This is a genomic window from Acanthopleuribacter pedis, assembly GCF_017377855.1.
Taxonomy (GTDB): Bacteria; Acidobacteriota; Holophagae; order Acanthopleuribacterales; family Acanthopleuribacteraceae; genus Acanthopleuribacter; species Acanthopleuribacter pedis.
Genome location: NZ_JAFREP010000017.1, coordinates 173,014 through 262,112 on the forward strand (window position 1 = coordinate 173,014; position 89,099 = coordinate 262,112).

Annotated in this window: 70 protein-coding genes (1 of these 70 running past the window's edge); 27 read left to right on the forward strand and 43 right to left on the reverse strand. The window is 55.7% G+C overall.

Annotated elements, in window-relative coordinates:
* The 7 genes from bglX to J3U88_RS18560 form a co-directional block, all read right to left on the reverse strand.
* Positions 1-1,253: the 5' portion of a beta-glucosidase BglX gene (gene bglX, locus J3U88_RS18530; RefSeq protein WP_207860430.1), read on the reverse strand. The gene continues 958 nt to the left of window position 1, outside the view; the window shows 1,253 of its 2,211 coding nt (coding positions 1-1,253); the start codon lies at positions 1,251-1,253; its stop codon lies off the left edge, out of view.
* A 201-nt stretch (positions 1,254-1,454) separates the two neighbouring features.
* Positions 1,455-4,187, reverse strand: coding sequence for a TonB-dependent receptor (locus tag J3U88_RS18535; protein ID WP_207860431.1), 2,733 nt, complete (start codon positions 4,185-4,187; stop codon positions 1,455-1,457).
* A 155-nt stretch (positions 4,188-4,342) separates the two neighbouring features.
* Positions 4,343-5,470, reverse strand: coding sequence for an ABC transporter ATP-binding protein (locus tag J3U88_RS18540; RefSeq protein WP_207860432.1), 1,128 nt, complete (start codon positions 5,468-5,470; stop codon positions 4,343-4,345).
* A gap of 31 nt (positions 5,471-5,501) precedes the next feature.
* Positions 5,502-6,311 (reverse strand): carbohydrate ABC transporter permease, encoded by an 810-nt coding sequence (locus J3U88_RS18545; protein WP_423842065.1) that lies wholly within the window; start codon positions 6,309-6,311, stop codon positions 5,502-5,504.
* A gap of 31 nt (positions 6,312-6,342) precedes the next feature.
* Positions 6,343-7,335, reverse strand: a complete 993-nt coding sequence (locus tag J3U88_RS18550; RefSeq protein ID WP_207860434.1) for a carbohydrate ABC transporter permease — start codon at positions 7,333-7,335, stop codon at positions 6,343-6,345.
* Positions 7,336-7,507: 172 nt separating this feature from the next.
* Positions 7,508-8,749: an ABC transporter substrate-binding protein gene (locus J3U88_RS18555; protein ID WP_207860435.1), complete on the reverse strand. Its 1,242-nt coding sequence runs from the start codon at positions 8,747-8,749 to the stop codon at positions 7,508-7,510.
* 316 nt (positions 8,750-9,065) lie between these two features.
* Positions 9,066-9,725, reverse strand: a complete 660-nt coding sequence (locus tag J3U88_RS18560; protein ID WP_207860436.1) for an ECF-type sigma factor — start codon at positions 9,723-9,725, stop codon at positions 9,066-9,068.
* A gap of 170 nt (positions 9,726-9,895) precedes the next feature.
* On the opposite strand from J3U88_RS18560, the gene J3U88_RS18565 reads away from it, so the two are divergent.
* Positions 9,896-12,583: a serine/threonine-protein kinase gene (locus J3U88_RS18565; protein WP_207860437.1), complete on the forward strand. Its 2,688-nt coding sequence runs from the start codon at positions 9,896-9,898 to the stop codon at positions 12,581-12,583.
* 89 nt (positions 12,584-12,672) lie between these two features.
* Here the strand turns inward: J3U88_RS18565 and J3U88_RS18570 are convergent, their stop codons facing one another.
* The 7 genes from J3U88_RS18570 to J3U88_RS18600 form a co-directional block, all read right to left on the reverse strand.
* Entirely contained in the window at positions 12,673-15,495 is a 2,823-nt protein-coding gene (locus J3U88_RS18570) for a VWA domain-containing protein (RefSeq protein WP_207860438.1), read from the reverse strand.
* Positions 15,492-17,258: a BatA domain-containing protein gene (locus J3U88_RS18575; protein WP_207860439.1), complete on the reverse strand. Its 1,767-nt coding sequence runs from the start codon at positions 17,256-17,258 to the stop codon at positions 15,492-15,494. Before J3U88_RS18575 ends, J3U88_RS18570 begins: the two co-directional genes overlap by 4 nt.
* Positions 17,259-17,328: 70 nt before the next feature.
* Positions 17,329-18,204 (reverse strand): DUF58 domain-containing protein, encoded by an 876-nt coding sequence (locus tag J3U88_RS18580; RefSeq protein WP_207860440.1) that lies wholly within the window; start codon positions 18,202-18,204, stop codon positions 17,329-17,331.
* Between the two features lie 3 nt (positions 18,205-18,207).
* Positions 18,208-19,674: a hypothetical protein gene (locus tag J3U88_RS18585; RefSeq protein WP_207860441.1), complete on the reverse strand. Its 1,467-nt coding sequence runs from the start codon at positions 19,672-19,674 to the stop codon at positions 18,208-18,210.
* 19 nt (positions 19,675-19,693) lie between these two features.
* A complete protein-coding gene (locus tag J3U88_RS18590) occupies positions 19,694-20,623 on the reverse strand; it encodes an ABC transporter ATP-binding protein (protein WP_207860442.1) in 930 nt (309 codons plus the stop codon).
* The gene (locus J3U88_RS18595) at positions 20,620-22,452 is read right to left on the reverse strand and encodes a hypothetical protein (RefSeq protein WP_207860443.1); all 1,833 of its coding nucleotides are present in this window, start codon (positions 22,450-22,452) and stop codon (positions 20,620-20,622) included. The genes J3U88_RS18590 and J3U88_RS18595 overlap by 4 nt, the downstream gene beginning before the upstream one ends.
* A complete protein-coding gene (locus J3U88_RS18600) occupies positions 22,449-23,498 on the reverse strand; it encodes an AAA family ATPase (protein WP_207860444.1) in 1,050 nt (349 codons plus the stop codon). The genes J3U88_RS18595 and J3U88_RS18600 overlap by 4 nt, the downstream gene beginning before the upstream one ends.
* A 523-nt stretch (positions 23,499-24,021) precedes the next feature.
* Here J3U88_RS18600 and J3U88_RS18605 point away from each other — a divergent pair.
* Complete coding sequence (locus J3U88_RS18605) at positions 24,022-25,515, forward strand: serine aminopeptidase domain-containing protein (protein ID WP_207860445.1); 1,494 nt, start codon at positions 24,022-24,024, stop codon at positions 25,513-25,515.
* 9 nt (positions 25,516-25,524) lie between these two features.
* Here J3U88_RS18605 and J3U88_RS18610 read toward each other — a convergent pair whose 3' ends face one another.
* From J3U88_RS18610 to lysS, 14 genes are all read right to left on the reverse strand, one after another.
* The gene (locus J3U88_RS18610) at positions 25,525-26,031 is read right to left on the reverse strand and encodes a hypothetical protein (protein ID WP_207860446.1); all 507 of its coding nucleotides are present in this window, start codon (positions 26,029-26,031) and stop codon (positions 25,525-25,527) included.
* A 435-nt stretch (positions 26,032-26,466) separates the two neighbouring features.
* Complete coding sequence (locus J3U88_RS18615; RefSeq protein ID WP_207860447.1) at positions 26,467-27,906, reverse strand: RtcB family protein; 1,440 nt, start codon at positions 27,904-27,906, stop codon at positions 26,467-26,469.
* Positions 27,907-28,065: 159 nt separating this feature from the next.
* Positions 28,066-28,356, reverse strand: coding sequence for a DUF4276 family protein (locus tag J3U88_RS18620; RefSeq protein ID WP_207860448.1), 291 nt, complete (start codon positions 28,354-28,356; stop codon positions 28,066-28,068).
* A 342-nt stretch (positions 28,357-28,698) separates the two neighbouring features.
* Positions 28,699-29,838: an AAA family ATPase gene (locus tag J3U88_RS18625; RefSeq protein WP_207860449.1), complete on the reverse strand. Its 1,140-nt coding sequence runs from the start codon at positions 29,836-29,838 to the stop codon at positions 28,699-28,701.
* Between the two features lie 471 nt (positions 29,839-30,309).
* Complete coding sequence (locus tag J3U88_RS18630) at positions 30,310-32,634, reverse strand: Tex family protein (protein WP_207860450.1); 2,325 nt, start codon at positions 32,632-32,634, stop codon at positions 30,310-30,312.
* Between the two features lie 107 nt (positions 32,635-32,741).
* The gene (lpxA, locus tag J3U88_RS18635) at positions 32,742-33,527 is read right to left on the reverse strand and encodes an acyl-ACP--UDP-N-acetylglucosamine O-acyltransferase (RefSeq protein ID WP_207860451.1); all 786 of its coding nucleotides are present in this window, start codon (positions 33,525-33,527) and stop codon (positions 32,742-32,744) included.
* Positions 33,528-33,529: 2 nt separating this feature from the next.
* Positions 33,530-33,967 (reverse strand): 3-hydroxyacyl-ACP dehydratase FabZ, encoded by a 438-nt coding sequence (gene fabZ / locus J3U88_RS18640; protein ID WP_207860452.1) that lies wholly within the window; start codon positions 33,965-33,967, stop codon positions 33,530-33,532.
* Positions 33,964-34,989, reverse strand: a complete 1,026-nt coding sequence (lpxD, locus tag J3U88_RS18645) for a UDP-3-O-(3-hydroxymyristoyl)glucosamine N-acyltransferase (protein ID WP_207860453.1) — start codon at positions 34,987-34,989, stop codon at positions 33,964-33,966. Before lpxD ends, fabZ begins: the two co-directional genes overlap by 4 nt.
* A 452-nt stretch (positions 34,990-35,441) precedes the next feature.
* Positions 35,442-35,957 (reverse strand): OmpH/Skp family outer membrane protein, encoded by a 516-nt coding sequence (locus tag J3U88_RS18650; RefSeq protein ID WP_207860454.1) that lies wholly within the window; start codon positions 35,955-35,957, stop codon positions 35,442-35,444.
* A gap of 332 nt (positions 35,958-36,289) precedes the next feature.
* Positions 36,290-38,665 carry an outer membrane protein assembly factor BamA gene (gene bamA, locus J3U88_RS18655; RefSeq protein ID WP_207860455.1) on the reverse strand — a complete coding sequence of 792 codons (2,376 nt, stop codon included), beginning with the start codon at positions 38,663-38,665 and terminating at the stop codon, positions 36,290-36,292.
* Entirely contained in the window at positions 38,653-41,115 is a 2,463-nt protein-coding gene (locus J3U88_RS18660) for an ATP-dependent Clp protease ATP-binding subunit (protein WP_207860456.1), read from the reverse strand. The genes bamA and J3U88_RS18660 overlap by 13 nt, the downstream gene beginning before the upstream one ends.
* Positions 41,108-41,845, reverse strand: a complete 738-nt coding sequence (locus J3U88_RS18665; RefSeq protein ID WP_207860457.1) for an ABC transporter ATP-binding protein — start codon at positions 41,843-41,845, stop codon at positions 41,108-41,110. Before J3U88_RS18665 ends, J3U88_RS18660 begins: the two co-directional genes overlap by 8 nt.
* The gene (locus J3U88_RS18670; RefSeq protein WP_207860458.1) at positions 41,838-43,103 is read right to left on the reverse strand and encodes an ABC transporter permease; all 1,266 of its coding nucleotides are present in this window, start codon (positions 43,101-43,103) and stop codon (positions 41,838-41,840) included. The genes J3U88_RS18665 and J3U88_RS18670 overlap by 8 nt, the downstream gene beginning before the upstream one ends.
* A 6-nt stretch (positions 43,104-43,109) precedes the next feature.
* On the reverse strand, positions 43,110-44,603 hold the full coding sequence (gene lysS / locus J3U88_RS18675; protein ID WP_207860459.1) for a lysine--tRNA ligase: 1,494 nt from the start codon (positions 44,601-44,603) through the stop codon (positions 43,110-43,112).
* 338 nt (positions 44,604-44,941) lie between these two features.
* Here lysS and J3U88_RS18680 point away from each other — a divergent pair, with 338 nt between their 5' ends.
* From J3U88_RS18680 to gshB, 5 genes are all read left to right on the forward strand, one after another.
* Positions 44,942-46,156 (forward strand): O-antigen ligase family protein, encoded by a 1,215-nt coding sequence (locus J3U88_RS18680; protein ID WP_207860460.1) that lies wholly within the window; start codon positions 44,942-44,944, stop codon positions 46,154-46,156.
* A 202-nt stretch (positions 46,157-46,358) separates the two neighbouring features.
* On the forward strand, positions 46,359-47,231 hold the full coding sequence (gene pyrF / locus J3U88_RS18685; RefSeq protein WP_207860461.1) for an orotidine-5'-phosphate decarboxylase: 873 nt from the start codon (positions 46,359-46,361) through the stop codon (positions 47,229-47,231).
* Positions 47,232-47,386: 155 nt separating this feature from the next.
* The gene (gene ligA / locus J3U88_RS18690) at positions 47,387-49,393 is read left to right on the forward strand and encodes an NAD-dependent DNA ligase LigA (protein WP_207860462.1); all 2,007 of its coding nucleotides are present in this window, start codon (positions 47,387-47,389) and stop codon (positions 49,391-49,393) included.
* Complete coding sequence (locus J3U88_RS18695; RefSeq protein ID WP_207860463.1) at positions 49,378-50,787, forward strand: sigma-54-dependent transcriptional regulator; 1,410 nt, start codon at positions 49,378-49,380, stop codon at positions 50,785-50,787. The genes ligA and J3U88_RS18695 overlap by 16 nt, the downstream gene beginning before the upstream one ends.
* 21 nt (positions 50,788-50,808) lie before the next feature.
* Positions 50,809-51,747 (forward strand): glutathione synthase, encoded by a 939-nt coding sequence (gene gshB / locus J3U88_RS18700; protein ID WP_207860464.1) that lies wholly within the window; start codon positions 50,809-50,811, stop codon positions 51,745-51,747.
* On the opposite strand, the gene J3U88_RS18705 is transcribed toward gshB, so the two are convergent.
* Together J3U88_RS18705 and J3U88_RS35060 are read right to left on the reverse strand one after the other, a co-directional pair.
* On the reverse strand, positions 51,725-52,870 hold the full coding sequence (locus tag J3U88_RS18705) for a CoA transferase (protein ID WP_207860465.1): 1,146 nt from the start codon (positions 52,868-52,870) through the stop codon (positions 51,725-51,727). The two genes, gshB and J3U88_RS18705, sit on opposite strands and share 23 nt — an antisense overlap.
* On the reverse strand, positions 52,867-55,731 hold the full coding sequence (locus J3U88_RS35060; RefSeq protein WP_207860466.1) for an SNF2-related protein: 2,865 nt from the start codon (positions 55,729-55,731) through the stop codon (positions 52,867-52,869). Before J3U88_RS35060 ends, J3U88_RS18705 begins: the two co-directional genes overlap by 4 nt.
* Positions 55,732-55,966: 235 nt before the next feature.
* Between J3U88_RS35060 and pyrC the strand changes: the two genes are divergently transcribed.
* Entirely contained in the window at positions 55,967-56,971 is a 1,005-nt protein-coding gene (pyrC, locus tag J3U88_RS18715) for a dihydroorotase (RefSeq protein ID WP_207860467.1), read from the forward strand.
* A gap of 54 nt (positions 56,972-57,025) precedes the next feature.
* Here pyrC and J3U88_RS18720 read toward each other — a convergent pair whose 3' ends face one another.
* On the reverse strand, positions 57,026-57,817 hold the full coding sequence (locus tag J3U88_RS18720; protein WP_207860468.1) for an undecaprenyl-diphosphate phosphatase: 792 nt from the start codon (positions 57,815-57,817) through the stop codon (positions 57,026-57,028).
* A gap of 470 nt (positions 57,818-58,287) precedes the next feature.
* On the opposite strand from J3U88_RS18720, the gene J3U88_RS18725 reads away from it, so the two are divergent.
* The 7 genes from J3U88_RS18725 (at position 58,288) to J3U88_RS18755 (ending at position 65,287) form a co-directional block, all read left to right on the forward strand.
* Positions 58,288-59,220, forward strand: coding sequence for a GGDEF domain-containing protein (locus J3U88_RS18725; protein ID WP_207860469.1), 933 nt, complete (start codon positions 58,288-58,290; stop codon positions 59,218-59,220).
* 165 nt (positions 59,221-59,385) lie between these two features.
* Positions 59,386-61,731 (forward strand): endopeptidase La, encoded by a 2,346-nt coding sequence (gene lon, locus J3U88_RS18730; protein ID WP_207860470.1) that lies wholly within the window; start codon positions 59,386-59,388, stop codon positions 61,729-61,731.
* 363 nt (positions 61,732-62,094) lie between these two features.
* On the forward strand, positions 62,095-62,556 hold the full coding sequence (smpB, locus tag J3U88_RS18735) for an SsrA-binding protein SmpB (protein ID WP_207860471.1): 462 nt from the start codon (positions 62,095-62,097) through the stop codon (positions 62,554-62,556).
* A 7-nt stretch (positions 62,557-62,563) separates the two neighbouring features.
* On the forward strand, positions 62,564-63,985 hold the full coding sequence (locus J3U88_RS18740; protein ID WP_207860472.1) for an amidohydrolase family protein: 1,422 nt from the start codon (positions 62,564-62,566) through the stop codon (positions 63,983-63,985).
* Positions 63,986-64,033: 48 nt separating this feature from the next.
* The gene (nth, locus tag J3U88_RS18745; protein WP_207860473.1) at positions 64,034-64,651 is read left to right on the forward strand and encodes an endonuclease III; all 618 of its coding nucleotides are present in this window, start codon (positions 64,034-64,036) and stop codon (positions 64,649-64,651) included.
* A gap of 96 nt (positions 64,652-64,747) precedes the next feature.
* Positions 64,748-64,957, forward strand: coding sequence for a twin-arginine translocase TatA/TatE family subunit (locus J3U88_RS18750; RefSeq protein WP_243436019.1), 210 nt, complete (start codon positions 64,748-64,750; stop codon positions 64,955-64,957).
* Positions 64,958-65,080: 123 nt separating this feature from the next.
* Entirely contained in the window at positions 65,081-65,287 is a 207-nt protein-coding gene (locus J3U88_RS18755) for a hypothetical protein (protein WP_207860474.1), read from the forward strand.
* Positions 65,288-65,577: 290 nt separating this feature from the next.
* Here the strand turns inward: J3U88_RS18755 and J3U88_RS18760 are convergent, their stop codons facing one another.
* Positions 65,578-66,333, reverse strand: coding sequence for a molybdopterin-binding protein (locus J3U88_RS18760; RefSeq protein WP_207860475.1), 756 nt, complete (start codon positions 66,331-66,333; stop codon positions 65,578-65,580).
* A gap of 729 nt (positions 66,334-67,062) precedes the next feature.
* Here J3U88_RS18760 and J3U88_RS18765 point away from each other — a divergent pair.
* The 6 genes from J3U88_RS18765 to J3U88_RS18790 all read left to right on the forward strand — a co-directional run bounded on the left by J3U88_RS18765 (position 67,063) and on the right by J3U88_RS18790 (position 73,833).
* Positions 67,063-67,782: a hypothetical protein gene (locus J3U88_RS18765; protein ID WP_207860476.1), complete on the forward strand. Its 720-nt coding sequence runs from the start codon at positions 67,063-67,065 to the stop codon at positions 67,780-67,782.
* Positions 67,783-67,793: 11 nt separating this feature from the next.
* Complete coding sequence (locus J3U88_RS18770; protein WP_207860477.1) at positions 67,794-68,510, forward strand: cytochrome c; 717 nt, start codon at positions 67,794-67,796, stop codon at positions 68,508-68,510.
* 264 nt (positions 68,511-68,774) lie between these two features.
* Positions 68,775-69,617 (forward strand): serine/threonine protein kinase, encoded by an 843-nt coding sequence (locus J3U88_RS18775; protein ID WP_207860478.1) that lies wholly within the window; start codon positions 68,775-68,777, stop codon positions 69,615-69,617.
* Positions 69,614-70,915, forward strand: a complete 1,302-nt coding sequence (locus J3U88_RS18780) for a CPBP family intramembrane glutamic endopeptidase (protein ID WP_207860479.1) — start codon at positions 69,614-69,616, stop codon at positions 70,913-70,915. Before J3U88_RS18775 ends, J3U88_RS18780 begins: the two co-directional genes overlap by 4 nt.
* A 250-nt stretch (positions 70,916-71,165) precedes the next feature.
* The gene (locus J3U88_RS18785) at positions 71,166-72,998 is read left to right on the forward strand and encodes a M23 family metallopeptidase (protein WP_207860480.1); all 1,833 of its coding nucleotides are present in this window, start codon (positions 71,166-71,168) and stop codon (positions 72,996-72,998) included.
* A gap of 349 nt (positions 72,999-73,347) precedes the next feature.
* Complete coding sequence (locus tag J3U88_RS18790) at positions 73,348-73,833, forward strand: hypothetical protein (protein ID WP_207860481.1); 486 nt, start codon at positions 73,348-73,350, stop codon at positions 73,831-73,833.
* Positions 73,834-73,975: 142 nt separating this feature from the next.
* Here J3U88_RS18790 and J3U88_RS18795 read toward each other — a convergent pair whose 3' ends face one another.
* Both J3U88_RS18795 and J3U88_RS18800 read right to left on the reverse strand, forming a co-directional pair.
* Positions 73,976-74,410, reverse strand: a complete 435-nt coding sequence (locus J3U88_RS18795) for a VOC family protein (RefSeq protein ID WP_207860482.1) — start codon at positions 74,408-74,410, stop codon at positions 73,976-73,978.
* A gap of 84 nt (positions 74,411-74,494) precedes the next feature.
* Positions 74,495-75,322, reverse strand: coding sequence for a helix-turn-helix domain-containing protein (locus J3U88_RS18800; protein WP_207860483.1), 828 nt, complete (start codon positions 75,320-75,322; stop codon positions 74,495-74,497).
* 269 nt (positions 75,323-75,591) lie between these two features.
* On the opposite strand from J3U88_RS18800, the gene J3U88_RS18805 reads away from it, so the two are divergent.
* Positions 75,592-76,128 (forward strand): hypothetical protein, encoded by a 537-nt coding sequence (locus J3U88_RS18805; protein WP_207860484.1) that lies wholly within the window; start codon positions 75,592-75,594, stop codon positions 76,126-76,128.
* A gap of 356 nt (positions 76,129-76,484) precedes the next feature.
* Here the strand turns inward: J3U88_RS18805 and J3U88_RS18810 are convergent, their stop codons facing one another.
* Positions 76,485-77,309: a class I SAM-dependent methyltransferase gene (locus tag J3U88_RS18810; protein ID WP_207860485.1), complete on the reverse strand. Its 825-nt coding sequence runs from the start codon at positions 77,307-77,309 to the stop codon at positions 76,485-76,487.
* A 266-nt stretch (positions 77,310-77,575) separates the two neighbouring features.
* Between J3U88_RS18810 and J3U88_RS18815 the strand changes: the two genes are divergently transcribed.
* Complete coding sequence (locus J3U88_RS18815; protein ID WP_207860486.1) at positions 77,576-79,249, forward strand: sensor histidine kinase; 1,674 nt, start codon at positions 77,576-77,578, stop codon at positions 79,247-79,249.
* Positions 79,212-79,916 (forward strand): response regulator, encoded by a 705-nt coding sequence (locus tag J3U88_RS18820; RefSeq protein ID WP_207860487.1) that lies wholly within the window; start codon positions 79,212-79,214, stop codon positions 79,914-79,916. Before J3U88_RS18815 ends, J3U88_RS18820 begins: the two co-directional genes overlap by 38 nt.
* Positions 79,917-80,281: 365 nt before the next feature.
* Here J3U88_RS18820 and J3U88_RS18825 read toward each other — a convergent pair whose 3' ends face one another.
* Positions 80,282-80,929 (reverse strand): hypothetical protein, encoded by a 648-nt coding sequence (locus tag J3U88_RS18825; RefSeq protein WP_207860488.1) that lies wholly within the window; start codon positions 80,927-80,929, stop codon positions 80,282-80,284.
* Positions 80,930-81,197: 268 nt separating this feature from the next.
* Here J3U88_RS18825 and J3U88_RS18830 point away from each other — a divergent pair, with 268 nt between their 5' ends.
* Complete coding sequence (locus J3U88_RS18830; protein ID WP_207860489.1) at positions 81,198-81,512, forward strand: hypothetical protein; 315 nt, start codon at positions 81,198-81,200, stop codon at positions 81,510-81,512.
* Positions 81,513-81,864: 352 nt separating this feature from the next.
* Here the strand turns inward: J3U88_RS18830 and J3U88_RS18835 are convergent, their stop codons facing one another.
* The 5 genes from J3U88_RS18835 to J3U88_RS18855 form a co-directional block, all read right to left on the reverse strand.
* A complete protein-coding gene (locus J3U88_RS18835; protein WP_207860490.1) occupies positions 81,865-82,752 on the reverse strand; it encodes a hypothetical protein in 888 nt (295 codons plus the stop codon).
* Positions 82,753-82,840: 88 nt separating this feature from the next.
* Positions 82,841-83,035 (reverse strand): hypothetical protein, encoded by a 195-nt coding sequence (locus J3U88_RS18840; RefSeq protein WP_207860491.1) that lies wholly within the window; start codon positions 83,033-83,035, stop codon positions 82,841-82,843.
* Between the two features lie 361 nt (positions 83,036-83,396).
* On the reverse strand, positions 83,397-84,314 hold the full coding sequence (locus J3U88_RS18845) for a 6-bladed beta-propeller (protein ID WP_207860492.1): 918 nt from the start codon (positions 84,312-84,314) through the stop codon (positions 83,397-83,399).
* A 51-nt stretch (positions 84,315-84,365) separates the two neighbouring features.
* Positions 84,366-84,524 carry a hypothetical protein gene (locus J3U88_RS18850; RefSeq protein WP_207860493.1) on the reverse strand — a complete coding sequence of 53 codons (159 nt, stop codon included), beginning with the start codon at positions 84,522-84,524 and terminating at the stop codon, positions 84,366-84,368.
* Positions 84,525-84,770: 246 nt separating this feature from the next.
* Positions 84,771-85,601 (reverse strand): PP2C family protein-serine/threonine phosphatase, encoded by an 831-nt coding sequence (locus J3U88_RS18855; protein WP_207860494.1) that lies wholly within the window; start codon positions 85,599-85,601, stop codon positions 84,771-84,773.
* A gap of 443 nt (positions 85,602-86,044) precedes the next feature.
* Here J3U88_RS18855 and J3U88_RS18860 point away from each other — a divergent pair, with 443 nt between their 5' ends.
* Both J3U88_RS18860 and J3U88_RS18865 read left to right on the forward strand, forming a co-directional pair.
* Positions 86,045-86,932: a tetratricopeptide repeat protein gene (locus J3U88_RS18860; protein WP_207860495.1), complete on the forward strand. Its 888-nt coding sequence runs from the start codon at positions 86,045-86,047 to the stop codon at positions 86,930-86,932.
* An 11-nt stretch (positions 86,933-86,943) separates the two neighbouring features.
* Positions 86,944-87,180: a hypothetical protein gene (locus tag J3U88_RS18865; protein ID WP_207860496.1), complete on the forward strand. Its 237-nt coding sequence runs from the start codon at positions 86,944-86,946 to the stop codon at positions 87,178-87,180.
* 17 nt (positions 87,181-87,197) lie between these two features.
* Here J3U88_RS18865 and J3U88_RS18870 read toward each other — a convergent pair whose 3' ends face one another.
* Both J3U88_RS18870 and J3U88_RS18875 read right to left on the reverse strand, forming a co-directional pair.
* Positions 87,198-88,280 carry a hypothetical protein gene (locus J3U88_RS18870; protein WP_207860497.1) on the reverse strand — a complete coding sequence of 361 codons (1,083 nt, stop codon included), beginning with the start codon at positions 88,278-88,280 and terminating at the stop codon, positions 87,198-87,200.
* Between the two features lie 442 nt (positions 88,281-88,722).
* Entirely contained in the window at positions 88,723-88,899 is a 177-nt protein-coding gene (locus J3U88_RS18875) for a hypothetical protein (RefSeq protein ID WP_207860498.1), read from the reverse strand.
* Between the last annotated feature and the right edge of the window lie 200 nt (positions 88,900-89,099).

The window sequence follows — 89,099 nt, forward strand, 5'->3', positions numbered from 1 at the left end:
ATGCCGGCCAGCAGGGACACCGCTGAGTTCGCCACGGCTTTACCGCGCCAACTGCCGAGTGGTGAATCCGTGTCGTCCGCCAGGGGACCGATTACCGCAAGCACGCCCTTGTCTTTGCGCAGGGGCAGCAGGTTGTTGTCGTTTTTGAGCAGGACCACGGATTTGGCGGCCACATCACGGGCGGCGGCAAGGTGTTTCTCGTTGTAAATCAAGGCTTTTTCACGCTCGGGATCGCTGTAACGGTAGGGATCCTCGAACAGGCCGAGCTTGGCCTTGAGCAGCAGCACGCGGCGAACGGCCTCGTCGATCACGTCCTCGCCGACCAGGCCGGATTTGACCATCGCCGGCAAGTGGGCCAAATACGCGCTTGATTCCATATCCATGTCGCTGCCCGCCGTGATCGCCAGGAACGCCGCTTGATTGAGGTCGGCCGCGGCGCCGTGGGGCACCAACTCACCGATGGAACCCCAATCGGAAACCACCATTCCCTTAAAACCCCATTCGCCTTTGAGGATCTGGCGCTGTAGGCGGGTGTCGGCGGTGGCGGGAATGCCGTTGATTTCGTTGAATGCGTTCATCACCGTGGCGACGCCCGCGTCGACCGCGGCTTTGAACGGTGGCAACACCACGTTGTGCAGGGTGTCCTCGGTGACTTCGGCGGTGTTGTAATCGCGGCCCGCCTCGGCGAAGCCATAACCCGCGAAGTGTTTGGCACAGGCGGCGATGGTATCGGTTGCGCTGAGGTCCTTGCCTTGGAAACCGCGCACGCGGGCGACCGCGACCACGCTGTTGAAGTAGGGATCTTCACCGGCGCCTTCCATCACGCGGCCCCAGCGGGCGTCGCGGGAGACGTCCACCATGGGTGCAAAAGTCCAGTGTAAACCGGCGGCCGAGGCCTCGACCGCGGCGATGCGGGCCGACAACTCAATCGCTTCCAAATCCCAGCTTGCCGCCTCGGCGATGGGAATAGGGAACATGGTTTGGTACCCGTGGATGACGTCAAAGGCAAACAACATGGGAATGCCGAGCCGTGCGTTTTTTACCGCCAACTCTTGCGCCCGCCGGGTGGCGGCCACGCCGACCACGTTTAACATAGAGCCGACCATGCCGTTGCGAATATGGTCCAGGCGTTGTTTGCCGGCCTCATCGCCCGGCGGTGGGCCGGTGATGTCGAAGGTGCTGCTGTATTGGTTGAGCTGCCCGATTTTTTCTTCCAGGGTCATTTTCTGAAGCAGTTCATTAACGTGTTTCATGTGGTTGGGTTCCCCCGCGAGCGAGCCGACCGGGGCGGCTAACAAGCATAATAAGATCGTGAAATGGGTGATTAGGGTACGCATCATTGCTCCAATACCGGTGGCGCCAAGCCTGCCGAGGGTGACCGCCGCCGCCCACGGAGGAGCCCGGCAACGGAAAAAATTAAGGCCGGCCGTATGTCGCCACGCCCGGCCCTCGGGTTAAAAGTCGTAGGAGATTCGCAGGCCGTAGGTGCGCGGCATGCTGAAGCTGCCCTTGGCCACGCCTTCCGCTGCACCGCCCCAGTACTGAACGATCTCATTGGTCAGGTTGTAACCGTAAACCTCAACAACCCAATCCTTTTGGAAGAAACGGATGCCGCCGTTAAGGGTGGTGTAGGCCTCGCGTTTGTCGTCGGTGAAACGAATGTCTTCATCCGCGATTACGAAATCCAGGTCATCGACGTGTTTGTCGACGTTCCAAATGGTGAGGTAGGAATCGTCTTCCCAGTGGACGGTGGTCCAAGGTTGAATCGTGCCCAAATCACCGAGGATGAAGGCGTGTTCCGCGGTCAAGTGCAGCTTGTATTCGGGTGAAACGGCCAGTTCGTTGCCCTTGAGGTTCACTTCCAACAAGCCGTTGTTGGGGTCGATGGATTCCTCGTAGGATATGCCGAAGTAGGCAACGGGATCGTAGTCCCATTTGGTGATCCAGTCCTCCGTAATCTCCGTGTCCAACCAGGTTGCGTAACCATAGATCCGGCCGCCCGTCCAAGGGACCAGATCGTATTCGAACTCAAAACCTTGGATTTCGGCGCCGGGGACGTTTTGGGTGTAGTACGCGGTGAGGGGGGCGGTCACCCAGCCGAAGGTGGGCTCGCCGTTTTCGTCGAGGATGATTTGGTTGAGGCTGTCGCGCAGTGCCTCCCAGCGTTCGGTGAAGGCCACCGCGCCGACCGAAGCGTACTGCATTTGTTCGTAATCGGAGAAGAAGTAGGCGCCGCGCAGGTTCATGCGGCCGTCGAGCAGACGGGTTTTGAAGCCGAGTTCCAGGGTGGTGACTTCCTCGGGATCAAACGCGGTGGCGACATGAATCTCTTCGCCGGTGCGGGGGTTGGTATCGCGGAACACATCGCCGATCCCGCCCGCTTTAAAACCCGTGGCCAGGTAGCTGTAGAGCAGGGTGTCCTCGTTCATGTCGTAATCAACCCCGAGTCGCCAGTCGTTGTGGCTCCAAGAACCCTTGTTGTCGTTGGCGTTGAATTCGGGATAGATGGCGCGGTCGTGCCAAATGTCGGTGGGCAAATCGTTGAGCGCGAAACGTTCCCACCACCCGGGAGCGACACCGTTGTCATTGTTGCCAATAAAGGTACGGCCGCCGACGTCTTCCTTGGTTTCGTCGCTGTGACGCAAGCCGACGGTCAGGTGCAGACGATCATTGACGGCATAAGTCCCTTGACCGAAGACGGCCCAGGCGTCGCTTGCACGGTTGGGTTGATCCCACAACGACTTGTCGTTAATAGGGTTGTCGTAATAACCAAAAGTCGAGGTTTGCTCGTGGAATACGTTGGCGCCGACGATAAAGTTGAACTTCTTGTCGCTGTAAGACTGGAGCTGAACCTCGTGCATATAAGATTCTGAACCGGTCCCCGGCAGGAAGAACATGGCGCCGTCCCAGGCGTTCAGGCTTTGTTCCATGTCCTGCGCCGATTCGCGATCTTGGTGCTCGTAACCGGCTTGGTAGATGAAGGTTAGGTCGTTGTTGATGTCCCAGGTCAGGTTGGAACGCAGGTATTGGATGTCCAGGTAAAAGCGACCGGGTACGTTGACCACCGCTTGGTAGGTGTCGTCCTCGGGGAACAGTGTTGAGGCGTCCGAAAGCCCAATGACCGCGCCCGTTTCATCGCGCACGGGACGGCCGCGCAGTTTTTCGGCGTTCACCAGGTCGACACCACCGGCGCTGTTGTTGCGGAACTTTTGGTAGCTCAGATCGAAGGTCACATTGTCGGTGGCTTTGTAGCGGCCGCTCACGCGGAAGGCGTATTCGTTGGCGTTGAAGTAAAAGTCGCTCGGGTCGGCGGGCACCAATTCGCGGATGTTGGGGTCGCCGTTGGCGAAGCCGATCCACCAGTTGGAGTGTTGGGTACGGGTGTAACCGCTCGTGGGGTTGATCACGTCGGCGTCCGCGACCAAACCGTTGATGTAGCGTTGATCGTATTGGTTGGGATCCCAATAGCCGTCAATGTAGGAGTCGCGTTTGTAGTAGCGGCTGGCGACGCGGAACGCGAAGGTGTCGGTAACCGGCATGTTGAACATACCCTGCATTTCCTTGGCGTTGTAATTGCCGGGTGCGACGGTGACTTTGCCGTCGATGCGGTCAAACTTGGGTTTGGCGGAAATAATATTGATGTTGCCGACGGTGGAGTTGCGGCCGAACAAGGTACCTTGCGGACCGCGCAAAACCTCGACCCGTTCGTTGTCGAACATCATCGCCAGCACACCTTGCATGCGCGGCGAGTAAATCCCGTCGAGGTGGACGCCGACGGCCGGATCACCCAATTCTGTTTCGTTGGTGGAGCGCACGCCGCGCATGGAAATGATCGGGGTGGATTGGCCGTTGATGGTGGCGATATCCATGTTTGGAACCATGTTGGCCAGGTCGCGCACCGTTTGCACGCCTTGTTGGTCGAGGGTGTCCTGGTCGAAGGCACTGACCGCAATCGGGGTTTTCATGAGGTCGGTTTCAACGCGCGTGGCGGTAACCGTAACCGATTCAATGATGCGGCGTCCGTCTTTCGCTTTCTTTTTGTCTTCGTCCTCATCCTCGTCCTTCTCCGCCTGTTGGGCGGTTTGTTCCAGTGAAGGTTTGTCGGCGGATGGGTCGGCGGCAAAAGCCGGTGGAATGGGGAAAATCATCAATAAACATAGGATGGTAAGCAATAATTTGCGTTTCATGATGCCCCCCCGGAAATCATATCAAGACCGATCAGCGGTCCAAAAGCATTCGCACTCCTCATTTTTTTCCTCCAGGAAATTCGTGGTCCGTCAGCGGGATGTGGTGATGCCTCACCGAAACGTGACGGGGGCGGTTGTGGGAAGCCCCGCCGTTGTTACGCGGCTTTCAGTAGTTGAAAGCGAAGCCGTTCGCCGGTAGTGGGATCGAAGAAAACGGCTTTGTTCATGTCGAACATCAAATCCATTGATTGGCCCGGTGTCCCCGCCGTGTCGGGGCGCACCCGTGCCAGCACCTTCGTCTGATTGATCGAGGTGGTGACCAGGGTGTCGGGTCCGGTTGGCTCACACAGATGAACCGGGCACGCGTGGCCGCTGACGCCGCGCTCATCCAAGCGCGATGTCACCACGTGGGTGATTTGTTCCGGGCGAATGCCGAGAACCACGTGCTTGCCGAGCCAGGGCTTCAAGTCGCCGCTCGCCTCGAGCACAAAATCACCGCCTTCATGGGTCATCTTCACACCAAAGCCCTGTGAGGACGAGCCGACTACCTCACAAGGAATGAAATTCATCGGGGGTGAACCGATGAAATCAGCAACAAAGCGGTTGGCCGGATCGTTGTAAATTGCGTCCGGTGTGCCGAATTGTTGCACCTCGCCGTTGTTGAGCACGGCGATGTAATCGCCCAGCGTCATGGCCTCGATTTGATCGTGGGTCACATAAACGATGGTGGTTTTCAAACGTTGATGGAGTTGTTTGATCTCGGCGCGCATGCTGACCCGCAGCTTGGCGTCCAAGTTACTCAGGGGTTCGTCGAATAAGAAGAGTTTGGGATCGCGCGCCAGAGCGCGGCCCATCGCCACCCGTTGCCGCTGACCGCCTGAGAGCTGGGCGGGTTTGCGGTCGAGCAGGTTTTCGATTTGCAGCATGCGCGCGATACGGTCGACGATTGCCGCCTGCTCGGCCTTGGGAACCTTGCGAATTTCCAGGCCGAACAGAATGTTTTTGCGCACATTCATGTTGGGATACAGCGCGTAGGATTGGAACACCATGGCGATGTCGCGATCCTTGGGGCTGAGTTGGTTGACGTTGCGATCACCGATCAAGATTTCGCCCGAGCTGGGCGATTCGAGGCCGGCGATGATGTTGAGCAGGGTGGACTTGCCACAGCCGGAAGGGCCGACCAGGGTCAAGAACCGACCCGCTTCGATGGATAGATTAATTCCCTTCAAAATGTGTGTATTGCCGAACGATTTTTTGACGTTTCGGATTGTAAGAGCGCTCATGATTCCATCCTTTGGCGTCGGCACACGGCCGCTAACCTTTGACCGCGCCGGCCGTCAGGCCCGCGACGAAATGTTTGCCGGCCAGTATGTAAACCACCAGCGTGGGTAGGGCCGCGAGCAGCGCCGCCGCCATGTCGACGTTGTATTCCTTGACGCCCGTGCTGGTGTTCACCAGGTTGTTGAGCGCCACCGTAATCGGTTGGGTTTCGCCGGACGAATACACCACGCCGAACAGGAAATCGTTCCAGATCTGGGTGAATTGCCAGATCACACTGACCACAATGATCGGTCCCGAAAGCGGCAGAATAATGCGCCAAAAAATAGTGAAGAAGCCGGCGCCGTCGATGCGTGCCGCTTTAACCAGTTCATCCGGGACGGCCACGTAGAAGTTGCGGAAAAACAGCGTGGTAAAAGCGAGTCCGTAAATGACGTGCACCAAGATCAAGCCGCCGGTCGTGCCCGCCAAACCAAGCAGGCCGAGCGTGCGTGCCATCGGCAGCAGGATGACTTGAAAAGGGATGAAACAACCCACCAGCAGCATGCCGAACAGCAACTCGCTGCCGCGGAAACGCCACTTGGTGAGGACAAACCCGTTGAAGGCACCGACCGCGGTGGAAATCGCCACGGCGGGGACCACGATCATGAACGAGTTGGTGAAGGTGCCGCCCATCTTGTCCCAGGCTTTGGCCCAGGGTTCAAACGTCAGTGTCGCCGGGAGCGAGAGCAAGTTGCCGGCCCGAATTTCGTCCATGGTTTTGACCGAAGTAAGCAACATAACGATCAGCGGCAATAAGAAGTAAATCGCGGTAAGGATCAGCGGCACGTAGACAACGGCGCGCATCAGGGGGCGTTGTTTCACCCCTGGCATCGACTCAACCATGGTTTTTCCCCCGAAGTTCCGAGTAAAGGTAGGGCAAGACAATGCCCAATACGCCGCCCAACATGACCATGGCGCTGGCTGAGCCCAGTCCGATTTGGCCGCGGGTGAAGGCGTAGGTGTACATAAAGGTGGCGGGCAGGTCGGTGCTGTAACCGGGACCGCCGCCGGTCAGCGCCATGACCAGGTCGAAGCTTTTGACCGCGATGTGGCCGAGGATCATGAAGGTAGAGAAAAAGACCGGGCGCAGGCTGGGGATGATGATGCGGGTGTAGATGCGCCAGGTCCCGGCGCCGTCGACCCGTGCCGCTTTGATAATCGCGTCGTCAATGCCGCGCAGTCCGGCCAGGAACAGCGCCACCACAAAGCCGGTGGATTGCCAAACCCCCGCGATCACAATGGTGTAGATCGCCATGTCGGGATTGACCAGCCAGTCGAAGGTAAAACCCGTCCAGCCCCATTCGTGCATCAGTTTTTCCAAACCCAAACCGGGCGTGAGCATCCATTTCCAGGCCGTGCCGGTCACGATGAAAGAAAGCGCCATTGGGTAGAGGTAGATCGTGCGCAGGGTGCCTTCGATGCGAATGCGTTGGTCGAGCAGGACCGCGATCAGCACGCCGAGTGCCAGGCAGATCAGGATGAAGAGGCCGCCGAAGAGCAGGAGGTTTTGACAGGCGACCCACCAACGTTCGGAGGCCCACAGTTTTTGGTATTGGATGAAGCCGGCCCAATCGTATTTGGGGAGGAGCCGGGATTTGGTGAACGAGAGGTAGCCGGTCCAGAGAATGAACCCGTAGACAAAAACCAGCGAGAGAAGAAAGCTGGGCGCGACCACCAATTTGGGTAACCACAGTTCGAGGGTTCCGCGCCGGCCGCGTTTGGCGACCTCGGTGCGCGCTTGCGTCGCGGGGTGGTTCGCCGTGTCTTTTGGGTTGTTATCGGGAAGGTCGATGACCGCGTCGATTTTAAGCGGTTCCGATTTTGACATGATGATCTCCAAACATGCGGTGCCGCGGGAAAGGTCCCGTGAGGCGCAGGGATCCCAGGGCACAGCGGGGGCATCCGCGCCGTGGCGGGGTGGATGCCCCCGTTGGTACCGGTGGGCGGCGCGGCGGCGGAAGGGGGGTGCTGCCGCCGCGCCGGGGGTTGTATGGTTTAGGCTACTGAGCCGCCATCACTTCCATAGCCAGGCGTTTAGATGCCTCGCCGGCCTGCATATCGCTGTTGTAGAAGTTGGTGACGACGTCGCAGACCGCGCCGCGAACCGAGGCCGAGGCGGACATGCCGTGGGCCAAACTGGGGACCAAGGTATTTTCTTTGGAGCCCGCCAGGAAATCATTCATCGAGGCGACACCGTAGCGGTCAAAGGCCGCCATATCCATGTTCAACCGCGCCGGAATCGAGCCTTTGTTGAGACTGAACACTTCTTGGAAGCGGGGTTCCATGATGATTTTGGCCAAATCGTTTTGGGCGGCTTGAACTTCTTTGCGGGTTTGTTGGAACATCACAAAGCTGTCGACATTGTAGATAAAGGCACCGCTGGTTTCCGGGACGGGAACGCAAACGTAATCTTCGCCGGGTACCTTGCCCGCGTTGGCGAATTCGGCCTTGGCCCAGTCGCCCATGAACTGCATCGCGGCTTTGCCGTTGATGACCATGGAGGTGGCCAAGTTCCAATCGCGGCCGGGTGCGTCTTTATCCGTGTATTGTTTAATGGTTTTTAAGATGGCGAAGGCGCGGTTCATGGTATCGCTCGTCAACGCCTTGCGGTCGAGGTCCACAAAGGCTTTGCGGTAAAAGTCGGCGCCGCCGATACCGAGGACGATGGATTCAAAAATCGTTGCTTCCTGCCAGGGTTTTCCACCGTGCGCAACCGGGATATAACCCGCCTTTTTTATTTGTTCGGCGGCGACCGTGAATTCGTCCCAGGTTGTTGGGATTTTGGCGCCGGCCTTTTCAAATACCTTGGGATTGACCCACATCCAATTGACGCGGTGAACGTTGACGGGTACGCCGACATAGTGGCCTTCGTGTTTCATGGCTTGTTTGATCACGGTGGGCAGCAGTGTGTCCCATTGGCCGCGGGCCGCAACCGTGTCGAGGTTGGTGAGCACGCCTTCTTCCGCCCATTCTTGGATGGAGGGCCCTTTGATTTGGGCGGCTACCGGTGGGTTCCCGGAAAAAACCCGTGATTTTAAAACGGTCATGGCACTTTCGCCGCCGCCGCCGGCAACGGAAAAGTCTTTCCAGGTATGACCTTGTTCTTCCATAAGTTGTTTCAGCACTTCGACGGATTTTGATTCTCCGCCGGAGGTCCACCAGTGCAGGACCTCGACTTCCCCGGCCGTGACCGGGCTACTGAGCCACAAAAGGCAGCTCAAGAAACCGATTCGGAATCCCATGAGTTGTTCCCCTTCCTATCGAGCAACCCGCGTGTTCCGGCCAAAAGAGACACCAACGGGGCAGGAGGTCGCGGTCCTGTTCGGGGTCGCGTAACGACGCGACGCTTCGAAAGCATTGGTGGCTGATCGCGGGTGAAAAGTCCAGTCGGCCGGCTTTTAATAGGGGTAACGCAAAAAGGTTGGTGAATCGTGCAACCCTATGTCAAAAAAAGGTGATTATTGTGAAACAAATCGCCAAACGTTTTGTTTACATAGCGTTGGCTGGGGGCAAAAAATGAGGTTGTTCTGGAGCGTCGGCCCGCGGTTCTGGTGAGCCTTAGCTTTCCAAAAAGTTGAGCAGCCAGGTGTGGGCGATTTTGAGATGGGTGGCGACCGTGCGTTCGGAGAGGTCCATACCACGGGCAATCTCGGCATTGGTCAAGCCGCCAAAGTAACGCAGCTCAATCATACGGCAGTGTTTGACGTTCATTTTCTCTAGGACCTCGAGTGCGTCGGCAATACGCGAGGGTTCGTAGGTTTGGCCGCCCGCCTCGGATTCGTCGAGCGGTACCGCTTCCCAATCGCCACGTCGTTTTTGCGAGGTTTTTTTGCGGGCGTGGTCGATAATCAGTTGCCGCATGCCGCGACAAATGAGGGCATAGAAGTGGATGCGGTCCTGGTAATGGATATCTTTGTCGGCCAGTTTGAGGTAAGCCTCGTTGACCAACGCCGTGGGGCTGAGCGTGTCGGAAGGACGTGCGCCCAAACGGCCCGCCAAGCGCTGCAGCTCGCCGTAGACTTGCGCGATAAGTTGTTCGCGCGCACCTTGGTCGCCCTGGTTAATGCGCTGCAGTAGTTGCGTCACATGTCCTTGCCCGGCCGTCACGCTGGTTTCCCCCGTTGCCTGATACCGGGCGACCGCGGGTCGCTCGGCGATGATCTGGTGATTGTCCCGATAGGGCGCCGCCGGCACCGTCGCGGCTCGGAACAGGGGCATAGGTCGGGGTTCCGAGTCGGCGAAGCGCCCGATGACGTTTACAGGTGAATCCCTTAAAGGCTACCATGAAATGAAGAACAAATTGATTTGTGAACAACCGCCGCGCGCGGGCCGGGTCCGTGCTTGTTCCCGCCCGGTAACGACTGTGCCCGGTTTTGTGGAAGAAACCCTTGGATCTCGAACGCGAAAAAGCCATTTACCGCATCATTGATCAGGTTTACGCGCCGCTTCCCGAGCTGCGTGAGGCTTACCTGCGCGCGGAATGTGGTGATGACGAGGCCCTCTTCGCGCGACTCCAAGCGTTGGTTGCCGCGGATGCCGAGGATGAAGCCGAGGTAGAACGCCGCGCCGGCCGTTCCCTTAATGCCTTGATTGAGGATGTGGCCGACGGGGACGGCTTGCAGCAAGATCTGCAATCCTATGATTGGTATCGCCGCATCTACGGGCCTTTGGAAGAAGGGGCGACGGTCGGTCCCTATCGGATTCAGAAAAAGATCAGTGAAGGCGGCATGGGTCTGGTTTTTCTTGCCGGTCGCGACGACGATTTTCACATGAAGGTCGCCCTGAAGCTGATCAAGCCGGCCATGGTCACCGAGGAAACCCTGGGCCGTTTTCATCGCGAGCGCCAAATTCTGGCCAATTTAAGGCACCGCAACATTGCCCAGCTTTTCGACGGGGGGACCAGCGACGCCGGCTTGCCTTACCTGGCCATGGAGTACGTGGACGGTGAGCCCATCGATCAGTATTGCCGCCGACGGCGTTTGTCGTTGCGGCGCCGTTTGGTTTTGTTTGGCAAGGTGTGTGATGCGGTCAGCTACGCGCACCAGAACTTGGTGATTCACCGCGATCTAAAGCCGGCCAATATTTTGGTGACCGAGGAGGGCGAGCCCAAATTATTGGATTTTGGCATTGCCGGTTTGGTCGACCCCGATTCGCCCAAGGCCCGTCTGCGCACGACACGGCCGTTTATGACCCCCGAATTTGCCGCGCCCGAACAATTCCGGGGTGGCCATTTAACGGTTGCCTCGGATATCTACGCGCTGGGGGTCATTCTTTATTACTTGTTGACCGATTCCCTGCCCTACGCTTTTGACCACCAGCGGCCCGGCGATTATTTGCAGATTATCGAAGGGATGGCGCCGGTAAAACCCAGCCTGCGCACCACCAAAAATGTCGGGGAACATACCGAGATCCATCCCGGTGAGTTGCGCTTTCGACGGCGGAAATTGTTGGCGGGAGATCTCGATTCGATTGTGTTGCACGCGTTGCAGAAAGAGCCGCGAGAGCGGTATCCCTCGGTGGAACAATTCGTGGACGACATTCGCTTGCATTTGGAAGGGATGCCGGTTCGGGTGCGTTCGGCGACCTGGTCCTATCGGCTCGGGAAGTTTGTGGCCCGCAACCATTTGGTCTTAACAACCGCCGCGACTTTTGTGCTGTTGCTGGCGGGTTTTGCGTTTTCTTCAGTGTATCAGTACCGACAAACTTTGGTTGAAAAGGAGCAAGCGCAGCGGGTTACCGAGATTTTGATGTCGTTGTTTGAGATTACGGACCCCTCGTGGTCGCGCGGGGAAACGCTCACGGCCAAAACGTTTTTAGATGAAAGCACGGTGAAGATTAAAGAGGAATTACAGCAGCAGCCTCGTGCTTACACGCGCTTAACCGGTTCCATGGGGCGCGTTTACGCCAAGATCGGGTTTCACGACGAGGCGCGCGCCTTGCTGGAAGAATCCTTGGCCGGCTACGCGCGTCTTGCGCCTGCACCCGATGATCAGATTGAGACCTTGCACGATTTGGCACAATTGTTGGTGACGGCCGGTGAACAGTTGCGGGCCGAGGCATTGGCACGTGAGGCGTCGGTGATGATGAAGGCGCATGGTCGGGACAAGGACCCCCTTTTACGGGCGAAGGTGCAGGCGGAACTGGGGTGGATGTTGGTGTGTAACGGGGCGTTCGATGAGGCCGAGCCGCTGATTCGGGAAGCCTTGCGGTACCAGCGTGAGTTCGCCCCCGAAACGCCGGAGCTGGCAACCATGCTTGGTTATTTAGGGCGATTGTATTTGGGCAAAGGCTTGCCGGAAAAGGCGGATCAGCCGCTTTATGAGGCGTTGGCATTGCGCAGTCGTTTGTTGGGTGGCACCCATCCGCAAATGGCAGAAATTCTCCATGATTTATCGTTGTTGATGGCGGCTCGCGGCGATCGGCGTGCCGCCAAACGAATGAGCCGGGAAGCGCTGGTGATGCGGCGCCGGTTGTTTGGGGATCAGCACTATTTGGTGGCGGCCAACCTCGCGGATTTGGCGCGGATCTTTGCGGAGGGCGGTGAAACGGCCGAGGCCGGGGTTGTTTACCGGGATGCATTGGCTTTGCAGTTGCGCTTGTTTGAGGATCATCATCCCGCGGTGTTGCGCTCGCGTTTTGAACTGGGGCGACTGGCGGTCGCGGAAGGAAAAGGGGATGCCGGTGTTTATTTTGAGGAATTGACACGGGCGCTTCGCGAACATCCGGTGCAAGCCCCTTTCCAAACGGCGGGCATTATGAAGGGGTATGCGGATTTGCTCGCCGGTGAAGCGGCGGCGGATAGGGGAGCAATCGCGGTGCAATGGTATCGACGGGCGCTGCAGGAATACCAGCGGGTCGTTCCGTCGCGGCACCCGCGGGTGGTTGAAACCAACCTGGCCCTGGCGGAGACCTTGCGAAGGGAGGGGCTGTATGAAGAGGCGGCCGAGGTATTAAGGAGATTGAATGAAACAGCGCAAAAATTTCCAGAAATTTTTCGCGAAAGAAAAGTATTATTGGACGGCTTAACCAAGCGGCTCGATGCCGATTGGCGGAGGGTGAAAGAGGTGGCGCGCTAAACCCCGCGGAAGGCAATCCCTCGTAATCGCATGGGTTGCCCCGTAGCGTAATTCCTTGTGAGAAATGCGGGTTGGATGAGCAACCCCAATCATCGTGAGGATGGATCGCCGCCGGTTCGTTTGCCCGCCGTTTGTTTGGCTCGTTTCAGTGCATCCGCCAAGCCCGCCGACTCGGGTTTGGTCGGTATCGGTGTTGGGGGGTTCGTTTTGGGACCTGGGGGCGGGTTTTGGTGGTTTCGCCCGTTGCCCCGGGTCCCGGCGGTTCTTGCCGGGGATTCATTTCCTGTTGACCTTGGCACCATCTCCTCACCCTCAACGGTTCGGGTTCCCTTTTCTGAGACCAAGTAACGCCGTACCATGTCGAACCAACCCAAACGACGTTCCGCGACTTCCAACACAAACAACAGCATCAGAAGGAGACAGACATAAGGACGCAGGTCCAAATAGCCTTGGCCCAAGGGAACCCCGTCCCAGATGCCGCTGGGGCTTAACCATTCCCGGCCGCCGGCCACGCGGGCCAGATCTTGAAGACCACGAAGCCCCTTGTCGTCATCCGCGGGCGCGAATTCAGGTGAGTAGGGTAAGCGGACCGGGGCCAGTTGGCGACTTTCCCGGCTACCAAAAGCAATCGTCGGTAAAACCGTCTCGGAACCGTTCATCGTCGTCTCCGCGATCAACTCGTGCGGGGTATCCCAATGAAAACGCAAGGTTTCGCTTTTTGGCCGGCCGCCGGGCTCGCCCCGTAACACGACCAAACCGGGTTGCCGGTCGAACGGGTCGCGGGTTCGGTTGGGATCGAGGTGGATCCGCGCGGAAAACATGCCGTCCTGCCAACGGGTTGTGACCACGCTGTTCCCCGGCAGGCTTTGGCCCGTACCGCCGACCCAGCGGGCCAGCGAGGCAAAAAAGTCACCGTACAGCGGCCAGCGCGCCAAATCACCGGTAAAGGTCCCGGCTGCTTCACCCGTGAATGCCATCACCCGACCATTTCCGGCATACCACCACGCCAGAAGCGGGGCACGGTTATCATCCTGGCTCATTAAGGCGATTTGTGCTTCGTCACGCACATAGGTCAAGTTGTAACCACCGAGTTGCGGCGCCTCCTGCCAGTCGCGCGTGCTTAAGCTCTGCATCAAGGGCGTAAACTTCGTGGCCGTGGGCTCTTCTACAAAGGATGAACGTGCCACCAGAAAGGTGTCTTGCGCGAAGATCCGCGGGAGCGAACCCGCGTCATGGGTGAAATAAACACGGCCGCCACCCAAGGTCGCGATTTCTTTTAACAAATCCGCATCCGCGTCCTGTTCGGTGCCTAACGCCACCACACTGACCGTGACATTGGCGGCGCGTAATTTGGCCAGCAGGTTCTTTACATCGCCGGGTTGCTCGGCATCGGCAGCATCGGCAAACAAAATAATGTGGCGAATGTTGCGATCCGCGGAAAGGATCATGCGAGAAGCATTGACCAAAGCCTCGTAAACGTAGATTCCGCCGCCGCCGGATTCTACCGACATAATGCGCCGTTTTATTTTGCGCTTATTTTTGACGGCTTGTAGGCTGAGCACCATGTGGGCTTCGCTGTCGACGGCCCAGTGGCCGTACATATCCACCCCGGAGAGCAGACCGACCACCTCTGCCGAGGCCAGGTTGGCCAGATCCATTTTGGTGCGTCCCCCGCCGACAGTCGCCCCCATGCTGCCGGAACGGTCCAAGGTAATCACCATCGCCATTTGGTGTTTGCGCTGTTCCTTGCGCAGTTCCATCGAAACCGGGAGCACCGGATCAAGCGGCGAACGGTAATAACCGCCGACCCCGTAGGCGTTTTTGCCGCCCAGCATCAAAAGCCCGCCGCCCGAGTCGCGTACCCAGGCCGCCAGCAGGGCGGACAGGGGGTCACCTAACTCGTCGGCGGACACATTTTCTAGAATGACCGCCGCATAGCCGGAGAGACGGGCCAGGGAAGGGTTGAGTCGGGTGGGTGAAAGCGCGTCAAGGGGCAGCCCACTTTCACGAAGTGATCGCGCGAGGACACCGTCCGGTTCATGGGTGACAAGGAGCAGGGGTTTGGGGGCTTCGACAGCCAGCAAGAAGGTCGCGGTGTTGTTTTCTGGCCTGGCGTCGGGACCCTCGGGTGTGAGCATCAATTGGTAACGATGATGGCCGTCGTCGGGTGCCAAATCGCGTAGCAACAAGCGATTGGTTCCGCGAGACAGACCCTGTTCACCGCTTGCGATCACTTGGCCGTCACGGGTAAGGCGGTATCTAACCATCTGGGCTTGCGAGGCTTTTATCCAGGCGTGGATCATGAAACCCTCGCCGGGACCGAGGCTGTTGGGCGCGTCCAAGCGCTGTATCGCGACCGGATCGTTCTGTTGCAAACCCTGGTGCGCGACATCCACGGCAATGCCGCGGGCCGCCAGTCGGCGTGCGGCGTTTTCAGGGCTTTTACCGGTCCATAACCCATCAGAAAGGACCAGGACCCGTCCACTGCTGTCTGGGCTGATGAGGTTGCCGGCAAGGTTAAGCGCCGCGTCGAGGTTGGAACCGTCGCCGCCCAAAACCGTGGTAAAGGCCGGCGTCTGATCCTCGGCAAAACCCTCGGTGAAGGCTTGTGCATCAAAACCAACCAGGGCCAACTTGGTTCGTTGAGCGGGCCGTTGTTCGTGGATGAGGCGCAGCCATTCGTGTTGTTGTTCGTCGCTGTCGGGCGGCATTGAAGCACTGCGATCACAAATCACAACGAGCGTACCTTCTTGATTCGGCAAGAGGTAACGGGGATTGGCGAAGACGAGAAGTGTTGCAAAAACCGCCGCCGCTCGCAGGCAGAACAGCGCGGTACGGCGTCGGTAGGCCCACCAACACAAAGCAGCCAAGGGAAAAAAGAAAAGCAGCCAGACCGGCTGAACCAGCATCATGCCGCCACCGCCAGAGCACGACGACTGAGGAGTAAGTGACCCAGCATGAGGATCATGGCCGCCGCTAAGAACCAAGGGGTTACGTCGGTTGCGTGGCGATCCTGGGATGCCGGCGTGGGTGGATCACCCCAGCTACCAGTCTCCGCGCCGCGCAGGTCGGATTCCTCTTGTTGCATCAGGTTTAGGGCGAGGTCGGTCCGCGTTTCGCTTCCATCTTCCGCGCGGACGATCACTTGGTGAACACCGGGAGTTGTCAAAGGTAACCAAAGCCTGTCCCCGGAAAGGGGAACGACCGTGGCGGGGCCCGTTTCTGGGACGAGGGTCACCGCGGATGTACCCGGGGCCGGCCGCCAGCGGACAGGCTGACCGGCCCGGTAGTTGACCGCGTCGGTACCCGGTAGCGACGCCACGCAAGCGCGAATGAGGTTGTCAAAAAGGATCGGCCAATTGGGGGACAGGGCCAGGTTGCCGGATCCCGGATCGCACTGGAGGGTGAAATGCTGTGCTTGCCGACCGGGTTCGTGGGCGAGCAAAGCCACATCACCAACGGTCACAAGCGGGCGGCCGGGAACCGAGCGTGTGCCCGCGGCCCAAAGCGCGCCACGCAAAACCAAACCCTCGGTTAAGGGGTGACGGCGGTTTAGGATGAACGGACCTTGGTAGACCCGGGTGTGCTTGGGTTGCCGAATCGCCAAGGTCCACCGGCTCGGATCGGGGGGAAGCTTGACCGGCTGGTCGCTATCGTGAATCAGTAAATGGGGTTGGTCGGCGCTCAAGCGAACCATGCCGGTCGCGGTCAAGGCCCGTCGAATGGGTTTCTCAAGATCCTCTTGTTTTAAATCCAGGGCGACGCGGATGGTTGGTTTGGGTTGACGCAGCAGGATGACGCGGTTATCAGCGACCAGGGCGTCGTCGGCGAGCGTCAGGGTCACGCGTGTCGCATTCGGTTGGACCTTTACCCGATGCGCAACAACCTCACCTGGCGCCGCATCAAAGGAATACTGTTGGGTTCGCCCGTCATCACAGGTCACCACGAAGGGTTGGCTACTTTTTCCTTGCATGACCTCAAATAAGATTTCCGATCCACCGCTTTCATCGGCGCGCACCGCGTTCACAAAGGCGCGGTTGTCGGCGGGTAACCCGAAGGCCAAACGTTGTACGCCGGGTGGCGGGGCGTCTGTTGCGCCGTGATCGGTCACGACCCAAATGTGGGCCTGTTCGCCGCCAATCTGGCGCGCCAGGGATTGTGCTTCCTGGAGGTCCGCGCCGGAAGCCTTGCACGACCATTCAGCGGCCAGGCGATCAAAGGCATCTGATTGGTCGGGGGACCAAACGCCCAAGTCCAACAAACGCGGGGACGGCCCGGCCGTGACGAAGTAGACATCTCGAAAGGTCTCCTGTTGGAGCTGTCGGCGCAAACCCGCTAAGGCGCGCGTGCGCACATCGGCGCCGTCGTGAAGGGCCTGCATCGAAAAAGAATCGTCGAGGACTACGCCCAACAGGGGCGCGGCTTCACGGGTTAGCCATTGGGGTCGGGCGGCGGCGAGTACCAGCAAAATCAGGATCAGGATCTCCAAGGGAAGCAGCACGTTGCGGTCGAACTGCTTGGGTTTGGCGCCGGCGCGGGGGACGAGTTCGGCCTGTTGCCACAAAAAAAGATTGGAGACCTGCTGGGATTTCACGCGCCCGACGAAAAAATAGCAGGCGACCAGCGGGATCAAACCGACCAACGACCCTAAAAACCATGGAAATACAAAACTCACGCCATGCCTCCCGAGCGCGCGCGCGGGTCGGCGGCAAACCCATTCGCGACGGGCCCTTCCCCCGGCCGCCTCATGGGGTCTGCACCTGAAGCAGGGAATGAACCATTTCGCGCGGGACCTGCCAGTTTCCCCACATCTGATCCGCATCCACCGCGACAAACAGAACGCCGAAGCGGTGGGCAAGATCGCGCCATAGATGTTGGTGGCGTTGCAAGGCTTCTTGATAGCGGGCCACCTGATCCCGGTCCAGGGCGACCTCGTGGGCCAGACCCGTTTCAGCATCGACCAAACGCCATTTGCCGCCGTGATCCGGTACCATATCGCGGTGGGCCAAAACCTGGACAATCACCGCGGTGACGGCTTCTCTGGCCAGGGTGCGTACAATCGGCGTCGGGTCGCCTTGCCACATTAAGTCTGAAACCAGGAACCGCAAACCCCCGCGGGCAAAAGCCGGCTGTTGCTGAAACGCCAGGTCCGGGGAGCGGGTGTCGGTGAACCATTCAGCCTGCCAATGGGAAGGAAGCGCGTGATGCACCAACCGGGTGAGCCGCGTGCCCGCCAGCCAGGGAGAACAGCGAAAGCCACTGTTTTCGGCGCAACCCGCCAAGAAACTGCAAAACGCCAAGGCGACCCGCGCCTTGTCCGTGTCTGCCAAATTCATCGAGGCCGAATTATCAAGCACCACGTCCACGCGTGGGGTGACCTCCTCGTGAAAACGCTTAATAATGAGCCGATCACTGCGCGCATAGGCCGACCAATCAATACGGCGCAAATCATCTCCTGGCTGATAGTCGCGAAAGTCTTTATATTCTAGGGAACTACCTTGTTTGTGACCTTGTATGGTACCGGCGCGTCCCCGCACACGTTGTCGCGGTGTTGCGAATGAGAAACCGGCCGATGCCTTGAGTCCGCGGGTGAGCGCTTCCTGCCAGGAGGTGTGGTGCATGGTCTAACGCCCCCGCCTGGGTGGTGGGAAAGACGCTTTGGCCTGCTCCGGCGGCGGTGCTTTGAATTGCGCTATTGCACGAAGCACGGCCGGCACCTGAAGCGCCGTCACACCGGCCCCAAGTAGACCCACCACGCCGAGTAAAAGTTCACGATGGCTGCCGCGGCCCAGGGCAAAGGGATTCAGGACAAAAACGATACTGTGCTCCCACAGTTCTTCGCCGGACAAAAACAAAACACCCAAGGTCCAGGGAATAAACATACCGAAGCCGCAAAGGATTAACCCAAGCAGCCAATTCCAATGACGGGAAATGAAACGCGGCCACAAGCGGCGACGCAGGTAAAAGGCACTTAAGCCGTAAAAGACGGTAAACAGGACCAAACCCAAGGCAATTTCAAAGAAGCTAGTATCCAGCTTAAAGTTGGTTCGCACCAGAAACGTCGCAAGCGCCCCGGTGACCATGAGGAAGGACCACACCAGTGCCGGCATCGCCCCGCTGTAAAAAGGAAACAGCAGCATGCGCGGCCACCAAGCGTCGGGAAGGCCGGCCAACATTTGCCGATGGGGTGTTTCCTCCTCACAAATCCCCACGGTGAAACCCACCAATCCGATGAAAATCACCAAAAAGACCAAACCCTCCAGGGCGGAGGTGGAGAGCCATACAGCCCCGGCGACCAAGCTGAGTGCGCTCAGGATGAAGAAATACAGGCGCGGGGCAAAAGCCGGATTGTGGTAGGGGTTTTTGTAGAGACTGGTGGTAAGGAGAAACAAACCGCCGGTAAAGGCAATGAACACCAACGCGGATAGCCAGAGCCGGTTGCTCAGAGAACGCTCGTAGAAGGAACCCCAGCCGCTTCTCAAGAGATCCTCGGTGACGGCATAGGTAATGCCGAACATGGCGAAACAGAAAAAAACATAACCGAGGCCCAGCAGGATTTTCATGTAGACGGGGGTGGGTGCCGAACCCACAAAAACCGCGGTTTGCAGCATAAACACCACCACCACAAACAACACCAGCATGGTCATTAGGATGGTCAGTACATCAATACCGCGCAAAAAGTAGGTGAGTGTCAGAAATGGGGCGGCCGCGCTAAAAAACAAAAAGGACACCATGGATGCGGCCACCAACTTGCCGGCCACGATGCGTTGCGGGGAAAGCGAAGAAATGAACAGCAATTCCATATGCTCGCGTTCCCGTTCCAGCGCGGAGCGAACACCAAAAAAAATGGGTACCAACATCATGCAAACGACCATCAGTATCGAAAACATGATTTCAGCCAGCTCGGTGCCGGAAATATCATCGCTGGAAAGGACCACGGCCGAGGTAAGCAACATCAGCAGGAGGAACAAGAACAGGGCGATCATGGTGAAGCGCCCCCGCACCGATTGCCGTAATTCGCGCACGACAATGGGGTTCAGGTTGTCGTCAAAACGCCGCCATCCATCTTGAAGCTGCTTTATGCCAATCATGACTGCATCCTCCCCATTCCTACTGAAGCTGCCCGCGGGTCATCTCTAAAAACATATCTTCCAGCCCGGCCCGCCGGCGTCGGCACTCGTTGACCACCACACCTTGCGCCAGCAGGTGCTGGAGCAATGCGGCCGCGGCACCGGCTTCTTTGTGCAGGTGGACTTCCACTTCATCCTTGACCACCTGGGAAAAAGTCACCCCGGGAAAACCCATACAGTGTTCGTAAAGAACGGCGGTATCGCCCTCGTTTCCAAGCCAATAACGAACCTCATCGTGGTGTTTCGCCAGCAAATGATCCATGGTACCAGCTTGCAACAACCGACCCTGCTCGATCATGACCGTGCCGTCGCAGATTTCGGTCAACTCACCCAAAATATGGGAGCTGATAAACAGCGTTTTGCCCTGCGCTGCAAGGGCTAAGATCAGTTCACGCAATTCAATGCGCGCTTTGGGGTCCAGACCCGCCGCGGGTTCGTCAAGGATCAAAAATTGGGGATCCTGAACCAAAGCGCGGGCCAAACTGACGCGCTGTTTCATGCCTTTGGACAGGTTGGCGGGTAACTTATGGCGAATCGGTCCGACGCCGGTAAAAGCCTCAACCGCCTTCAGCGTTTGGGCGCGCTCCGGCTGACGTAAACCGTGAAGCCGCGCAAAGAAGTCGAGGTACTCGGCCACGGTGATGTCGCGGTGGGCGGGCAAGGAATCGGGCATAAAACCGATCAAGGGACGAACTTTTTCCGGTTCGCGAACCACCGAATAACCGTCGATAAAAATATCCCCCGAATTGGGTAGATCCAGGGTGGCCATGATGCGCATGGTGGTGGTTTTGCCGGCGCCGTTGGGGCCGACGAAGCCGTAAATCTTTCCCGATTCAATGGTAAAGGTAAGGTCGTCGACGGCGCGCGTGGCCCCGAAGGCGCGGACCAGATGGTGAACTTCAACCCTCATGGTGCCTCCAAGCGGCCGAAAAGCACGGTGCGTTCGTCGCGTTTTAGATTGCCCTCCAGGGGTTCTTCTTGATACGCGGCCCCTTCTAATACGGCAAGGTATTGGCGGCTGCCCAGTTGAATTTGGCGGTGTTCGTCCTGAAATAAACCGAGCATGTGGGTTTCGGTGAGTTTCCACTCAAAGCTTTCGGCGGCGGCAAGAGGTTGGCGTTGGGGTGGTGTCGCGGGTGCCTCGCGGCTCAGGCTGAGGGTTTGGGTTTCGCCCGCGGCAATGCGATCAATCCTGTAAAGGGCGCCGGCCGTGTTGGTTACATGGACGGGTGCCACATCCGCCGCGAAACCGTTGGTGACGGTGGGCACGCCTGCTGCGTCGAATTGGACGGCGAGGCGTTCGCGCAAGGGATAACGACCACGCTCCTGATAATGGAATGGGATCCGGGTGCGCAGGAACCCGTGCTGGAGCCACAAACCATTGGCGAGATTAATGCCTTTGTTGATGAACCAGTCGTCGTTGGGGAAATAGATTTCATTCCGTCCTGAGAAAAATAAACCGTTGCGGTTCGCAATCGGCAGGTAAACCGCGCCGGTCGCCCAGGTTGCCGCTTGTTGCCGTTCGTGGTCGATGGCAACCAGTGCCCGGCCGCGTTTACCGGGGGTAATGCCTTCCGAGGCAAAAGCGGCGACGACCAAAACCAAGGTGGCGCAAAGGGAGAGGAGGGGGACGGTGGCGTACAACCAAACACGACGATCATGGCGCATGACGAACCAAAAATTCAGCGGTCCCATACAAATCACAAACAAAAGGAGCAAACCGATAAAAGCACGACGGGGAATGTCCAGTTCTCCAATGACGGGAAAATGTTCGTTGCGTTTGAAGGGTTCGAACTGGGCGCAACGCCAGAAGGCGGCCCGGTTAACCGCGAAACGGATGATGGGTTGCCAGGTAGAGCGTGCCTCGGGGATTTGATGGAAACCTGCCGGTACCGCCGCGGCCAGTCCGAAATCGTGGTGGCCTCGGTGGATTTCGTCGGGCGCCTCGTCTAGCGCGGTGGGAAAATCCGCCGGCCAGGATGTGGTCGCCTGTTCCTGTAGCACGATCAAAATGCCCCCCACCCGCATGTAATGGTCGAGGGCGCGTTTTTGTCCCGGGCCCAGCTGTTGCCATTGAGCAACGGTAAGCAGCACCATGTCCCAGGCCGTATAATCCAACCAGGACTCACTGAACAAGCTCGCATCTAGGGTTGCCCGGTGCAGGTAGGTCGTTTCTTTGGTGTAACCGATGAGGTTTTGAAGCTCTTCGCCGATTTGCTCCCAGGAGCCGAGTTGTTGGACGGTTTCATCGAGGAGTGATTCGGCTGACGGGTCCTTTGTTGTTAAGGTGAGCACCGAGATCCATTGGGGCAGGTAACTCTCCCTCCTGCTGAAACTGCGGGACTTGGAGATGCTGATGGATTCGTCGCGCAGTTCGCCATTAACGAGGAAACGCACCTGATGCGGCATTTCGAGCCAAGCCGGTAAGCGGTGTTTCAGTTTTCGTGATTCGCGGGGGGCGAGGACTAAATCATGGCGTGCCAGCAACGGGCTGTCCCGCCAATGATCGGCGTAACCACCCATGTACAAGACGGTTAGCCGGATTTCCTGATTGGTTTCATTTTGGAGATGGACCGCCACGGGATGGTAGCCGTGGGGGCTTTCGGCATCTTCAGGAAAGTCGAGGGAGACGGAGACGTCCTCGAGATAGGTGAATTTAGACGCGGCCTGCAACCCGGCCAAGGAGATGAGAAACGCTGATACCGCGATGAGGCCTTTCTTGAAAACGCGTTCCATCATGAGCGTGCAACCGAAACGCCGTCGGGCAAGGTCAGTTTTTTGGGATCCATCTCGGCGAGGTAGCGCGCGACCAAGGGTTCGCCGGCGATGCCTTCAACCCGGCCTTGGTAGTTGGGAATGATGCGGTGGTTCAGCGCGGATAGGGCGACGGGGACCACATCCTCGAAACCGACCGTGGGTCGGCCCGAAAGCAAGGCGTGGCAGCGCGCGGCTTCCGCGATGGCGATGGCGGCGCGTGGTGAAGCGCCGTAGGCGACGTAGTCGCGGATGAGGGACGGTGCTTGCGCGTGATCGGGGTGACTTGCGGCGACCAGGGTGCTGATGTAGCGGCTGACCGGGCGGGGTAGAAAGATGTGGTCGATGAGGGCGCCGAGCTGGTCCATTTGGTGCTGGGAAAGTTGGAACTTTGGTTGCGGCGGTGTGCCGCGACGGCGGGTGGCGATGATGTCGGTGAGCACATCAACATCGGGCATGCGGACATTTAATTTAAAGAGGAAACGATCCAACTGGGCTTCTGGAAGCGGATAGGTCCCCTCGAGATCCACCGGATTCTGCGAGGCCAACACAAAGAATGGGGTCGGAAGGGTTCGGGTGGTGCCCAACAAGGTGACGTGCCCTTCCTGCATTGCCTCCAACAGGGCCGATTGGGTTTTGGGCGAGGCACGGTTGATTTCGTCGGCGAGCAGAATATGGGTGAATACAGGGCCGGGATGGAAGGTCATCGCCCGTTTGCCGGCGGCGTCTTCTTCCAAAATATGGGCGCCGAGAATGTCGCTCGGCATCAAATCGGGCGTAAACTGGACCCGCTGGAAATCGAGCGCCAACACCTGACCCAGGGCTTTGACCAACTGGGTTTTGCCAAGGCCCGGCATGCCTTCCAGCAAAAGATGGCCACGCGCCAGAATCGCCGTGAGCACCAAACGGTGTAGGTCGTGTTGGCCGAGCAGGATGCGGTCCAATTCACCCAGGACTTGGTTGGTGAGACTTTGTGCCTGGGCAAGAACCTCGGGCGGCAGCAGTTTGTTGGTGGGAAGGGCTTCGGTCATCACAGCTTCCTTTGGCGCGGGGTCGGTTTGGCTTACGATGCTGTAACCAGTTGGCTTAATCGCGAGGTGTTCCTCCATACTAACCGCTTTGCAGGTGGAACCCAAGTCGCGTTGTTTGGAATTGGAAGGGGTTTTTCGGTGTGGGGAGCCCGATCACAAAAAGCAAGGCGCGATTGAGCGGAAAAGAGTCGCAAGAAAAGCGGCTGGTGCCCGCCGCGACAACGAAATGTTCTCCAAACGTCCTGCGACCAAGTCGAAAAAACCGCGGTTGCTTCGCTCACATGATCGAGCACGCCTGCAAGCGGGCAGGTGCCGCACGCGTGCCGGTGTCGACCTGCTCACCAAGTCCTATTCTTGGAGATCGGTTTTGGTGAACTGGTGATAAACTCGCCGTTGAGGTTGTCGCATCCGCGATTCCTTGCCGGGCGCTCCTTCCAAAAAGCAAGCTTTCATATGTTTGTTGCTGCCCTATGGTGGCGAACCGGCCGTTTTTTTGGAAACACAACGCTTTGGAGGGCGCGGAATGGGTCGCTTGATCCTACTCCTTGTTTTACTTTTACCGGTTTGGGCCGGGGTGACCGCTGAAATCGATCCGGCCGGATACACCACCGATACCATCATTGCCGAAGAGTTTTATTGCATGTCGGAAGAAGACGAGGATTGTCTCATGCCCGGCGTGTTGACCTTTCCCAAGGGCCGTTTTGCGGCGCGCCCCTTGGTGCTCATCGCCCACGGGAACGGCTTTGAATTCGACGAATACCGTTACTTGGCCGAACATTTGGCACACAACGGTTTTGTCGTCGCCGGCGTCGCATCCCGCCTCGACAGTGAAATCTCCGAACGGGTCGAAGATATTTTTTCGCACCTTCGCTTTCTCTACGACACCCACGGCAACCAACTCAGCGACGATCTGGTGTTAATCGGTCACAGCCGCGGCGGCGAAGCCGTCATTCGAACCGCCAACCGTTTGAACCATCAGTTGCAAGGCGTACAACTGCGGGCGCTGGTTGCCATGGCGCCTTCGTTAAACGATGGTGTTGAAGCACTTTCGGCCCATGCGGCTCAGTCCTTTTTATTACTTTACGGCAGCCACGACGACGATATTGTGGGTGAAGTCGAGGCCGGCATGCCGTGTGACTCCCCTTTCCGCCTCTATGACCGCGCTTTTGAAGACGCGGGACGCGCACCGCAACATGCCTTGGGTTCCAAGGCGATGGCGTTTATGTTGGGCGCCTCCCACGGCGGTTTTTCTGACCGCGAATCCATTGAGCCCGATCCCGCGGTCGGCATCAACAGTTACCTTGAACCTGGCCTTCAACGGCACACCACCAAACGCCTGGTGCTTTCGTTACTGCGGTGGCAGGTTTTCGGCGAAGCCGTTTTTGCCCCCTATTTGATGGAGGCCCAACGAAGCGAAGGCGTGGTGCTTCAGTACGAGGATGGCGCGCGCTTGATGCTGGAAGATTTTGAATTCGCGACCCAAGAAGATCCCGTGCTGAAGCCCGCATGGCGACGCCAAGGTGCGGTCACGCTCCATTGGGATCGGCTCTACAATTTGGAAGCCCATTCGCCTCATGATTCCGGTGGTCTGATGGTGAAATGGAACGAAAGTGTTTGGAGCGACGCCCGGCTCACTTTTGAGCTACCCAAAGAATTCCGGGATTGGGAAGGTTTCCCTTATTTGTCGTTTCGGGCCGCCCAGGTCTACGGGGACATCAACAATCGAACGGGCTGCGATCTCGATTGGGAGATTGTCCTTGAGAGCAACCCATTGTCGCGGGCGGTGCGTGTTTCCGACTTCGCAAGCCTTCACTACCCCGAAACCACCGTGAGTGCTGCCATCGCCGGCATGCGCATCAGCAAAACCGCGATGCAAACGGTACGCATTCCCTTGAGCGCCTTCGGTCAGGTCGATTGGCGTGGGGTGAAGGCGTTGAGTTTCCGCTTTACTCAGCCTCGCGCCAACGGTTTCCGACGCGGCAGTTTGGTTTTAGACAACCTCGCCTTAACCCATTAAAAGCGAACCTTAACTTGCGTCTAGCCTGAGTTGGGGGAGGGATTCGTAGCTGAGTTCCTCCAGCAAGGAGGTGAGTGGGTAGGGGACGCTGACGCGAAAAGGTACCAGCGTGTAACGCGCGTATACCCAAAAGATTAGCCGGCCGTTGCGCAGTTGGGGGTCGCCGATTTCACTGACGTCAAAAGGTCCAAACACCCTGCCGGCCAACTGGAGGCGCAGGTCGTCAGGGCCGTAGGTCGCCTGGTATTCATGCTTAAATGCATCGGGATTTTCAATGAAACGGTACTCGCCGGCAAAGGTGAAATGGTTGATAATTTGGGCCGCGATACGGAGCTTCTCGGGCAGTGGATGGCTGCTGTGGTGAAGGGCGGCAACCGCATCGACGCCGTCGGTGAAGATACGGCCGCGCCAGGTAACCGCCGGGACCGAACTGGCTCCGTTTTCGTGGAAATGGAGCGAAACCGTTCGGTTCTGGTGAGACGCCGCCGGCGGGTGGATGTTGTTTGGTGACTGCATGGGATCCTCCTGATCGGGAAGGCGTCGCATCAAACGCCGTTGCCGATCAAAAAAGCAATAACACGTGGATAACTCTCGAGAGGGCATGATTATTCCGTGCTATTTCGGGCACGTGACCGGCGCCAATGGAGAACAAAAACCATTGCCGGCTCCCGGCCCGGGTTGTGTTGAGAAGCCTTAAGAAAAGCCGACACTGTGTGATGCGTGGTGTGAATTACCTGACCAATATGTCAAGTCGGCTAGGGTGAAAATTAGGTTGCGATTGTGTAGGAAGTATGGAGTCCAAGGTTGTTTTTTTCCCTGAGCCCAAAAGCCACCCAAGGCGCCGTCACCAAGCGGCGGAACCCGGCACCCGGAAACCACGGGTTCACGTCGTTCAGGAAAAAAAAGAAGGGGGCGGCGATGCCCCCTTCCCATGGGTCAGATCCAAGCGGCTTAGGCTTTGAAGGTGAGGATCGGTCGTAGCTTGGCAACGGGTCGCACCATGCCCGCCGCCTGCTGGGTCTTGATGATCGGTTGGATGGGTTTGTAGGCGTTGGGCGCTTCCTCGATGCGACGTTCTTCCCGCAGAGTGATGCAGGTAACGCCCGTCAGACCGAGCGCCGCCTCGGATTTGTCCGCGCCGCCGCGGGACATGGCGAAGCGAGAGCGCGCGCGGCCGGCCCCGTGTGAGGCCGAGGCGTGGAAACGTTCCGAGCCCAAACCTTCGAGCAGGTAGGAGGCTGTTCCCATCGAACCGGGAATGATCACCCATTGGCCGGATTCCGCCGGGCACGCGCCTTTGCGCGTGATCCAGCCGTCGCCTCGTGGCAGGGTAATGTTGTGGGGGAGATCGTAAACCAACGGCGCCGCGACTTCGCCAAACACCTGCCGCATGCGTTGCCGCATGATTTCGGCGAGCAACATACGGTTGAGGAAGGCGTAGTTGGCGGCGGTTGCCTCGGCTTCCAAGTAGGCCGCCACCAAATCGGGGTTGTCAGCTTGCGAAAGAGGGAACAGCCGCGAGGTGGGATAGGGCAAACCTTTTGGCCAGGCCGCCTCGGCCCGCATGCGCCAGTGTTTTCCGATGAACTTGCCCACATGCCGTGAACCGCTGTGAATCATAAAAGCCACCTGACCTTGTTTGATTCCGGCGCGATACGCGGCCCGCGTATCGAGCAGTTCCTCGACAACCTGGAACTCGACGAAATGGTTCCCACCGCCGATGGTGCCAAGCCCGTCGTCGCGAACCAAACCGGCATCGGGCAGCAGCGCGGGCGGCGCCCAGCGCGGATCGCCCGCCATGGATCCGTTCGCGAACACCCGATCCAGCTCGCATTCGAGTTGGTGGAAATCGCAACGGGTCGCCATCCCGCTAGGGTTATCACGCATGGCGCTCGTCCAACCAATCAAGCCCTCGCTGAAAAGGGCCTGCATGGATGCGGCGGTTTGGGTGACGTCGCGGCTACCGAGCAGGTAGTCGCCACGCAGCAGCGCCACGAGCCGATCTTTGCCGGCGAGGAAGCGATCCAAGTTGAGTTCGGTGGTGTGCAGGCGCATCCCACAGTTAATGTCTGAACCGACGGCCGCGGGGATCACCATATCTTTGGTTTGCACCACTGAACCAATCGCCACGCCGGCGTCGCCGGGATGGAAATCGGGGGTGGCGCACAAAGCGGTGACCTTGCCGCCGTTGGGATGATGGACCTCGGCCAACTGAGCCAGTTGCTTCAGCGCCTTGACTTCAACGGGGAAATCAGGCGGAAGCAGCACCTCGGCGACCGGGCCGTCGGCGCGATTGGCAAGTGCCACACGGTACGCGCCGTTCTGGTAAGTTGTGTCTAAGCCTTTTTTTTGCAGGGCTTTAAATAATCGAAGAAGTTTCTTCGGCTGCATGTGAACCTCGAGTGTGTCCGGTCAGTGCCGGAAAAGCTTGGAGACTGGGTTCAGCAGCTACGGTAATTCGGGCGGACCTCCAAGTGGCCGCACCGAGCTCAGTTAGCGTAAAGGTTCACACACACCGGGTCAACATAAAGTTGGGCAGGCCGTTTTAAATCAGCCGCAAAATTCCTCGGCTTTTTCTCGGAGCGTCTCGAGAAAATAACGGGCCCAGGGCGATTTTTTTGCGACTTCCTCCGGCCTGACAATCATGAGGATTTTAAAGGAATGCTTACCCTTGCTATAGGTACCTTTTCCGGTTCTAGAAGTTGACTTCTCTAAAATAGCCATCACTTCGTTCTTGGGAATCCCTTCAAGTCTCACTTTGGAAAAGTTTTTTGGTAGTTTAAATCCCTTGCCGTAAAAGTCACCCAAGGTCTCTAGGTCCGCGAGTAGCCATGATTCCATAATCATGCACCATGAGGTGTGCTTGACTGTTGTCGGCATCTTGGGGCTGTTTCCACCCATCTTGTTTGTCTAGATGGCGCCACCCTTGTTTGTGGTGATCTTTGGAAACTGAACCTTCACTGTCCACAAGTAGCATGGGATAAGGATTTTTTTTCGGTGAGGCGATGTGCTCTGCCTGAGCAATCTGAAATATTTTTTAGGTATTTTCCCGACTTCCGCCCGCGATAAATCGGGGCATACGGCCTTTGAGCCCCGCGTTCTTTGCAAATTTCGTAAAAGCTTGCCTTAGCTCTGTTTTTAGATGGTTTCTATCGCCGCCGCCCTCGACGTAGACATGAATGCCTACCATCTATTTCCTCCGATTTCGCCGCTTGTCCAAAGGTGACCAAGTGAATAATTTTCCAACCAAGCCTTCAGAGAATCAGGATCTAAACTGTCAAAGGTTGTAGTGGTGTCATTTTTCTCGCACACAATGACTTTTTCAGGATCCTCGGAGAAGGTGTCGACCAACTCGACCGAATGGGTTGTGACGATAATTTGGGTGCGTTGGGCGGCATCCACCAACAGTTCCGCAATGAGAGGAATCGAGTCTGGATGTTGGCATATCTCCGGTTCTTCTATGCAGATCAGGGGGGGCGGTTCTGGGTTAAGGAGAATGGCGAGAAGGGTGATAAACCGCAAAGTCCCGTCCGACAGCCGGCTCGCCGGAATTTGGGCTAGGGACTCTTCTTCAATAAGAATTTCACAATATCCTCCTTGGACAAGCGTCAAAAGTCTTCGGTATGAACCGAAATACTCGCTCAAGTAGTGGTTTAATTTATCTTCAATTTCGGAGTAAAGACGAAGCCGCATGAGGACCATTGCGAGGTTGTCAACCTGCTGGGTGAGAATTCCGTTTGGCAAATCGGCACGCTGCAGACCTCGAGGTGGTTTGTTTTGCATGTAATAAAATGACATTGATTGATAAGCAACCGAGAGCTCGGTAATTTCAGGGTAAAGCTCTGGATCTCGTCTCTGGGACAGTACGGATCGATTTCGATCATTAGATTGCCATGCCAATTCTCGCATGCGTCCTTCAGAAGAGTAAATAAGTGCAGTGTCTTCATTATGGGCAAAAAGCAAGCTAGAAGAATCGCCTTCTAGCTTGGAAATCTTTTCATTCGAAATTTTCAAAAATTGATTTTCAGCGGTAAAGCTCAAAACGTGCTCCAGCCGAAACGCCCCCTCTCGGTATGACCTATAAGTCGTTTTAATAAAGGCGACTGGTGGTCTTGAAAAGGGTTTGTGGAGCCAGTCTAAAATTGGTCCGTCAAATGCCTTAGTGAGATCGTCTGAGGACTTACAGAGAAGATTGAGACATGCGACAAGGTTTGATTTTCCGCAACCGTTTGGGCCGATTAGAATATTTAGGTTGGATAACGCTAATTTCTGCGGCTCCGATCCAAAAGACAGGAGATTAGAAATCTGGACAGACTCAAGCAAGAATCACCACCGTGGATAGGAAAAGGTTGTTTTTTCGATCCAGAGTCAACGGGCAAACTTTCATTCAAAGGATTTCGTTCACGTTTTTTGTGCATCGGCTTGGCTAGCCCGCATTTCTCACAAGGAATTCTGCTACGGGGCAACCCATGCGATTACTTCGATTACTCGGTCGAGCCGCCTTTGCCGTAGCGCTGCTACGCCTATGCCGGCTCTCGGTCGTAATCTTCGTACTCACAAGGCTTTCAACTTCTCGCGACGAATCCTTGTGAGAAATGCGGGCTAGTGCGTAGAGGGGAAATTTGTAACTTCCCCACCATTATACCTTGGATGATAGAAGTTTACGGGTGGTGAGACTATCGTCTCTCGAATTAGGCTTTTACGAGGGATCAGAAAAGATGCTTTTCCTTGGGTCTTTTCATTGACAGCGATAAGAGGCGGGCTGATTTTAAATGCCTACCTCCTGCCTGGAAGTTACTTTTTGCCGCGTTTGTTGAGGGCGGCGAAGGCCGCGCCCATCGCGGTGTTGGGCGCTTGTTTGGGGCGTGTTTGGTGTTCGCGGGGTTTACGTTCCCGGCCACCGCGTCCACCGCGACCGCCGCGGTCTTCACGGCCGATCTTTTTGCCGGGCTCGTCGTCCAGGCGCATGCTCATGCCGATGCGGCGGCGCTCCAAGTCGACTTCCATTACCTTGACCTTGACCACGTCGCCCGCGCGCACCACCTCGCGCGGATCACTTACAAAACGATTGGCCAGCGCGGAGATGTGAACCAAACCGTCCTGGTGGACACCGACGTCGACGAAGGCGCCGAAGTTGGTCACGTTGGTTACGGTACCCTCCAAAATCATGCCCGGTTCCAGGTCGGTGATTTCCTCGATGCCGTCGGTCAGGTTGGCGGTTTTGAATTCGGGACGGGGGTCACGTCCCGGCTTTTCTAGTTCGTTGAGGATGTCGTTGACGGTAGGCAAACCGAAGCGCTCATCGGCGAAATCGGCCGCCTTGAGGTTTTTGAGGAAATCGCGGTCGCCCAAAATCTCGCCGACCGGTTTGCCGCCCTGCTTGACGATGCGCTCAACCACCGGATAAGCCTCGGGGTGAACCGCCGATGCATCCAGTGGGTTTTTGCCGCCGAGGATGCGAAGGAACCCGGCTGCCTGTTCGAAGGCCTTGGGACCCAGGCGTTTGACTTCCAGCAGTTGCTTGCGATCCGCGAAGCGACCGTGTTGGTTGCGGTATTCAACGATGTTGTTGGCAAGCGATTGGGATAAACCGGAGACCCGTGCCAGCAAGGGTGCCGAGGCCATGTTGAGGTCGACGCCGACCGCGTTCACGCAGTCTTCGACCACGTTTTCCAACGCGCCCGCCAGGCGGGTTTGGTTCACGTCGTGCTGGTACTGCCCAACCCCGATGGATTTAGGGTCGATTTTCACCAGTTCCGCCAAGGGATCTTGCAAACGACGGGCGATGGAAACCGCGCCGCGCAAGCTGACATCCAAGTCGGGAAATTCCGCCGCCGCCAGGGCCGAGGCCGAATAAACCGAGGCCCCCGCCTCGTTGACCACGATTTTGGCAGCGGCGAGTTCGGCTTCTTTGATCAGTTCACCCGCCAAGCGATCCGTTTCGCGGCTGCCGGTGCCGTTGCCGATGCTGATCAGCGCGACCTTGTGTTTGCGGCACAGGGTGGCCAGGGTGTTTTTGGCGTCGTCCCATTTCTTTTGCGGTGGGTGCGGGTAAATCGTGGCTTGGTCGACCAGTTTGCCGGTATCGTCCACGACCACGACTTTGACCCCGGTGCGCAAACCGGGGTCGAGGCCCATGGTGACCCGGTCGCCGGCGGGGGCCGCCATCAACAAATCGCCGAGGTTGCGACCAAACACTTTAATCGCTTCTTCTTCCGCCTTTTGGCGAATCTCGCCGAGCAGTTCCGTTTTGAGGTGCATGTAGATTTTGACCTTCCAGGTCCACTGCACCACTTTTTGCAGCCACGCATCCGCGGGTCGGCCGCGATCCTCGATACCGAAATAAGCGGCGATCAGTTTCTCGCAGCGGTTTTCTTTGTTGTCGGGATCCAGTTGTAGGGGATCGGCGGCGATTTCCAGACGCAAGATGCCTTCTTTGAAGCCGCGGAAAATGGCGAGCGCGCGGTGACTGGGCACCTTGGCCAAGCCCTCGTGGTAATCGAAATAGTCGCGGAACTTAGCGCCTTCCTGTTCTTTGCCTTTGCCGACTTTGGCGGTGACCGAACCGTGTTTCCAGACATAAGCGCGTAATGTACCGAGCAGGTCGGCTTCCTCCGCGAAACGTTCCATCAAAATAAAGCGTGCGCCTTCGAGGGCCGCGTCGCTGGTTTCAATGCCTTTTTCGGCGTTGATGAAGGCCGCCGCCTCGGTTTCGGGATCGCGTTTTGGGTCGCCAAACAGCAAATCGGCAAGGGGTTCGAGACCGGCTTCAATCGCAATTTGACCTTTGGTTCGGCGTTTGGGTTTGTAGGGTAAATAGAGATCTTCTAAGCGGGTTTTGGTGTCGGCCGCCATGATTTGGGCTTCCAGGGCCGGGGTGAGTTTGTCCTGGTCGCGAATGCTCTCGAGGACGGCGTCGCGACGCGCGACCATGTCACGCAGGTAGGTAAGCCGTTCTTCCAAGGTGCGGAGTTGGGTATCGTCCAAACCGCCGGTACGTTCCTTGCGGTAGCGTGCGATAAAAGGGACGGTGGCGCCTTCATCAAGCAGTTCAACGGTAGCTTCCACCTGAGATGCGCGGACGCCGAGCTCGTCGGCAATGACTTGGTTCAAATTCATGGGTCACCTATGGTTTTTTAATCAAACACAAAGAGGCCGCGCATGAGGCGGCCTCGCCCGCCGAGGTGTCGGGGGCGCTTTTGTTCACACACTTTTGGTTGGCGATCTTACATGCGGACGATGCCGCGTTCGGAGGCCGCGATGAAATCAAGCAGATACTTGACGCGAGCACAATCGCTGTACTTTTTGGTGACGACCTCTTGCGCCTCGACCAAACGCAATTTGCGTTGGAACAAGGTACGGTAGGCGTCTTTAAGGTTGGTGATTTCTTCTTTGGTAAAACCCTTGCGCTCCAGGCCGATGGTGTTGATGCCGTAGGCTTTGGCGCGGTTGCCGACCGACTTAATGTAGGGCAGGGCGTCCTGGGTAATCACGCTGTAGCCGCCGATGAAGGCGTAGTCGCCGACGCGACAGAACTGGTGAACACCGGAATAGGCGCCGACCGTGGCGTGGTTGCCGACGAGCACGTGCCCGGCCAGGGTAGCCGCGTGGGAGAGAATGACATGGTCGCCGACCAGACAGTCGTGGGCCACGTGGGCGCTGACCATGACCAGGTTATGGGAACCGATGCGGGTGACACCACCGCCGTGGCCGGTGCCGCGGTGGAGGGTGACGTGTTCGCGAAAGGTGTTGTGGTCACCGATCTCGAGGACGGTTTTTTCGTCGTCGAACTTGAGGTCCTGGGGTTGCAGGCCAATGGTTGAAAAAGGATAAAAACGGTTGTGGTTACCGATGTTGGTGTAACGGCCAATCACCAGGTGACTGCCAAGGATGTTGTTTTCGCCGATGGTCACGTCGTCTTCAATGACACAGTAGGGACCGATCTCCGTGCCGGCGCCGATGGTGACGTTGTTCCCGACGATGGCGGTCGGGTGGACCTGGAATTCTGCCATGATTATTCATCCTTTTTGACAAGCATTGATGAGAACTCGGCCGAGGCGGCGAGTTGGCCGTCTACGAATGCTTGTCCCTTGAGCCGACATACCTTGCGGCGGAAATGAATCACTTCGCATTCCATCCGCAATTGATCGCCGGGTACCACGGGTCGGCGGAACTTTACATTATCGATCGTCATAAAAAAGATAACGTAATCTTGGATATTTTCAAACTCTTGAGCGATCAAGACGCCGCCGGTTTGCGCCATGGCTTCCACGATCAAAACACCGGGCATCACCGGACGGCCGGGAAAATGGCCCAGAAAGAAGTGTTCGTTGATGGTCACATTCTTGAGGCCGACGATGCTTTTGCTGCGCTCAAACTCGAGAATCCGGTCTACCAGTAACATCGGGTAGCGGTGGGGCAATATTTCCATTATTCCCTTTAAATCCATCATGGGAACTCCTCCTTCTCCTCAAGGGTAGACTCAAGCTGACGAACGCGTTTCTCTAATTCGGCAAAGCGTCGTATGTGCGCTTTTTGCCGCTGGTACGTCATGTGGGGAATCGCCGGGTTGCCGGCATATTTGCCGGGGCCCTTTAAATCTTTGGTCACCACCGAGGCACCCATGACCATGACTTGATCGCCGAGGGTGACATGGCCGTTTACGCCGACCTTGCCCGCCAACACCGTGTACTTACCCAGTTTGGACGAGCCGGAGATGCCGGTTTGCGAGACGATTAAACAGTGCTCGCCGATATCGACGCCGTGGGCGATTTGGACCAGGTTGTCAATTTTGGTGCCACTGCCGATGCGGGTGTCGTCCAGGCTGCCGCGGTCAATCGACACGTTGCTGCCGATTTCGACATCGTCACCGACGACGACGCCGCCGATCTGGGGGACTTTTAAATGAATGCCGCCGGTTTGGGCATAGCCGTAACCGTCGCCGCCGATCACGCTCTGGGCGTGAATGCGAACCCGGTCACCGAGGGTAACGCCGTGATAAAGCACCACGCCGGGATGCAGGCGGCAATGGTCACCGACAACCGTGTCGCGGCCGACGTGGACGTTGCTGACGAGCACGCTGCCCTTGCCGATGCGCGCGCCCGCGGCCACGTGGCACAGTGGACCGACGGAGGCCTCGGGATCAACGGTTGCGCCGGGTTCAACCACCGCGCGGGGGTGGATGCCGGCGGGATATTCCGGCTCGGGATGGAAATCGGCCAAAATGCGCGCCATGACGGCATAGGGTTCAGCACAAACGAGTTGGATCGCATGACTGCCGTCCACGGGTGTTTGGGTTAACACGGCGCCGGCCGCGGTGGTCTTGGCTTGGCCGCGGTATTTTTTGTTGTTCAAAAAACTCAGATCGTTGCGACCCGCGCGGTCCAAGGGCCGTACCGATTGAACGTCAAAATCGCGCGGGAGCGGCTCGGGTGCTTTAAGGTTGTATTTGGCGATAATTGCTGAGAGCTTCAAAGCGTTTTTGCCTCAGGTTCCTAACGGGAAAATAGGACGAAATAAGGATGGTGGAACGGACGCTCAGGTAACCGGCGATCATCGCGCGTTTTGTGCGAGATTCATTGGGCCGTGTTGCGGCGTGGTCCGCGTTTGAGAAAGAAATGCTTCCCAGTTGGGACACACTATGTGCACCGCCGAAGCATACAGGAAGCAACCCCTCATTCTGGTTGAAAAAGTGGTTAAATGCAACCTTTGCCGTAGGATCGGCTGTTTCCGCGGGTGGCGGCCTCGGTTTGTTTCACATAAAACGAAAAAAACGAAACCGGGGGGTTCTTCCGCTGCGCTTATTTTCTAAACAAAGAAAACAAACAGCGCGGATTAACGCACACCCTGTTTCGTTTTTATACCACTGCCGCGCGCTTCACAAGGCTTTGTTCCGAGAAGTGCAGGTGAAGACGCCGGACCGGTGCTTATTGAGATTCGTCGTAGGCCTTGATGACCGCGTCGGTCAGGTTAACCGCATCGCTGAAGTACACCAAACCGGTGTTGGGACCGTTGTTGAGCACCATGTCGATGCCTTTCTCGATAGCGACTTGGCGAACCAAAGGGGCGATCTCCTTGCGGAACCGCTCCAACGCGGTGTTCAAACGCAGGTCGCTTTCGCGTTTGGCGTCTTCTTGGGCACGCTGGATTTCCGTCTGCAAACGCTGGAGTTCCATCGCGGATTCTTTTTTCTTATCTTCGCTCATGCTGGCAGCTTTAGCCTGCAGATCTTTCTGCTTGGCTTGGAAACCTTCCACCATCTTCTCGATCTCGGTGCGCTTGCCCTCGGTAAACTTTTGGAACTCTTCAAAAAATGCTTTGCCCTTTTGAGACTTCTGGACAATCACGTCGGCATCGACGATGGCGACCTTGGTGCCTTGAGCCAAAGCCGGCATACAGAGTGCGCTCAAAACGATCAAGCTGGTAATCACTTTTTTCAACATCTTAATTTCCTTGGACTTAACTTGATTGGATCGCTGGGTCAAACAAACAGGCCGCAATCGGCGGTTACCTTGTGATGACCACAATCTAACCTAAAGTGGGTGATTCTTGGCTGTGCGAATTCATTATCAAGAATCGCTCACTTTAGGGTGAAGGGTGGGACCCGATTCGGTGCCCCGGGGGTTCGCGGCGAGACACAAACTCGCGGCGAAATCCAGCGTCGGTGGCCGGGGCGGGGTGCCCTATAAGGTACTAAACGCCTTACGTGTCGGCTACGCCCGGTCCCAAAGCCACATAATCGCATATTTGCGGACGACGTTGGATGTTGCTCTGGTTAGAAAGTGGTTCCGATTGAGAAGGATGGCTCGCCGCCTTTCTCGTTGAGCCCGTTCTCATCTTCATCCAATTTCCACGCGTAAATCAAACGCAGCGGTGCTTGGAACACCGGCAGGCTGAAACGCATTTCGATACCTGTTGAGCGGAACAGGTCGGTATCAAACCATTCTTGATCGACGCCGAACACCATCCCCGCATCGAAGAACATCACGAAGCGGAACTGGTCGGAGACCGGAATGATGTATTCCGCGTTGGCCTGAACCAATTTATCACCCCGTTCGGCGAAGACCTGACCGTTCACCACGGAGGCCGGACCCAAACTCTGGCGCTCGTAGCCGCGAACCGATTCCTCACCACCGATGTAGAACAACTGGTGGCGTGCCGGGCGCTGACCCTGCAAGGTGTCAAACAAAGCGGCTTCGAGGTTCAAACCGATGAAGGTGTTTTTGATCGCCGGCAGGTACTGTGTGGCGCTGCCGCGAATTTTGTAGAAGAAGTTGTCGCCACCGGCCTGCCAACTCGCCAATTCCAGAGAGATCGACATTTTGCGACCCTTTTTGGGAAAAAACGGGTGGTCGGTGGTGTTGTACACAAACGACTGGGTGATCGAGGACGTCAACAGATCGTCAACCGCTTTGAAGTCGGGGTTGATAACCGTTGGGAAACGGTCTTCCGAGAACAAGTAGCTGATCGAGTAGGTTGAGAAGACCGTGGGGCGGAACGACAGACCCAACTGGAAACCCGTCGATTCAACGTTAAAACCAGACGCCGAGAATTCCGAACGGGTGTTAAATACCCGCGTCGTCAAGCCGCGTGGTTTGTCGAATAACCAAGGTTCCGTGAAGGTCACGTCGAAGGTGTCCGTGATGCTGCCGATCTGGGCTTGGATCTTCAGCTTCTCGCCCTTGCCGAGGAAGTTCAGCGTCGAGAAGCTCAAGAAACCACTGGTCCCGCGGAATTCACTGAAACCCAAACCAAAGTTCAGCTCGTTCACTCCGGATTCCTGACCCTTGATCGTGATGTTGATTTTGTTTTCGTCCGGCAAGAATTTCAGATCGGGTTCGTCGCGGGTAACGTCGAAGAAACCAAGCTGGTTGATGCGCAGCAGCGAGTTACGGAAGAAGTTGACGCGAAAGACGTCGCCCTCACGCAACAGAATCTCACGACGCAAAACTTTGTCGCGCGTGGTCGTGTTGCCGCTGAACTTGATGCGGTGGATGTAGGTCTGGTCGTTTTCGTTGACCATGAACCTCACCGCTACCTGGTTGCCGTCCTCAATGTTGACTTCTTGGCGGATGCTGTAGTGCACGTAGCCCGCGTTGTTGTGGGTTTCTTCCAGCTCGGTGATCCATTCGTTGATTCGGTGCAGGTCGTAGATCTCGCCCTGCTGAATCGGGAAGGATCGTTCGTAGAAAATCGACGGCAATACCGTGTTGTCTTCGACTTCCATTCGGGCCAAGGTGTAGGGTTCGCCCTCAAAAACCGGAATGGTTAGTTTGAGTTTTTTCTTTTCGCGGATCGGCTTGTTTTTGGCCGCTCGCTTTAGGTTTTTCGCTTTCTGACGTTCGGTCGTGTGGTCGGTGACTTCTAAAACCGGCTCACCAATGACCACATCCTTGTAACCCTGGCGCCAGTAACGCTTCTTCAAACGTTCCACATCTTTTTCGAAGGACTCTTCTTTATAGATATCGTTGGAGGTTAGCCAGGAGAACATCCAGTGTTCTTTCGTTTTCCGCATCGTGCGCCGCAACTTGCCGTCGGTGAACAATTGGTTGCCGTCAAACTCGATGTCGTAGATGCGTACCTTGCTGCCTTCGTTCAGGTTAAACACAACCCGCGCCGAACCCTTGTCGAGGTTCTCAAGTTTGTAATCAACCGTGCCGAAGCGCAAGCCGCGCTCGTTCATGAGTTTTTTGATCAAAGCGCGAATCGCGTTGATCTTGCGGTAATCGAGCGGTGAATCCTCGGGAATCGTCAAACGTTCTTCTTCGACCTTGTCGGTGATGCTCGATTTGGTCATCTTGCGATAACCACGGTAATCGACCTCGGTCACCAAAGGCAATTCACGCAGAACGTATTTGAGGATGACGCCACCCTCTTTCCCTTCTTCAATGGCAATACCGGCGTCTTCGAACAGACCCGTCTCCCACAGGGTGTGCAAATCACGCGTCACCCCGGCGGAATCGAGCAGGTCGCCGGCTTTAAAGGAAATACGAAACCAAATAGATTCGTCGGGAACACGTTGGTTCCCGACGATCAATATTTCTTCAATACGCTGTGGGGCTTTTTCTTGTGCTGAAAGGGGTGCCCAGAGTAATAGGCTCAGCAAGCAAATCAAGAGGCCGCGAATCATCTCGCGAGCTAACTGGGGCATTCAGCCTCCTCAGTAGTTTCCTGCCCCTTGTTGCTTGACGGAAGCACAATGTTAAAGCGCTCATTTTCGGTGTCCAGTTCGAAGAAAACGGCACCTTCAATGTTCGCGTCAGCGGATACGATGGCCTCGGCCAGTGGGTCTTCAACGTGACGTTGAATGATGCGGCGCAATGGACGCGCCCCGTACTGACGATCACTGGAGGTTTGATCCAGCAACCACTTCAAGCCATCCGCGGCCAACTCTACGCTCAGATCGCTCTTCGCGAGGTTGCGGTTGATTTCGTTGATCAACAAGCCGCAAATTTGGAGCAGGTGATTGTCTTTGAGTTTGTCGAATACCACCACTTCATCGATCCGGTTAATGAACTCGGGACGGAAGACGCGTTTCAATTCACGCATGGCTTCCTGCTTCATGTTGCGGTCCCGTTCGTTCACCGTGCGGGTCAGGCCCAACGTCTTTTCGTTCACAATCTGTTTGGAGCCGACGTTACTGGTCATAATGATGATGGTATTTCGAAAATCAATGGTGTTTCCGAAGGCGTCGGTAACCTGGCCGTCCTCAAAGATTTGCAGGAGGATGTTCACCAGGTCGGGGTGGGCCTTCTCAATTTCATCGAACAACACGATCGAATAAGGGTTGCGCTTGACCTTGTCGGTCAACTGGCCGCCCTCTTCAAAACCCACGTATCCCGGCGGTGAGCCGATCATTTTGGATACCGAGTGTTTTTCCATGTATTCGGACATGTCGAAGCGAATCAGTTTCTTGGGGTCGCCGAACAAAAAGCTGGCGAGTTGTTTGGACAATTCGGTTTTGCCCACACCGGTGGGGCCGAGGAACAGGAAGGAACCCATCGGCCGGTTGGGGTTCTTCAAGCCGGTGCGGCTGCGGCGAATGGCGCGGCTGACGGCGGAAATCGCCTCGTCCTGGCCGACGATAAATTCGCGCAGCGTGTCTTCCATGGACGCCAGCTTGGCTTTGTCTTCTTCTTTCATGGCCGTGACGGGAATACCGGTCCAGGAGCTAACCACCTGCTCCACGTCGGCGAGGGTGACGTCCAGTACGCGGTTGTCGCGGTTCACCGAATCTTTTTCTTCTTGAATCTGTTTGCGAATCTTAATTTCGTACTCACGCAACACCACCGCGCGCTCAAAGTCTTTGTTGGCAACGGCTTCATTCATGTCCTCGGAAACCTGACGCAGGTCTTTTTCGAGGTTGCGGATGGTTTGGGTATTGGTGGAGTGCGCCAACTTCACACGGGCGCCGGCCTCATCCAACAAGTCGAGTGCTTTGTCGGGCAGGGCGCGATCCGGGATGTAACGGCTGGAGAGGTATACCGACCCGCGCAACGCATCGTCGGCGTAACGCACGCGGTGGAACCCTTCGTAGTGATCTTTGAGGCCGAACAAAATGCGTTCGGTTTCGTCCTCGTCGGGCGGCATGATGTTCACCGGTTGGAAACGACGCACCAGCGCACGATCCTTCTCGATGTACTTGCTGAACTCGCGGTGGGTGGTCGAACCCACACACTGAATTTCGCCGCGGCTCAGGGCCGGCTTCAGGATGTTGGCCGCGTCAAGCGAGCCCTCGGCCGCGCCGGTTCCGATAATGCTGTGAATTTCGTCGATGAACAGGATGACACTGGTGTCTTTCGAGGCCTCGGCGATAATCGATTTCAAACGCTCTTCAAACTGGCCGCGGTATTTGGTGCCCGCAACCACCAAGGACAGGTCCAAGGCGTAAATGCGTTTGTCCATCAGTTCGATGGGGACATTGCCCTGAACGATGCGTTGCGCCAAACCTTCCACGATGCTGGTTTTGCCGACGCCCGGCTCGCCCAACAGGATCGGGTTGTTTTTGCGACGGCGCGCCAAAATTTGGATGATGCGTTCGATCTCGGCTTCGCGCCCGATCAAACGGTCGAAGGCGCCCCGTTCGGCGAGGTCCGTCAGATTGCGGCTGAACTCGCCCAGCAAGGGGTGTTCCTTGCGTTTTTTGTTCAGTTTCTCTTCTTTGAGAATGTCCAACAAAATTTCTTTGGCGCGGTAAAGGTCGGCGCCCATCTCCGCCAATAACTGCGAGGCGAAGGCGTGTTCGTCACGCAAAATGCCGAGCAAGATGTGCTCAACGCCTACGTACTTGTGGTTCAAGGACATTGATTCTTTCAGTGCATAGTGCAAAACCCGTTTGGTTTCTTCGCTTAACGGGATCTCAACCGTGGTGGCCGCCACGGGTTTTTTGTACATGCTCTGTGACTGGGAAATAATGCGGTCTTTCAACTCTTGGATGTTAATGCCCATTTGTTCGAGCATGGCCATCGTCGTTTTTTCAGCTTCGCGGACCAGACCGAGTAGGAGATGAGCGCTGGTAATGGTACTGGCACCAAACTGACTTGCTTCGTAACGTGCAAAGAACAAAACGCGGCGTGCTTTATCGGTATATTTCTCAAACATCGTCTACTCCAATCCGCTCTCGCGTTGGGGATTCAGGTCGCTTTTCAATCCCGTGTATTCTATCACACAAATTTGCAAGGGCTGGGTTGTGGGTCACCAGCAGGCAAGAGATATTGAACTGTTTTTGCAAGCCCATCAAGAGAGAAAAAACCTGTTCTCCCGTGCCTTGATCCAGGCTGCCCGTCGGTTCGTCCGCCAGCAGAATCTTCGGCTGGTTGATCAGTGCGCGGGCAATCGCCGTTCGCTGCCGTTCACCCCCGCTTAATTGCGCCGGTCGGTGGCCGATGCGGTCTTGCATGCCCATGTGCTCAAGCAAATCATATGCCTGTTGTTTCAATTCGAGCGCATGGTGCTTTTTCAGCATGCCCGGCAGCATCACGTTCTCCAGCGCGGTGAATTCCGGCAACAACTGATTAAACTGAAACACAAACCCAATGTCAGATTGTCGCACCTTGTCCCATTCTTTGTCGTTGAGCGCCGTTAAATCGCGGCCCGCCAAGCTGATTCGGCCGCCGTCCGGGCGGTCCAAGCCCGCGATCAAATTGAGCAAGGTCGTTTTTCCGGAACCGGAGGGACCCGCGATTGCCAAAAATTCGCCCGCGGCCAAGTCCAAATCGAAGCTGTCGAGTACCTTCAGTTTCCGTTCGCCCGACTGGAAGTGTTTGGTTAACCCGCGAATTTCCAAAAAGTGGTGTCTGTTTTCTCCGACGGTGTTCGGCGCCTCATTCATAAGCCAACGCCTCCACCGGATCCATCGCCGCCGCCTGGCGGGCGGGAAAAATCGAGGTCAAAAAGGAAACCATCAGCGAACCCACCGCCACCAGCAGCACCTCGTGGGCGTGAACCGTAAACGGCAGATAGTTCAACACCTCGTAGACGTTGTTGTCCAATTTGATCAAGCGCGTTTGGTCGGCAAATACGGAAACGGCGACGCCGATCACGCTGCCCATCAAGGTGCCCCACAGCGAAAGGGTCATACCCTGACGCAGGAAAATTCGCATGATGGTGCCGCGCGGTGTACCGAAGGCGCGCATGATCCCGATGTCGCGGTGTTTCTCCATCACCAACATCGTCAGCGCCGAAATCATGTTCAGGGCGACGACCAAAATAAACAGGCTGATCACCGCGGTGGTCGCCAGCTTTTCCAAGGCCAAGGCACTGAGCAAACCCTGGTTGAGGTCGCGCAAATCCACGACATTGGCCGACGGCAACAGCTCGGGGTGCAGTTGCAACGCTTCTTTACCCGCTTCCATCGCCGCCAGATCGTCGAAGTTCACCATGATCTGTTGGATCTCCGTGGTGCCTAGCACCAGCAGGAGTTGCTCCAATTGGAGGTAGGCGTCGACCGCGTCGAACTGGGAATTCCCCGTTTTAAAAATGCCGACGACCTCGCATTTGAGCTCTTTTAACCGCAGTTGACCCGGTCGCATCCCCAGGCCGGGGCTGCTGAGGCGCGGCACCATGACACGCAGGTCGTCGCCCATGCGCACGCCCAGGTCGCGTGCCAGATCGATGCCCAGCACGATACCGGGCCGTTGGTCTTGCGGCCGTTCCAGCGCGGCCAGGGAACCCTCTTCCAATTTGCGCAGAGAGGGGGCCGCCGCCGCGTGGCTGTCGGGTACGATGCCGAACAGTTTGCAGTAATTAAGCCGCTTTTGGCGCGAGACCAGCACGCCCGGTTCCTGGCGCATCATCGAAACCGCGCGTACGCCCGGTACGGTTGCGATGGTTTTGCCCAAGCTTGCCACCTCGTCGCTGTTCCAACTGTAGTCAACCATCGAGTTGGCGACCACATACAGGTTGCCCGTTTCACCAACCAGGCTGGTGATGAAGGCGCCGCGCATGCCGTTGTGGATGGCGAGGGCGATGTTCAGCGCGCCCACGCCAAGGGTAATCCCGACCAAGGTAATGATCGAGATGACACCGATAAAAGACTGTTTGCGTTTGGCTTTGAGGTAGCGGTGCGCAATAAAGCGATCAAAAGACATGGTGGTTTAGGATTCCTGGTGGGGGCGCATCAACGGGAACAAAATGACGTCGCGGATGGATGCCGAGTTGGTCAACAGCATGACGAGGCGGTCGATACCCAGTCCCTGGCCACCGGTCGGCGGCATGCCGTGCTCCATCGCCCACAAAAAATCTTCGTCGAGGAACTGCGCCTCGTCGTTGCCCTCGTCGCGCTGACGCATTTGGTCCTCGAACCGCTGACGCTGGTCCAGGGGATCGTTGATCTCCGTATAGGCGTTGGCGATTTCCATGCCCGCGCAGAACAATTCGAAGCGTTCGACGAACTGTTCATTGCCGGGGATCTTTTTGGTTAACGGTGAAATGGCAATCGGGTGTTCCGTGATGAAGGTGGGATGGATCAAGTGGGGTTCGGCCACGGATTCGAAGACTTCCGCCAGCAGGTAACCGTATTCCATGGTGTCCGCGTCTTCGATGTGCAATTTCTTGGCGACATCGCGCAGGCTGTCGGCGTCGAGCAGTTGCGCCTCGGTAAAGTTGCCGAATTTACAGGTTGCTTCAATCATGGTGTAGCTGTCGAAGGGCGCGCCGAAATCCAACTCAAAATCGCCGAACATCAATTTGGTTTCGCCACAGGTTTTTTGAACCACCTCGCGAATCATGGTTTCGACCATTTCTTTCATGACGTCGAGGTTGGCATAGGCCTCGTACCATTCCATCATGGTGAATTCGGGGTTGTGTTGGGTGCTGATGCCCTCGTTGCGGAAGTTGCGGTTAATTTCGTAAACCCGATCCAAACCACCGATGATCAAACGCTTCAGGTGAAGCTCGGGCGCGATGCGCATGTAGAGTTCCATGTCGAGCGCATTGTGATGGGTGGTGAAGGGGCGCGCCGTGGCGCCGCCGGGAATGACGTGCATCATCGGCGTTTCTACCTCGAGGTAATCGCGTTCCGTCATGAAGTCACGGATGGCACGAATGATGTTGCTGCGTTTTTTGAAGGTGTCGCGCACCTCGGGGTTGGTCAGCAAATCAAGCGAGCGGTGGCGGTAGCGCAGTTCCGTGTCTTTGAGACCCGCGTGTTTGTCGGGTAGGGGGCGGTAGGCTTTGCTGAGGTACTGATAACGGTCGACTTGAACCGTGAGCTCCCCGGTTTTGGTGCGGAACAGGGTGCCGCCGACGCTGACGAAATCACCCAGATCGGTTTTTTTGTAGGCTTTAAAAGCCGCGTCATCGACGCTGTCGCGGCGCAGGTAAAACTGGAGGCGGCCGGTCCCGTCCTGAAGCGTGGCAAATGCCGCTTTACCCATGGGCCGGTTCAGCATCACACGGCCGGCGACTTCCACGCGGACCTTTTCTGCTTCCAGGGTTTCCTTATCCTTCTCGCCATGGGCCTTGATGACAGCGTCCACCATCTCGTTGCGAACCACCTTGCCGGGAAAGGCGTCGATGCCCAGTTCCTCAATGGCTTGGCGGTTGCGATGACGTTGTGCGGTAAATTCGTTGTCGAATGATTGGCTCATGGTGAATTCCTCCACGGAATGGGGTCGACAGGCAGGGTGCGGTATCGCCAAAGAAGCATTGTCGACCATTTAATAAGGATAGGCGGCCCAAACCACCGCCGGTCAAAGAGCCCAATTATAGCAGGATGGTTTACAGATGGTGCCCCGGCTTGACGCCTCGCGCCATTTTTCACGGGGCCTGAAGCATCCAAACCGCGGCCGACCGGGGGCGACACCGTTGAAAACCGCGTCAAGTACCCTTCTTTCCCAGCTTCATAAACAGATGTGTTAGGCTTTGGCGCGGCATGTCATTTCTCGGTCGCGAGCCATGCCGGGACCGATCCGGTTCGGGAGCTGTTTTGCTGGAATCCTCCAAAGCCTATACCGTCCACCGCTGCGCTTTTTACTGGTCCATGGCTTCTTTTTCGCTCGGCATCGCGACCCAGCAAATTTCCTTCTTTTTGTTTTTTATCGCACAGGCTTTTTTGGCCGCGCGTTTTGGCTGGCCCATGGGCGGTTTGGTTCAAAAAGGTTATCGTGCCGCCTCCGCGCTCTTTGCCTGGATCGTGATCACCGCGCTCGTTGCCCAAGTTCGCCATCCCGATCCACCCGCCGCCGACTTCCACTGGGCTTTTATCGCCATGTGGGCCGTCTCAGGTATTTTGCTCAAACACGTGGATTGGAAGGACATCCACCGTGTGTTGCTCGTCGTGTCCGTGCCCGGATTGATTCGCAGCGTTCTGTGGCTGCTCCAACCCGATGAGATTCGCCATGCCCTTGATATCGGGTTTAGCATGTATCCCCGCGCCTTTGGGTTGGTCTCCAATGCGATTACCAATGCCGAGGGTCTGGTCATTCTCGCGTGTTGGTCCATGGCCCGATTGGCCGAAAAACTCTCGCCTCGCGAGCGCCGCCTGATCCTGTTCCATCTCGCCGTTTCCATTTTGATCGTCGCCCTCTCCCGGGTACGCTCCGGCATCTTGGGTTTTTCGGTCCTGTTTTTCTTGGCTGCTCTGTTTTCCAACCGCCTGCGGCGTATTAGCTTATGGGCATTGTTTGGCACCGTTTTTGTCGCCGGCGGTTCCATCGCCTTTTTCGGCTTTAACATGGCCTCTATTGAAGAACGCTTGGTGCTGGTCCGCAACGGCTTGCAGTTGTGGCAAATTCATCCGTTGCTGGGAATTGGGCCCGACCGGTTTGAAGCCTTTCCCTTGAGCGACAATACCTTGGTCGGACACCCCCACAATACCTTTTTGGCCGTGATGGTTGAATCCGGTCTGATCGGGCTCGGCCTCTACACCGTTTTTGTGGTGGCCCTGTTCCGTCGCTATTGGTGGCTGTTCAAGAACCGGCGCAACCTGGGTGTTGCACCTGAATGGGTCGTCAAAGCGCTTTGCTTTATTCTGGTCATGTACATGCTGTTTGGCGTCTTCGACTTTAACTTCGGTGACTCCGAATTGCTGCTGTTCCATGCCTTGCACTGGGGCATGGCAACCAAATTGTGGCAAATGGCGCAGTCCCAAGAGGATGATGTAGAGGAAACACCATCTCAAGAGCAAGTGACTAAAAATTAGAGTTTTGGATTTGTTTTATTAATGTTCTAAAAACGTTAACTAATGGTGACTCGCCCCTTTTCCGCGCCGCCTTTCACCCCAGGCACCGCCTTTCTTGTGCCCGACCGATTTCCGCTTTCTACCCCGCCGCTTTTCTGTGACAATGTGGGTGTTTTGTTATCCGTTTCAACTCCTGTTCGATCCCTTCATCTTTAGGACAAACATGATGTTCGCAGATCGCATGCTCTCCCTTTGTCAAAGCAAAAACAGCCGTTTGGTCGTGGGGCTCGATCCCCATTGGGATTTGATACCCGCGTCATTTAAAGCCGGCTTCACCGACGGTCAGGTCGCCAACCTGATTAGCGGCTACCTCAACAACGTCATTGATGTGACCCACGATCATGCCGTTGCCTACAAACCCCAAATCGCCTTCTTCGAACAATTTGGTTTGTCGGGATTAACCGCCTTGCTCGATGTGCTCGACCATCTTCACCACCTTCAATGTCCCGTGATTATGGATGCCAAGCGCAACGATATCGGCAGCACCGCCGCGGCCTATGCCCGCACCTTTTTCGGTGACGACCTGTTGCCGCCCGCCTTTCCCAGCGACGCCCTGACGGTCAACGGCTACCTCGGCAGCGACGGCATCAAACCCTTTCTCAAGCAACCGGAACGCGGCATCTTTGTGCTTGTGAAAACCAGCAACCCTTCCAGTGGCGAGCTCCAGGATCAAGCGCTCGCCGCGGGCAACACGGTTGCCGAGGGCATGGCTGATTTACTGGAACAGTGGAATGGCGATCAATTGGGGGAATTCGGCTACGGTAATGTCGGCGCGGTGGTCGGTGCCACCTACCCCGAACACATGAGAACCCTTCGTCAACGCATGCCTCACAGTCTCTTTCTCGTTCCTGGCTACGGGGCGCAAGGTGGCTCGGCAGAGGCGGTTAGGGCTGCGTTTGATGGGAATGGCTTGGGTGCACTGATCAACTCGTCCCGTGGCATTTTGTTTCCGCCAAGTTTTGAAACGTCCGGTTTTGAGGCGGTTCGCGAGGCCGCGGTCGAGGCCAAAACCGATATCAATCGCATTCTGGCGTAATTCCCGCACACCCGGCCTTAATCCGCTAAAATCAGCCCATCCCCCGCCGTGCGCGGGGCGCCCTCCCGTGGTTTGACCCAGCCCTAAACCGGCCCTTGTCCGAACCCTCCTCTTCTTTATGACCCCCAATACCGTAACGAACTTTAGAGGTCCCTATGTCTGAACAGATTCGCCGGCAAATGGATCGGCTTATTGAACAAATCGAATACCACCGGGTTCGCTATTACAACGAACACAACCCCGAAATAAGCGACGCCGAATACGATGCCCTGGAACGGGAACTCAAAGCCCTGGAAGCCGCCAACCCCAAGTTGGTGCGTCCCGATTCACCGTCCTTCCGCGTCGGCGGCGGGGTGGCCAAGGATCATCCCCAAAAAGAACACGCCACACCCATGCTGTCGCTTGAAAATTCTTACAACAGCGCCGATCTGGCTGATTATTTTGAGCGTTGCGTGGCCGAGGTCGGCGACGAGACCCTGCGCTACTCCGCCGAACTGAAAATTGACGGGGTCTCCCTCAGCCTGGTGTACCTCAACGGCTCTTTGGATTCGGCGGTCACCCGCGGCGACGGCCGTGTCGGCGAGGAAGTCACCCTCAACGCAAAAACCATTCGCGACCTCCCCTTGCGCGTGGCTGCCTGGAAAGATATCGATCGCATGGAAGTGCGCGGCGAGGTCTACATCGACCGCGATGATTTCGCCCAGATTAATGAGAAGCGCGCCGCCGCGGGCCTGCCCCTCTTCGCCAACCCGCGCAACTCAGCCGCCGGCTCGATGCGCCTGCTGGATTCCCGCGAGGCCGCCGCCCGCCATCTGCGCATTTTTGTGTTCCAAGCGCTCGGCCCCTGGGCGCAGACAATCAACTCCCACATCGAAGCACTCAAGCAACTGAAAGAGTTAGGGTTCACCACCAACCCCCACAATACCGTGATCCAGAACCTCGCCGAATTGGAACGCCTCATCGAGGATTGGTCCGCCAAACGGCCCGGCCTCGCCTACGATACCGACGGCATTGTGCTGAAAGTGGACGACACAAGCTTCTACGAAACCATCGGGTACACCTCCAAGTTTCCGAAATGGGCCACCGCTTATAAGTTCCCCGCGGAACAAGCCACCACCCAACTCAAAGAAATCACCATCCAGGTCGGCCGTACCGGTGTGCTCACCCCGGTCGCCAATTTCGAACCGGTCGCGCTGGCCGGCACCACCGTTTCGCGCGCCACCCTCCACAACTTTGATGAGATCCAGAAAAAAGACATTCGTGTCGGCGACTGGGTGTTTATCGAAAAAGGCGGCGACATTATCCCCAAGGTCGTCAAGGTCATCGAAAGCAAACGCGACCGCAACAGCACCGCCTATGCGTTACCCGACCAATGCCCCAGTTGCGGATCCGAGCCTCAGCGGGTTCCCGGCCAGGTGGCTTTGCGGTGCGAGAATCTGGCTTGTCCCGCACAATTGGAACGGCGCATTATGCACTTTGCCTCTCGCAACGCCATGGATATCCAGGGACTTGGCAAAGAACGCGTCCAACAAATGGTCGAACAGAAGTTGGTTACCGACTTGGTCTCGATCTACCAATTGGACGAGGAGAAGTTGTGGCAACTGGAGCGGGTCGGCACCAAGTGGATCAAAAACCTATTGGGTGAAATCGAAAAATCCAAGACACGCCCCTTTGCGCGCGTCCTCTTTGCCGTCGGCATCCCTATGATCGGCGAAAAAGTGGCCGAACTTTTTGTCCAACGGTTCCCCTCCTACGAAGCCTTGCTTGCCGCCGAGGTGGAAGAACTCGCCGACCTACACGGCATCGGCGAAAAAGTGGCCGCGAGTTTGCACGAACACCTGCGCTTGCCCAGCTACCAAGAAACCTTCCGCCAATTTGGCAGCATGGGGTTGCAGTTGGTGGCGGAACACAAGCCGCCCCAGGAAGGCGACGACGCGCTGAAAGGAAAAACCATTGTGGTAACCGGCACGTTTAACGAGCTGAGCCGCAAAGAAATTACCGACTTGCTCAAGCAACGCGGCGCCAAGGTGACTTCCAGCGTCACCAGCAAAACCGATTTCCTGGTCTGCGGTGAGAAACCGGGTTCGAAATTGGCCAAAGCCCAGTCACTTGAGGTGACCGTGGTCGGCGAGGAGTGGATCGCACAATGGCAAAATCCCTAAACCAAACTGAAAAAACCAACGGCTTTATCGTCATCGTTGAGGATGAGGGTGAATCCCTCAAAGCCATGAAAATGGCACTCGGCAAAAAGGGTTACCACGTTGAAGCCTTTTCCAACGCCGACGAGGGCATTCGCTTTATTACCGGTAGCCCGCGCGAAATCGACCTGGTCATTACCGACCTGCGCATGCCCGGCACCGACGGCTTAACCGTGCTCAAGGAAACCAAGGAAGCCAATCCCGAGATCAGCGTGATCCTGGTAACCGCGTATGCCTCCGTCGATTCAGCCGTTCAGGCGATGAAACTGGGCGCCGACGATTACCTCACCAAACCCATCGACCTTTACGAATTCCGCGCGCGCGTTTCCAAGTTGATGACCAACAGCAACCTCAACCGCGAGGTTGAGATGCTCAACCAACGGCTCGACAAACAGTTTGGTTTCGACAACATCATCGGCCGCTCCCAACCGATGGAAGCGCTTTTCGACAAAATTCGCGTCGTCGCCGGCACCAACGCCAACGTGCTATTGCTCGGCGAAAGCGGGACCGGTAAGGAATTGATCGCCAATGCCTTACACCAGCATTCCCAGAAGCGTGGGCAACGTTTTCTGCCCATCAACTGTGCCGCCATTCCCGCGGATATTCTCGAATCAGAGCTGTTCGGCCACGAGCGGGGTTCGTTCACCGGTGCCGTTTCACGCAAAATCGGCAAATTCGAACTGGCCGCCAACGGGACCATTTTCCTCGACGAAATCGGCGACATGAACCTCGATCTCCAGGCCAAGCTCCTGCGCGTGTTGGAAAACCGCGAGTTAACCCGCGTCGGTGGATCCGACCCGATTCACATCCATTCTCGCTTCATTTTTGCCACCAATCGCAACCTCCAGGAAGAAGTGCGCGAGGGCCGTTTCCGCGAGGACCTCTACTACCGCATGAACGTGGTCACCCTGAACATTCCGCCCTTGTGGCAACGCCGCGACGATATCCCGCTGCTGGTCCATTACTTCATCAGCAAGTTCAACGGCGAGCACGGCAAACAGGTCGCCGATATCGACCCGGTCGCCATGAAACGGCTCACCGCTTATGCTTGGCCCGGCAACATTCGTGAATTACGCAATGTGGTCGAACACTTGGTGATTTTCAACCGGGGAGGCGTGATTTCGGAGAAGGATTTCCCCGATTACCTAGATCGAAAAGAAGATGTTCCGCTATCGGTAACCATCCCCGTCGGCATGACCATGGCCCAATTGGAACAAGAAGCCATTCGCCAGATGTTAGCCCATTGCGGCGGCAACAAAACCCGCGCCGCCGAACTCCTCGATATCTCGTTGCGAACCTTGCAGCGCAAGGTCAAGGAGATGGAAGGTGGCGGGAGTGACGCCGAACCCGAACTCTAAAAATAGTAGAAGGAGCGTGCCGTGAAGTTTGCATTTATCATGGATCCCTTGGAGCAGGTGAAGGCCTACAAGGACACGTCCTACCACCTCATGCTGGCCGCCGCCGAACGTGGCCACGAGGTTTATTACCTGGATCAAAACTGGTTATTCGCACACGATGGGGCGCTTTTCAGCGAGGTGATTCCCGTCCAAGTTCACGCCGATCACGATCAGCCCTTTGAGATTGGTGAACGCGTCGAAACCCGGCTGGATGTGATGGACGTGGTGCTGGTTCGTACCGATCCCCCTTTCGACCGCCGTTACTTCTACACCACCCTGCTGCTCGACCTGTTGCCCAAAACCACGCGGGTCGTCAACCGGCCCCAGGGTTTGCGCAACTGGAATGAAAAGCTGTCCGCCCTGTTTTTCATGAAGCACTCGCCGTCAACCCTGGTGGCGAGCAGTATCCCCCAGATTCGCAAGTACATCGAGGCGCGGGCGCAACGGGTTACCCTCAAACCCGTTGACGGCCACGGTGGCCGCGGCATTTTGTTTGTCGACAAAAACGACACCAACCTCGATCAGCTCCTTTTGATGGCGACCCACGACGGCGCCCACCGCGTGATCGCCCAGGAATACGTGCCCGGCGCCAAGGACGGCGATAAACGCATTTTGCTGCTGAACGGGGAACCCATGGGTGCGATCCTGCGCTTGCACCAAGAGGGCAAGGAACTGAACAACATGGACGCCGGCGGAACGCCGCACCCCTGGAAAATGACCGAGCGCGAGCATGAAATTTGCCGCGAGATGGGGCCGGCATTGCGCGAACAGGGCATCCTGTTTGCGGGTATCGACATCCTCGGCGATCAGCTCATCGAAATTAATGTCACCAGCCCCACCGGTTTACAAGAGCTCTGTCGCTTCGACGATGTGCCTTTTAACCACCGTATCGTCGAGGCTATGGAAACCTGGGAAGGTTAAGCCAACGGGCGGCGGTTGTTTCGCCGCCTTCGCCCAGCAACGGCGGCGGCCTGTGGTTTTCACGCATGCCGCATCCCTGCAGGGCCGGGGCGATGCCGCGTACCTCGCCCAGCTCGGCGTGGGGCAAGACCAGTAACGCGTCCGGGTTCCAGGTCGCGACCTGTTGCAAGGCCTCGTCCGGGCGCAGAATCGGCGCGTGGGGAATTTTTGCCGCGCGGAGCTCGGGAAAAAGTCGCGCACAGGTCCAGGTGGCCAGACGCGCTTGCAGGCGCGCGATCACCGTTTCGCGCTGCTGTACCCGTCCGGCGTTGTCGAGCTCGGTAAACGCCGGCTCGGTGATGTCGAGCAGGGCACACAAGCGTTTGAACTGGGTGTCGTTGCCCGCGCCGATGATGACACGCCGGTCGGCAAGGCTAAATCCTTGATAGGGAACAATGTTGGGGTGGGCGTTGCCGAAACGACGACTGGGTTTTCCCGAAACCAGCGTGTTGCTTGCCACATTCACCAGGCTCATCAAAGCCGTTTGGTAGAGGGTGATGTGCAGGTGATCGGTTTGCCCCGACCGTTCGCGGCGGAACAGGGCCGCCAAAATGCCGTTGCTCGCCATTAGACCGGTGAGCACATCGACCAAGGCAACGCCGACTTTAAAGCCTTCGCTGTCGACCGGGCCGGTGATCCCCATCAGCCCAGACTCAGCTTGAATCATCACATCATAGCCTGGCTCATCGCAGCGTGTGCCGCCGTAACCCGTTATGTTCATGGTGATTGCGTTGGGGTTGAGCCGCTTGATGTTTGCGACGGAAACCCCGAGCCGCTCGCGAACCGCCGGCGGGAAATTGTCGACCACCACGTCGGCCGCCCCGATTAGGTCGCCTAACCGCGCCGCGTCGGCCGCTTCCTTGAGGTTCAGGACCAGCGAGCTTTTGTTGCGGTTACAGCTTTGGAAGTAGGCCGCACTGTCGCCTTGAAACGGCGGTCCCCACCCACGCGTGTCATCACCCTTGGGCGACTCAATCTTAAGCACGTCCGCGCCCATATCCGCCAAGTTTTGGGTGCAAAAGGGGCCCGCCAGAATGCGGCTGAGGTCGAGGACCTTAACCCCTTCCAAATAGGTTTGCTTCACGCGAGGACCTCCAGCAATTCTTCCAGACTCAGGTGTTTGCCGACTTGCTCATTGTCAAAAGTCACCACTTCTTCCAATAGTTTGGCTTTGCGCCTGATAATTCCGTCGATGCGCTCCTCTACCGTATCAATCCCCTGGAATTTAAAAATTTGAACGGCTTTGTTTTGACCGATACGGTGGATGCGGTCGGTCGCTTGTTCCTCGCGGGCCGCGTTCCACCAGCGATCATAGTGGAACAGCACGCTGGCCGCGGTCAGGTCGATGCCGGTTCCGGCCGCCATGATCGTCCCCAAGAACACGCGACACGCGGGGTCTTCCTGGAACATCGCCTGTTGCCGGCCGCGGTCTTTCACCTGACCGGTGATACAGGCAAAACGAATGTTGCGGTCGTCTAAATAACGTTTGAAGATGTCGATCATGCCCAAGAATTGGGTAAACACCACCACCTTTTCACCGGCGTCGAAGGCTTCTTGCAGGAGTTCGGTAAAGGCCGACCATTTCGCGGAGGGGTAAGCCGCGTAATCGGTATTTTTGAAATGGAGGGCGGGATGGTTGCACAAGCGTTTGAGCATGTCGAGGACTTGAAAGGCATGCATCAATTGCTTACCACGCGCTTCGTTGGTTTTGATACGGGTCACACCTTGTTTTTTGATGGTGATATAGAGGTCTTTTTCGTATTCGCTAAGCGCGTAACCGCGGCGATCTTCCGACTTGGTGGGCAAATCTATCAGCACCTCGGATTTATTGCGGCGCAAGGTGAAGGGGTGAATGATGTCGCGCAGGCGGGCTTTGGCGAGTGGGTTGTCGAAGTTGCTGATGGGATCCATGAAGTGGCGCTTGAAATGGCCGCTACTCCCGAGAAACCCGGGAAACACCAAATCCATCAGCGCTTTGAGTTCGCTGAGTTGGTTTTCAATCGGCGTGCCGGTTAAGCCGATTTTGCAGAGCGCCCGCAGTTTGGAAATCGCTTGAAACGATTTGGTTGCACTGTTCTTGAGATACTGCGCCTCGTCAAAAAGAATGACCTGAAAGGCGAAACTCCCGAACAGTTCGGCATCATTGCGAAGGGTCGCGTAGGAGGTAATGATGACTTGTGCGTTCTTGAGCGCCTTGGCCACATCGCGATCCCCGCCGTGGTGGATGCGGGGTTTGAGATCGGGACAAAATGCGTTCAGTTTATCTTTCCAGTGGTAAAGTACCGAGGCCGGCGCCACGACCAAGTGGCGGCTTTCGGGTTTGGCTTGGGTCACCGCGGCCAGCAGCGCCATGCCTTGGTGGGTTTTACCAAGCCCCATTTGGTCACAGAGCAATCCACCTAACCCGTTTTGATACAAAAAGTAAAGCCACCTATAGCCGTTTTCCTGGTAGGGTCGCAGCGTCAAGTTGGTCGCGTCGAGTGAGGGCGCTTGTTCCGGCTCCATATTGCGTATTTTGGCGTAAACCGCCTCGGTTAACGCGGTGGTATTTACCTTGAGGCGGTCTTTGAAGAAGGTCATAAATCGAAAAAGATCACTGACATTGAGGCGTTTGTCCTTTTGGGACGCTTCCAGCAGCGGGCCAAGGTAAATTGCGTCGTAACCGGTTGAGTCAAAAACCTTTCCGCCGATGTTGATATAGCGGCTTCGGTCGTCGAATTTTTCGATGAGTTCCTCTATTTCGTAGCTATATCCCCCCAACCGGGCACGCAACATAAAGGAAAAGCAGGGTGGGTTAAAGTCGAGCAGATCCAACTCAAGCGCTTCAAAACCAACCGCAACCACCTCGCCGAACAGGGTGTCGTCCATTAGGGTGCGATCCAGGTCTTCCAGGGTGTCGCGGTGTTCACTCAAAAAGCGTTTCACCTTTTTAAAGGAGATCCGCTCGATGCCGGGATTGCCATACTGCATTTCGAAGGGGCTGAGCCCGATCTGGGTGGTGAAATAACCCAACTTTTCATGAAAACACAGGTTGGCGCCGGCAATGGTCACTTGATCAACCGGGATGAAGTGGTCTTTGTCCAAAGCGATCATGGGTTCGATTTCGAGGTCGTTGTTCTCTATGAAGGCACAGCGGTAAACCACCGGCAGGCCGACAGATTGAATGCGAAAGTTCATGCGCGTATGCCAAAAGGCGCGATTCTTTTGAATCCCTTTTTGGAACTTATCGATGGGAAGCAGCCAGGAGAAAAGAAGGTCGCGACCCATTCGAATGGTTAGGGTTACCTCGTGATTGGCTTCTCGTTCCACCCGTATTTTGAGTTTGGCGGATTGTTCCAAAAAAAACAGGAATTTGGCGAGGGCGTACATCGGGGATTCTTCGTAAAGGACCCGCGCGGAGGGAAAGCCGTTGGCCAACATTTTGAGTTCGCTGTACTCCCGTACAAATTCTTTGGCGTCCTTGAGGCTGGTACGATCCCGTTTGATGCGCCCGTTTTCCTCGACGGCACCAAAACCGAGGTAGTCGAGGAGGCGTGGTTCCAACAAGTCCTCGGGCGGGCTGAATCGCGGATTGTCATCCTTGCGGAAAGCCCAATTTTTGAGGCCGTGTCCGACAACCTGAAAGAAGCGGTTCAGTTCGAATGCGTCAAACGCCTCGGAAAGGTTGCGGCGTTCGTTCGGCCAGTTGATCATGCGCAAAAAGATCGCGAAGGCGTGGCTACAAATCTGGCCGCGTTTGGTTTCTCTACAGTTGCAAACCGTTTCAAGATCCCCGTCGGAACCAAGCGTGATTTGCGGGTAGTAACCTTTTTTTCCGTCCACGGAAACGAAACCAAAGGCGGCGTTCCGAAAGAAATCGAAGAACTTAACCTGCTTTTGTTCGACGTAACCCCGGCCTTTCGCCGAGATGGGTTGTGGGATTTCCACGGATGATTTGAGTAACACGGACGAACCTCCCGATGACGACCGGCCATCATAACAACCCAGTGCACCAGGAGGGAAGGAACCGCTGCCGTCTTTCTTGCTCAATCCTGTGTCGCGGGGTTGCTCCTTTTTTCGCCCAAGCACACCCGCAACCGGTCAAGTCGGGTAGAATGGGGGCGAGTCACATTTACCATTTCCGTTGCGCGCGAACGGTCGTCTGGATCTTTTCTCGTTCGTACCGGATAGGGAGGACCCCTTGGAACTGAGAATTCCCGCGGCAGATGATCTGCACATCCATTTACGCAATGACGAACGCACCCTGGCCGCGGTCAAAGCGGTACGCGAGGGTGGTGCCTGTCGCGTGCTGGCCATGCCCAACACGAGTCCGGCCCTGGCCACGGGCGAGGATGCGACCAAATACCGCCATTACTTGGTCATGCAAGGCGCTGATTTCGATATATTGACCACGATTAAATTGATGCCTACCACCACCCCTGAAATGATTACCGAGGCCGCCCGCTTGGGTGTTTCTGCCGGCAAGCAGTATCCCCTCGGCGTCACCACCAATTCCGAGGACGGTGTTTCCGATTTCCGCGCCATGTACCCCGTCTACGAGGCCATGGCCCAAAGCGACATGGTGCTTTCCCTGCACGGCGAGGTGCCCGGCGCATTTGTAATGGATGCCGAAACCGAGTTTTTGGACGAACTCCACCGCATTCACCGCGCCTTTCCCAAGCTGCGCATCGTGCTGGAGCACATCACCACCCAAGCCGCCGTTGAAGCCGTCCGCTCCTTGCCGGACAATGTGGTGGCCACCATTACCGATCACCACCTCGACATTACCTTGGACGACGTGATTGGCTCGACCATCCAGCCGCACCACTTCTGTAAACCCGTTGCCAAACGGCCCAGTGACCGCAAGGCGCTAAACGAGGTGGTTCGCGAGGGGCATCCCTCGTTTTTTTCCGGGACTGACAGCGCCCCGCACCTGATCGCGGATAAAGAAAACGCCTGCGGTTGCGCGGGGATCTTTAACGCGCCCTACCACATGCAATTCCTCGCCACCCACTTCGACGCGTTGGAGATGTTGCCTCGGCTCGCCGATTTCACCTCGAAATTCGGGGCCGAATTTTACCGTCTCCCGCCCAGTGGGGAAGAAATCATGCTTATCAAACGTGATGTCTTGGTGCCCAATACCTACGACGGCATTGTGCCGTTCAAGGCGGGCCAAACCTTAACCTACGATTTGGCTTGGATTTAAACAAAACCATTCTGGTTCGCGGCATGGTGCCGGTTTACCGGCACCCTTTCTCGTTTAGAGAACCATTGCCAAAATACCCATCGGCAGGCAGTAAAAACCAAAGAAAAAGAAGCGGTTCCCTTCCAGGAGCTTCATCAAAAAGGCCAGCGCAAAGAAGCCGCTGATCAGCGCCGCCACAAATCCCGCGCCGTAGGCGATCAGCATGTCGCTGCCCAAGGCCGCCCCATCTTCGACCAAATCTTTAATCATGAGCAGGCCCGCACCGCCGATCACCGGGACCGCCATCAAAAACGAGAAACGTGCGCCCGCTTGGCGGCTCATGCCCAAAAACAGGGCACACATAATGGTGGAACCGGACCGGGAAATGCCGGGCAACACCGCAAACGCCTGCGCACAGCCCATGGCGATGACCACCGCCAGAGATAGCTTGTCCATGGCTTTGCCCTCGGGTGGAATTTTTAGGCCGGCCAACAACATCGTGCCCGTGACCAGCAAAAAGATTCCGACATAAAAGGTTTGGCCGTGAATCCACTCAATTTGATCTTTGAGGAAAATACCGACCAACCCGGCCGGGATCATCGACACCAGCACGTACAGAAATATATGGGGTGGGAAGTCGCCACGTTCTTTGCCGATCGCGACCTGAAACAGTTGGATCCAATCTTTGCGGAAGTAAACCACGATGGCGCCGAGGGTGGCCATGTGGACCAGGATTTCAAAGGTAAGGTCGGCATCTTTCATGCCGAACCAGGCGCCGAATAAGGCTAAGTGACCCGAGGACGAGACGGGGAAAAACTCGGTCAACCCCTGCAAAACTCCTAAAAACACGGCGACCCAGACGCTCACAACGCCTCCTTTTTGATCCCAACCCAAGGTTTTGAATGTTGAATCCCCCTATCATACATAAGTGACCGGCAAAGGGTGAGAACTTAATGTGAGGCCTGTTGTAGGCCCTTTGGCGGAAATCAGAAAAATCCGGGTGTGGTACCTAAGAAGCAGGATAACTCGCGGTGATTTTAGCTAAACTTCTGGGCTGCAACGGCCTGTGAAAATGCTCACCGCACCCAGTGGGTGCGCGTCGTGCGCGACCCCGGCCCGCTTTTTTCAAGCCATTTCGCTCCAGATCATTAGTGAAAATGTCTCGCTCTTATCGCGCCTCTTCGGTCGTGCGCCGGAGGCCCCTCCGGCGCGTCCTTGTCACGCTTACCTACCGCGGGCATCCTAGTTTTGCATGAACCGCGAAAATTTATCGCCCTCAGCCTTAACCTGTTCCGCCACAATTCCGATATACTTAGATACCGCTTTGAGGAGACCGCATGAACTTCCTATACGTTGGTCGGAATGAAACGCGCACCCGTGCTCTTCGCCAAGCGTTAGCTCGCGACAATATCCATTTCGAACGGACCAGCACCCCTGAACATGCGTTTTTTAAAGTTCTCAATGAAGATATCACCGCGCTTTTTTTGGATTTAGGTGAGCAGGACATCAACGGTTTGGAGATCCTGACCAGCCTGGAATCCATTAGCAAAGACCTTGAGGTGGTACTCATTACCGAACCCGGCGATATCGATCAATATCGCCCGGAATTGCTGCGTTCGTGTTTCGGGTACATCAGCCCGGATATTGAAGCCGGCCGCAACCTGATGGTGCTCACCCAACTCACCGATAAAATCACCATCAAAGCGCGTTTGGAAAAACTCAAAAATACCTCGATCATCGACGGCCTTACCCAGCTTTACAACCACGCCTACATCCAGCAGCAGATTGACGAAGAGATTAAGCTGTTGGAGCCGACCGGCGATCCCGTCACCTTGGTTATTTTCGACATCGACCACTTCAAAAATTACAACGATACCAACGGTCACCCCGCCGGTGACCGCGTTCTCAAAACCGTGGCGGAACTCATGACCGCCTCCGTGCGCAAATTCGATTTGACCGGCCGTTACGGCGGCGAGGAATTCGTCATTATTCTCCCCGGTACCAAGTTGACCACCGCCTTAAGTGTGACTGAGCGCTTCCGCAAGAAGTTGGTGTCCCACCGTTTCGAATTTGGGCACCACCAACCGCTGGGTTTTGTTTCCGCCAGTTTTGGGGTCGCTACCATGGATCACAAGGACATTACCGACCGTCGCACCTTGATCCACCGCGCCGACCAAGCGTTGTACAAGGCCAAAAACTACAAGCGCAATTGTATTTGGTACTACCTTCACGGCGATTACAATCATTATCAACCGAGTTTGGTCGTCTAGAAAAAGCGAACGGGTCACGCCGCGAGCGCCAATCGGGACACGGCGTTCACCGCCGGTTCAACACCTTTTCGGTTGAATCCCATTCGGTGCAGTGGTCTAATTATTCCCCTCATGCCCCGCCGTGCGCGTATCGCCGGCGCGATTTCCTTGGAGCTGATTCCCCCTATGAACGACCATCAAGCCGAACGTGAAAAAGAAATGGTGATCCCGGAGATTTTGCCGGTTGTCGCTGTTCGCGATGTGACCTTGTATCCCTTCATTATTTACCCGTTTTCGGTAGGCCGTGATTTCGGGGTGGCGGCCGTGGAGGCTTCCCTCAACGAACATCGCTTGTTGGTCATGCTCGGCCAACGGGATCAGAACCAGGATAATCCCGGCCGCGACGGCCTTTTTGATGTGGGTACCGTTGCCTCCGTCGTTCGCATGATCAAATTGCCCGACGGGCGACTGCGCATTTTGGTTCAGGGCATCAGCCGTTGCAAGGTCGAGTACTTCACCCGCGAATCCCCGTACCGCGAAGCCAAAATCCAGCTTTTACAGGACCAGGAGAGCGAGGCCGATAAACTTGCCAAAGAAGCCTTGATGCGCACCGTCAAAGGGCAGCTCGAGCGTTTGGCTGGACTTGGCAAACCCGTTTCCTCCGAGGTCCTTGTGATGGTCAACGGCATGGACCTGGGCGGACGCCTCGCCGATTTGGTGGCCGGCAACATTGAAATTAAACCCGGCGAAGGTCAGCGGATTCTCGAAGAACAGGATGTGCTTAAGCGCCTTCAGTTGGTCAACGACACCCTCGCCAAGGAAGTGACCCTGCTGGAAATGCAGGCCCAGATTCACAACCAGGCACGGGGTGAGATGGACCGCTCCCAACGCGATTTTTACCTGCGCCAACAACTTAAAATTATTCAAAGCGAACTGGGTGAAGGCACCGAGCTTCAAGATGAAGTGGCCGCCTACCGCGAAAAACTCCAAACGCTGGAGTTGCCGGAAGAAGCGCGCAAGGAAATTGAGAAGCAGATCCGGCGCATGGAAAACATGTCGCCCGATACCGCCGAAACCGGCCTGATCCGCACCTACCTAGATTGGATGTTTGAGTTACCGTGGAACAATTTCTCCAAGGATCACCTCGATCTGAAACGCGCCAAAAAGTTTTTGGATAAAGAACACTACGGCCTGGAAGAGATCAAAGAGCGTATTTTGGAATTTCTGGCCGTTCGCAAACTCAACCCCCAGCTTAAAACCCCGATCCTGTGTTTTGTCGGACCGCCGGGCGTGGGCAAAACCTCCTTGGGTCAGTCGATTGCCAAGGCCATGGGCCGCAAGTTCCACCGCATCTCGCTTGGTGGTTTGCGTGACGAGGCCGAGATTCGCGGGCACCGCAAAACCTACGTCGGCGCCTTGCCCGGCCGCATCATTCAGGGGATCAGTCAGTCCGGCACCATGAACCCCATTTTCATGCTCGACGAGGTCGATAAGATCGGCCAAGATTTTCGCGGCGATCCCTCCTCGGCGCTTTTGGAAGTGCTCGACCCCGAGCAGAACAAAACCTTCCGCGACCATTACCTGGGCGTGACCTTTGATCTCTCCAATGTGTTGTTCATTCTCACCGCCAACACGCTCGACACCTTGCAGCCCGCCTTTCGCGACCGCCTGGAAATTATTGAGTTGGGCAGCTATACCATGCCCGAGAAGGTCCAAATCGCGTCCCGTCACCTGGTCCCCAAACAAATGCGGGAACACGGCTTGAATCGCGAGCGCATCGGGTTCTCCAAAGCCATTTTGGAAACCATTATTCGCGGTTATACCCGTGAATCGGGTCTGCGCAACCTGGAGCGTTTGCTCGCCAAAACCTGCCGTAAAGTCGCGCGCAAGGTCGCCGAGGGTGAGGACCGCCTCTACCGCATCAAAAAGGCCAATTTGACCGAATACCTCGGACCCGTCAAAGTTTTTCCCGACTTTCGTTTGAAGCGCAATCAGGTCGGGGTTGTGGCCGGCTTGGCCTGGACCTCGGTCGGCGGTGAAATCCTATTCGTCGAAGTGACGCGGATGCCGGGGAAGGGTAACTTGTTGTTAACCGGGCAGTTGGGTGACGTTATGAAGGAAAGTGCGCAGTTGGCGCTTTCGCTTATTCGTGATCGCGCTGAGAAATACGACATCGCCAAAGAAGTGTTCTCCGAGTCCGATATCCACGTTCACTTTCCCGAGGGCGCCACGCCCAAGGACGGGCCCAGCGCCGGGATCACCGTGGCCACCGCCATCCTGAGCTGCCTGACCCAGCGTCCGGTGCGCGCCGAGGTCGCCATGACCGGCGAGTTAACCCTGCGCGGCGATGTGCTGCCCATCGGCGGTCTAAAAGAAAAAGTGTTGGCCGCGGTGCGCGGTCAAATCAAAACCGTGATTTTCCCGGAACTCAACGAAAGCGATTGGCAGGAAATCCCCGAGGAGATCCGCAAAGGGCTCGACTTCTTTGCGGTAGGCCGTGTGGAAGAAGTCTTCAAAATCGCGTTGGTGTAAGCGTCAATTCGTGTGTCGGTGAAACACTTTAATTCCTGCACCTGTGTTGGGGAAAGTAGGCTACAATAAAGCCCACTTATCGCAACTAAACCGACCACTATTTGTCGTCTCCCGGGCGATTGCACGGTGTTTGTCGGCGGTGACCCCGGGGGAAGCGGGACCGGGAATCGGCCGGTGCGATGCTGCTTGGCTTTCGACCCAAACGCGGGTTTATGTTCCGATTGAGAACGGCCTTTTTAGAAACGGCTAAGCGACGCTAAGGCATTTGAGCCCAATTCGAAACCCATCAAAATGATTCGTAATTAACCCCGCTTATGATAAAGTGTTTTTCTCAAGTTTTGCTGATTTGGAGCGCTTCCGAACATGGCTGTCAAAATTATCGCTGAGAACCGCAAGGCCCGCCATGATTATGAAATCTTGGAAAAGGTGGAAGTCGGCCTCCAGTTACAAGGTTCCGAGGTGAAATCGCTGCGTGAGGGACGCGCGAATTTGACCGACGGGCACGCGCGTTTTAAAGACAACGAGGCGTGGTTGATTTCCGTGCATGTCTCGCCGTACGTCAACGGGGGATACGCGAACCACGACCCCTTGCGACCGCGCAAGATTTTAATGCATCGTAGAGAGTTGGACCGTTGGATGGGTAAAATTAAAACCAAGGGTTTAGCCGTCGTCCCTCTCAAGCTATACTTTAACAAGCGCGGATTCGTCAAATGTGAGCTAGCCTTGGCGCGCGGTAAGAAACTCCATGACAAACGCGAGACCTTAAAACGCAAAGTGATGGATCGGGAAGCTCAGGCCGCGATCAAATCCAGGCGCGGGGGGTAAGGTCGCTATGGAACTGTGGTCTGCTGATCGGGTATGTATCAAAGGGCGATTTGAACGCGACTGGGGCATTATGGTGGATGACGAAGGGGTCATTCAGTCCATCGGGCCGCGAGACCAGTTGGTCGCCAACGCCAAAAGTGTCCGCCAATATTCCGACCACATCCTGCTACCTGCTTTTATCAACCCCCACCACATTGGGTTCACCCGCATCTTTCGCGGTTTGTTTGATTTCAACGCCTCTTTTCAAGAGCTGCGTCAAAAGCTGGTTTGGCCACTGAGCCAAGCCATTGATACCGAATTGTTTGAGGCCGTTTACCGCCTGGCTTTGGCCGAGCAGGCCTTGTCCGGTGTGGCTTCCGTCGGCGAGTTTCACTACCTTCACAACGGTTATTTTAAAGAACCCGGCCGCGGCAACTTCGGCGAACTGCTGATTTCCATCGCCAAGGACATGGGTTTGCGCCTCAACCTGGTTTACACCTTTTTCGACCAGGGCTCATCGGAGAATACCCGCGCTTTTATTCAGCCGTTGGATTCCAGCCTGGAAGAGTTCCAAGCGCTTTATGATCGCTATCGCAACGATCCCCTCATCAACATTTTGCCGGGTGTCCACAGCTTAGAGCATACCTCTTCCGAGGCCATCATCGCCGCCGCCGAGCTGGCCGAAAAGTACGACACCAATTTCCACGTTTGTTTGGCCGAGCGCGAGTCTGAGCTCGAAAACGCGCGCCTGCAATATGGCACCACGCCGCTGCGCGCCCTAGAGAAGATGGGTGTTTTAAACGAGCGATTGGTTGTCATTAACGGCACCCACCTCGACGAGGAAGAGCTGCACATGCTGCGCGATTTCGAGAACCCGATGGTGATCTGCCCCTCCGCTTCCCTGGCGCGTGGCGACGATTTCCCCAACACCTTGGGTTTGATTCGCGAGGAGATCCCCATCGCCGTTGGCTCCAGTACCATCGGCATGAGCAACGTTTATTCCGTCTGCAATGAAATCCAATGGCTCGAATTCTCACAACGCAGCTTGCAGAAAGTCATGAATGTGCTGTGTTCGCAAACCGACATTACCTCCCTGTGGGAGTTGGGCACCGTCAACGGTGCCACCGCCTTGAACTTGAATTCCGCGCTGCTGATGCCGGGCTCACCCGCCGACTTTATGTTGGTCCGCATTTCCGAGGTCGGGTTCCGGCCCCATTTCAAATACAGTGACAATCGTTTCCTCAACCAGTTGATTTACGGTTGGGGTAATCAGGTTCAGGTTACCGACCTGTTGGTGCAAGGCCGGCCCATTGTCAAAAACGGCTACATTTGCTCCGACTTATCGGACAGTATTTACAAAACCGAAACCTGGAGCCAGGCCGTGTTGCGGTCCATGGAAAAATCAGCCGGGAAAACCGCCGACGAAGTACCGACCGAAACGCCTTCCTAAGGTTTGCGCCGCGGTCCACCGTCATTTTCCCAGCAACAGGAGCAACGTTTGCGAAAAAGTGAACGCGCGGCCTTTATTATGGCCAAGCTCGACGAGCTTTACCCCGAGGTCCCGATTCCGCTTGACCACCGCGATTCTTATACCCTGTTGATTGCCGTTTTGTTGTCGGCCCAATGTACCGACAAACGCGTGAACCAAGTGACCCCCGCCTTGTTCGATTTGGCCGCCGATCCCCAAACCATGATCCGCCAAACGCCCGAGGCCATTCGAGAAATCATTCGTCCCTGTGGTTTGTCCGAACGCAAAGCTCAGAATATTTACGATTTATCCCATATTCTTTTGGCCGAACACGGTGGCGAGGTGCCCGCCTCATTTGAGGCCTTGGAAGCGTTGCCCGGTGTGGGTCACAAAACCGCCTCGGTGGTCATGGCCCAGGCGTTCGGGGTGCCCGCGTTTCCCGTCGATACCCATATCCAGCGCTTGGCCAACCGTTGGAAACTCACCAAAAGCAAGAGTGTCGGCAAAACCGAGAAGGACCTCAAAAAAGCCTTTCCCGAAAAGCACTGGAACAAGCTGCACCTGCAAATTATTTTTTTTGGGCGCGAGTACTGCCCCGCGCGCGGCCATGATCCGGCCCTTTGCCCCATCTGCTCCGTGGTCGGGTGATACCACCCTCGTTTAACACACCTTCCGATGCGCTTCGGGTAACGACCGCCGGGTTCTGTGATACACTAGCGACGATTTGAACGAATGGAGGGGCCGATGGCACCACCTTTAGCTTTGGCAATGATCGGACCATGGGAAATCGGCCTTATTGTGCTGGTTGTCATCGTGTTGTTCGGTGCCAAGAAATTGCCGCAACTGGGACAAGGTTTGGGCGCCGGTATCCGTAACTTCAAGGATGCTGTTTCCGGGCAAGAGGAAGAGAAAAAAATCGATCCTGGCAAACCCGAGGCGAAACCCGAAGAATAACCCGGTTCTTTTGATGAATCCGTTCAAACCGTTGTCGTCTTGATCGCAGTGGTTCTCGGTGCGACGCCCTGGGTGTCGGTGCTCTGAACCAAGCCAAATTCTGAACCATTTCGGGGGCTTGCGATGCATGTTGTGAGGTACGTAATCGGCTGGTTTGTCTACCGCGTGAAAGCGGGGTGGTGGTATTTCTGCTTGGCCTTAAAGCTGTGGTTCGCGATTGGTCTTGATCGCGATTTCGACCATACCAAGGACGATGAAGCCGTTGCGAGGGAGTTCTCTTATCCTGGCAAAAAAGAATACCGGCGGCATCTGAACCGACCGGTGGAATAGTCCACGTTCGATTAAAGCGGCTTTCTTGCCCGTATTGCCCACCCAAAGTGTTTGGGAAACTTTTGGTGCGCTATGCGGGTTAGGGCCGCTTTTTTAGTGAACTTTATTTGTTATAGGGACATAGCGGCACGGCTCGTGGGAATCCACCAAACGTTTGCCCTTTAAAAAAGCGAGAAGGGCCGCTTTTTTAGTGAACTTTATTTGTTATAGGGACATAGCGGCACGGCTCGTGGGAATCCACCAAACGTTTGCCCTTTAAAAAAGCGAGAAGGGCCGCTTTTTTAGCGAGCTCATTCCTGTTGGGGCACATAGGGCGCCGGTTCTTGCGAACCCACCAAATGCGCTTGTTCTTTAAAAAAAGCGAGGAGCGCCGCGTACAGTTCTTTTAGCTGGGTTTCGTTCGTGGATTTCAGTGTAATTTTGGCCGCGTACTCATGGTGATTCCAACGCGGGTAAGAGCCGATTTCCACCTCGAGGAATTCTTCTTGATAACGGGTAAGCGCCTCCGCGAATTGCGCTTCTTCCACACCGGAAAGCAGTTCGGCATAATAACGTTGCACTGAATTGGGTAACAGGCCGACGACCCCTTCGAATTTGCGCACAAACACCTCGGGCAAACCCGGCAACACAAAGCAGTTTTTTACCTTGATGATCGGCCATTTGGTTTCGCCAAAACGCACCAGCTCGGTACATTCGGGCACGGTCGCCTGGCGCAACGCGGCCGGTGTGAGTTTGTCGCCGTAATAACCTTTGATGCCGTCGGCAAGGGTGGGGTGCAGGATCATCGGTGAATCAAAGGCCGCGCCATAGGCTTCGAGGGTGACGTCGTCATGGGTCGGCCCTACCCCGCCGGTACTGATCACAAACCGGCTTTGCGCGCTCAGGGCGCGGATCGTGGCCGAGATCACCCCAATATCGTCGCCGATAATGCGCGCCTCATCCACCGCGTAACCTTCCTCGGCCAGCCGGCGCAGCATGTATTTCAGGTTGGTATCCTCAATTTGGGCGGACAGAATTTCGTTTCCAATAATGATCAGGGAAATCACAACGGCACCTCGCGGCGATGCAAGCAGGAATGGACGTTCGGTTCAGTAGAAACTTCGGTGGACCCTTAAGCAAACCATGAAAAGTGGAATCGGCCAAGTCGGGGGTGAGGATGGTTGGGATGTTTCGCCTTTAGGAAGCCGGGATGGTGTTGGTTGGGCGGCGGGGGCTTTGGTGCCCTCTGCCGCCGCTTGCCGTCCGCGGATGAAGCCGTTGCTTCGCGGGGCGGAAAATAACGGCCGCTGCAATGTTGCAGATGCGTTTAAATCCATGATTTTGTGTGTGCTATTCGATAGCAGCCCTGTATCAGCGATTTCAGATCGCCGGAGTTACGGCCTTATCCGCATGCGCGATCCGTTCTACAAGGGTACTTCGCCACATCGCCGATCCTCACTTGATCCTGGTTTCCTGAGAAATTTCGAAAACCAACCTAAGCTCGGCGGGATTTACCCCATGCCCTGTCCTAGTCGTCAAACATCCAACTTTTTCCGATTATTTTCGGTCATTTCGTCTTCACCCCGCGTGTATTGGAGGAAGACGAGGCGGGCGGACTTGAAAACCCTGGGTGAATCGCCTTTAATGAACTCGTTTTTCCTTTTTCCAATTGGGGCTTATTCCGTGCGGGGCCTTGGTTCCGCCGTTCGTGTTTGGGTCCCTTCAGAATGCTTCCCCGCCTTGGGGAAGGTCGACGAATTTGGCGACCTGGGTCGCTTAGCGTGCGGAGGTACAGCATGCGTTGGATCGTTTTGGGGTTCCTGCTCTCCCTATCGGGGCTGGTCGGGCAAACCACCTTCCAGGAGCAGGCGGATCGCCTGCAAAATATAAATGCCTATCTGCTCGATTTTCGGCCGGCGGCCGCACCCGATGTGGTGGAGAAGATCACGCTTGAGGGCGCCTTCGACCTATACCCGCAGCCCAGCATCAACACCCGAATCGGTGCGAAGGACGAGCCGCTTGATCCACCCTCCGTGGTACCCAAACTGCGCGGTCGCCTGCTGCTGCCGCAAGGCTGGATGCTCGGCGGGACCTACGTGCCAGGGATCGAGTTTCAAGATTACAAAGCCGATTACATTTCTCTGGAATTGGGCTACCGCGTTCGCATCGGTAAATACGATGCGGGCCTGCGTGCGAGCTACGCCGACGGCGATGTCGAAGGGCCGATCACCGAGAACGGCGCCACCGATGAATTTACCTTCTCGAACGTCGGCTTCGATCTCAGCGTGGGACGGCAGTTCGGCCAATTCAAGCCCTACCTCTTTGTCGGCCAAAACGAGATTGAAACCGAATTGTTGATCGAAGAGGACGGCGCGCTTTTGGACAACGAGGACGACGCCCCGTACGCCGGGCTTGGGGTGACCTACATCCACGGTTCCTGGCGACTTAACTTTGAACAAAATTTTACCGACGACTACCTCGCCTTTATTTCGGTGAGTGCCGGTTACCGATTTTAGGAGTGGCGCGCATGTACGGAACAACAAACAAACAGGTGGCGGTGTGTCTGCTGCTATTGCTGACGGGTTTGACCGCTTGCTCGGACGCCGACACCCTCGGTGACGAACCCCCCCGTGAAGTGGTGATTAACGGCGCGCCGACCTGGGAAAACGGTATCGGTGAATTGGTTCAGCTTAAGTGTGGCTATTGTCACGCCGTGCCTCGCCCGCCCATCGCCCCTGAAAACATCGTGACCGATCTCGATCTCAATACCTACGACACCCGCATCGTCGACGGCCAAGTCATCCGCGGCGCCGACAGCATCGGCCGCTGGATTTACGACGGTATTCTGGATCAGGCCGTGCCCTATTACGACGATACGTCTCAGCCACGCCAAATGCCGTTGGACTACGGCACCCCGTTGACCGAAGCCGAAAAAGGTCTGCTGCTGACCTGGAGCGAAGCCGGCGCGCCGCGCAATGCCGCCGGTGAACCGCCGCCCGGCGATAAAAGTGTCGGCCTCGGCCTTTACTTCCAAGGTTGCGACGGCTGCCACAATATCGGCGACGGTCTGGCCCTCGATGAAAACACCGTGTTCGGTCCGGCGCTGCGTCCCGCCGCCGTCACCCAAGCCAAAATTAAAAGCATGTGGTTGGAGCGCATCAACCCCAGCGAGCCGTTGAGCGATGATCAGGCCGCCGCCCTGCAGGCCTACATCCTCGAAGACCTGCTGCCCAATCTGCCCTAAAAAAACAACCCCAACGGGACGGGCGATCCGTCCCGCTCCCGAGAATTTGCTTGAATCCATAAAAAACTTCTCGCTCGCCGCCGGCTTCCCTGGTTTATCATGTAAAATGAGTGACGTGGAAATTATCGAAACGACGCCCATTTCACATCAACCAAAGTGCCGTTGGCGCCTGTATGGAGCCGCTTCACCTGCAGCGCGTCCCGTTTTCAGGCCCGGTGATCACCCAGTCCCTTCTGGATTGGGCTAGCGGGGATGTTCGATCCTATGGCCAAGACATTTGCGAGATACCAGCTACTCAGGCGCATCGGCGGCGGCAACACCGGTGTCGTCTACGAGGCTTACGATCCCAAAAAAGATCGCCGTTTGGCGCTCAAAATCTTGCAAAACAACTTTCTGCTTACCAAAGAAAAAAAAGCACGCTTCCTGCGCGAACTGGCCGCCGCCCGCATCCTCGAACATCCAGCCCTGGCCCGCATCCACGAGGCCGATGAATTCGAGGGCTCCTATTACCTGGCCATGGAGTTCGTCGACGGCGAAAGTTATACCGAGGTGATCGCGCGCCACCGGGACGGCGTTTCCCTGCCCGAGTTTTGGCGTCTGATCCTGCCCGTGGTGGAGGGCATCGCCTGTGCCCATGACCACCAGCTCGCTCACCGCGATATTAAACCCGACAACCTCAAGCTCACCGCCGACGGCACCCCCAAGGTGCTCGACTTTGGGCTGGTAAAGTTTTTGGACGGGTCACGCTCCAATGAGGACAGCTTCCAGACCATGGCCGGCATGGTCATCGGCAGCGCCGGTTACATGAGCCCCGAGCAAGCCGGCGGCCAGCCCTTGGATCTGCGCACCGATGTTTTTTCACTCGGCATCGTGATGTACGAACTCTGTGCCGGCAAAAACCCTTTTGACGCCTCCAACGCCTTCGCCACCATCTCCAAAATTCTCAAGGCAACCCCGCTCAGTCTCGAGTTGCTCCGGCCCGATTTACCCATGGCCTTGTGTCAGCTCGTGCTCAAATGCCTTTCCAAGGACATGGGCCGGCGGTTTGATAATGCCCATGATCTGTTGCACGCGCTGCTTGCCGTGAAACGAAAGGCGCAGGGATGACCGCATCTTGGCGATCTTGGCTGGCCTTCGGCGCCGCCTTGACGACCCTCATCGTGGTTCACTTCCTCGATACCCCCATGGTATCGGTGGCCAACAAAACCATGCTGCTGGAGCGGCAGAGCCTGATTTCTTATTACCTTCAATGGCGTGCCGCCAACTCGCCCCAGGTCGATGTTTTTTTTGAGCGTTTGGATACCCTTTACCAAGAGAACCAACGGCAACCGATCCTGCTCGTGCCCATCGCGCTCATCCAATTTGAAGAGGGTCACCGCGACAAGGCGCTTGAAATTTTGGATTCCCTTCCCAAAAACAAAGAATGTGATCTCATGCTGTTCGTGCTGGGTGAACGGCAACGCCCGCCGCCCGACTGGAGCGCCGGTACCCAGCCTGATTGGGTCGGCATGACCCTTAGCCATTACGCCTTTAGCCGGCTCGAGCAAGATGCCGAGGCCGCCGAGATGATGTTCCGCCTGCGGCGCGTGGAAAAAAAGGAACAGCAGAAGTTCCACGTGCGCATGCTCACCCGCGGCTTGGCCATGGTCGGCTTTGGTTTGTTGCTAAGCATGTACTTCTCGCACCGCTACTTGAAACTGGAAGGCAAAGACTTTTTTCAGTTGAAACCGCTGTACCTGCCCTTTCATTCCTTATTGGTTTTTATGGCCGGCTTTTGTGCCATCTATCTTTTGGTTTATCAATTATTGGAACCCTTGTTGTCGGGGCTTCCAACCATTGTCGCTTTGCTGACCCCGGGCGTGATCGAAATGGTGCTTGCCATGGTTTGGGTCAAGTTCGTTTTTTTTAAGAAGTCGCGTTTTCCCATTTTTGAATCCCTTGGCATTGGCAATTTGCAAATGCGTTGGTTCACCCTTTTTCAAATTATCGGTGGGTTAAGTATTGTATTCGCCCTTTTTATCTTGGGGCTGGATCTTTCTTACTTTTGGCCCTACGCCTCCAGTGGATCGAGCCAACAATTTATCGCGTTGCTTGACGACCCCCTGTCCGGTGTTTTTTTGATTTTTTATTTGTGTGTCTTGCGACCTTGTTTTGAGGAGATCATTTTTCGCGGCCTCATTTTTCGTGTGTTGTTAGGCAATGTTAAACCCATGGCCGCCATCCTTGGCGCGAGTTTGTTCTTTATGTTATGGCACGCGCTTTCCGGCTGGCTGATGTTCCTCGGTGTCGGCTGTGCCTGCGCGGTTGTCTTTTACCGGACCGCCAATATCTTGGTTGCTATTTGGATTCATGGCGCGCTTAACGCCTTTCTGCTGTTCGCCATCTATTTTGGTTTGTATTCTTGATGCAGTCCGTTGCTTTGGTTAGGTTGGTCGGCGTGATTGCTCTCCTACCGGTTATGCACACCCCGATGAGCCGGGTACAGGGCCAGATGCGCCCTACTCAGGGCCTGATGCGCCCTATTCAGGGCCTGATGCGCCCTACTCAGGGCCTGATGCGCCGGGCGACACGACCCCGAGGCTGATTTGCGCGATGACGCGCCGTGCGGAACCCGGGTGACCCGCTTGATGAATACCTATCGAACAAGGAAGGGTTATGTTCGTTTTTTTGATGTTTTGTTCCATTGCCGCCGAACCCGTTTGGCAATGGCCGATTGATCCCAAGTTCGGTGTCTCCGCTACCTTTGGCGAGTACCGCGGCGAACGCTTTCATATGGGTCTCGACTTCTCAACCGGTGGGGCCGAGGGCATGCTCCTCAAACCCGCCCGTGAAGGCGTCGTTTTCCAGGTTCGCGCCCAGGACCGCGGCTACGGCAAGGCCGTGTATGTGCGCCACCCTGACCGCATGGTGACCGTCTACGCCCATTTAGCCGCCTTTGGTCCCGGCCTCAAAGCCGCCATCCAAGCCGCGGGAAAAAACCCATCACAGGCCTTTGGAACCCTCGCCTTGGCGTACCCGATAAAAGCAAGTGACACCTTGGGTTGGAGCGGGGAAAGCGGCGCCGGCATGCCCCACCTCCATTTTGAGGTTCGTGATGCGGAAAACCGGCCCGTCGATCCGCTCACCCTGAATTTCCCGACCTTAACCATTCCCATCCGTTCCAAAATTCGCGGTCTGCGTTTGTTGCCCTTAAGTGAAAACGCGCGCGTGAATGAAGGCCGCTTCCCGCGTACGTTTAGCCCCGACAAAGGGCCGATTCAGGCCCGCGGCCGCCTTGGCGTTCAGGTGGACGCCGCGCTCGCGGCGCCGCGCGATAATACCTTGGCGCCGCGGGGGATCCGTCTTTTGGTAGACGGTCGGGTTTTGGCTTCATGGCAACCCACACGCATCGATTTCGCCGATTACCGCCGCGCCGGTACCGTCATTGACCAAGCGTTCTCCGGGTTTGGGCCGACCCGGTACTTTTACACCTTCGACGGACGCCACCAGAGCCAAGCAGCGCTTCCCGGCCTCGTCGTCGACGGCATCCTCGAGGTCCGCGACAAACCGCGGCGTCTGCGCGTCGAAATCACCGGTTTTGATGGTGCGCTTCATCGTGAGGAATGGATTTTGGATCCCAAGGCGAAACCGGGCCAACGTTTGGCGGGAACGCCCGATCCCGAGTTGCCGCTCCAGCCGACCAGCTTGCGCCTGCGTCACTTTGGGCAGACGCTTGTGGTGACCGCGGCCGAGCGCGCCGGGACCTTGTTTTTGCCCGATCAAATGCGGGCGTTGGCGCCGGGTGAATCCTGGCTTTTTTCCCTGAAAGATGCCCCTTCACCCCTTCGATTTGCGTGGCGGACCGATGCAGGAAACCTCAAACGCGAGGTCGCGCTCATCGGCCCGGATCGCGCCAAAAACAGCACCTTGGGTCCCTTTCGGTTGGAAGTAACCGAGAAGCCGGCGTTGCCCACCACCGGCGCCCTGATCCAACCCGCCGACCCCAAGCAAGGCAAGGGCGTACTCGACTTCGTTTCACCCGTTCTTTCGTTTGGCCGCCAGGGGTTGCCTGTTTCCGGTTTGCGGTTGCATGTGGACGCCGCGGTCGCCAATGATCCGCAAGTCGCCCTTTATTACTGGTCCTTTGTCAAAAAACGCTGGCGCTACCACGGCCCCGTGAAGGCCGGTGGGTCCGGGGTAAAAGTAGACGTTTTGGAGCCGCTTGTGTTGGCGCGCGACCTGGTGCCGCCTGTCATTCGCGCCCCCAAATTACACCGTTATTTTGAAGGGCCGCGGGTGGTGATTCCTATAGTAGAACGCGGTAGTGGCGTTAACCGTGATTCCGTGACCGTTCGCGATAAAAACGGGGTGGTACCTTCGGCGTATGATGGTGACCGCCGTTGGATTGTATTGCAGACCGAGCCAAGCCGCGGCCCATGGGATGTCCGTGTTTCTGACCGAGCCGGCTTGGATACAACCGTCACACAACTGCGTCGACCGAGCCGTTAATTCAGGGTTTTTGGACCCTTTTGGCGCGCCTCTATTTCGTTACTGTTTTTGGTTTAGGCGACCGGGATACGGTCGCCATTTTTGTGACGTTTTTTGGGGATGAGCGGGCGTTTGCCTGGGGCAAGTACCGTGTGAAACCAAGGCCTGCCAAGGCTCTGGCGCTGAATTAAGCGCAGAAAAGGCTTCAGTATATGTACCCTTGTTCGGTTCTAGTTGACTGTGAATTATCTTATGAAAAATCAATGAAAATCAGTTTACACATCTTTTTCAGCAAGCGTCGGCGATTCCCCACTTGATAATCTTTTTGGCTGTGATATTATGCCGTATCTTTTTTAGTAAAGGACGTGTGATGGGAAAGCTTAGACTTGAGCCGAAAGTGAAACCTCTGGTTACCGGCGAAGAATATGAAAACTTACTCAGTACCTTGCGTGACGCCCAGGCTGATGCCGGTGATAACTATATCTATTTCGATTTGGAAGAAAATGAAAAGGCCAAGGATGTCAAGAAAGCGTTTCTCTTTGTTGCTGAAAAGGAAGGTATTTCCGTAGTCATCCGGCAACAGCGCGGCGTCAATTCCCTCGTTTTCTCCTTCAAGGATGATCAAGGCGCCGGTGGTACTAGCGGTGGTTCCGGTCGCATGTCGGCTGAGGAAGCGCGTGACCGCATTTTGTCCGCGCTGAAAAATGCTAAGGGCTCGCTGCAAAAGAGCGAAATCCTCAAGGATACCGGTGTTAGTAGCTCAACTTGGAATATCCGCATCAAAGAATTAATCGATAGCGGTGAAGTCAAGCGGGACGGCGAGCGTCGCGATACCCGCTACACCTACGCCGGCTAATTTCCCCCGATCTAATGAATCAAACCTAAGAGGCGCGAGTTATCGCGTTTCTCAGGTCTTAGGTTGAAGAAAGCGTGTGCTTGTTCCCGGACAAGCACACGCTTTCTTTCATGTTAACCCTGCGGTTGTTTTAGCGCGGAAATCAACCGTTTTGGGCGAGCAGGCGGCGCTGGGTTTCTTCCGGGGTTACCACTTCTTTTTGGGTGGCAATCCACCAGGAAATCCCGTTGCTGCTGCGGACACCGGCCGAGCGGTCACCGTAGAACTGGTCCGCCGGTGCCATGATGGTTTCGGCACCCGCCGCGAGGGCCGCCGCGTAGCTTTGGTCGCAATCGGGTACGTAGACATGAACCATTCCCGGCAACGCCTGTTCTGGTCCGCCGGCCAGGCCGATCATCACCATGCTGTCGCCAAACAGGACCTCGGCGTGTTTGACGCGGTTTTGGTCATCGTGGAGCCGCGCTCTGATTTCGGCACCAAAGGTCGCGGTCAAAAAGGTTAACTCAGCCTCGGGGTTTTCGAGAACGAGGTAGGGGCAAACCGTAAAATAGCCCTTGGGGGCGCTGCTGTGTGTCATTGGGATTCTCCTTTTTTCCTGGGGTTTGGGGCGCGAGTGCCATTGTGCGTTTTTCCCCGCCCGCCGTATTGGAAAAAAAGGACATCACTCCCAAATGGGCAGGTGGTTCAGCCGGTAACCCCTTCGCAACAGGTAGGTTTCGGGAGCAAACCCCGAAAAGGCTTTGAACTCGTTGATCAGGTGGGCCTGATCGTAAAAGCCGTGGTCCAGCGCCAGTTCGGACCAATCCCGCGCTGGTGCCTTTTCCAGGCGCTCAAGCGTGGCCTGAAAACGCGAGACGCGACAATAGGTTTTGGCCGTCATACCCACCGCGTTTTGGAACAGGCGGTTAAAGTGGCGCCGGCTAAAGCCGAGCTGGTCAATCAGCGCCGCCACCCGGGCTTCAGGTTCCCAGCGTTGCATGAACCGGCGCGCGACCGACACCGCGGGATCGGCCTGGCGCCGCAACCGCCGGCGGAGCCAACGCTCGAGGATGTGAAACTGCTCTTGCGGTGCGCTGCAAGCGCGCAACAAATCGCTGATGCGCCGCCCTTCGCCGCCCCACAGGTCCGCGAGGGAAACGTGGTGACCGCGCAATTCCTGCAAAGGCATGTCGATGAAGGGGGCCAGGCCGCCCGCTTGAAAATGGAGCCCGACCAGGCGACGCGGGGTGTGGGTGGCGATGGTGAACCAGCCGGTTTGCGGGCCGCACACCAGGTCGCTGCTGTAGGCCGCGAGGCCTTTGTCGTGGCGCGGGTTGTGGAGCAGGTTCACCGGATCGTCTAAGTTAAAAACGATCTCGACCGTGCCCGTGGGCAGCAGGCGTTCGCGGGGATGGGTTGCCGCCGGGCCGGTCATGGCCCACATCACTTGGAGGTGCGGATAAAGCGGTGGTTGCGGTTGTCTGGCGTGAAAAACAGTGGGATCGACCATCGGGTTCCTGCTGAAACGAAGCCTTTCTGGGAAACCTAATCGATGCAGCCCCGCTTGTCCAGCTTCGCGAGAGGGACCCGGGGGCACCTTGGCCGCGGCGACGGTTTGGAAGGGCCGGCCGCCGTGGGTTTCGGTTGTTTTGTGTTGTTTCCGCTACGGCCTGTCGGGTGTTGTTCCGATACCTTATATAGATGGTCCGTGAAACCAGCCGAGTTTAACGAAGTGATTAAGCGTTTTTCCTGATGAAAATTGGCAAATTGAGAGGTGGTTTGTCATTCGCCGTTGCGAAAGGACAACTGCCGTCATTTCAAATCGACGAATACGAGATCATGAACATATGCCGGTACACATGGGCACCGGGCCGCGATCCTTTTGTGTCCCCGGAAGATTTGTTTACCGCGCCGCCCGATGCGCTTTTTCCATTGATTGACACCTATCTCAAGTTGCAGGGTTTCTATCTTTTGCAGGGGATGGCGTCGAGCGGTTGGGAAGAGGCGGATGCGACCGTGGCAACCGGGGTCCTTGCTCTGACGATGACCCATTCCTTGGCATATGATGTGCCGCGACTCTCCAGGGAGGCCGCTTATGCCCGTGCCGCGGCCTTTGTTGGGGAGTTTTCACCCCTGGCACGGTTCCTTTTATCAAGCGATGTTTATGATCTTTCACTCGAACCCGACGGGTTCCCGCCTGCTTCTTGGCGCGGGATGCTCTGTGGCCGCGGCCTCACCAATTGGACTTTTGGGGTGGGTCAGATTGCGGTGGATTTCGAAAAAATAGGTGTCTATTGGATTCAAGATGAGGATTAGTCGATGAAGTTGGCGCTTGGGGTCACCTCTTCCGCTAATTGTTTTCATTGATCGTTTGCGCGGTGACCTTGGTTGCTGAGTTGCACCCTCATAAGGATGGAACATGAAAATAGATCGGCGATTGAATGATCTTGTGGTTGCCGTGAATCACGAATGTAACCCAGCCCGTGTCAAAGAAATCGTCGCCGGCGGGGTTGACGTGAATGCTGCGACGGGTGCGGGCTGCACAGCGCTCATGTTTGCAGTGATGCCGAATGAATACGGAGACCACAAGGGTCCAGTTGCCGGGAGCCGAGCCTGGATTCGCGGGAAGGGCGGCGTGACCAAACCGTCACGCCGTCGCCAGGATCGTCGTTTTAGGCGCCTTTGCCCGGTTTCACAAATTTGAGGGTCATGCGGTCGCTTTCGCCAATCGCCTGCCACTTGGTCCGGTCCGCATCTTTGTCTTTGTGATAAAGCGTGGGCGGCAGGGTCCAAACCCCGTACGGATGGTCTTTGGTGTCCTTGGGATTTGCATTGATTTCGGACTTGCCCGCCAGCTGGAAACCCGCCTTCTCAGCCAGCGCGATCACCACCGCCTCGCTGAGGTAACCCCGTTCACCCAGGGGACCCGCGGCGGCTTTTTCGCCGTCCCGGTGTTGCACCACGCCCAGGATACCGCCGGGTTTGAGTAAGCCGTAAAACATCGCGAACATTCCGTCGGGGTTGCCGTCGTGGGTGATGAAGTTGTGGACGTTGCGGAAGGTGAGTACCATGTCCGCGGAACCCGGGGCGACCCCTTCCGCCTTGGCGTCGCGTATCGCCGCGCGCTGTACCTTGTTGTAGATCGGGTTGGCCGCCAATTTTTCGGCGAACCGTTGGTGGCCTCGTTGGACCCACTTATTATCGGAATCCAGCGGGTGGCCCATCGCGATGTAGGTCCCTTCTTTTTGCAAGTAGGGGGCGATCACTTCCGTGTACCATCCGTGATCGCCGGGATGAATTTCAATGACCGTCATGTTTGGTTTAAGCCCGAAAAAGGCCAGGGTTTCCGCCGGGTGACGTGCCCCGTTGCGGGCCTTGTGTTCCGCCGAGCGGTGGGCTCCGTCGGCGATGGCTTCGAGGCTGTCTCCGGCAAAAACCGAAACCAAGGCGGTCATCAACAATAGTGTGCCGCGCAAAAAGAGGGTGTGGTTCAACATGTCTGTTCCTTGAGATGGACTGATGCGCGCGTTTTGGAAACGCGGCAACCAAGAGAAAGGTACAGGTTGGTTCCGTTAAACGGGTGGAGCCGTCGTTAAACGATGACAAAGAGTTGTTAAAAGTTGCAAAGCCGGTACAAGATGACCTTGGATGGATTGTTCCACGGGCGCGCCCGCAAAGAACCGCGCATCCTCCCAGCGCAACCAAGTGTTGCGTTTTGCGCTATTCCCGCGGGAACCGCGAGGCATGTGCTGAAGGTGATGTCATGGCCGGATTGTTGGACAGCCTAAAAAACGGTTTGGCCGGGTTCTCCGCCCGACAGCTCATGGGGTGGGGCGGTGTCTTGTGTTGCCTTCCCCTGGGTTTGTTGCTGCTCATGCAATACCGTTGGCTGACCCATGTGGAAGCCGTGACCCGTGAGGCCGAGCGGGCCAACATGGCGCATTTTCTAGACATCGTCGCCGAAAAAACCGAAACCCATTACCGGCAAGTGGCGCGCGATTTGGTACAGCTTCCGCCCGCGTTGCTCGTCGGCCCGTTGCCGCCCTTGCTGCAGCACTACCAAAGCATTCCGAGGGAGCAGCTTGAATCCGTGCGTTTCCTGTTCCATATGAGCTTCGTCGGCGAATTCGAGCAGGAATCGCGGGTGTTTGATCCCGACACCGGCGACTGGGCCAAACAGCTCCCCGACAGCACCTACAAAAAGATCAACCTTTCGGCGATCCACTGGTGGGCCTGGCATAAAAAGAAGCTGGACGGTGCGCCCGCCGGTTTGGTAACCAGCCATTACCTGCCCAACCATCCCATCATCATGAAACGCATACCCAACGCCGAGGGCACCGTGATCGGTCTGGTGGGGATCGTGTTGGATGATGCCGCCTTCGAACGTTTCCTTGCCGACACCCTGCCCGCCACCTTGGCCGCGACTTTCCCGGGGTCGGGCAAACGCGTCGAGGTCACCGACCCAGGCGGCAGCCCGCGTTTCGAGACCGAACCCCTGATCGCCGGCGGCGCCCAAGCCAAAGTAACCCGACCCTTTGCCATGGTATTCACGGATTGGCGCATAGCGGTCCACACCAACGGCGGCCCAACACCCGGTTTGGCCGTAACGACCCTCACCGCCAACGCCCTGGTCTCGCTGCTGTTGGTCGCCGCGGTCGCGCTTGGGATCGGTTTCACCATGCGGACCGCGCTCAACTACCGTCAACTGTCCGACATGAAATCCGACTTCGTTTCCAACGTCTCCCACGAGCTGCGCACGCCGATCGCCTCAATCCGCGTGTTTGGCGAGCTGATGCGCGACGGGAAAATCGCTTCCATGGAGAAGGTCGCCGAATACGGTCGGTTCATCGAGGAGGAGACCCGGCGCCTCGGTGGACTGATCGACAACATCCTCGACTTCTCCAAAATCGAATCGGGCCAAAAACACTACCGCCCGGTCGAAACCGACCTCATCCCGTTGGCGGAAACCATCATCCGCGGTTTCGAGCAAGGACCGGGCCGCGCCGGGATCGCCTTCAAACGGAATTTCCCCCAAACCTTGCCGCCCATTAAATTGGATGCAAACGCCGTGGGCCGCGCCCTGTTGAACCTGCTCGACAACGCCGTCAAATACGGACCAAGCGAGCAAACCATCGAAATCGGCCTTCGCTTGGAAGCCGACCGCGTCCTGTTATGGGTTAAAGACCAAGCGGGCGGAATCCCCGCCGGCGAGCAGGCGCGCATTTTCGAACGGTTCCACCGCATCCCCACCGGCGCCGTGCACCAGGTGCGCGGCAGCGGTTTGGGGCTGGCGATCACCAAACATATCGTCGAGGGACATGGTGGTAGGATGGGTTTAACCAGCGAAGAGGGGGTGGGCAGTTGTTTCGAAATGAACCTGCCAATCGACGGGGGAACGGGTGAGCACGGAGCGCAAAAAAAGAGTCCTCATCGTTGAAGACGATCCAGCCCTAATCCTGGGCCTAAAAGACGGCCTGGCCTTCGAGGGTTTTGAGGTACAGCACGCCGCCGACGGCGAAACCGCCTTGGCGATGGTTCGAAGCGAACGCCCCGACGTGGTGGTGCTGGACATCATGTTACCCCGCAAAAGCGGCCTCGATGTCTGCCAAACCTTGCGTGCCGAGGGCGACACCGTCCCGATCATCATGCTGTCGGCGCGGGGCACGGAAATTGACCGCGTGTTGGGCCTTAAAATCGGCGCGGACGACTACGTCACCAAACCCTTCAGCATGGCGGAACTGGTCGCGCGCATGGAAGCCATCTGGCGCCGCAACGGTTTCCAAAGCCAAGCAGCAAACCAGCCGGCCCGCCTGCAATTCGGCATGGTCGAGGTCGATTTCGAAAAGCACGCCGCCTGGAAAGCGGGCCAGCCCTTAACGCTGACGCCGCGCGAATTCCTGATCCTCGCTTATTTCGCCAAAAACATCGGCCGCGTCATCTCACGAACGGAGCTGCTACAAAAGGTCTGGGAATACGAAGGCGAACCGGTAACACGCACGGTCGACACCCACATGGCCAACCTCCGCAAAAAAATAGAGCCCAACCCAGAAAAACCAAACCACCTGATCACCGTCCACCGCCTGGGCTACAAGTTCAAAATTTAAAAAACAAGGTGCCCCCGTCAAAGAGGAAGCTTTGCACGCATGTCTCACAAGGATTCGCCGTGAGAAGCAGAAAGCCTTGTGAGTACGAAGATGACGACCATGCCACGGTGCAGCGGTCCGAGCATTCGCGGGGCCGACCTTTCGCGGGGCCGACCTTTCGCGGGGCCGACCCTTCGGCGTAGCAGCTGAGGCGAAACCGGCTCGACCGAGAAAGGCGGATGGCCGCCCCGCGGAAGGCAGCCGTCTCGTAATTGCATGGGTTGCCCCGTGCAGAATACCTTGTGAGAATTGCGGGTTAGGGCCAAATCGTGGTCGAAAACATGGGTTTGGACCACGATTCAGCCTAGAACAGCTATAAAGATAAATTATTCAATTGGGGGACCGTCGGGACCCGAGCAGCGTGCACTTCTCAAAGTTGTATAAAAACTCGAGCCGTCATCTAGTTTGACACGGACATTTAACGTATCTGAGGCAGGGTAAAAGCTCAGGCCAATTGTCTCGGCGTAGGGACCGGAGTAAATCAGATGTTCCGCATATTGGTATCCATTATCTGCGACAAACACCTTCATTGTTGAAGCCCCCGCCGCGACAGCGGCGCTGACGGCAATCACTCTGCGGTTTTGGTGACAGCCAACCCGTTCAATACTCACACTTTCTGGGTAGGGTTGGATCGGTTTTCTCGTGGTCACTGTTGTGTATTCCACATCGTAGTCCACGTAAGGCAAGGTGATGCGACATGCGCCGGGCGTGGGAACCGGATGGCCCGTCGGAACCACATTTCCCCAGGGGTCCCGATGAATATAAAGGGTCCGAACGGGGTGTCGGTCGGTATAAAAGGTCAAGGTATCCCAATAATCATTGGCATACTCATAATATTGACATGATGCTCCACCATAATAATATGGGTAATAGGTCGGGACGGTTTCAGTAACGATCTCCCAATCATCATACCAGCCGCCCGCAAATACAGGCATTGAAACAAAACAAAGGCAAAGTAACCGGGTGATATTCATTGAGTTCTCCTTGTTTTTTAACAATTACGGCGTTTAAGTAAGGTCTTGAGATGCTTGGGTGTTTGGTCGGATAGACACAAATTGGGTAAATCCCTCATGCCCGTTGCCGGCTCATGAGGCCCTTCAGCTTCTCCTGTTATTTGTTAAGCAATCTTTTTCGACGATTCGAATCAAAAAATATTATTCGCAGAATGCACAACCCAGGCCGGCTTCCCAAGCCACAACGAAAACATTTCGTTTTTGGGGCTCATGTCCGATTGGGTCTTTGATGAGCGGGGGGTGGGTATTTTTAGGCTTGATTGCAAGCGCGTTCAATCCCTTGGTTCAAGGTGCCCCGCTTGCACAAAACAGGTGCAAAAAGAACGCGATCCACGTTTCATCGGTTTTGGTCGGCACTTTTTTGTTTAGGCCGCAAGTATCTGAAAAAATGCGTGGTAAAGAGGAGGTCGGCGCAACTCACCAAAGCAGGGTGTTTGATAAAAAAAACGGCGAAGAAACCGCTTGTGACGGTTCTTGTTTTCTCCCTGGTTCGGGTGACTTGGCCGTGCGGCAACATTGCGCAATCAAAGCTAAAGGTCATTAAAAGCGAGCCGTTAAACGGCCTGAACCCATAAACAACAAAAGCACCCGGCTCGCTTTGCGAGGGGTGCTTTTTATATCTAGCCGTTGGTGGAGTACAGCGGTTTTTTCCACTTCGAACCGGCAAAACCGCTTGTAACCCGTGATTTACGGATATCGCGGAACGTGGTTTTGATTCCGCCGAGACCTATATTTCTCCGTTTTGGGCCAGATAAAACCGCCGTTTTCGCTGGCGGAAAGTGGTTTGCGATTCCGACGAGAGGAAGAGCGAGCGTCGGAAAACCATTTTTTCCAAACCTGCGGCGGCTTAGAAGCGGGTTACAAAACGGCCCAAACAATGGTTGGGTGACCGAGAATCAGAGGTTCGCCACGTTGATTGTCATCGTTCCTTCCTCTGTGTCGAAGTTTAGCGCTTTCCCCTCAAAGCGCGCGAGAGTTACGAGGTTGTCAGAAACAGCGTGTAGCTTTCCATCTTGAAGCCTGTAGCGTTTGCGCATCACTTCACCGGTGCCGGAATCCGTAGGGTAAACATCGAACCAAACAGCGGTTGCATCGGAAAAGACGGTGTGAATCAGGGCGTTGTATGGGTTTCGCTTGTATAGCCTGCTGTTCTTCTTTCGCATGACCGGTGGAAGCTCAGGTAACAACCGCCGAACCACGGCAAATGAAGAATCGTGCTCTACCAGAGAGCCAAACTTGCTGTGAAAAGCAAAGTAAGAACCGTTGTTGTTGAAAAAGTAAACGGTGTGATGTTTCTCTGAGTGAAACCGGTGCAGCGGTTGGAATTTTCGTTGTTCAAGGTCTAACACGGTCAGCACATGAAAGCCCTCATCATCAATGAAGTTGCACAAGAACATAGCCCGCTGAATTGGCTGAATTCCAACCCAAAGCATGTTTGGCGGTAAGCCCTGAAATGAATCAAGGCGAATCGTTTCCTTTAAATCTAAGTTGGCGGAAACGTGATAAGCAAGCTTGTTTCGGATTATCAAAAAGCCGTCTTGGAACGGGATGATTTTTCTTGAAATAAAGATTTTTAGACGTGGGTCGTCGAGTTCGCGAACTACCTCTTCTTTAAGATCAATGATACATAACTTTGTTTTCATTTGAGAAAAATTCAACACAGCTAGATGGCCGTTATTCTGAGCTGCCCCGTGTAGGTCTTGCACAAAGTAATCCGACAGCGGAAAGCTAGTGCTATGTAATTCTGAGGCGTATATAAATAAAACGAAAACACAGGTAAGCATGATAGATTCCTTGTTTGCTTTATGAATTCAAGGGCAAGCTAAAACGGCTGGCTTAATACCTGATCAAGCCAGCCGTTTATGTTAAAGCTTAAAGGTCTTGAAGCTCGCATTCGGCCCAGTCTCGCTCGATTGCTTCCCAGTCGCCAGGGCGGCAGGGATAAGGGTAATCTTGGACCGAGCAATCATAGATTTCATCAAGAATGTCAAGGCAGTCTGGTGCAGATGCGAACGAAAAGGAAGAGAGCGCACACGAGGCCAAGAGTAATACTAAAAACTTTTTCATGTAAATCTCCTTGTTATCCATGTCGGTTTGAGTTTTTTCAGAACCACATCGTTTTACTGTTGCTATTGATATCACAAAACCTTTACTAAGCTCACCATGTAAACCACCGCTTGTCTAGTTTATATTTTACTAAGAATTGCGCCATCGAGATCTTGGCTTGGTTTAGCAATTAGAGTCAGAAAAAATAGTGGTCTTACGAGGGATCAATTCTTAGGTTATAATTGCACGCCATGCTATTAAAGGCTGCATGAGATCGCGGGTGTTATCTCAATGTAGCTATTGCTTTTTCTATGCGGGCACCGTTTGATGGGGCATTCGGCGATTCGTAAGACTCGAAGCAGAATCCATGAGAATTAACGAGCTATTCTAAGTTTTTTTTCCATTCGGTTTCTGTGAAAACTTGAATCGATTGATTTTCCAAAACTAGCGCCCATTTTTTATCAGGCAAGCTGTATCGAATGAGCCGAATGTGTTCTTTGAAATTCTTGCGCTTTTCGATTCTCTGAGTTGCCATATTAAGTTTGAATAAAATCGGGCTGGCACCGGTCTTTCCCTCTTCGCTTGCTGCAAACCAGATTCCACCCTCGGGACCAACTTCGTAAGTGATACCCGAAAAATATTTCGGCAGCCTCTCACCATTTACTGCGGTCTCATGAATCGGCAAAAAGCCACTTCCGTCCCATGCTGAAACCAAATCACCTTCTGTTGTAACTTCTGCAACTTGGTCTAAAAAAATCATCCCTATTACGAGATTCCCTGTGGGCGTCGCTGTTGCTTCTATCCCTCTCCATAGCGACGCATATCGGCTCGATGGGGAAGGCCTAGACCAGTCTTCTAGGTTCTGTAGCGAAAAGGTCTTAACTTCGCCCTTGTCAGGATCTATTGAGCTAAATACCCCTTCGAGGTTTACAGGTGATGCGACTAGCTTACGGCCTGTTAAGTCCAAGCTGCCGGAAATTTGTGCCAAGCGAACCTGTTTTAAATATTCTCCGGTCAAACTGTATACTGAAATTTTTGATCCCTTCTTGTCGAGTGCGAAAAGTTGATCTTTATATCCTACAAGGGCGGAGGTTTGTTCGTTTTCGCCTGGACCCTGGCCTTGCCCCGCAAAAGACCGGACATGATCTCCATTGAGGTTTAGTTGATGTATTTGTCCCGTATCTCGGTCGGATGTATAAATGAAATTTTGAAAAATCACCAGATCTTCTATTCGGTGAAAGTTGTCAGAATTCTCTGTGTTAATTGGTTCAATCATGAATATCATTATTAATGTTAGCACTTTTTCTCCTTACGCAAGGGGCAAGCCTTAGCAACTTGCCCCTCAAGTTTATTATGCAGGGCGGATGCAGTCAGCGTAGAGGGTGTTACACAGCAATTCAGACCCGTTCAGGCTGTAGCATCGATTGAGGACATCGATACAGGTTGCTTGTGCTGCGCCGACAAAGCAAAACACCAAAGCGAGAGCAATAAGAATCTTTTTGATTTTCATGGAAACTTCTCCTGAGATAGACATAAACCCTTTTGATAGGTATATGCGAAATTTATGGTTTTGGTGTTTCCTGGGAGATAGGTCATGTTTCGAGGACAACTCCAGGTGCGAATTCTATCAATTTGGAGAAAATTGGCGAGTGATTTTTCTTAAGTTACTTTGCCGAATGGGGAAAAACCATTCCAGCACAGAGGCGTGGATTCGTGCGTCGGCAGCCCCATCGACGCTTGGTTAGGAGGACCATGATTACAAGACTTGGCACAGGACAACGGTGATATCGTCTTTTGAGCCCTTATAAAGCGCGGCTTGAACAAGGTTTTTCGCGGCATCTGCCAGAGATCTGTTGGACATCTTAAAAACCATATCCTTCATCGCGTCAGGAGTAAGGACTCCATGGAGGCCGTCAGAACACAAAACCAAAAAATCGCCACGAGAAAGCTGGATGCCGCCGCATTGCGGCGCTAGTGGGTAGGCCTTGCGTCCGAGAAATTGGGTAAGGCAGCCTTTGTAATTTTCGGCATCATGCCCCGACGGAAAGACGAGCGTTTGTTCTGACGGATCGAAAGCATGATCAGTGGTAACCAACTGAATTTCATGTTGGTGGTTGATGTGATAGAGCCTGGTGTCGCCCACGTGGACGAAATGGAGTTGGTTTCCTTCGAGTGCGATTGCGCTGAAGGTTGTGCCCATATCTCTCAGGTTCGGGTTTCGCGTTGCAAGCTTTGTGATCCTGATGTCAGCGGTGAAAAGGGCTCGCTTAAGCGCTTGGAGAATGAGCGGGGCCGTTTCTTCCTCATCGTGCCAAATAGGCGGCCAGCGCCATTGGTTCTCTATGACGGCCTGCGAGACTGTGTCGGCAAATGTTCGAATCGCGCTTCGTGCCGCTATGCCGCCGCCGTCATGGCCACCCATTCCATCTGCAACCGCCGCGTAGAAAGGGCCTTTAGATGAATCTTGAAGCGACAACAGGTGATCATCTTCAATCATCTTTCGATCTTGGCCCATGTGTGCGCATGTCGCCGCGATGATCCGTAGGGGTTCGTCTTTAAGGGTTTTTCGTTTGAGCCAGTTAAACATTTGAGCAATCCTCTAAAAAAAACCGTGACCGCACTGTCTAGCGGCCTGAATCAGGAACACCAGATCTAAGCCCAAGTCAGTTGCGGTCACGGCGCATGCGCGGCCGCGCTGGTGGCTTCCACCGGTCATGCTCGACGCTATGGGCAGGTTAGAGCTTTACCACCTGCTCATGACACCATTCGAGGAAAGTATGAGCGCCTTCAAGGATCATGGCGTCTTGCGTGACGTTGGCAATTAAAGGCTTTTTCAAAAAGCGCGTAAAGGCGAGAGGGGTTGCCCTGCGCAAGGTCCTTTAACTAAAACGTTTGTGCCACCTGGGCAAGTGTTCCTGCTTTTGCTGGCAAAAAACAACCTTTTCGTGTGGATGAAAAATGCTAGAATGCGAGCGCGTTCTATTTGACGAAAATTAAACATGCCTGCTTTCCTGATTCGGATGGTTTTTGATGAAATTTGCATTGATGGTGGTTATCCTTTGTTCGGCTCACGCGAAGGAATTTAAGACTAGCCATGAAAACCCGTACCAAACGGGCATTGAAATAGCAATGAAGGGCGGCCCGGAACCGGCGAAACGCTATTTCGCGGCTTGCCATCGTGAGACCGGCGACAAAATGTGTTACTACGGCTTGGCCTATTGCTTGTATCTTTCGGGAGAAAGTGAAAAGGCGCTTAAAATGGTAGAGACCATTGTCGCGAGTGGCCCGCATTCGGAAAAATTCATGGGCGATCTTGAGATGCTCAACGGCTTAATACTGTTACAATACAGAGACTTTGAGTTAGCCGAGCACCACTTTGATGCAGCGTTGCAGCATTATGAGAATGCCGGGCACGCCATTAATATCTTTAAGACGCTTACCGCATTGGCTAACGCTAAAATGGCCTTAGGCAAGTTGGCTGAGGCGGAGCAATTGCTAGAAGAAGCCAACTATATTGCGATCCGTGATGATGTGAACCTGTCCTATTTGCATTCCTTGCGAGCCATCACCCACTACACCATGGGAAACTTGGCTGCTGCCGAAAGGTTCGCAGCCTTGTCGGTGGAGGAATACCGGGCTTTGGGAAATACCCGTGCCGTCATGGGGATGCTAAGCTGGTTGGCGTTTTATAGGTACGAGCAAGGGAATTTAGAGTTTGCGAAAGATACTCTAGATCAAGCGGTCGCAATGACTAAAAATAGTCCCGAAACCTTATCAACTGAATTGATTAGAGCATACATCTATAAATGCGAGAATCCGAATGGGTCTAACGAATTGTTTCAGAGAAAAGCACAAGCTGAAAAAGACTACTTCATTCAGCGCTTTCTAAAGACCGCCATTAATAAGAAGTGCAAATAAGGAGTCCTTCTATGAGCAGTATTGATAATGCCTATCGGCTTAATGTTCAATCTCAACCTGTTGCCGAATCAAAGCCAACAGAAAACAGTGTAACTCAAGATGAACCACGTCGGTTTTCCGATGATGATGGGTTTGAGTTCAGCGCCGATGCACAGCAATTGTCCGCGCTTGAATCCAACTCGCCGGCCGTAACCTCCGCTGATGATCCTTTGATTGGCAGCTATCCTTTGCCGCCAAGTCATCCTTAAATAGGTCTTTAAGGTACTTATGGCGCTGGTGCTGTGAGGCGTTCGACTGCCGGTACAACCGGCGGCTCAAAAAAATGTGTTTTCCGTTTAACTGTTCTCATGCTTTCCCCATCGGGGAAGATGATTTGAGATGTGGGAAGCACAACAGCTTCAATTTTCTGTTTCGTGATGGTTGTCGGTTCATTCAAAAGGGAGAATGTGGCGACACCCACAGTTAGTGCCAGAATAGTAAACGACAAGAGAATGCCCGTCTTCCGAGGGAGGCGGGCATTGCTTCTTTTTGGTGTTTTATTTTTTAGCGGCAAAAACTTAGGGCTGCGCTTAGGGAGGGGTGTTTTTGTTGCTGGCAAAAGCACGGTTCTGTGCCCAGGGAGGGCGGTTTTTGCCGTTGGAACAAGTGAAACACAAGGCTTTCTTTTAGAAACGTTAGTTTTCTCTCGGGGGGCTTGTGCACCGACTGATAATGCCTGGTTTTGGCTCTTAAGTCTCGCTAGGAAGGCCTTTCTTAAAGGTTCTGGCGGCTCGATTCCCATGACCGGACAGCAGCGTCCTGTAGCCCATGAAACGGCAGCGTCAAACGTTCTTACGGGGATCAGATTCAGCCAATTAACATCGTCATGGTCACCACCGCCGTAAAGCTGGACGTGATCACGTAAAAGTTCATTTACATCTGAAAATTCAGAGACCAATCCGTGATTATCCGGCAAATATAATGGGGGCATTCGATAGTCTCGTGCTAACAGAACATGACAAAACGCCAATACTGCAACATGAAGCCCATAAGGCTCAACTGCTAATTTAAAAACACAGCCAGAAAAAGCACTGTAACGCTTGCCGTTTTTGCCAAACTTTATTTGAAATCTAATATACAAACTTAGATGTCCGTATTCATTCTTGAGGCGAAGTCGGTACCTTTCTAGCGACTCATTTTTTCTACGGCGATAACCATCGAAACTATGGTTTATCGAGAGACTTCGCAACCTTTTTCGTGACCTTTCGGTTTCCGAAGGAAGGCCAAGTCTGGCGGCTTCAACCGGTGTGTAGCAAGTTACGCAATTCATTGCCAGAATGATTGATAATGTCGGGACTTTATATCTCATTTAGGGGCTCGTGCGGAATTGATCGGTTATTTTACCATCTTCACTGGAAAATTTAGTGAAAACAACACTGTCCTTGCAGGTGTTGAGTTAACGAGTCACTAACAGCCAGGAAGTCACAAAAATACACAGGCAGACGTTAAGAGTCTAGAAACAAGCATCTTGCGAGAAAAAGACGCTTGCCTTGCCAGAATATCTTTAAAGGATAGCGGGCCTGCGGGAGCCGTTCAAGGAGCCAAGCATACAGTGCTCAGTCTTATGATTGAGGAATCGGAAACCATGATCTTTTTCGGATTAAGTCGGTAACGTCATTAACAGTTTTGATTTTTTTTCAAAATAAAAAACCGCGCAGCATCACAGATTGCGACGGGCGTTAATAACGCAGTCTGATTCTGTGAACTGCGCGGTTTCGTTATTTCCGAGCGTTATACAAACGCCTTAGTGCTTAAAGACCCATTTCAGCATTTATCCGGTCTTGGTACGACTTCATTAAGCCCCATTTAAGCTGTTCACCCCATTCACTATCACTACCCCACTGATCCAAGGGTTTATCCTCTACATCTCGTGGGCGAATGCTTGCTTCGGGTTTGATTTCCGCTTTCAGGTTTGCTTTTTGTTCCATTCGTCTCGCGCTGAACACAAGCTGCAACACCGCTTTGGTTGCTTTTTGTTCACCTTCGTTCAGCTCTGATAATGTAAGCCTACCAACGAGGGTTCAGACGCAAAGCGTCGAGACGGCTACACTTCCTGGAAAAGGTTCAGGAGGTTGCTTTGGGAAAGCTAAGAATCGAGCCAAAACAGAAATCGCCGGGTTTCATTCGT

Excerpts from the sequence above, each read along its gene's own strand:
- J3U88_RS18750 (WP_243436019.1), top strand. The coding sequence starts at position 64,748 with ATGGCACCACCTTTAGCTTTGGCAATGATCGGACCATGGGAAATCGGC.
- lon (WP_207860470.1), top strand. The coding sequence starts at position 59,386 with ATGAACGACCATCAAGCCGAACGTGAAAAAGAAATGGTGATCCCGGAG.
- J3U88_RS18600 (WP_207860444.1), bottom strand. The coding sequence starts at position 23,498 with ATGACCGAAGCCCTTCCCACCAACAAACTGCTGCCGCCCGAGGTTCTT.
- J3U88_RS18865 (WP_207860496.1), top strand. The coding sequence starts at position 86,944 with ATGAGCAGTATTGATAATGCCTATCGGCTTAATGTTCAATCTCAACCT.
- J3U88_RS18800 (WP_207860483.1), bottom strand. The coding sequence starts at position 75,322 with ATGGTCGATCCCACTGTTTTTCACGCCAGACAACCGCAACCACCGCTT.
- J3U88_RS18765 (WP_207860476.1), top strand. The coding sequence starts at position 67,063 with ATGCGTTGGATCGTTTTGGGGTTCCTGCTCTCCCTATCGGGGCTGGTC.
- lysS (WP_207860459.1), bottom strand. The coding sequence starts at position 44,603 with ATGAGCCAATCATTCGACAACGAATTTACCGCACAACGTCATCGCAAC.
- J3U88_RS18535 (WP_207860431.1), bottom strand. The coding sequence starts at position 4,187 with ATGAAACGCAAATTATTGCTTACCATCCTATGTTTATTGATGATTTTC.
- J3U88_RS18740 (WP_207860472.1), top strand. The coding sequence starts at position 62,564 with ATGGAACTGTGGTCTGCTGATCGGGTATGTATCAAAGGGCGATTTGAA.
- J3U88_RS18725 (WP_207860469.1), top strand. The coding sequence starts at position 58,288 with ATGAACTTCCTATACGTTGGTCGGAATGAAACGCGCACCCGTGCTCTT.
- J3U88_RS18785 (WP_207860480.1), top strand. The coding sequence starts at position 71,166 with ATGTTCGTTTTTTTGATGTTTTGTTCCATTGCCGCCGAACCCGTTTGG.
- J3U88_RS18595 (WP_207860443.1), bottom strand. The coding sequence starts at position 22,452 with ATGATGGAACGCGTTTTCAAGAAAGGCCTCATCGCGGTATCAGCGTTT.
- J3U88_RS18540 (WP_207860432.1), bottom strand. The coding sequence starts at position 5,470 with ATGAGCGCTCTTACAATCCGAAACGTCAAAAAATCGTTCGGCAATACA.
- J3U88_RS18630 (WP_207860450.1), bottom strand. The coding sequence starts at position 32,634 with ATGAATTTGAACCAAGTCATTGCCGACGAGCTCGGCGTCCGCGCATCT.
- J3U88_RS18660 (WP_207860456.1), bottom strand. The coding sequence starts at position 41,115 with ATGTTTGAGAAATATACCGATAAAGCACGCCGCGTTTTGTTCTTTGCA.
- J3U88_RS18590 (WP_207860442.1), bottom strand. The coding sequence starts at position 20,623 with ATGAGGGTTGAAGTTCACCATCTGGTCCGCGCCTTCGGGGCCACGCGC.
- J3U88_RS18780 (WP_207860479.1), top strand. The coding sequence starts at position 69,614 with ATGACCGCATCTTGGCGATCTTGGCTGGCCTTCGGCGCCGCCTTGACG.
- lpxA (WP_207860451.1), bottom strand. The coding sequence starts at position 33,527 with ATGGCAGAATTCCAGGTCCACCCGACCGCCATCGTCGGGAACAACGTC.
- J3U88_RS18870 (WP_207860497.1), bottom strand. The coding sequence starts at position 88,280 with ATGAGATATAAAGTCCCGACATTATCAATCATTCTGGCAATGAATTGC.
- bamA (WP_207860455.1), bottom strand. The coding sequence starts at position 38,665 with ATGCCCCAGTTAGCTCGCGAGATGATTCGCGGCCTCTTGATTTGCTTG.
- J3U88_RS18875 (WP_207860498.1), bottom strand. The coding sequence starts at position 88,899 with ATGGAACAAAAAGCAAACCTGAAAGCGGAAATCAAACCCGAAGCAAGC.
- J3U88_RS18615 (WP_207860447.1), bottom strand. The coding sequence starts at position 27,906 with ATGCAGCCGAAGAAACTTCTTCGATTATTTAAAGCCCTGCAAAAAAAA.
- J3U88_RS18755 (WP_207860474.1), top strand. The coding sequence starts at position 65,081 with ATGCATGTTGTGAGGTACGTAATCGGCTGGTTTGTCTACCGCGTGAAA.
- J3U88_RS18840 (WP_207860491.1), bottom strand. The coding sequence starts at position 83,035 with ATGAAAAAGTTTTTAGTATTACTCTTGGCCTCGTGTGCGCTCTCTTCC.
- J3U88_RS18810 (WP_207860485.1), bottom strand. The coding sequence starts at position 77,309 with ATGTTGAACCACACCCTCTTTTTGCGCGGCACACTATTGTTGATGACC.
- J3U88_RS18825 (WP_207860488.1), bottom strand. The coding sequence starts at position 80,929 with ATGAATATCACCCGGTTACTTTGCCTTTGTTTTGTTTCAATGCCTGTA.
- pyrF (WP_207860461.1), top strand. The coding sequence starts at position 46,359 with ATGATGTTCGCAGATCGCATGCTCTCCCTTTGTCAAAGCAAAAACAGC.
- J3U88_RS18770 (WP_207860477.1), top strand. The coding sequence starts at position 67,794 with ATGTACGGAACAACAAACAAACAGGTGGCGGTGTGTCTGCTGCTATTG.
- J3U88_RS18775 (WP_207860478.1), top strand. The coding sequence starts at position 68,775 with ATGGCCAAGACATTTGCGAGATACCAGCTACTCAGGCGCATCGGCGGC.
- ligA (WP_207860462.1), top strand. The coding sequence starts at position 47,387 with ATGTCTGAACAGATTCGCCGGCAAATGGATCGGCTTATTGAACAAATC.
- J3U88_RS18570 (WP_207860438.1), bottom strand. The coding sequence starts at position 15,495 with ATGATGCTGGTTCAGCCGGTCTGGCTGCTTTTCTTTTTTCCCTTGGCT.
- J3U88_RS18835 (WP_207860490.1), bottom strand. The coding sequence starts at position 82,752 with ATGCTTACCTGTGTTTTCGTTTTATTTATATACGCCTCAGAATTACAT.
- fabZ (WP_207860452.1), bottom strand. The coding sequence starts at position 33,967 with ATGATGGATTTAAAGGGAATAATGGAAATATTGCCCCACCGCTACCCG.
- J3U88_RS18560 (WP_207860436.1), bottom strand. The coding sequence starts at position 9,725 with ATGCCCCTGTTCCGAGCCGCGACGGTGCCGGCGGCGCCCTATCGGGAC.
- J3U88_RS18670 (WP_207860458.1), bottom strand. The coding sequence starts at position 43,103 with ATGTCTTTTGATCGCTTTATTGCGCACCGCTACCTCAAAGCCAAACGC.
- J3U88_RS18860 (WP_207860495.1), top strand. The coding sequence starts at position 86,045 with ATGAAATTTGCATTGATGGTGGTTATCCTTTGTTCGGCTCACGCGAAG.
- J3U88_RS18605 (WP_207860445.1), top strand. The coding sequence starts at position 24,022 with ATGGGTCGCTTGATCCTACTCCTTGTTTTACTTTTACCGGTTTGGGCC.
- J3U88_RS18695 (WP_207860463.1), top strand. The coding sequence starts at position 49,378 with ATGGCAAAATCCCTAAACCAAACTGAAAAAACCAACGGCTTTATCGTC.
- J3U88_RS18855 (WP_207860494.1), bottom strand. The coding sequence starts at position 85,601 with ATGTTTAACTGGCTCAAACGAAAAACCCTTAAAGACGAACCCCTACGG.
- J3U88_RS18545 (WP_423842065.1), bottom strand. The coding sequence starts at position 6,311 with ATGCGCGCCGTTGTCTACGTGCCGCTGATCCTTACCGCGATTTACTTC.
- smpB (WP_207860471.1), top strand. The coding sequence starts at position 62,095 with ATGGCTGTCAAAATTATCGCTGAGAACCGCAAGGCCCGCCATGATTAT.
- J3U88_RS18790 (WP_207860481.1), top strand. The coding sequence starts at position 73,348 with ATGGGAAAGCTTAGACTTGAGCCGAAAGTGAAACCTCTGGTTACCGGC.
- J3U88_RS18580 (WP_207860440.1), bottom strand. The coding sequence starts at position 18,204 with ATGCACCACACCTCCTGGCAGGAAGCGCTCACCCGCGGACTCAAGGCA.
- J3U88_RS18650 (WP_207860454.1), bottom strand. The coding sequence starts at position 35,957 with ATGTTGAAAAAAGTGATTACCAGCTTGATCGTTTTGAGCGCACTCTGT.
- J3U88_RS18815 (WP_207860486.1), top strand. The coding sequence starts at position 77,576 with ATGGCCGGATTGTTGGACAGCCTAAAAAACGGTTTGGCCGGGTTCTCC.
- J3U88_RS18620 (WP_207860448.1), bottom strand. The coding sequence starts at position 28,356 with ATGGAATCATGGCTACTCGCGGACCTAGAGACCTTGGGTGACTTTTAC.
- J3U88_RS18550 (WP_207860434.1), bottom strand. The coding sequence starts at position 7,335 with ATGTCAAAATCGGAACCGCTTAAAATCGACGCGGTCATCGACCTTCCC.
- J3U88_RS18830 (WP_207860489.1), top strand. The coding sequence starts at position 81,198 with ATGAGCGGGGGGTGGGTATTTTTAGGCTTGATTGCAAGCGCGTTCAAT.
- J3U88_RS18850 (WP_207860493.1), bottom strand. The coding sequence starts at position 84,524 with ATGAAAATCAAAAAGATTCTTATTGCTCTCGCTTTGGTGTTTTGCTTT.
- J3U88_RS18585 (WP_207860441.1), bottom strand. The coding sequence starts at position 19,674 with ATGATTGGCATAAAGCAGCTTCAAGATGGATGGCGGCGTTTTGACGAC.
- J3U88_RS18665 (WP_207860457.1), bottom strand. The coding sequence starts at position 41,845 with ATGAATGAGGCGCCGAACACCGTCGGAGAAAACAGACACCACTTTTTG.
- J3U88_RS18795 (WP_207860482.1), bottom strand. The coding sequence starts at position 74,410 with ATGACACACAGCAGCGCCCCCAAGGGCTATTTTACGGTTTGCCCCTAC.
- J3U88_RS18610 (WP_207860446.1), bottom strand. The coding sequence starts at position 26,031 with ATGCAGTCACCAAACAACATCCACCCGCCGGCGGCGTCTCACCAGAAC.
- J3U88_RS18555 (WP_207860435.1), bottom strand. The coding sequence starts at position 8,749 with ATGGGATTCCGAATCGGTTTCTTGAGCTGCCTTTTGTGGCTCAGTAGC.